69 protein-coding genes, 1 tRNA gene and 1 pseudogene (1 of these 71 cut by a window edge) are annotated in these 110,700 nt (G+C 64.8%); 40 read left to right on the plus strand and 31 right to left on the minus strand.

Annotation, left to right across the window (positions count from 1 at the left end):
* The 7 genes from ACYOEI_RS28880 to ACYOEI_RS28910 all read left to right on the plus strand — a co-directional run.
* A protein-coding gene (locus ACYOEI_RS28880) for a sigma-70 family RNA polymerase sigma factor (RefSeq protein WP_462853125.1) crosses the window boundary here: on the plus strand, positions 1–1,480 show its final stretch. The gene continues 2,018 nt to the left of window position 1, outside the view; 1,480 of the gene's 3,498 nt are visible here — the last part of the coding sequence; its start codon lies off the left edge, out of view; the stop codon is at positions 1,478–1,480.
* Between the two features lie 160 nt (positions 1,481–1,640).
* A complete protein-coding gene (locus ACYOEI_RS28885) occupies positions 1,641–2,036 on the plus strand; it encodes a hypothetical protein (protein ID WP_462853126.1) in 396 nt (131 codons plus the stop codon).
* A 182-nt stretch (positions 2,037–2,218) separates the two neighbouring features.
* Positions 2,219–2,566 carry a hypothetical protein gene (locus tag ACYOEI_RS28890; protein ID WP_462853127.1) on the plus strand — a complete coding sequence of 116 codons (348 nt, stop codon included), beginning with the start codon at positions 2,219–2,221 and terminating at the stop codon, positions 2,564–2,566.
* 207 nt (positions 2,567–2,773) lie between these two features.
* Positions 2,774–3,643 carry a KPN_02809 family neutral zinc metallopeptidase gene (gene ypfJ / locus ACYOEI_RS28895; RefSeq protein ID WP_462853201.1) on the plus strand — a complete coding sequence of 290 codons (870 nt, stop codon included), beginning with the start codon at positions 2,774–2,776 and terminating at the stop codon, positions 3,641–3,643.
* A 287-nt stretch (positions 3,644–3,930) separates the two neighbouring features.
* Positions 3,931–4,629, plus strand: a complete 699-nt coding sequence (locus ACYOEI_RS28900) for a hypothetical protein (protein WP_462853128.1) — start codon at positions 3,931–3,933, stop codon at positions 4,627–4,629.
* Between the two features lie 58 nt (positions 4,630–4,687).
* Positions 4,688–4,927, plus strand: a complete 240-nt coding sequence (locus ACYOEI_RS28905) for a hypothetical protein (RefSeq protein ID WP_462853129.1) — start codon at positions 4,688–4,690, stop codon at positions 4,925–4,927.
* Positions 4,924–8,895: an FtsK/SpoIIIE domain-containing protein gene (locus tag ACYOEI_RS28910; protein ID WP_462853130.1), complete on the plus strand. Its 3,972-nt coding sequence runs from the start codon at positions 4,924–4,926 to the stop codon at positions 8,893–8,895. Before ACYOEI_RS28905 ends, ACYOEI_RS28910 begins: the two co-directional genes overlap by 4 nt.
* Before the next feature lie 116 nt (positions 8,896–9,011).
* On the opposite strand, the gene ACYOEI_RS28915 is transcribed toward ACYOEI_RS28910, so the two are convergent.
* Positions 9,012–9,848 carry a 3-keto-disaccharide hydrolase gene (locus ACYOEI_RS28915; RefSeq protein WP_462853131.1) on the minus strand — a complete coding sequence of 279 codons (837 nt, stop codon included), beginning with the start codon at positions 9,846–9,848 and terminating at the stop codon, positions 9,012–9,014.
* 286 nt (positions 9,849–10,134) lie between these two features.
* Between ACYOEI_RS28915 and ACYOEI_RS28920 the strand changes: the two genes are divergently transcribed.
* The 3 genes from ACYOEI_RS28920 to ACYOEI_RS28930 are packed head-to-tail and all read left to right on the plus strand — an operon-like array spanning position 10,135 to position 12,521.
* Entirely contained in the window at positions 10,135–10,830 is a 696-nt protein-coding gene (locus ACYOEI_RS28920) for a hypothetical protein (RefSeq protein ID WP_462853132.1), read from the plus strand.
* Positions 10,830–11,855, plus strand: a complete 1,026-nt coding sequence (locus tag ACYOEI_RS28925) for a DUF1559 family PulG-like putative transporter (protein WP_462853133.1) — start codon at positions 10,830–10,832, stop codon at positions 11,853–11,855. The genes ACYOEI_RS28920 and ACYOEI_RS28925 overlap by 1 nt, the downstream gene beginning before the upstream one ends.
* A 51-nt stretch (positions 11,856–11,906) precedes the next feature.
* On the plus strand, positions 11,907–12,521 hold the full coding sequence (locus ACYOEI_RS28930; protein ID WP_462853134.1) for a metallophosphoesterase: 615 nt from the start codon (positions 11,907–11,909) through the stop codon (positions 12,519–12,521).
* A 404-nt stretch (positions 12,522–12,925) separates the two neighbouring features.
* Here ACYOEI_RS28930 and ACYOEI_RS28935 read toward each other — a convergent pair whose 3' ends face one another.
* The gene (locus tag ACYOEI_RS28935; RefSeq protein WP_462853135.1) at positions 12,926–14,344 is read right to left on the minus strand and encodes a hypothetical protein; all 1,419 of its coding nucleotides are present in this window, start codon (positions 14,342–14,344) and stop codon (positions 12,926–12,928) included.
* Positions 14,345–15,275: 931 nt separating this feature from the next.
* On the opposite strand from ACYOEI_RS28935, the gene ACYOEI_RS28940 reads away from it, so the two are divergent.
* Both ACYOEI_RS28940 and ACYOEI_RS28945 read left to right on the plus strand, forming a co-directional pair.
* Positions 15,276–16,427, plus strand: coding sequence for a PKD domain-containing protein (locus ACYOEI_RS28940; protein ID WP_462853136.1), 1,152 nt, complete (start codon positions 15,276–15,278; stop codon positions 16,425–16,427).
* Between the two features lie 96 nt (positions 16,428–16,523).
* Complete coding sequence (locus ACYOEI_RS28945) at positions 16,524–18,053, plus strand: hypothetical protein (RefSeq protein ID WP_462853137.1); 1,530 nt, start codon at positions 16,524–16,526, stop codon at positions 18,051–18,053.
* 162 nt (positions 18,054–18,215) lie between these two features.
* On the opposite strand, the gene ACYOEI_RS28950 is transcribed toward ACYOEI_RS28945, so the two are convergent.
* A complete protein-coding gene (locus ACYOEI_RS28950; RefSeq protein WP_462853138.1) occupies positions 18,216–22,868 on the minus strand; it encodes a choice-of-anchor X domain-containing protein in 4,653 nt (1,550 codons plus the stop codon).
* A gap of 510 nt (positions 22,869–23,378) precedes the next feature.
* Between ACYOEI_RS28950 and ACYOEI_RS28955 the strand changes: the two genes are divergently transcribed.
* The 4 genes from ACYOEI_RS28955 (at position 23,379) to recD (ending at position 34,003) form a co-directional block, all read left to right on the plus strand.
* Positions 23,379–24,134 carry a hypothetical protein gene (locus ACYOEI_RS28955; RefSeq protein ID WP_462853139.1) on the plus strand — a complete coding sequence of 252 codons (756 nt, stop codon included), beginning with the start codon at positions 23,379–23,381 and terminating at the stop codon, positions 24,132–24,134.
* A gap of 631 nt (positions 24,135–24,765) precedes the next feature.
* Positions 24,766–28,350, plus strand: coding sequence for an exodeoxyribonuclease V subunit gamma (locus tag ACYOEI_RS28960; protein WP_462853140.1), 3,585 nt, complete (start codon positions 24,766–24,768; stop codon positions 28,348–28,350).
* The gene (locus ACYOEI_RS28965) at positions 28,347–31,874 is read left to right on the plus strand and encodes a UvrD-helicase domain-containing protein (protein ID WP_462853141.1); all 3,528 of its coding nucleotides are present in this window, start codon (positions 28,347–28,349) and stop codon (positions 31,872–31,874) included. The genes ACYOEI_RS28960 and ACYOEI_RS28965 overlap by 4 nt, the downstream gene beginning before the upstream one ends.
* Complete coding sequence (gene recD / locus ACYOEI_RS28970) at positions 31,871–34,003, plus strand: exodeoxyribonuclease V subunit alpha (RefSeq protein ID WP_462853142.1); 2,133 nt, start codon at positions 31,871–31,873, stop codon at positions 34,001–34,003. Before ACYOEI_RS28965 ends, recD begins: the two co-directional genes overlap by 4 nt.
* A 135-nt stretch (positions 34,004–34,138) precedes the next feature.
* Here the strand turns inward: recD and ACYOEI_RS28975 are convergent, their stop codons facing one another.
* The 3 genes from ACYOEI_RS28975 to ACYOEI_RS28985 all read right to left on the minus strand — a co-directional run bounded on the left by ACYOEI_RS28975 (position 34,139) and on the right by ACYOEI_RS28985 (position 37,648).
* Positions 34,139–35,170, minus strand: a complete 1,032-nt coding sequence (locus tag ACYOEI_RS28975) for a DUF1559 family PulG-like putative transporter (RefSeq protein WP_462853143.1) — start codon at positions 35,168–35,170, stop codon at positions 34,139–34,141.
* A gap of 753 nt (positions 35,171–35,923) precedes the next feature.
* Positions 35,924–36,394 (minus strand): hypothetical protein, encoded by a 471-nt coding sequence (locus ACYOEI_RS28980; protein ID WP_462853144.1) that lies wholly within the window; start codon positions 36,392–36,394, stop codon positions 35,924–35,926.
* Positions 36,395–36,826: 432 nt separating this feature from the next.
* Entirely contained in the window at positions 36,827–37,648 is an 822-nt protein-coding gene (locus tag ACYOEI_RS28985; RefSeq protein WP_462853145.1) for an isocitrate lyase/PEP mutase family protein, read from the minus strand.
* A gap of 730 nt (positions 37,649–38,378) precedes the next feature.
* On the opposite strand from ACYOEI_RS28985, the gene ACYOEI_RS28990 reads away from it, so the two are divergent.
* Positions 38,379–39,623, plus strand: coding sequence for a metallophosphoesterase family protein (locus ACYOEI_RS28990; RefSeq protein ID WP_462853146.1), 1,245 nt, complete (start codon positions 38,379–38,381; stop codon positions 39,621–39,623).
* Positions 39,624–39,871: 248 nt separating this feature from the next.
* Positions 39,872–43,414, plus strand: coding sequence for an ATP-binding protein (locus tag ACYOEI_RS28995; RefSeq protein ID WP_462853147.1), 3,543 nt, complete (start codon positions 39,872–39,874; stop codon positions 43,412–43,414).
* Here the strand turns inward: ACYOEI_RS28995 and ACYOEI_RS29000 are convergent.
* Together ACYOEI_RS29000 and ACYOEI_RS29005 are read right to left on the minus strand one after the other, a co-directional pair.
* Positions 43,317–44,654 (minus strand): acyltransferase family protein, encoded by a 1,338-nt coding sequence (locus ACYOEI_RS29000; protein WP_462853148.1) that lies wholly within the window; start codon positions 44,652–44,654, stop codon positions 43,317–43,319. The genes ACYOEI_RS28995 and ACYOEI_RS29000 overlap by 98 nt on opposite strands.
* Before the next feature lie 227 nt (positions 44,655–44,881).
* Positions 44,882–46,402, minus strand: coding sequence for a N,N-dimethylformamidase beta subunit family domain-containing protein (locus ACYOEI_RS29005; protein ID WP_462853149.1), 1,521 nt, complete (start codon positions 46,400–46,402; stop codon positions 44,882–44,884).
* A 431-nt stretch (positions 46,403–46,833) separates the two neighbouring features.
* Between ACYOEI_RS29005 and ACYOEI_RS29010 the strand changes: the two genes are divergently transcribed.
* Positions 46,834–47,637: a hypothetical protein gene (locus tag ACYOEI_RS29010; protein WP_462853150.1), complete on the plus strand. Its 804-nt coding sequence runs from the start codon at positions 46,834–46,836 to the stop codon at positions 47,635–47,637.
* Between the two features lie 381 nt (positions 47,638–48,018).
* On the opposite strand, the gene ACYOEI_RS29015 is transcribed toward ACYOEI_RS29010, so the two are convergent.
* The 6 genes from ACYOEI_RS29015 to ACYOEI_RS29040 all read right to left on the minus strand — a co-directional run bounded on the left by ACYOEI_RS29015 (position 48,019) and on the right by ACYOEI_RS29040 (position 59,590).
* Complete coding sequence (locus ACYOEI_RS29015) at positions 48,019–49,089, minus strand: transporter (protein WP_462853151.1); 1,071 nt, start codon at positions 49,087–49,089, stop codon at positions 48,019–48,021.
* A 317-nt stretch (positions 49,090–49,406) separates the two neighbouring features.
* A complete protein-coding gene (locus ACYOEI_RS29020) occupies positions 49,407–50,678 on the minus strand; it encodes an RNA polymerase sigma factor (protein WP_462853152.1) in 1,272 nt (423 codons plus the stop codon).
* A 302-nt stretch (positions 50,679–50,980) separates the two neighbouring features.
* Positions 50,981–55,105, minus strand: a complete 4,125-nt coding sequence (locus ACYOEI_RS29025) for a serine/threonine-protein kinase (RefSeq protein WP_462853153.1) — start codon at positions 55,103–55,105, stop codon at positions 50,981–50,983.
* Between the two features lie 114 nt (positions 55,106–55,219).
* Positions 55,220–55,465 carry a hypothetical protein gene (locus tag ACYOEI_RS29030; protein WP_462853154.1) on the minus strand — a complete coding sequence of 82 codons (246 nt, stop codon included), beginning with the start codon at positions 55,463–55,465 and terminating at the stop codon, positions 55,220–55,222.
* Between the two features lie 463 nt (positions 55,466–55,928).
* The gene (locus ACYOEI_RS29035; RefSeq protein WP_462853155.1) at positions 55,929–58,538 is read right to left on the minus strand and encodes a sigma-70 family RNA polymerase sigma factor; all 2,610 of its coding nucleotides are present in this window, start codon (positions 58,536–58,538) and stop codon (positions 55,929–55,931) included.
* 218 nt (positions 58,539–58,756) lie between these two features.
* A complete protein-coding gene (locus ACYOEI_RS29040) occupies positions 58,757–59,590 on the minus strand; it encodes a hypothetical protein (protein WP_462853156.1) in 834 nt (277 codons plus the stop codon).
* A 311-nt stretch (positions 59,591–59,901) separates the two neighbouring features.
* Between ACYOEI_RS29040 and ACYOEI_RS29045 the strand changes: the two genes are divergently transcribed.
* The 4 genes from ACYOEI_RS29045 to ACYOEI_RS29060 all read left to right on the plus strand — a co-directional run bounded on the left by ACYOEI_RS29045 (position 59,902) and on the right by ACYOEI_RS29060 (position 69,128).
* Positions 59,902–60,495, plus strand: coding sequence for a hypothetical protein (locus ACYOEI_RS29045; RefSeq protein WP_462853157.1), 594 nt, complete (start codon positions 59,902–59,904; stop codon positions 60,493–60,495).
* A gap of 249 nt (positions 60,496–60,744) precedes the next feature.
* Complete coding sequence (locus ACYOEI_RS29050) at positions 60,745–64,269, plus strand: DUF1553 domain-containing protein (protein WP_462853158.1); 3,525 nt, start codon at positions 60,745–60,747, stop codon at positions 64,267–64,269.
* A gap of 153 nt (positions 64,270–64,422) precedes the next feature.
* Positions 64,423–65,880 (plus strand): DUF1501 domain-containing protein, encoded by a 1,458-nt coding sequence (locus ACYOEI_RS29055; protein ID WP_462853159.1) that lies wholly within the window; start codon positions 64,423–64,425, stop codon positions 65,878–65,880.
* Between the two features lie 107 nt (positions 65,881–65,987).
* The gene (locus tag ACYOEI_RS29060) at positions 65,988–69,128 is read left to right on the plus strand and encodes a c-type cytochrome (protein WP_462853160.1); all 3,141 of its coding nucleotides are present in this window, start codon (positions 65,988–65,990) and stop codon (positions 69,126–69,128) included.
* A gap of 105 nt (positions 69,129–69,233) precedes the next feature.
* Here the strand turns inward: ACYOEI_RS29060 and ACYOEI_RS29065 are convergent, their stop codons facing one another.
* Both ACYOEI_RS29065 and ACYOEI_RS29070 read right to left on the minus strand, forming a co-directional pair.
* Positions 69,234–70,979, minus strand: coding sequence for an RNA polymerase sigma factor (locus ACYOEI_RS29065; protein WP_462853161.1), 1,746 nt, complete (start codon positions 70,977–70,979; stop codon positions 69,234–69,236).
* 127 nt (positions 70,980–71,106) lie between these two features.
* Entirely contained in the window at positions 71,107–71,820 is a 714-nt protein-coding gene (locus tag ACYOEI_RS29070; protein WP_462853162.1) for an ion channel, read from the minus strand.
* 226 nt (positions 71,821–72,046) lie between these two features.
* On the opposite strand from ACYOEI_RS29070, the gene ACYOEI_RS29075 reads away from it, so the two are divergent.
* From ACYOEI_RS29075 to ACYOEI_RS29090, 4 genes are all read left to right on the plus strand, one after another.
* Positions 72,047–73,030, plus strand: coding sequence for a polysaccharide deacetylase family protein (locus ACYOEI_RS29075; protein WP_462853163.1), 984 nt, complete (start codon positions 72,047–72,049; stop codon positions 73,028–73,030).
* 116 nt (positions 73,031–73,146) lie between these two features.
* On the plus strand, positions 73,147–74,229 hold the full coding sequence (locus ACYOEI_RS29080) for an HAF repeat-containing protein (RefSeq protein WP_462853164.1): 1,083 nt from the start codon (positions 73,147–73,149) through the stop codon (positions 74,227–74,229).
* A gap of 217 nt (positions 74,230–74,446) precedes the next feature.
* A complete protein-coding gene (locus ACYOEI_RS29085) occupies positions 74,447–74,854 on the plus strand; it encodes an SWIM zinc finger family protein (RefSeq protein ID WP_462853166.1) in 408 nt (135 codons plus the stop codon).
* A 525-nt stretch (positions 74,855–75,379) separates the two neighbouring features.
* Positions 75,380–75,709 (plus strand): hypothetical protein, encoded by a 330-nt coding sequence (locus ACYOEI_RS29090; protein WP_462853168.1) that lies wholly within the window; start codon positions 75,380–75,382, stop codon positions 75,707–75,709.
* Positions 75,710–76,284: 575 nt separating this feature from the next.
* On the opposite strand, the gene ACYOEI_RS29095 is transcribed toward ACYOEI_RS29090, so the two are convergent.
* The 5 genes from ACYOEI_RS29095 to ACYOEI_RS29115 all read right to left on the minus strand — a co-directional run bounded on the left by ACYOEI_RS29095 (position 76,285) and on the right by ACYOEI_RS29115 (position 83,726).
* Positions 76,285–77,022, minus strand: coding sequence for an MgtC/SapB family protein (locus ACYOEI_RS29095; protein ID WP_462853169.1), 738 nt, complete (start codon positions 77,020–77,022; stop codon positions 76,285–76,287).
* Positions 77,023–77,240: 218 nt separating this feature from the next.
* A complete protein-coding gene (locus tag ACYOEI_RS29100) occupies positions 77,241–78,827 on the minus strand; it encodes a response regulator (protein ID WP_462853170.1) in 1,587 nt (528 codons plus the stop codon).
* The gene (locus tag ACYOEI_RS29105; protein WP_462853172.1) at positions 78,824–79,399 is read right to left on the minus strand and encodes a chemotaxis protein CheB; all 576 of its coding nucleotides are present in this window, start codon (positions 79,397–79,399) and stop codon (positions 78,824–78,826) included. The genes ACYOEI_RS29100 and ACYOEI_RS29105 overlap by 4 nt, the downstream gene beginning before the upstream one ends.
* Positions 79,396–80,241 carry a CheR family methyltransferase gene (locus ACYOEI_RS29110; RefSeq protein WP_462853174.1) on the minus strand — a complete coding sequence of 282 codons (846 nt, stop codon included), beginning with the start codon at positions 80,239–80,241 and terminating at the stop codon, positions 79,396–79,398. Before ACYOEI_RS29110 ends, ACYOEI_RS29105 begins: the two co-directional genes overlap by 4 nt.
* The gene (locus ACYOEI_RS29115; protein ID WP_462853175.1) at positions 80,241–83,726 is read right to left on the minus strand and encodes a response regulator; all 3,486 of its coding nucleotides are present in this window, start codon (positions 83,724–83,726) and stop codon (positions 80,241–80,243) included. Before ACYOEI_RS29115 ends, ACYOEI_RS29110 begins: the two co-directional genes overlap by 1 nt.
* A 710-nt stretch (positions 83,727–84,436) precedes the next feature.
* On the opposite strand from ACYOEI_RS29115, the gene ACYOEI_RS29120 reads away from it, so the two are divergent.
* The gene (locus ACYOEI_RS29120) at positions 84,437–85,030 is read left to right on the plus strand and encodes a DUF1003 domain-containing protein (protein ID WP_462853176.1); all 594 of its coding nucleotides are present in this window, start codon (positions 84,437–84,439) and stop codon (positions 85,028–85,030) included.
* A 376-nt stretch (positions 85,031–85,406) separates the two neighbouring features.
* Positions 85,407–86,798 (plus strand): BNR-4 repeat-containing protein, encoded by a 1,392-nt coding sequence (locus ACYOEI_RS29125; RefSeq protein WP_462853177.1) that lies wholly within the window; start codon positions 85,407–85,409, stop codon positions 86,796–86,798.
* 71 nt (positions 86,799–86,869) lie between these two features.
* Here the strand turns inward: ACYOEI_RS29125 and ACYOEI_RS29130 are convergent, their stop codons facing one another.
* From ACYOEI_RS29130 to ACYOEI_RS29140, 3 genes are all read right to left on the minus strand, one after another.
* Complete coding sequence (locus tag ACYOEI_RS29130; RefSeq protein WP_462853178.1) at positions 86,870–87,385, minus strand: hypothetical protein; 516 nt, start codon at positions 87,383–87,385, stop codon at positions 86,870–86,872.
* 33 nt (positions 87,386–87,418) lie between these two features.
* Positions 87,419–87,910, minus strand: a complete 492-nt coding sequence (locus tag ACYOEI_RS29135; protein ID WP_462853179.1) for an SMI1/KNR4 family protein — start codon at positions 87,908–87,910, stop codon at positions 87,419–87,421.
* 78 nt (positions 87,911–87,988) lie between these two features.
* Positions 87,989–88,447: a hypothetical protein gene (locus ACYOEI_RS29140; RefSeq protein WP_462853180.1), complete on the minus strand. Its 459-nt coding sequence runs from the start codon at positions 88,445–88,447 to the stop codon at positions 87,989–87,991.
* Between the two features lie 566 nt (positions 88,448–89,013).
* On the opposite strand from ACYOEI_RS29140, the gene ACYOEI_RS29145 reads away from it, so the two are divergent.
* From ACYOEI_RS29145 to ACYOEI_RS29155, 3 genes and pseudogenes are all read left to right on the plus strand, one after another.
* On the plus strand, positions 89,014–89,340 hold the full coding sequence (locus ACYOEI_RS29145) for a YnfA family protein (protein ID WP_462853181.1): 327 nt from the start codon (positions 89,014–89,016) through the stop codon (positions 89,338–89,340).
* A gap of 604 nt (positions 89,341–89,944) precedes the next feature.
* A pseudogene (locus ACYOEI_RS29150) lies at positions 89,945–90,737 on the plus strand (SDR family oxidoreductase).
* Between the two features lie 24 nt (positions 90,738–90,761).
* Positions 90,762–91,931: a zinc-dependent alcohol dehydrogenase gene (locus ACYOEI_RS29155; protein ID WP_462853182.1), complete on the plus strand. Its 1,170-nt coding sequence runs from the start codon at positions 90,762–90,764 to the stop codon at positions 91,929–91,931.
* A gap of 113 nt (positions 91,932–92,044) precedes the next feature.
* On the opposite strand, the gene ACYOEI_RS29160 is transcribed toward ACYOEI_RS29155, so the two are convergent.
* Entirely contained in the window at positions 92,045–92,470 is a 426-nt protein-coding gene (locus ACYOEI_RS29160; RefSeq protein WP_462853183.1) for a low affinity iron permease family protein, read from the minus strand.
* Positions 92,471–92,858: 388 nt separating this feature from the next.
* Between ACYOEI_RS29160 and ACYOEI_RS29165 the strand changes: the two genes are divergently transcribed.
* Positions 92,859–93,578 carry a hypothetical protein gene (locus ACYOEI_RS29165; RefSeq protein WP_462853184.1) on the plus strand — a complete coding sequence of 240 codons (720 nt, stop codon included), beginning with the start codon at positions 92,859–92,861 and terminating at the stop codon, positions 93,576–93,578.
* A 214-nt stretch (positions 93,579–93,792) separates the two neighbouring features.
* Here ACYOEI_RS29165 and ACYOEI_RS29170 read toward each other — a convergent pair whose 3' ends face one another.
* The 5 genes from ACYOEI_RS29170 to ACYOEI_RS29190 all read right to left on the minus strand — a co-directional run bounded on the left by ACYOEI_RS29170 (position 93,793) and on the right by ACYOEI_RS29190 (position 97,421).
* On the minus strand, positions 93,793–94,152 hold the full coding sequence (locus tag ACYOEI_RS29170) for a response regulator (RefSeq protein ID WP_462853185.1): 360 nt from the start codon (positions 94,150–94,152) through the stop codon (positions 93,793–93,795).
* 344 nt (positions 94,153–94,496) lie between these two features.
* Complete coding sequence (locus tag ACYOEI_RS29175) at positions 94,497–94,799, minus strand: hypothetical protein (protein WP_462853187.1); 303 nt, start codon at positions 94,797–94,799, stop codon at positions 94,497–94,499.
* A gap of 270 nt (positions 94,800–95,069) precedes the next feature.
* Positions 95,070–95,558 carry a YciE/YciF ferroxidase family protein gene (locus ACYOEI_RS29180; protein WP_462853188.1) on the minus strand — a complete coding sequence of 163 codons (489 nt, stop codon included), beginning with the start codon at positions 95,556–95,558 and terminating at the stop codon, positions 95,070–95,072.
* A 154-nt stretch (positions 95,559–95,712) separates the two neighbouring features.
* Entirely contained in the window at positions 95,713–96,123 is a 411-nt protein-coding gene (locus tag ACYOEI_RS29185; protein WP_462853190.1) for a hypothetical protein, read from the minus strand.
* Positions 96,124–96,959: 836 nt separating this feature from the next.
* Positions 96,960–97,421: a hypothetical protein gene (locus tag ACYOEI_RS29190; RefSeq protein ID WP_462853192.1), complete on the minus strand. Its 462-nt coding sequence runs from the start codon at positions 97,419–97,421 to the stop codon at positions 96,960–96,962.
* 1,928 nt (positions 97,422–99,349) lie between these two features.
* Here ACYOEI_RS29190 and ACYOEI_RS29195 point away from each other — a divergent pair.
* From ACYOEI_RS29195 to ACYOEI_RS29210, 4 genes are all read left to right on the plus strand, one after another.
* Positions 99,350–99,673, plus strand: coding sequence for an ArsR/SmtB family transcription factor (locus ACYOEI_RS29195; protein ID WP_462853193.1), 324 nt, complete (start codon positions 99,350–99,352; stop codon positions 99,671–99,673).
* Positions 99,674–99,699: 26 nt separating this feature from the next.
* A complete protein-coding gene (locus ACYOEI_RS29200) occupies positions 99,700–99,954 on the plus strand; it encodes a hypothetical protein (protein WP_462853194.1) in 255 nt (84 codons plus the stop codon).
* Positions 99,955–100,121: 167 nt separating this feature from the next.
* Positions 100,122–100,553: a hypothetical protein gene (locus ACYOEI_RS29205; protein ID WP_462853195.1), complete on the plus strand. Its 432-nt coding sequence runs from the start codon at positions 100,122–100,124 to the stop codon at positions 100,551–100,553.
* A 2,337-nt stretch (positions 100,554–102,890) separates the two neighbouring features.
* Positions 102,891–103,619 (plus strand): site-specific integrase, encoded by a 729-nt coding sequence (locus ACYOEI_RS29210; protein WP_462853196.1) that lies wholly within the window; start codon positions 102,891–102,893, stop codon positions 103,617–103,619.
* Here the strand turns inward: ACYOEI_RS29210 and ACYOEI_RS29215 are convergent.
* Positions 103,583–103,671 (minus strand) — tRNA-Ser (locus tag ACYOEI_RS29215). The genes ACYOEI_RS29210 and ACYOEI_RS29215 overlap by 37 nt on opposite strands.
* 653 nt (positions 103,672–104,324) lie before the next feature.
* On the opposite strand from ACYOEI_RS29215, the gene ACYOEI_RS29220 reads away from it, so the two are divergent.
* The 3 genes from ACYOEI_RS29220 (at position 104,325) to ACYOEI_RS29230 (ending at position 109,491) form a co-directional block, all read left to right on the plus strand.
* Positions 104,325–104,927: an RNA polymerase sigma factor gene (locus ACYOEI_RS29220; RefSeq protein WP_462853197.1), complete on the plus strand. Its 603-nt coding sequence runs from the start codon at positions 104,325–104,327 to the stop codon at positions 104,925–104,927.
* A gap of 2 nt (positions 104,928–104,929) precedes the next feature.
* Complete coding sequence (locus ACYOEI_RS29225; protein ID WP_462853198.1) at positions 104,930–108,637, plus strand: protein kinase domain-containing protein; 3,708 nt, start codon at positions 104,930–104,932, stop codon at positions 108,635–108,637.
* A 326-nt stretch (positions 108,638–108,963) separates the two neighbouring features.
* A complete protein-coding gene (locus tag ACYOEI_RS29230) occupies positions 108,964–109,491 on the plus strand; it encodes a hypothetical protein (RefSeq protein WP_462853199.1) in 528 nt (175 codons plus the stop codon).
* Positions 109,492–110,700 lie beyond the last annotated feature (1,209 nt).

Raw genomic sequence — 110,700 nt, forward strand, 5'->3', positions numbered from 1 at the left:
AGGGAACCGCCTGACGCCCCTCCGTTGGACGTCCACGGACGGCGCCGGACGTTATGCCTTGACCGGCATCCCGCAAGGTTTGGCGCAAACCCATCTCGAAGTGTTCGCCGAGCCGCCCGACAATCGCTCCAACTACAGCATGGTCGCCTCCGGACGATTTCAGGGGAGTGGCCGGGGCAGGAGTGTGGCCTTCAAGCCGCTCCAACAGGACCAGGACCCCCTCGACTTTCGCTTGAAGCTCGAGCATCCGCAGCCGCTGGCCACGCCTGCAAACCCTTCGGCCGAGGAGAACGCTCTGCTCGAGTTGGGCAAAGAGGCCGAGCGGCTCCAGGAGGTTTTCATCAAGGCCCGAGGGGAGAACGACAGCCCCGCCCGGCAGCTCACCCTGTATCGGGAAGACCACCCTCACAGTCGTCTGGCCGGTCGCTTTCTGGAACTGGCCGCGGCCAACCCCGACAAGCCGGCATCCATCAACGCCCTCGGATACATTTTCCGGTCAGCACTCGGGGCCGGCGACCCCGAGGCCCCGATCTCGAAGGCCCGGGAGCAAGCCGTCGATCAGGTCATCCAGCGACATCTGGCCAACCCCGATATCGTCTTCTTTCTCACGGGCTTCACGTATGGCGTCCCGACTCCCAAGGGAGAAACGCTCCTCCGTTCGGCCCTGGATCGCAGCCCGGACCGCGAGGTTCGGGCCGCGGCCTGCTATGAGCTGGCCCGCTTCCTGCAGTTCAAGGCGAGTCTCCCGGACACCCTTCGAAAAATGAAGGAGAGTCCTCGTCCTGACGATCCCTTCGCTCGGCAGGCGAAGGAGCTGTGGATGCGGAACCTGGAACGGCTCGGAGACGTCGATGTTCCCAGGGCCCGGGCGGAGGCCGAGCAACTCCTCGAACGGGTCGGCCGCGAGTTCGCCGACGTCCCACAAGCCCGGTATTCGATCCAGGGGCCGGGAGGCGTCCAGATCTCCAGGGTCGCGTCGCCGGACCCCGAGGCGAAGACCTATGGCATCCTCGCCGAGTCGGCCCTGTTCGAGTTGCGACGCCTCACCATCGGCCAGCCAGCCCCGGACATCGAGGGCGAGGACGTCGACGGCCGACGGTTTCGGCTCAGCGAATATCGCGGTCGGGTCGTGGTCCTGAGCTTCAGCGGCAACTGGTGCGGACCTTGCCGCGAGATGTATCCCCAGGAACGGACCCTGGTCGAGCGGCTCAAGGATCGCCCGTTCGCCATGCTGGGCGTCAACACGGATCCCGATCGTGAGACACTCCAGAAATCGATCCGAGAAGGCGAGATCACCTGGCGCAACTGGTGGGACGGCGGTCAGGACGGCCCGATCACCTCACGCTGGAACATCCGGTCCTTCCCGACCGTCTTCGTGATCGATGCCAAGGGCAACATCCGCGAGATCGGCCTCCGAGGTGCAGACCTCGACCGGGCGATGGATCGACTGCTGGCCGAGACGAAGGTGGGAAAGGACTGAGAATCCCTTGCGAATGCGTCCTCGTTCCGAGATCACCTCGAGAAATGTCGAAACCGGCATTCCCGTCGAGACCGCGGATGTGATCGTGTGAATCATTGCGGTTCAGCTCCTGACGGCCCGATCTGGCCAGCTCTCGCTCCGGTCAAGGTCGGGGGCCGTCGTGATCGCGGCGGCCCTCTCCCGCCCCATGGCCGCGAAGCCGGCGTTCTGGCTGCCGATTGCAGGGTTTTGGGCGATCGCAACTGTCGTGATGGCCGTCCTGGATCTTTTCGTCTCCTGCCTCGTCGAGCCATGGCGCACAAACCGCCGATTCTCCCACCGAACACTCCGCCGCCTGCGGGTCTGGATGCCGGCTGTGATCATCTTCGCCGCAGCCGGCACGGTATGGATGATGAAGTGGCAATTCGATTCTCCCTTGAATCCGAAGCTCATACCAGGATTTTTGGCCGTCTTGGTCGTGAGTCTCTTCGCGACAGCATCCCTCGACCTGGCCGCTCGATTTACGGTCATGGGCCTGGGCCGCCGACTTTCGAGGCAGGTCTTACGCCCGGTGTGAGCCACTCTTTTCATCCACAGATTCAAATCGAAAAGTGTTTACTCCAAAGAGAACCCTTGGCGGTCGCTCGAGGCTTGGCTACGATTCGAACGTCGAACGGTGCGACCGAAGTTCTCGAGATCCTGCATCAGCTCGCCAGGCCACGGGAAGGCGGGAGAGTCCGGTGGAGGACGGAGGGTGCGATGGCATTCCCGGAGGTGTCCGCGTCGCGAAGGCCACTGGCGATCTATGACCTCATGGTCCTGGTCGCGATCGCGACCCTACCGTTGACGGCGATGAGCCCGCCTCGGGCGGCGGGCACGGCCACGGCCGCACTCTTGATGCTGGGCGTCGGGATGGTGCTCTGGTGGCTCCCCAAGTTCGGCGTCCGGGGGAGCTGGGCCTGCTCGCTCGCGTTGCCGTGCTTCATGATCGCAACGTTTATTTATCTGATCCTCTCCCTGGTCATCTTCGTCAGCGACCCCGCCGCCGCGATCCTGGTCATCGGTTCGCAGTTGGTGGCCCTCCTTTACGCCTCCTTTCGCTGGTGAGCTCGCGAGCGACCTCCCCGAACTCGACGTTGCGACCGATCGATCGCGGCCGGGCCTCCTGACATGGCGCGGGAGCGGGCCGTTCGGTCCGGTTCGGCGCGTTGACAGGGGCGTCGGGCGACGGGATGCTTGAATCGACCGCGACCATCATGTCTCGAGTCGACCGGGATCGCGCGGGCCGACGTTTCCGTTGCCGAGGGGATGACCATGCGCTGGCGAGGCGAGCAGGAGAGTGACAATGTCGAGGACCAGCGGGGCAGGGCGATGGGACCGGTCGCGGTCGGGGGGGGCCTGGGCACGATCGCGATCTTCCTCGTCGCCGTGCTGCTCGGGGCCGACCCCCGGCAGATCCTCCGGTTCCTGGCCGACAACCAGCAGCAAGGGGCCCCCGGGCCGAACCCGCCAGGCGCCGAGGCCCCCGTGGACCCGGCCCAGGAGGAGCGGGTCTCGTTCGTCAAGGTCGTCCTGCGCGACACCGAGGACGTCTGGGATGAGCTGTTCCGGGAGGCGGGGCGGACTTACGAGAAGCCGAAGCTCGTCCTCTTTTCCGAGAGCACCCAATCGGGCTGCGGTTTCGCCAGTTCGGCGGTCGGTCCGTTCTATTGCCCGGCCGACTCCAAGGTCTACCTCGACCTCGGGTTTTTCGACGAGCTCAACCGAAAATTCCGGGCACCCGGCGACTTCGCCCAGGCTTATGTCGTCGCGCACGAGGTTGGCCACCACGTCCAGAATTTGCTCGGGAGGAGTGCCAAATTCGACGCGATGCGACGGCGGATGGACGAGGTCGAGGCGAACGCCTTGTCGGTCCGCATGGAGCTCCAGGCCGACTTCTACGCGGGCGTCTGGGCGCACCACGCCGACAAGATGAAGAACATCCTCGAGGACGGCGACGTCGAATCCGCCCTCCGCGCCGCGACCGCCATCGGGGACGACACTCTCCAGAAGCGGAGCCAAGGCCATGTCGTCCCCGACGCCTTTACCCACGGGACCTCCGAGCAGCGGGTGCGATGGTTTCGCAAGGGCCTGGAGACCGGCGACGTCCGCCAAGGGGACACGTTCCAGGCCGACCCGCTCTGAGCGGCCTCGGCTCGAAGCTTTACAGCATGCGTGACTCCTGTTACGCTCGCCTTCATGGACGGTTGGCCGCTCGAGCCGGCCGATTCGACACATCATTGGTTCGGCGCAATCAATCAAGCGATCGACGTGTAGCAGCCGGGGAGATCGTGCGAAGGGGTTGAGGAAGGACCAACGCGACCTCCCCCCGGGCTCGCCCTTCGTCGGGCCTTCCCGTCGAGTTCAAGTCCATCGCACGAGCCTGAGCATCCCGCGGCCTCTGCCGCGACGGAGAGGCGAGGACGAGACCGATGAGCAACCAGGCCGACGTCCAATCGATCGACTCGCTCAAGGACTTCCGCGCCGCCCTGGCGATCTTCGCCGACGACGCCCTCGGGGCCATCGGAGCCGTCGAATTCGAGGCGAAGCGGATGGTCCAGTGGTTGCAGCACGACCGCCGCGACTACTGGCAGCAGCAGATCAAGCGGCGCAAGGAACAGGTCGCGATCGCCAGGGCCGAGGTCTTCCGGCGCAAGCTCGCCAAGACGGCCGACTACACCCCGGCTTTCAGCGAGCAGAAGGAGATCCTCCGGCAGGCCGAGGAGAGCCTGCGCGACGCCGAGATGCGCGCGATGGCGGTCAAGAAATGGGGGCCCGTGCTCCAACAAGCCATCTTCGAGTATCACGGTACCGTGCGCCGAATGAGCAACATCGCCAGCGGCGACATCCCCCGCGCCATGGGGCTGCTCGAGCGGCTCGTCGACTCCCTGGAAGCTTACCTCCGGGTCACCGCCCCCTCGGGATCAGGCCCCAACAGCTCATCCTTCGGGTCCATCGGCAACACCTTGCTCGACGAGGACGACGCGAGGGTCGCGGAGGAGGCTGAGGCCGACGCAAAAGCCAAGGCGGGGGCCGAGGCTCCCGCACCCGCAGATGACGGCACCATCGCCCGCGCGGCGGAGCTCGAGACGACCCGAGACGAACCTGATGCCAAGGAGACGCCGGCCTGATCCGGAAGACCGGAAGACCGGCCCCAGTCCTGCCCACGACCAACGACCGAGACGACCCATGCCCAATCCGAGAGTCATGGCCGGTTCCCACCGGCTCAAGCACGCGGTGAAGAGTCTCCGCGATCACTGGTTGACGACGGAGCCGACCTGGAACGACTCGGTCCGGCGCCGGTTCGAGGACCGCTACCTCCTGCCGATGGACTCGGCACTCGACTCCGCCCTGATCGGCATGCAGAAGCTCGCCGACGTCCTCGACAAGGTCCGCCGCGACTGTTCCGACCGGAGCGAGATGCTGTGAGCACCCTGCCCGGTACGACGTCGACGGCCCCCCAAGAGCCCGACACCCCCGCGCACGACGAGCCGACGATTCTCGCCCGGCAGCGTGAGGCTTTGCGTTCCCTCCTTCGCCTCGTGTCGGACCGTGCCGAGTCCGAGACCAAGCTCGAGCGTTCGAGGACGACCAACGACAACCTGGCCGATCAGGAGTACGAAAAGACTCGGCAGGCGCACACCGAGAGGCGGCAGTCGCTCGACAACGATGCCCGAATCTCCGACGAGCAGGGACGTCGAGCCATCATCGACGCCGCCATCGCCGGCGAGGCCGAGGCGAAAGCAAAGTTTGGCCAGGCCAGCCGCCGAATCGCCTCCGACTTTGATTTTGTCAAAGAGCGGGCGAAGTCCGACGCCCAACGCGCCCGGACGGATATCACCGCCGCCTTCGAGGCCGCGGAGAAAGAGGCCGCACGAGCCTACGCCAAGGAGCGGAAGCCTATCGACGACGCCACCGGCGTCCTCGAGTCGATGCGGGCACGCGTCTCGGCCGTCCTCGACAATTACGGCAAGCTCAAGCTCAAACCCGGGGCGACGGCCCCGTCGCGCACGACCTACCGCGGCGACGACCTGGTCGATCAGCTCTTCGACATCCTCACCAAGGCGAGGCCCTCGCTCGAGCTCCTCGAAGGGCTCGTGATCCCGAAGTCGATCAAGGGGAAGCGCGAGGCCTGGCTCTTCATCGTCCCGTTTCTGTTATTGATTTATCCCCTCGCGAGGATGCAAGACTTCGCCACGGGCGCGGGGATCGCCGCTGCCGCGGCCGGGGTGCTCGGCTTCGTGCTTCGCACGAAGCTCTTCGCGCTCGCGAAATTCCAGCTCGAACGCGAGCACGACCGCATCTCGCAGTCGCTCGTCGACGCCTCGGCCCTCATCTCGCACCTCAGGACCACGGCCGACGAACGCTTGAGGACGCAGAGGACGAAGAACAACAAGCAGAAGAACCAGGACCTCCAGACCGCCAACCAAAATCACCAAACGGCCATCACCAACGGCGAGAACAACCGCGACGAGCAGCTCCGCAAGATCAACGAGGTCTATGCCCAGAAGCTCGTGGAGATCCAGACCACCCAGCAGCGCGACATCCGCACGGCCATCGACTCCTTCGACCGGCGGGCCCGGGAGATCGAGGACGCCTCCCGAGAGAACGCGACGAAGCTCGACGAGCGATACCAGGCCATCAAGGCGAAGCTTCAAAGCCGACATGAAACGGCGTACGAGACGCTCAAGGCCCGCTGGCGTGACGGGATGGCCGAGGTCCGCGCAACGCTCGAGGAGGTGAACCGGCAGGTTGACTCAATCGCCCCCAGGTGGGATGACCCGACCTGGTCCGACCGGCCGTTCGCACGAGCCGTCCCCCCGGTCCTCCCCTTCGGCGAAGTCCGACTCGACCTGGACCGGATGCCGCAAGGCATCTCGCCCGACGCCGGGCTTATGGAGGGGATCGCGACGTCCTACCGCTTCCCGACACTCAGACCCTTCCCGAGTCACGGCAACCTGCTCGTCGAGGCCCCGCCCGAAGGTCGAGCCGCCGCGCTCGGCGTGCTCCAGGCGGCGATGTTCCGGCTCCTCACCACGCTCCCTCCCGGGCAGGTCCGGTTCACCATCATCGACCCCGTCGGCATCGGCCGAAACTTCGGCGCGTTCATGCACCTGGCCGACTTCGACGAGGCCCTGGTGACGAACCAGGTCTGGACCGAGGCTCGCCAGATCGAGGAGCGCCTGGCCGACCTCTCCGCCCACATGGAGCGAGTCACCCAGAGATACCTGAGGAACGAGTACGCGACGATCGACGAGTACAACGCCGTCGCCGGCGAGGTCGCCGAACCCTATCGCGTCCTCGTCGTGGCCGACTACCCCACCAACTTCGACGACAAGGCGGCGAACCGGCTGGCGAGCATCGCCGCGGGCGGAGTTCCCTGCGGGGTCCTCACGCTCGTCGCGGTCGACCGGGACAAGCCGCCCCCCCCCGGCGTCACGCTCGACGACCTCCGGGCCAATGCCCTCGTCCTGACGTGGGAAGGGGGCCGGCTCACCTGGGCCGATCCCGACTTCGGCCAATTCCCGCTCGCCCTCGACACGCCTCCTCCGCCCGAGTTCGCCACCCGCCTGATCCAGCGCTCGGGTGCCGCGGCGAGGGACGCCAAGCGTGTCGAGGTCCCCTTCGAGTTCATCGCGCCCGCCGACGGTGCCCTCTGGGTCAAGGACAGCCGAGGGGGTATCGACATCCCCCTGGGCAAGGCGGGCGCCACCAAGCGGCAGCACCTCTCGCTCGGCCACGGCACGTCGCAGCACGTCCTGATCGCCGGCCGTACCGGCTCGGGAAAGTCGACCCTGCTCCACGCCCTCATCGTCAACCTCGCCTTGAACTACAGCCCCGACGAGGTCGACCTCTACCTCATCGACTTCAAGAAGGGGGTCGAGTTCAAGGTCTACGCCACCCAGGGGCTCCCGCACGCCAGCGTCGTCGCGATCGAGAGCGAGCGAGAGTTCGGCATCAGCGTCCTCCAGCGCCTCGACGCCGAGATGCGCCAGCGGGGCGAGCGATTCCGCGACGCCGGGGTCCAGGACGTCAACGGCTATCGCAACATCCCGGGGGCCCCGCCGCTCCCTCGCGTGCTGCTGATCATCGACGAGTTCCAGGAGTTCTTCGTCGAGGAGGACAAGGTCGCCCAGGAGGCCTCGCTCCTGCTCGACCGACTCGTCCGGCAAGGCCGGGCCTTCGGCGTCCACGTCCACCTCGGCACGCAGAGCCTCGGCGGGGCCTACGCCCTGGCGAGGAACACCGTGGGGCAGATGGCGGTCCGAATCGCCCTGCAATGCAGCGAGGCCGACGCCTCGCTGATCTTGAGCGAGCAGAACACGGCCGCCAAGCTCCTCTCTCGGCCGGGCGAGGCCGTCTACAACGACGCCAACGGCCAGCCCGAGGGGAACCACTTCTTCCAGGTCGTCTGGCTCTCCGACGAGCGTCGGGAAGCCTACCTGAAGCAGCTCCGCGAATTGGCCGCAGAGCGCAAGCCGGTGCTGACCCGAACCCCGATCGTCTTCGAAGGGGACACCCAGGCGGCCCTCTCGGGCAATGTCACGCTCACGAGCCGGCTCGAGGCCCCGACCTGGCCCGCCTCGCCCCGCTCGTCGCGAGCCTGGTTCGGCGAGGCCGTCGCGATCAAGGACCCGACCTCGGCCCTCTTCCGCCGCCAGGCCGGCAATCACCTCCTGATCGTCGGCCAGAACGAGGAGCTGGCGCTCGGGATCATGGCCTCGGCCCTCATCGGCCTCGCGGCCCAATACCCGCCGGCCGAGTCGGAGACGGTCCGCTCCGGCGCCCGCTTCGCCATCCTCGACGGCACCCCCGAAGATCACCCCCAGGTCGAGGCCCTCGCCAGAGTAGCTGAGGTTCTCACCCATCCCGTCGCCGTCGGCGGCTGGCGCGAGGCGCCCAAGATCCTCGCGAGCCTCGCCGAAGAAGTCGAACGCCGACAGCAGCCGGACGCCGACGACGGCCCCGAGATCTTCGTCTTCATCCACGACCTGGGGCGATTCCGCGACCTCCGCAAGCGTGAGAACGAATTCTCGTTCTCACGACGGGACGACGACGCCGGACCGACCGACCACCTCGCCACGATCCTCACCGAAGGCCCCGCCCTCGGCGTCCACATCCTGGCCTGGTGCGACAACCTCAACAACCTGAACCGAAGCTTCGACCACCAGACGCTCCGCAACTTCGAGATGCGTGTCCTCTTCCAGATGAGCGCCAACGACTCCGCCCATCTCCTCGACTCGCCCCTCGCCGCCAAGCTCGGCCCCCACCGGGCCTTCTTCGCCAGCGAGGACCAGAACCAGCTCGAGAAGTTCCGCCCCTACGCCCTCCCCGACGACACCTGGCTCGCCCACGTCCGCGAACGCTTCCGCCAACGCTCGGCGACTGTCGGATGATATCAGAGAAGAGAACAATCAACAGTTGGCGCAGATAGCCACAGATAAAAACTAATTTTTAGGTTTTTCATCTGCGTTCATCTGCGCCATCTGTTGATAAATCAACTTCCCATCCGTTATTGGTCGAGTGGGAGCAGTTCCACTTTGCGGAACTCGATCGGGTGGCTCTCCGCCTGGAGGGCGATGTAGCCTTCGGAGAGCATGGTGTCGTCGCCGTTGAGGATCTTCTTGGTGTCCTTGTCGTTCACGTCGAGTTGGGGCTTCTCGTACTCGAGGACGAGCTCGCCGTTAACGTAGTGCTTGATCGCGCCGTTGCCGTGGACCTCGGCCTCGACGGTGACCCACTGGTCGCCGTGGTAGGTCTTGGACTTCGCCTCGGTGCAGTGGTGGGTGATGAGCCGGCCTTTCTGGACGATGTGGGTCCCCGGCGTGCAGACGTTGGCCGTCGTCCTGGGGTGCTGGCCGTCGCCACCGAGGTACTGGACCTCGATCGAAACCGGAAATTCCTGATTCTTCGACATCGTCTCGGGCGGCTGGCAGTGGAGCATCACCCCGCTGTTGCGGGTCGCCCATCCCGGGCCCCCTTTGCACTGGTCACCCACGAACCGGTACTCGACCTTGATGCGATACTTCGAGTATTTGTGCTTGTAGAAGAGGTGTCCGAACTTCCCGGCGAAGTCGGGGTACTGGTCATACACCACCTTCAACAACCCGCCCTCGACCCGGAACGTGTCCCCATAATTCTCGCCGAACGGATATCCCGTGATCTTGGGCGTCCAGCCTTCGAGATCCTTGCCGTTGAAGAGCGTGATCCACCCGGAAGGTTTCGCGTCGTCCGCCGACCGGGCCTCGTGCCCTGTCGCAAACAGGCCGGCCAGGGCCGCAAACGCGATCAGCCCAAGCCTCCTGACCAGGACACTCCGGCGGTTCATCAACGAATCGGCAAACAGCATGGTCGGTCGCTCCTCGGCATCCTCGACGATTCCGGGAGCCCGCCCGCGGCGGTCCCTCCCCGGCATCCTCGGATCCCCCGAGGATAATCCGACGTCGCACCGGTGGCTACGTACTGGATGCGGCCTGCCCTCGACTCGTGCGGAGCCGAGCCGGACCCCGCTCGGGTCATGGTTCGGACCATTCCCCTTGAATCCGCGGGCCCAACACCTGACAATTGTCGTGGAAACCAACCACGTCCCACGTTTCCGTAGGCGGCTCCCGCGACCTCTGATAGGTGCTCAGGCCATGAATCAACGTCCGAGCGTCGCCTTGCTCGCGGCCCTAATCTTCCTGGAGTCACCCCGATTTGCGTCGGCGGGGATGCCGTCGATCTCGCTCTCCGACATGGCTGCCGCGAGGATCCAGACGATCTCGTTCTTCCTGGCATGCCTCCTCCTTTCCTCCTGGGCCCTGCAGCGGATCTGGAACGGATTGACGGGCGATTTTCCCAGGCTTCTGCGCCTCTCCTACAGGCGAGCCCTCGGAGTGATCTCCCTCTGGGGGATGCTCTTCCTCCTGATCCTGACGATGATCTCGGGAGCCCGAGAGTTGCTGACGCCCGAGGCCTGGCACAAGGAAGGGCTCACCTACAAGCTCAACACCGCCACCGAAGCCCCCAAGGCCTCGACGATGGACATCCAGCGCCAAGAACGGCTCCGCGCCCTTTGGGTCTGGCTCATCCACTATGCACAGACTCACGGCGGGCAATTCCCGCCGGACGACCAGGTCTACGGGATCCCCGAACAGGTCTGGAGCATCCCCGACCCCTCGGGCCTTCGCTACGTCTACCGAGGCGGCCAGGCCCCTGGCCAGGACCTCGCCCCCCTGGCGATCGAGCCGGACGTTTTCGAGAGAGGACGACTCGCCCTGTTCACCGACGGCACCGTCGCTCGGATCTCGCCGTCGAATCTCCCCGTGATCTCACGACCGGAGAACCGCTGATGGTCCGCCGCATCGTCTGGTCGAGTCTGGCTCTGCTCGGACTCTTCCTCCTGGCCCCCCTGGGACTCGCCTGGCCGCTCCAACTCGTGCTCTACCTGGCCTTCGGCTGGACGACCTACCTGAGAGAGGTCGTCCCCAAAGTCACGGTTGACGGGGCAGGGACCCTCACCGCCCTCATCTGCCTCACCGGCTTCGCCTTCGGTGTCCACTCGTTCTTCGGCTGGCTCTACCGACAGTCGAGCCCTCCGGAGGAACACTCGAGGCGCTGGTCTTGGCGATGGACCGCGGCCCTGGTCCTGGGAATCGTCCTGATGTTCGTCGCGGGACTCTCGGCCGCCGGCATCGCCCACCAGGCTGGCTGGCTCCTAACCTCCCGCGAGCCCCTCGTCGCATCCAGCTTCGACCGGTTATTGCATCGAATCCAATCCTCGAACAACGTCAAGCAGATCGGCCTTGGTCTAAGCAACTACCAAGACTCCGAGAGGTCATTTCCCCCGGGCGGCACGTTCGACGCACAGGGCAGGGCACTCCACAGTTGGCAAACCGCGATCCTCCCCTTCACCGACGACGCAAAGCTCTTCGCGGAGATCGACCGCCGCTCCCCCTGGGACGCCCCCAGCAATGCGCGACCATTCCAGACTCGGATTAGCACGTACATCAACCCAGCAATCAAGGAACGCAACAACGGCAAGGGCTACGCGCCGAGCCACTACGCGGGCAACGTCCTCGTGCTCGGGCCGAAAGCAAGGACCTTGCCCGAGATCACGGACGGGACCTCGCAGACGATCATGGCGGGAGAAGTCGCCGACAAGTTCAAACCCTGGGGCTACCCCGCCAATTGGCGAGACCCCGCCAAGGGGATCAACCGAAGCCCCGACGGGTTCGGGAGCCCCTTCCCTGGAGGCGCGAACATCCTGTTCGCCGACGGATCCGTGCACTTCCTCAAGTCGACGATCGACATTCGCGTCTTCCAAGCCCTGGCAACGCCCGACGGTGGAGAGATGACCTCCTCCGACGAGTATTAATAGCCGGATCCCAATCAATCACCGATTCTTTCACGCGAAGGTCGTCGCCCAATGCAACCGATCGAGACCGCGCGGGCCATCGCCTTCCTCGCGGTGGTGTTCCTCGTCTACGTCCTGGCCGCGCGCCTCTTGCTCCGACTCTTCCTCCGAAAGATCCGCAAGCGGCCGAATACGGAGACCCGCCTGAGCCTCTGGTCGAGCCGGATCATCTTCGGCCTGGCGGCGATCGGCAGCCTCTGCATCGCCTACGGGTTCCTGATCGAGCCAAACTGGCTGGAAGTTGTGCCCGTCCGAATCGAATCCGCCAAGCTCCCGAAGGGGGCGAAGCCGATCCGGATCGTCCACATCTCGGACCTCCACTGCGAGTCGACCCCTCGCCTCGAGCCGAGGGTCCCCGAGGTCATCGCCGCGCAGCACCCCGACCTGATCGTCTTCACGGGCGACGCCCTGAATACTCCCGAGGGTCTCCCGGTCTTCAAAGCGTGCCTGACGAAGCTGGCAAAGCTCGCCCCGACCTACGCCGTGCGGGGCAACTGGGACATGTGGTACTGGTCCCACCTCGACCTCTTCGGCGGCACGGGGGTCCGCGAGCTCGCCTCCGAGTCCGTCAAGTTCGACGTCCGCGGCACCCCCATCTGGATCGCCGGGATCCCGGTCGACTCCTAGCGCGACCTCGGCCGGGTCCTCGACGCAATCCCGACGACCGACTTCCGCCTCCTCCTCCACCACTACCCCGACGAGATCCTCGAGGCCTCCCGGCACCAGGCCGACCTCTACTGCGCCGGCCACATCCACGGCGGCCAGCTCGCCCTCCCGTTCTACGGCGCCCTCGTCACCCTCTCAAAGTTCGGCAAACGCTTCGAGTCCGGCCTCCACCGCGTCGGCCCCACCCACCTCTACGTCACCCGAGGCCTCGGCATGGAAGGCGGCGACGCCCCCCGCGTCCGGTTCTGCGCCCGACCGGAGGTCACCGTAATCAACGTGGTCCCTGCGGAGGCTCATTGAACGCGTCGCGACGACGCCGGGCCGAAGGTGGCCCGGCGCTCGTCTTGAGGTCGACCCGGCCCACTCTACTCGGCAATCACCGGTAGGACTTCGAACAGGCTCGTCGTGGGGTCGTACACGAACCGATAGCGTGCGACCGTCTTGCCAAATCGTTCCGTGGGGAGGGCCTTCCGGGCCAATCCCTGACCATCGCCTCGATCGAAGAAAATCGTAATCGGACGTTTGGATTTGAGTGTACGGGTATCTCCTGCAATGATCGCGTAGGCCTCGTCGCAAGAAAATGCGATCGTCGCATCGGTGTCATTGGAGATCCCCACGGAATAGGGCGGGCGCCTGTAGAGTTCCCAACCGATTCCGGGTTGCTGTACGAACTGGTACGAACCGGCTTGCACCCATCGATATTTCGCCCCGAAAGGCTCACCCGCAGAGAAGCGCACGATGAAGTACTGGTTGCCGCTCAGCCTATGCAGTTCGGTATCGCCCGGCCCCAGGAAGCGGCGGGTGAAGCTATCGTAGTCCGCGGGGTCACTAATTATGTCGTAGGAGACGGGAGTTCTCCCACTTGTAGGATTAGTAAAAATCAACTGATCCAAGGATTCGTTGAGCTCGTTCTGGTCGACCACCGCGGTCTTGGCGTCGGTGACGACGAGGAACTCGCCGACTTCGGCGACCTGAACCTTGAGCGTTCCGGCTTCGACCCAACGTTCCGTGTGCTTAGCTCCGATCTCAGACGATCGGAAAGAGAGCTTCAGCCTGGGATATCGGGCGACGACGATGTCCACCTGACGCGCAGGGACCAGATTCGGCTCACCGCCGAGCGAATAAGCGAAGTGGTTGGGATTTTTGGTGTTGTCGATACGGAAGGGGAATGTGGACGGGGCGAGATCCCAGGCACCGGTCTCGCTCGGGACGAAATCGTAATAACCCTGGGGAACGAGATGGCAGCAGGCCTTTTCCTCTCCCTGGGTCCTGATCTTGACAAGTCCGAATGGGTGAGGAAGTTGTTCGTCCGACTTCAGAGGATGCTTCCAGTGTTCCTCCTGCGGCGTGACCCGGTTCGTCTCCCCGTTGAATGAATACGCAAGCTCTCCGGCGTCGCCCCAAGCATTTCGAAATGCCGTCCATGTAACATCCGGAGGGTGTTCGGGGTCGACGGCTAGCTTGCCCTTTTCGTCGATGTGATGGCCTCCGAGGAAGAGGTGGGCCGTCTCGATCGTGGGGATGACCTCCTTTGCCTTCGGTTCAGTCCCGAGGATAAACAGCTTCGGCGTCACAACTCGAATCTCGCCCGGTTTCAAGAGTGCCTTTCCGCCGGAGGGAGCGGCGAAGTGAACCGGGCACAAGATGACGGTAATTTCATCCTTCGTGCTCACCTTCAAGGGAGTTTTCGCAAAATCCCCGGCGTCGACGAAGTGCTTTTCGATAACCGACTCGATCCCGGTCTTTACATCGGCCTTAATCTGTGCCCGAATCGTCGCAATCAAGCTCGCATCGGCGTTCGGGAATTCGACATTCTTGGCCGTGGTACCTTGCGCCTTGGCGCGGACCGCCCGGAGTGCCGCGGCATTTGATGGGGGAACGACGAGCTTCGGTGGCGTCGCAGAGACATCCGCGGCGATGGGCCGGTCGGTCCGTGAGATTCGATTACCGGGCAGGACGAGGCGGGACGGCCCGTCCGGTAGGTTTGGCCTCGGGTTCTCGGCCGGCTCCGGATTTGGGACTTCCGCTCGGAGCTCCGGGACGAGTAGCGAGAACAGGGCCATTGCAACTCCAGAGAACGCTAATCTCTTCGGAGTTAGGCACCCTTTGGGGCGCCAATCACGCTCGAATAGTCGCATGGCAACGCGGATCATAGGGGGAACTCCCGGGTGGGGTCACGGAAACCTCGTCGGTGACCCCGCCGCCGCCTTTAGGGATTGACACGGTCTTGACGCATTTTCGCAGTTGACGATACCGGATGGAAGCGCCGCATCCAAGCCCGTGTCGGATGCAATCTTCTTTTTGTTCTTCGGATCTTGGGTCGATACCTAGCTGAGGACAATGCCGATCTACTCGGTCACGTCACGGTCGCCTCGCCGACATCAGTCTCGCCAACTCGCGGCGCGCTCCACGATTTCTCTTCAGCCATTTAAAGGAAACCGCCGATTCCGAAAAAATCGTCAAGTTCGCCCCGATCCGAGCCGACTAAGTGTGCTACCGAATGCCCGGATTGTGCGGATTAAGAGATCTAATACGAGAAAGGGTTTCGATTCCATGACTCAGATACGCCGGATCGCCAAGATTCGACATGGATGGGCGTTCGGGATACTGGCCGTGGTCGTGTCCTTGGCATCCACACTCTCTCCGGTATCATTCTTCTCGAACATCCATGCAGGATTGCCCGACGGTCGCCACGAGAGAGGGCGACGGACGGTGATGCGGGTGTCCTACCAAGCGGACGACTCGTTGGGGATCTCGGAACCCCGGGCCAGGTCAGGGTCCGAGCCGGTCGACCGGGGAGAAGGGCCTCAACGCCCGTCGGCCCCCAAGGCCGTCGCCGACTTCGAGGGCTCCCCCGGCGCCGGGCAAACGATCCGCCTGGACGCGGGACGTTCTAGCGGGCAGGGCCTCCGATTCCGATGGACCCAGACGTCGGGCCCCGCGGCCGTCCTCGCCGACTCGAATGTGGCGGCGACGGAACTCGTCGTGCCGGAAGACGCGAAGGAGCTCGGATTCCTGCTAGTGGTGGCTAACGGGGAGGGGATCGACTCGACCCCGCTGAAGATCAGCGTCCCCTCCGCACAGCCGAACGAGGGGGACCAGGTGGTCCGGACGGGCATCGACCTCGCGACGACGACCAGGCCGACTGCTACCAGTCGCCCCATCAAGATGCGCGGAACGACCCTCTCCGCCGACGCGGGGGACGACCAGATCGCCATCGTCGGCCGCCAGGTGACCCTCAATGGGGGACGGAGCGAACCCCGGGGGGAGATCGGCTATCGCTGGATCCAGGTGGGCGGCCCGAATACTCGTTTGACGATCGAGGAAAACCATATTTTCTCGTTCGTGCCGACCGTCCCCGGGATCTACCGATACGCGCTCGTCGTCGCCTCGGGCCGCGAGATCTCGAAGCCCGACGTGGTCTCCATCACGGTCGCCGCGCCGACGGCCACGGCCGTCGCCGTGCCCGACCCGAGCCTGGGAGCTCCCCTGCCGATGCAGGCCCTCGCCGGCAAAGGGCTGACCTCGGTGAAAGGAGGGGTCGACTCGGCCGAGGTCCTCTCGGAGGCCTTCGACACCCTCGCCGATCGGATGGACCTCTACCAGTCCTACAACGAGATGTTCAGTGAGATGTCCCGACGCCTCGATCAGATCGTCCCGTCGGATCCGGCCTGGCGGAACCTCTGGATGGAACGCATCTTCGCACCCATGACCGGTCGCCTCGTCGAAGCGTTGATCCCCGAAGGGCTCGACCTTCGCCGTCCGGAGGCCCAGAACGCCGAGATGACCGCCAACCAGAGAGCCCGGCTCGCGGAGCAGTTCCGAGAAATCGCCGAAGGTTTCCGGGCGACGAAGCCCCCCCGCTGAACGATCGCCGAAGATTTCCGGGCGACGAAGCCCCCCCTGCTGAACGGTCGCGTGAAACGCGAAGGTGCCCCCCGGCTCAGCCCGTAAGGAAACACGATGCCAAATTATCACCGGAAGATAATCGCCCTGTTCTCGCTGAGCATAACGACAGCCGTAGGATCTAGCCTGGGCCAGGAAGGCCCCTCCGCCTCGCGACGTCCGGCGTCGAACTCGGCCGTGGATTGGCCCCCGTTCTCGAAGGCCGCCGAGGTCGCGAACGCGGCGGGCCGGCCGCTTGTGGTCGTGGTCACCTCGCGCCGAGTCCCCAACTCGGCGAGGTTGGTCGACTCCTTGAGGCGAGAATTGGCGGCCGATCCGTCGGGCCAATCGGTGGTCTTCACCGAGATGCCCGCCGAATCCTATGGCGCCTTCGTCAAGCAATGGCGGATCCAGGACGCCCCAAGGGTTCTGGTCTTCCGCAAGGGGCCGAAGGGGCTCACCCCGGTCGGGAACCGAGGCGACCTCACCGACGGAGCCCAGGTCGTCGCCTGGCTTGGCCGCCTCGGCATGGTCGCCTCATCACCTTCCCGACGCGACCCGTCCCTCGTCCGGACCGGGGGCCATGGTTGGGGGGCGTCGGCCCAAGGTCCCCAGCCTTCGGGCCAGAACAACTACCCACCCCCGCCGCCTCCATCTCCCCCGCCGCCGCCGCCAGCTCTTCCCCAATACACCGCACCACCACCGGTCTACGCGCCTCCGGTCTATGCGCCGCCGGTCGCCCCGGTCTACACCCAACCGACGCCCCAACCGGTCGTGGTCTCCGCCCCCGCGCCCCCGGTCGTCTTCCAACCAACGGCGCCGACGATCGTGGTCGGGCCGACGCCACAGCCGAATATCATCTTCGCGAATGCCCCGCCGAGTGCCCCGACCCTGTCGTATGCCCCTCCGGCGTTCGCACCGCCGTCGAATCCGACACAACTGTTCATGGCACCCCCGAGTAACGCACCGCCGACGGGCAATGCTCCTCCAACGGGGAATGCTCCCCCCACGAGCAATGCCCCGCCGCCGGGCTATGCTCCCCCGCCAGGCTATGCGCCCCCGGCCTACGCTCCGCCAGCCTACGCCCCGCCGGCCTACGCGCCTCCCGCATATGCTCCTCCCGCGTATGCTCCCCCGGCCTACGCCCCTCCGGTCGGCAATTCGCCGCTGATCGCCACCGCGCTGCTGACGAATCCCCGGCTTTGGGAACGGGTGTTGGGGGCGATCGGCGACCACCTAGCCCAGAAGAAGAATCCAAGAATCCAGATGAGCTCGACGCCCTCATTGGCCCCGGCCATGGCCATGGCGCCACCGTCGAACGCCCCGCCCACGGGGTACGCACCGGCCACGGGCTACGCGCCGGTGATGGGCTACGCACCGGTGGCCCCCCAACCGCTGCTGACCGCCTTGCCGACGGCCTCGGCCTACGCCCCAGTCTTCGCGCCTCAGCCCGCCTACGCACCACCGCCGCCGTCACCACCGCCGGCCTACCAGCCGCCGCCCCCCCCGCCGAACGCCCCATCGCCGCAGGACTACGGCTACGCCCCGGCCGCTCCTCAACCCCAGGCACCGGCGAAGTCGGGCTTCATGCACCGATTGTTCCACTAAGTTCTCGCCTTGGGACTCGCTCTCACCTGAAAGAGCAGGTCTCCTGTGGGAACTCCTCGCTCCATCCTGGCACACTAAAGACAATGGGCGTCGCGGTGGGATGATCCCCATCGCAACGCCCGTTGTTAACTGACCCGCATCCGGATAGTCGGCAGACGCGACTCACTGAGCCTTCTCGGCCCGGAAGTTCAGCGAGGTGGCCCGCTGGAAGGGGGGAACTTTGGGCATGGACTGAGACTTGGCATCAGCTCCATTCCCGTCACCTTTGGCAGAATCCTGAGAAAATTCTGAAGTCGAAACGAAAGCCGTCTTCTCCTCGACAGACCTGGCCTCGATGAACACCCGATACTCGGAACCAACCCGCTGCTCTTCAGGCACGAGCACGATCCGACCCGTGTAAACGCCGTCATCGGCCGTCGTATCGGATCCCAGGCCATCGTCCTTGAAGGCCACGACCTTCGAAGTGATCGAGTCGTTTGACGCGTCGACCCTCATGAAGGATCCGCTCACCTCGGCTCCTTTGATCGAGGCACCCGCCATCACCTGGACCTCGACAATCGCGGCATTCTTCGTGTTCGCAATCGTCCCCCGATCCGCCGCCTCGCGCTCGCCGTCGCCAGCTCCGTCTTCGGCCCTCAAGGTCACCTGACGCAAGCCGGGGATGATCAGGATATTCGGCTTCTCCGTAGCGATCGAGAACGTGAAATTGACCTTCCCCGCCTCTTCGAAGAGGTGGGGAATGAAATGCTTTCGTTTCAGGAACAACTTCGGCGTATACTCTCCCTGGGGAAGCCTCCCGTCCTCTCGCGCCGGATTGGGGAGCTTGAAGACCATCATTGTCTCCGTCGTAGTCTCCTCGTCCAACTGCAGGAACTCATTCGAAGTCTCTCTTCCATATGAGTCAAAAAGGACCATGTGGGGGTGATCTGCGAGGATCGCATTCTTGTCGAGAGGCCGCGACACCCCCACGATGAACTCGAAATCAGCATTCGGCTCCGACTTGAATTTCTTCAATTCGATGGGGAATAGAGCGTCGTCAACATCGATTTGAGAATCACTGTCGTAATCCCCCTCGACGAGCGTCTGTTCGTCCTGCCGCTCAATCCGTTGGAAGACAGGAGTGGACCGATTGAGAGCAGAAAGCACTGCGTCTTCCATAACCAAAAGACCAAGATCGACTTTCATGAACATCAATGGAAATTTGTTGTACAAAATCTCTCGAAATTCTCTCTGTTCATGTTCATTAAATTCGTCGGGCACCGGGTCGCGTTGTACTCCTGAGCGTCCGCCCAGATCATCGAGTACCGTCTTGATTTTGGTCGACTTCTGCGTGTCCTCTGGCGATCCCAACCCTCCCCTTTGGCGATTAAAAGAATACCTTTCCATCGAATACACTCTTGCATTTATCATTGCCAACTCACAATCGACCCACCGGTGCGACCGCAAATTGAGCCCCCAGTCCGTAGATGGCTTCCCTCCAGCACTATCGCTCTTCCTCTTCTTTTCAACATATTCTTTTGTTTTGCCGTCTTTACTTTGAGAGATACCCAAACGAATCGTATAATATTCAGGAAACAACATAACATATTTATATTTATTATACCCCTTGAAAATATCGTTATACTTAATTTTATCACTCCCCCTTCTGCTTCTCTCATATTCTTCAGTTTCTCTGAACAACGATCGATCATATATAAATTTTGTAATTTTTTCAATGTCAGAAGTATGGTAGATCAAATGATTTGACCCAATGAGTGGTTCGCCTGTTTTCGGATCATCCGCGAGGTACAGTCGAACCAATAGGCCTCTCGCATTGACAATCTTCTGATACACTCGGGCCAGCTCATCTTTAGTCGGAATCGCATCCTCCATCCACAGAGACTCTCGAATGCGCTCGATCGAATTGCTAAGATCTTCCAATCGCGACGCCGTCCGTTCGAGTAAGTCTAAATCGCGGCCCGGCTGACCTTTCTCAATAGCCGCCTTGCCTTTAGAAAAAAGTGTCTTTGCAAACATGCGAATACTTTGAGATCGATCGTCCTCAAAGACCCTGAAGCTAAAGTCCCCATAATCATTGAAGTTTTTCGCGTCATCCACATTAGTGGTTATATTTTTTTGCACCATAGACTTTCTGTTGGGCCATCGATGGTTCCCCATTCTTGCAGAAGTCGGTGAGTCTTTGATTACAAGGTCGGCATTAGGCGCCAGACTGTCCTGAGGCGTGGGGGGGGCCGGGATGCCCTGAGGAAGTGCCGAGGCCGGCGGGGCCGGGATGCCCTGAGGAAGTGCCGAGGGAGCCTGAGGGGCCGGCGGGGCCGGGATGCCCTGAGGAAGTGCCGAGGGAGCCAGGGGGGCAAGCGGGGCCCGAGGAAGTGCCGAGGGAGCCTGGGGGGCCTGAGAGGCCGGAGTGCTCGGAGGATTACTGCCAGAGTCTCCAGTATCCTGATCCGAAGGTTGATCGTGGGCCTCAACCAAGAGTGCTGCTGAGATACAACGAATTAGTTTTTGCACATCATCGCCATTGAGGTCTTCTCTCGCCATCTCCTTCTCCACGGCCGCCAGCCAATCCGGAGCTGGTCGCTTCTTGTCGATATCATCACGAGGCATGGCCTTTAAGTAGACCGTTCCCTTATGGGGGGCGATGACCCAAGATCCGCTGACTCCCTCCGTCCGAAGCCGTTGAGCGGCCACGCCGATTTCATCGATGTCGGCGACCGACATCACGATCCCACCCGATCGTACCGAGAGGTCGCGGAGCCGTCGAGGAACGGTCCCCGACGCGGCGACGATGAGGTCAACCCTAACGTCCGAGTCATTGAGGACGGCATCGCGGAACGGCTCCAATGACGAGCCGATATCCTCGGGGAAGCCACCGGGGGGGACGAGGACGATAATGTTCTCGACCATGTTGCGGCGGATCTCCAGGGTGAGTTGGGCGAACACGCGGGCCAAGAGCCTCCGACGCTCGTCGGCGGAGAGTTTGGCAATTGCATTCTGTTCCGCATCAGCGTCGCCTAGCAACGGGGTGACGAGAGCGGAAGCCAAGTTGTCAACGTTCGAGGACAGGTCGACCATTTCGAGCCGTTCTCGACGGATAAGCTTGCCGAATCCCGAGAACGCGATATCGCGTACGGTCGCATAAAGCACATTAGGATCAGACTGCAAGGCAACGCGATCGAATTCGGGATAGATTGCCAACGGGGCTACGGCCTTGGTCCGACGCCTTCCGAAACGATTGTATGGTCGTCCGGGGATGGCGAGCTTGAGCAGGTCTAGGTTCAGGTCTCTCAGTTCGACTCGGCGGGCGGATCCCCCCGGCGTATCGACCGCGTTGGCGACATCGAGCACGTTCTGAGCAGTCGTGGCGCTCAGTTGGATGTGAAGCTGAGCCGCATTGCGGAACCGGGAGAATTCGGAGTTGGCTTGCAATGGGCTGATCGCGGCGTTGGCGATCTGCGCGATGTAGCGTTTCTCATCGACCTTCAGCTTCTTCTGATCCGAGGGGAAATCCTGGACATTGAGCCCGAGTGAATCCGCCACAAAGCTCTCGAGTTCCTTGATCAATTTCCCCGAAACCGTTTTGGTAGCGCTCGACCGCGAGGCTGACGAACTCCCGTTCGGGATCTCGCCGCCCAGGAATTGCTGGGCGAGTTCCCTCGCCTTGGTCTCGAGGCGAGTCGCCAACTCACCCGTATTTTTGATGCGATCGGGAACGAGTCCGGGAATCTCGGCGGCGTCCCTCAGGATCAGATCGATGGCCCCCTTCAATTGCTCCGGGGTAGGGGGATTCGTGAAGCTCGGATCATTCCGCGCGAAGGCGACCGCTTCCTTGAGGAACTTCTCGGCGACGGACTTGAATCCTTTCGCCTCCGCGACAGGGTCGGCAAGGTTCGAGCCGGTCTTGCTCCCTCGCTTGCTCACGATCTCCGCCTGGACCTTCGCGGTCGTCGCCTTGACCAGGCTCCGGAAGATGCCCGTATAGGGGTCGTCGTTGGTCGGCTGGGATTCGGTCGCCAGCACCGACGGCGGCGGCGCCTGGGTAACTTGGCGTGTCGAGAAGAATTGGTCGACCAGCATCTGGCACGATTCATCGGGCGTTTCGTTGGCGAACATCTCCTTGGGGGCGGACCGATTGTGATCGGATTGGGTGCAATATTTTCCGTACCAGCCGAACCGCGGCGGCGTCTTGTGATAGTTGTCCATGATGCAACCCGGCCCGGACGGGTTCGCGAGCGGGCAATTGCCCGCGGCCCCGCTTTCGAGGTACTCGTCGGGCAGAGCGAAGAGGTAGTGGTTGATCTCGTGGAACGCCGTCAGCGCAAAGTCGTCGGGCCCATCCGTCTCATAATTCTTATAGAACAAGACGAGTTGCCCAGGCTTACCCTCGATCGCGCCGCGAGTGGCATAGCCGGCACGGCCCGGTGCATCGTTTAACGAGATGATAATGTCTGCTTTTTTAATAGAATCCACGTAATCGAATCTTCCAATCCTGGCACGGCCGTTGGTCGCCTGGAGCATGCTCTTGCTGACCACCGCAATGATGGCCTTCATTTTGGCGTCCTGGTCCGGGGTTGCCTGGACGAGGCCGGGTTGATTCACTCGCTCGAGCTCGCTTTCCGGCATCCCTAGGGTTGGCACCGAAGCATAGGTGTAGGTCAGGTCGAACGTCCCTTCGGCCTTGTCATACGCCGTCGGTCCCGCGAACACCGCCTGCGTCGTCATGAGGCTCGACGCGAGGGCTAACAACCCGGCAGGGCGGCCCAGGTTCATAACGATTCGCCGGATTATCGCTGTGGCCAAGGCAGGCGTCTTCATGGGGGACCCCTTCTGTTAGACACGACCAGGCAATAGTGAGGGCCGAAGCGAGGGACGGAGACGGTGAGGAATTGCGATTTCGTACCGGGGAGTCGTCGGGCCGCCGCGAAGGCAGGATTAGGCCCACTACGACGAACAGCCTCTCGAGCCAGTGAGGCCCAGGGCCGGGAAACGGCAGCACACGAGGCGCGTCCTAGTCATTAGGACCGATCGAGACAGCCGCTTCCCTCTCGATCATGACATTTTCTCAGACACTTTTACCACGTTTTTCTCAAGACCGTTTGGAACTCGGGATATACTCATGGCAGCCATGGATTCGTGCCGTGTCGACGGCCTTGTTCCGGCAGTCTGCGAACGTCGCGTCCCGCAGAGCCGGATCGAGTCGACGGCAAGCCTTATCCGGAGCATCTTACAATGGGAAATATGGGTAGTCCAAATAAAAAATGCCGAATAAGCAGATTCGCCTGGTTTTCAGGCGTCTGCGGATCACTGATACTGATTCCCGGGAGCGTGCATGCCGGTGGCTATCACAAGAAAGCCGTCGTGGTCGGCTACGTCCCCGTGACCTACGGCCAGGCACCCGTGGCGAGCCCCTATGCCATGGCACCGGCGGCGGCACCCTACGGGTACGCCCCGGTCCAGGGGTATGCTCCCTCCTCGGCACCCTACGGTTACGCCCCGGTCCAGGGGTATGCTCCCTCCTCGACCGGTGGGTACTACTATTACGCCCAGGGGGCGGCGAGCAGCGCCGTGGCCGCCGCACCGGCCGCGTACGCACCGCCCGTCAACGTGGCGATGACGTCGGTGGGCGCCGCTCCGGCCACGTATTCCTATGGGTCCTCTGGGTCCTCGACCGGATTCGCTCCGCTCCAGGTTTCCGGTTCGCGTCTCAACAACAATCCCGGGCTCGTCCAGGACATTTTCAAGGATCTCAAGGACGCTTACCCCGACATCCGGTCAAACAATGCGGAGCGGACGGCCCGACGCAACGAACTGCGGACGAAGGCCCGGGAGAAATATGTGGCGGCGATCAAGGATATCGCCAGCGAGGATGTCGAGAATCTCAACACTCAGGAGGAGCAGGAAATCACGCAGATGATCGACATCATCGTCCGAGGCGATGAAGGGGACTCCAACCCGGGGATCATACCGCAGGCCTGGCCCGTTCAGGTTTCTCCCGCCCCTTACCCGACGTTCGTCGTCCCGACTTATCCGTACCTCGTCCCTGTCTCGACGAAGCACCACTCCCACAAATCGCCCTATTGAGTGGGCCGCCAGTTGCAGGAAACGCATAAACGGTGGGTCGGCCTCAGGCCGACCCGCCCCTCATGTCTTCCTCGAAACCCGGCCCTTGCTTCGAGGCTGGGTTTCCGACGCAATCAACGTCGAAAGCCCTTCCGGGAATCCCACACTCCCTCCCACCAGAAGCCCTTCCGACACCGTCCATGCCGAAGACTTTTCCCGAGAATATCCCCTCCTCCCGCAGAATCTCGGTCCTTCCGGAAGAAACCCCGTCGCACGGCGGGTCTCGATGACGTCGACCTAGGATCCACCGGCTCGCCTTGACGGGCCGTGGGGAGTCGATAGTGTGGAAGTGCTCAGCGGTTCACGGGAGAAAGCTCGGGTGGGATCCTGCGCCGGTGCTCATTGATGGTCAGGAAAGAACTCCACGCGCGAGCCAACCGCAATTCATAGGGTAGCCACCGCTGACCGGCATTGGAGAGACCCGGTGGGCGATGCCTACCCTACCCGCATCGTAAGTCCTGCGAAATTTGCCCGGCCCTCCGCGTCAAGCCCTTTCTACGAAAAACCTTGGCTCGCGAGGAGCGTGGGCCTGGACCGTCCCAGGGAGCGGCTTCGGCGATGTTAGTCGCGGGCCGCGTAGGAACGTTCGACGATGATCCATGTCTGGTACTCCAACCAGCTCGAGAGGCTGGCCGGGCGGCTGGTCGCGAACCTCGGGGCGTCGAGGGAGGACGCGAGGTCTCGGCTGTTTGCGATGCCGCCGATTATCGTGCCGGGACAGGTCCTCGAGAATTACCTCAGGTATGAGATCGCCCAGGGGGCGGGGATTGCGGCGGGGCTGGAGTTCTACGTCCCCGAGACGTTCCTGCGGTCACTGCTCCCGACGCAGGCCTGGCCGGAGGTGAAGTTGCTCGACGAATGGGCGTTGCGGGCGTTCTTTCTCGACGGGCTTGAAGTGGGAGCGAATGCGATAAGGCTTCCGGAACCGGTTCGGGCGTATCTCGACGCGGCGGGTGGAGATGTCGATGCGAGGGAGCTCCGGCGGTTCCAGCTCGCGACGAGACTGAGTCGGCAGTTTGCGATGTACGGAGAAGATCGGCCGGAACGGTTGCGGGCGAGGCAGGACGAGGAGGCCGAGAGGTTCGGCGAGGACTGGACAGACGAGACGGTCGCGTGGCCGCAGGCGCTTTGGGGACATGTCGGCGGGGAAGGGGGGCTGATCCAACGGGCGAGGGACCTGGAACAGGCGAGGTGGCTCTTTCCCTTCGAGCTCTACCCCTGGCTCGACGAGAACGGGCGAGGGACCCCGGCCGAGGTCCATGTTTTCGGGTTCTCGCATGCGTGGGGAGGCTTTCGGCGTCTGCTGGCGTTCCTCGACCGAACCTCGATCGTCCACGTCTATGCACCGACGCCTGGCATCGTCTTCCGCGACGACTTGGGTCCGAGGGTAAGGCAGGGGGAATTGTTCTCCACGGGCCCTCCGAAACGCGAGGGGAGGAAGTCCAGCACACCGGCTCGCGTGCCATTTCGGGAGGATGACCCGGACGACTTGCCGATCGTCCGGGAATGGGGGCGACCGGTCGGCGACTTCTTCCGGATCCTGGGCGAACGGGAAGGGGTCGTCTTCCACCCTGAGTTCCCCACCGGTTCTCGTCGCAAGTCAATCCTTAACCGGCTCCGGAGGCAGATCCTGCTCCGAGAATGGGACGAAGTGTGGACCTCGAGCTCCGACGAGAGCCTCGCGATCCTCGCCTGCCCGGGGATCCGGCGCGAGGCGGAGGTCGTCGCGGGGGAGATCTGGCGGATGATCGCCGAGGATGACCGGCAGCAAGGCGCAGGACCTGGCCGGCTCCGGTTCCGCGACGTCGGCGTTGCCCTGGCCGACTCGGGCAACCTGGCGGCGTACCAGGCCCACCTCCGCGCGGCGTTCGAGGAACTGCACGGGATCCCGAATGCCATGGTGGAGCTGCCGCTGGCTGGCGAATGCCGGTCGGTCGAGGCGGTGCTCTTGTTACTCGCGCTTCCGCTAGGGCAATTCACCCGCCCCGACTTGCTCAAGGTGCTCACACACCCGGCGCTCCGGGCGAGGTTTCCCGAGGCCGACACCGCGCGTTGGGCCGGGTGGTGCGAGGCCCTCGAGATCGTACACGGGGCGGACGCGAGCGATCACCAGGGGACGTACATCGACCGCGACCTCTTCCACTGGGAGCAAGGGCTGCGTCGGCTCGTTCTGGGGGTCTTCATGACCGGGACCCGAGGGGGGGACGAACGGACGTTCCCCCTCGACGGCTCGGAGTATCCTCCGCTCGACGAGCCCGCCGAGGCGATGGCGGACGTCGCCCGGCTGCTTGCGCTCGTCCGGTCGATCGTGGCCGACGCCCGGTTCGCCAGGACGGCCGAGCTGACGTTCACCGAGTGGTCGGCCTTTCTCGCGAGGATGGTCAACGCCTATCTCGGGGCCGACTCGGCGACCGAGCAGCGGGCTCTCTCGGCCTGCGTGGACGAGATCCACGCCCTGAAGGCGCTCGACGTCTCGGGCCGACGGTTCGGCTACAGGATCCCGCTCGAGTGCCTCCGCGAAGCGCTCGGGGGGTTGACGGGCTCCCGGGGGAATGTGCTGGCTGATGGCATCGTCGTGGGGCCAATTGAGGCCTTGCGAGGCGTCCCGTTCCGGGCTCTCTTCGTCTGCGGCCTGGGCGAGGGCCGGTTCCCGTCCTCGGAAGGGCCGGACACGGGCGACCAACCGCGGGGCCGACGTCGGGTCGGCGAGGTTAGTCCCCGAGAGCGGGACCGGCTCCTGTTCCTGGAGGCGATCGCGAGGACTCGAGACCGGCTCACGCTCTCATACGTCGCCCGGGACTCGCAGACCGGCGAGACGCTCGAGCCGTCGCCGCTGATCCACGAGTTGATCGACCAGGTCAACCACGGGCGGCCGGATCCCAAGGGCGGGCTCGAGATCAAGACACACCCGCTGCGGCGATACGCCCCCGAGTACTTCTCCCAGGCCCTGGAGCCGAAATTCAACAACACTCGGAGCTTCCGTACGGCCCTGGCCCCGGCCGCGAGGAAAGAGGCGAGCGCGAGGCGGCTCCGGGCGTCGCTCGCCGACCAGGGGGCCTGGGACCTCTCCGTCCCGGCCGACTCGCTCCGGAGGCTGGATCGTCGATTCGTCGACTGGCTGGGGCTTTGCCAACTCCCCGAAGACCCGGCGACCCCGGGGCCTTCGCCGAGGATCGCGATCTCGCTCCGGGATATCCGGCGCTTCCTCGAATGTCCGCTCCAGGGGTGGGCGAGGATGATGCTCCGGCTCCGCGAGGAGGAGCTCGAAGACATTGCCATTCGAGAGGATGAGCACTTCTCCACCGATCGGCTCCCCGCGACCGTCCTGTTGCGCGAGGTCTTCCTCGAGTCGCTCGGCGAGGCCACCCTCTCGAACGGCGACCCTTCCCGATTCGAGGCCCTCTACACGGCCCACGCCGAGGCTTTGGCCCGGCTCGGCATGATGCCCGTGGGGCTTTTCCGGGACGCCGAGAGGCGGAGCCACCTCGCCTACCTCCACGCCTGGCACGACCAGGCCCGCCGTCGAGGGCTGGCCGACCGGGGGCCGTTCCGGATCTACCGGTTCGGCCGGGCCGCCGAGAATGAGCGCGTCGACCGACTCGAGGCCGCGATCCCGATCGACGTCACGCTCCGCGGGAGGAGCGGCGAGTCGAACGTGCGCGTCGAGCTCTTCGGCCGCACCGAGATGGTCTCCGGCCGCCTGCCGGGGTCGTTGACGGCGCTGACGCGCGAGGCGGTTTCGGAACGCGACTTCCTCGCCGGGTTCCTCGACGCCGCCGTCCTGAGCCTGCTCCCTGGCCACCACGACCCGGCCGAGTACCATGCGCACCTGATCCACCTCCCGAGCTCCGGCAAGCCCCCGGACGCGCACCGGATCTTCCGAGGCGTCGACGGCCCACGCGCGCGGCGGTTCCTCGCCGACGTGCTCGCCGACATGCTGGGCGGGCCGCACGCGTATCTCCTCCCTTGCGAGGCGGTCTTCGCCGCCCTCGGCAAAGGGGAGCCGATCGCTTTGAGTGTCGAGCGGATGAAGGAAGACGACCGGGCCACGTGTTCTTCGCGCTACGGACCGGTCACTGACTTCTCGCTCTACGACCCGCCGGATGAGGACGAGGCCCTCGCGATGATCGAGCGGCGTTTCGGCCTCTTCCGCGACTCGGGGGGCCTCGGCGAATGACGCCCACGTACAAGAGGCCCGAGATCCTCGACCGGATCCCCCGGGACCGCCACGCCGTGATCGAGGCGTCGGCCGGGACGGGGAAGACTTATACGATCGAACACATGGTGATCGAGCTCTTGCTCCGCGAGGACGCCTCGCTCGGCGAGATCCTCGTCCTGACCTTCACCGAGCGGGCCGCGTCGGAGCTCCGCAAACGGCTCCGGGCGATCATCGGCAAGATCCTCGCCGCGGATGGAGACGCCGGCCCGGACGTAACGAACGTCTGGAGGATCGACTCCGCCGCCCGAGAACGTCTCGGTCGGGCCCTGTTCGCCTTCGACGCCTCCTCGATCGGCACCATCCACGGGTTCTTCGGCGGGGTCCTCTCGGAGTATGCCTTCGAGAACGGACGCTTGTTCGAGGGCACATTGGAGGACGGCCGCACCCTCTTCGACCGCGCCTTCAAGGACACACTCCGGCGCGAGCTCGCCCGAAGGCCGGGCGATCCCGCCGAGCTGCTCGAAGCCTGGCTCGAGCGCGGCAGCGGCGGGGTCGACGGCCTGGAAGACCTCCTCTATCGCTGCAACGCCTCGCGCCGGGAGATCCGGCCGCCGTTCTCGATCGAGGACCTCCGGCGCGAGGTCGAGTCGAACCCTTTGTTCGCGATGAAGCTCGCGGACCACGTCGAGTCGTTCGCGGCGGTGCTCAAGGCCGCGAAGGTGCATCACAGCACGGTCAAGTCGATCAAGGAACGTCTGCTGCCGAATCTCGCGGCCGTCATCGCGCGGTCGGGCCGGAGCCTGGGCGCCGCGCTCGACCCCGACGCCCAGGAGGCGATCCGGAAGATCGCCGCCCAGGTCCGCGCCCGAGAGATCCCCGGGGATCTCGGTGCGGCGGTCGTGGCCCTGGCCGACCGCATCGTCCCGCTCAAGGCGGCGATCATCCAGGCGTTCCTCCCCAGGATCCTCGCGACGCTCGAGCGGCAGAAGGGGGCGACTGGTTGTTACGACTTCGACGACGTCATCGCAGGCGTCGCCGGTGCCGTGGCAGGACCTGGCGGCGATGCCATCGTCAAGGCCCTGAGGTCGCGTTATCGGTTCGCCCTGATCGACGAGTTCCAGGATACGGACGAGCTCCAGTGGTCGTTCTTCCGCCGCGTCTTCCTCGAGAGCGAGGGGAAGAACCTCGCCTACCTGATCGGCGACCCGAAGCAGGCGATCTACGGCTTCCGGGGGGCGGATGTCTCGACCTACCTCGCGGCCAGGGCGGAGGTGGAATGGTCGGGGGTGCCGCCTGTCCCCCTGACTCGCAACTTCCGCTCGACGCCCGCCCTGATCGACGCCTACAACCACGTCCTCGACCAGGGGTCGGAGTCGCCCTTCTTCGACGGGCCGATCCGCTACGATGCGCCCGTGGAAGGGGGACGAACCCTGTTCGCGGAGGAAAGCGACGGCTCGCCGTACGCGCCGATCCACCTGCTCGAAATCCAGCCCTGGGGCGAGGCGCTCGGCCTCCCCGAACTGCGCCGAGGTCTCGCCCGCCAGATCGCCCGGGAAGCCCGCGACCTTATCTCGGGGACGCACGCCCTGAAATTCGGAGACGATGCCGGCGCGAATCCCGTCCCCGCAGGCGAAATCTACGTCCTCGCGGCGACGAACCAGGACTCACTCCGGGTCGCCCAGGCGCTTCGCGAAGCCAGCATCCCGTTCGCCTTCTACAAGCAGGACGGCCTGTTCCAGTCGCCCGAGGCCCGAGCCGTGCGCGACCTGCTCGCGGCGGTCGACGACCCGAGCGATCGTTCGAAGCGGGGCAAGGCCTGGATCTCCCCATTCTTCGCCGTCCCGCTCGCAGCCCTCCCCGACCTGGACGAGTTGGCCGACTCGCATCCGCTCCTGGCCCGGCTGGTCGATTGGAAAGACCTGGCCGACTCCCGGCGGTTCGAACGGCTCTTCTCGAGGATCCTCGACGACAGCGGGGTCATCCGCCGCGAGCTCTTCCTCAAGGACCACGAACGAGGCCTGACCAACTACCAGCACCTCTTCGAGATCCTGCTGGAAGACGCACGCGCCACCGGCGCCGAGCTCGGAGACCTGATCAAGACTCTTGATGCGTATATCCTCGGGATTCGCAAGCCTCCCGGCGAGGACGGTAACGTCCAGCGCCTCGAGAGCGACCGGGACGCCGTGCAGATCATGAGCATCCACAAGAGCAAAGGACTCGAGGCCGCCGTCGTCTTCCTCTACGGCGGCTTCACCGGGTTCCGCTCGGACGGCTTCCACGAATACCACGACGAAGCGGGCCGTCGGATCCTTTCGATCGGTGAAGACGAGACCGCCAAGGACCTGGCCGGGCGCGAGCGTCAAGAAGAGCTTCAGCGGCTCTATTACGTCGCCATGACCCGGGCCAAGGCGAGGCTTTATCTGCCGCTCGTCCCTCGGCCGCACTGGAACCCGCACTGGAATGGGGGTTACAAGAAGGTCAACGAGCGGCTCCTGGCCGTCGTCGATGGCCTGGAGGACTCGGGCAAGGCCGACCGGTTCCGCAGGGTCCCGTTCCGCGACGCGCCGATCCGCCCCTGGATCGGTGGGGGCCCGGACGAACCGTTGCGTGACCTCGCTTCGTGGCACCCTCCGCGCGCCCTGCTCGACGACGGCCAGGGGTCGGCTCAGACTGCCATCCGGACGAGGCACTCGGGGTATGCCATCGCGTCGTACTCCCAGATGAAGCACACCTGGGACGACGCGATCGACCCGCTCGGCCGCGACGACCTCAGGCGCGAGCCCGAACGAGCGACCGCCGCCGCGGTCGACGTCGAGGGGGACCTCCCCGGCGGTACCGCCTCGGGCACCTTCCTCCACGAGATCCTCGAGCTCATCCCCCTCGGTTCGGTGGAAGGCCACCCGCCCCTCGAGGCCTGGCGTGCCCGCGACGACGTCTCCTCCGTCGTCGCCGAGGCGATCGACCGCAACGGCATCAGCACGGAGTACCGTGCCATCGCCGAGGCGATGGTCTACCACGCCCTCACCGCCGAGGTCATGGTCGGCCCCGGCCGATCGATCCCGGGCCTGGGGACGTGCTCCCTCGCGCTGAGAGAGATGGAGTTCCTCTTCCCCTACCCGGAAGAGGGCCACCCGCCGCTCTCGGAGCCCGTCCCGGGCAAGCTCGTCGTCGAGCGTGGATTCATCAAAGGGTTCGTGGACCTCGTCGTCGAGCACGCAGGATTAGTCTACTTCGCCGACTGGAAGAGCGACGTCTTGCCCTCGTACGGGCCGAGAGAGATCGAGGCGCACGTGCAGGCCCACTATGCGTTGCAAGCGAAGCTCTACGCGATGGCACTCGTCAAGGCGCTCGGGATCCACTCCGAATCGGAGTACAACGCCCGGTTCGGCGGACTCGTCTACGCCTTCCTGCGAGGGTTGCGCTCGGGCGCGGGGCAGGGGGTCGGCCTCCACTTCGCCAGGCCGAGGTGGGCGGACATCCTCCGAGACGAGGACGAGGTGCGTCGTTTCGGCGCACGGGCCGTCGATCGAGGTGGCGAATGAAACCGACACACCCGCTCTCGCCCCTCGGGACTGCCCGGACCGCCTTCTCGGTTCACGGGGAAACGATCGACGACGAATCGGTCATCCTCGACTGGCTAAGTCTGGTCCGAGAGCGTCTCGGGACGCTCTATAACTTCGAGGACGAGGTCCCGTTCCTCGCCTGGGAGCTGGTGCGCTGGCAAAGTGGCCTCACGCTCGACGAGCGCCGTGCGATGATCCTCCTGGTCCTCTCGGCCCTGGTCCACGCCCGAGAGGGATCGACGCGCATCCCGCTCCTCGGTGAGGCCGGGCGGGCCTTCCGGCTCGCCCTGGCACACTCACTGCTCTCGGGGCTCGCCGAGGTTCCAGGCCTCGCGCCGATCGAGCCGGAACGGGCCGTCGAAGTCGCCGAGCAGGTCATCGGGGCTGGTCGGGCCGACGTCATCGTCGGCGAGGCCGGCGAGTTCAAGCCGCTGGTCGTCTCGGGCCCTTACCTCTATCTCCAGAAGATGCTTGCACTGGAAGATCGGTTCGTCGCATCCATCGGCCTGCGACTCGACGAGGATGAATCGGCCTGGTCCGACGAGGAGGCGGGAGCGGCACTGGCCGACGTCCGAAGCCGCCCGGCCGTCCGCGACGGGCGACCGATCGAGCCGACGGAAGACCAGGAGGCGGCGATCACTGCCGCGACGAGGCATCGCCTGGCCGTCATCTCGGGCGGACCGGGCACGGGGAAGACGACGATCGTCGTGTCGATCCTCCGCGTCCTCAGGCGTCTCGGCATCAGTCCCGAGGACATCGCCCTCGCGGCGCCGACCGGCAAGGCGGCCAACCGCATGGGTCAGGCGATCCGCCTCGGCCTCTCGGGGATCGCCGACCCCGCGGAAGCTGACCGCGAACTCCTCGACTTGCCCGAGCCGAAGACCCTCCACCGCCTCCTCGGCTACTCCCCGAAAGGGGGCCGTTTCCTCCACCACGAGAACAACCGCCTGGCCGAGCGGGTCGTCGTCGTGGACGAAGCCTCGATGATCGACCTGGCCTTGATGGAGCGGCTCGTCCGCTCGCTCCGCGACGACGCGCGGTTCCTCCTCCTCGGCGACTCCCGCCAGCTCCCCTCCGTCGAAGCCGGCGCGGTGCTCCGCGACCTGCTCGGCGACGGCGGCGAACGATCACCCCTCGGCCCTCGAGGCGTCCGACTCACGCACAGCCATCGGATGCGCCGGGAAGACGACGACGGCCGGAACATCTACACCGTCGCCCAGACGATCGACCGAGGCGCATTCCCCGAGTTCGTCCCGACCCGGCCGACCGACCGCGACGACGTCGTGGTCGAGCGCCCGGCCGTCTCCGAGCTCGCCTTCCGCGGGGTCGAATTCGTCGCCACTCCCGAAGGGTCCGGCGTGCTCGACGCGTTCCTCGACCGCTGGTACCGCGACGTCATCCGCGCCCTCGACGACTTCGGCGAGTTGGCCGGCCACGTCTACGCGACCGAGCGGGGCGAGTTCGATGGCGAGGACCAGGGGCGGATCCGCCGACTCTTCGAGCACGTCGAGCGATCCCGAATCCTCTGCCTGACCCGCGTGCTCTCGAGCGGGGCCGATCGGATCAACGAGGCCCTCCACCGCCGCGTCATCGCCGGGCTCTCCTCGAGGCGCGACGACGAGCTCGCCGCCGGCGAGCCCGTGATGATGCAGGTCAACGACTACAACCGCATGGTCTTCAACGGCGACCAGGGCCTCGTCCTCAATGTCTCCGACGGGAGCCCTCCGCGCCTGATGGCCGTCTTCCCCCGGCCCGACGGCTACGGCATCTTCCACCTCGACTCGCTCCGCCCCGTCCTCCGCCACTCCTACGCCATGACCGTCCACAAATCGCAGGGGTCGGAGTTCGACCGCGTCGCCCTCGTCCTCCCCGACCGCGACCTTCCCATCAATACCCGAGAGGTCCTCTACACCGCGCTCACCCGGAGCCGGACCTCCGTCGTCCTGGTCGGCGATCGCAACCTCTTCGAACAAGGCGTCGCCCGCGAGATCCGCCGCGACTCCGGGATCGCCGAGAAGCTCGAAGCCCGACCACAGAATCCGATGGGTCACACACGTGAAACAGCCCCAGCGAACGACCTCTTACAAGCCCGAAGCGCCAGCGAGTGAATCCCCACCTCGAAAAGGCGAGGAGGATTCGCTCGCTGGCGCTTCGGGCTTGTATCGGGAAAGCGACGAAGGCCCCGCCTTCCTCGGAGAAAGCGGAGCCTCAAACCGGTCACAAACAGTGCCATCTGGATTCGATCAATACGAATCGGCGCTGAGGACTTCGCTCCCGGCGATCGTGTTCAGGCCGACCCAGATCGGCGCCGAGATCGTGTTCTTGATGAAGTGGACCGAGCCGTCGCCGTTGAGGGTGTTGATCCCGCCCGCGTGGCGGCTCCTCGAGCCGGAGAAGGCGGTGTTGTTACCGTTGGCGGTCGTGGCGGCGCAGGGGAGCTGATGCACAGGGTCGTTGGTGCAGAAGATCGTCTGCGAGAGCTGGTCGAAGCCGTTGTTGATCCCGAGGTAGTCGGTGGTCCCGTTGGGCGTGAACCGGGTCATGAACGAGCTGCCGCCGCCGATGCTCGACCACATCGTCCCGCGGATGTCGTTCAAGCCCCCCTGGAGCACCTCGGCCATGAACACCGTCGAGCTCGTCCCGTCGGTCACGGAGGCGATGTTGATCGTCCCCTTGTGCCCGAAGGCCGACTGGAGATAAGGGACGGAGAGGACCGACTGGGACGTCTGCCCCTGTCCCCAGTTGGTGTTGCCCCAACTGACCGCGTAGTTGCCCTTCGTCATGATCACGTTGCTGAGCAAGCCCCCGACATACGACGTCGGGATCTGGAACTTGTTCTCCGCGTCGCTCGGGCACTGGAAGACGCTGACCTTGACGCCGGAAACCGTCGAGTTGGCGTAGTAGCCCAAGGGCAGGGGGGCGTTCGGCCCTTCCGAGCCGAGGGCGAAGTTGAACGTGTTGAAGAGGTTCTGCTGCTCGAACTGCGGGAGCATCAGCACGAACCAGGGGGTGTTCTGCACGCCCGCCAGGATCGTCGGGAATGCCTGGGTCTTGCTCGGGGCCCAGATCCGGCCGGGAGGGAAATTGTTGGAGATGTCGTGATAATTCGCCATCGCCAATCCCAGTTGCTTCATGTTGTTGACGCACTGGATCCGCCTCGCCGCCTCGCGCGCCGCCTGGACGGCCGGCAGCAACAAGGCGATCAAGACCGCGATGATGGCGATCACCACAAGGAGCTCGATCAAGGTAAAGCCGCGATGCCTTCGTCCAAACATATCTGGATCGTTCCTCAAACCCGAAAATCTTCCCAGGATCAGAATATTAAAAATCCTGAAGATGTCAAAATAAGACCATCCACACAATAACGAATGGATGAGTAGGAACGATTAACGTTCCGAAAAAATTAGGCGAACGGCCCGTACGCCATGATTTCGGATGGGGAGAGTTGCAACAGCACGCAACGACTGCGAGAAGGGATACCAACAATCCTGACGTGCGGCCGCTCTTGAAGGAAGCCGGAGCACGGTCAGTGCCTGGGCAAGCTCGGGTTCTCAATGTAGGCAGATCCGTGACCCGGTTCCCGGGCCGGAAGTCCATCTCCTCGATCTCGGCCCCTTGTCCGGCCGCTTGCCGAACCCCTCCAGGTTCTCACGTCGCTCCACGGCCGTGGCTCAGCGAGTCGGTAACAGCCTCGCTGAGGAAGGTCAGGGGGTCGATCAACGTCGGTTTGGCGGAACCGTTCCGTCCCAACAGAGAAGTGATTCCGTCGAGCACTCCCGGCCGTGCGAAAACGCCCGGTAGCGGCGGAGTCGTACCTCCCGAATTCGGAAAGGACTCGTCGAGATCATCGGATGCCGGAGTCAACCTCGGGGCGGGAATCGCGCAACCGTCGAGCTGCGGTCCGGGTCGGCTCCGCTTCGAGGCGGATTCCTCGCCCCTGGTTCCGACGGTTCGCGATGGCGAAAAGATCGCCGACGGGCCCGGGCCCGGGCGCGATCGCCGGCCTTCATCAGTCGGGACGGCAGGGTTCAGGCGGGATCGGCTCGGGAGTCGAACTCAACCTCATCCACCGGGCGTATGGCCCGCTCGCATTTGTCGGCAAGTGCGACGAGCGAGGCGAAGCGGACGCGATGCTGCGAAACCAGGGTTTCGAGGGTGAGTTCGCCCAGCGATCTGAACTCGCGGAACAGGCAGCCGTCATCCTCCCGGCTGCCCCAGGCCCAACAGTAGATTGTGACGAGGATGGCCGCGGCCCGAGGGTTGAGCCAGGGCTGGGCCTTCAAGAGGGAGACGGCCAGGATCGCTTCGAAGGAGTCGAGGCACTTCGTCAACGACTCGGACGAATGAGGCGGCCGGACTCCGCCATCGACGGAAGAGAACGTCGGGACATGCGGCAACCGACGCGACCTGTAGAGCATGTCGAGCTCGGCATGACCCAGCGGGGCAAGCGTCATCCTCGCATGGGAGAATCGCCAGACGATCCCGGCTGCATATCGCATAACGCCTCTTGCTCGCGATCACTTCCTGAGGTTATCGCGAGTGCTTCGGATGATGTGAGACTCGTGCAACGCGAATAATCGGGGCCGTCGGCATTGATCCAGGCCGGGCCCAGGCCTGCCAGGCGGACCACGGGACGGTCGTCGACGGGGAACATGAGGTGGCCCAACCTCTAGCCAGCGCCTCTGCGCCGGGCAAGGTACTGCACCGAGGACATAGGCCACCGCATGACAAGAGGGGTACCGACGTTGGCTCGATCGGTGGTCACATGGATTCACGTCGAGACACAAAGCCTTATTATGCGGATTCGGCGAGAAGTCGCATATCAGGATTACAAGCAAATTTTTGCCAGGTTTTTCCTGACATGAACCGGTGGGGATTCCGAAAGGCGAACCAGTCTCCAAGCCGACCGAGGGCGGGCCGTCGGGTGTAGATTACGCAAAACCGCCAAAGAGGTCGTTCAAACGCCGTCCCGATGCGGCTCCGGCCAGGCTTCGAAACGACCCGGCCTTGAGCGACTCGGCGGCCGACAGCACCGAGGCCCAGCCGACTCGCGCCAGGGCGCCGCCGACGCTGACCCGACGGACGCCGAGGTCGGCGTACTCCGCGAGGCTCCGGTCGGGCCCCATCGCCAGGACGTTGAGCGGCCGGGGGGCGACGGCCCGGACCATCGCCGCGATGTCGGCCTTCTCCCGCACGCCGGGCGCGTAGAGGCAGTCGGCCCCGGCCTCGGCGAAGGCGACGAGTTTGTCGATGGCCGTCGAGACCGCGGAGGGTTCGCTGAGAAGTCCTTCCGTCCGGGCGACGAGGAGGACGTCTTCCCCCGACCGGTCGATGGCCTCTCGAGCGGCCTGGATCCGCTCCACCGAACGCGAGAGGTCGAACAAGGTCTCCGTCCCGTCGAGTTCGCGGTCCTCGATCGAGAGTCCCGCGACTCCGGCCCGGATGGCCAGCTCGACGTTGCTCATCAAGCCTTCGAGGTCGTCGGCGAACCCGGACTCGAAATCGGCGTTCACGGGAAGATCGACCGAGGCGCAGAGGGTCTTCAAGTGGTCGATCACGTCGTCGAGGGTCACTCGGTAGTCGGGTCGTCCCGTTGACCAGGCGTAGCCCGAGCTGGTCGACGCGAGTGCGGAGAAGCCGAGATGCTGGAACAACCGGGCACTCCCGACGTCCCAGGGGTTGGGGAGCACGAAGCAGCCTTCACGGTGGAGGCGCCGGAAGTTCTCGCGGATGGAGGAGAGGGATGAGGACATCGGGAGCCTCGTCGGGATTGGCGTCGGTCCAATACGTCCTTGTCGTCTCATTCCTAGCGAAAGGCCCCGGATCCCTCAATGCAAAAGGGCCGAGGCACCCCCGTCCACGACGAGGGCGACCCGGCCATCCTGCTGATCCGAAGCTCAAAGTCAGGCACCAGGGCCCAGGCGGCCACCGGGATCGAGCTCACGACCCGCGCGGAATGGTCCCCCGACTGGAAACCCCGAACCCGGCACCTCGAAACGCTCGGGGGAAGAGTCGAACGCGGGCGTCCAGGCCCGGGCGGCCTTCATCGCGTGGGCCTCGGCCCTGGTCGGACGGACTCCTTCGTACAGTAGTGCGATGTTCGAGCGCTCGCGGTCTCGCGACGAATCGGGGATTTCCGTGCACGGACAACCGACTGAAACCCGATAAAACCTACCTCGGGCAAAGTCGGCTTCGGCGCGGCGATCCACTTCGGGCAGGGTCAGCATCCTGGCCCCCTTTCGTCGGTAAGTGAGACAAACACCTCGAACACCTCCATCCTACAGCAGGGCCATCTCAAAAGTCAATTTTGTCAATCAATTTAGTCGAGATTCATCGCGATTTGAGTTCCTCCCTCGGGTCATCGCGGTCGATTTGCACGGGGCGTCGAGAGGACTCGGGCAGATTCTCCGCAACGCTTTGCGGTACGATTGGTCGGTTCGGGACGAACATCGGTGGGCCCCCTTGGACGGAGAGAGCGGGACCTTGTTCAAGTTCATTCATTGCGCCGACATTCATCTGGATAGCCCACTCCGGGGTCTCGACCGCTATGACGGGGCCCCGGTGACGGAGATCCGCCGATCGACGCGGGATGCGCTGGCGAACCTGGTTGATCTCGCGGTTCGGGAGAAGGTCGCGTTCATCGCGATCGCGGGGGACCTGTACGACGGAGACTGGCACGACCACGGGACGGGCCTCTACTTCAACCAGCAGATGGCCCGGCTCCGCGACGAGGGCGTGAAGGTCTTCATGATCCGGGGGAACCACGACGCCGCGAGCCAGATCTCGAGGCACCTGACCCTGCCCGACAACGTCAAGATGCTCGCGACGGATCGGCCCGAGACGCTGCGGGACGACGACCTCGACGTGGCGATCCACGGCCAAGGTTTCGGCACCCGCGCGGAGGTGCGGAACCTGGCCGAGACGTATCCGGAGGGGCTCCGGGGCTACTTCAACCTCGGGTTACTCCACACGTGCGCGACGGGCCGCGAGGGGCACGACGCGTATGCCCCGTGCTCCATCGATGACATGCTCCGGCGTGGGTATCAGTACTGGGCCCTCGGCCACATCCACAAGCGCGAGGAGCTGCACGCCGACCCGCCGATCGTGTTCTCGGGGAACATCCAGGGGCGCCACGCCCGAGAGGTCGGGTCCAAGGGCTGCACGCTGGTGACCGTCGAGGGGGGGCGGGTCGCCCACCTCGAGCACCGGTCGCTCGACGTGCTGCGCTGGGAGGTCGGCCGGGTCGATGCATCGGGGGCCCTCGACCTCGACGAGCTCGTCCAGCGCGTCGGCCACAAGCTGACCTCGTTGCGAGACGAGGCCGACGGGCGAGTCCTCGCCGTCCGCGTGGAGGTCCTCGGCCCTTGCCCGGCGCACCGCGACGTCGCGGGAGAGCAGGGGAGGGTCGAGGCCGAGATCCGCGACCGTGCCCGAGACATCGGCGGCGGCTCGATCTGGGTCGAGAAGGTCAAGCTCCGCACCTCCCCCCCCCGGATGCTCGAGCCGGGCGACGGCCCCATCGGCGTCCTCATGCAACTCATCGAGGAGCTCCGGGCCGACGACGAGCGGCTCCAAGGCCTCGGGGCCTCCGAGCTCGGCGACCTCAAGCGCAAGCTCCCCGACGAGCTCCGCCGGGGCGACGAGCCGCTCGACCTCGACTCCCCCGCCTTGCTCCGCGAAGCCCTCGAACACGTCGGCCCGATGATCGTCCGAGGCCTCCTGAACTGAATCCTGGCACGGTTTTCAACGACCCAGCAGCGGGCGAAGACGGGCCGACTTTTAGCCACGGATTGAACACGGATGAAACACGGATCATCAGAAATCAAAGCTCGATCGAATTTAATCCTTTTTAAGATTTGCGTAAATCAATGTCATCCGTTGATGAATCTCATCTCCTCTGATCCGTGTTTCATCCGCGTCCAATCCGTGGCCAAGATTACCAACGACCCGACATCGGGCGAAACCGAGGACGCCCCGTGAAGATCCTCAAGCTCGACCTTCGTGCGTTCGGCCCGTTCGTCGACGTTGGGCTCGACCTCTCCGAAGGGGACGAGGGCCTGCACCTGATCTACGGCCCGAACGAGGCGGGCAAGAGCTCGGCCCTGCGAGCTCTGAAGCAGATGCTCTACGGGATCCCGCTTCGGTCGTCGGACCACTTCCTCGTCGGCGAGTACGACCGGATGCGCGTGGGTGGGCACCTCCGCCACACCGACGGCACCGAGCTGGCGTTCCTCCGTCGCAAGGGGAATACCAAGCTCTTGCGGACCCCGGACGACACCTCGGCGATCGACGACGCGTCGCTCGACAGGTTCCTCGCCGGGATCGACCAGGGGCGGTTCGAGACCCTCTTCAGCCTCGACCACGAGGAGCTCGTCAAGGGGCGCAAGGCCGTTGCCGGGACCGCCGGCCTGGTCGGCCAGCTCATCTTCGGCGCCGGGACGGACCTCGTCCGGCTGAGCAAGCTCCGCAAGACGATCGAAGACGAGCACTCCGAGCTCTTCAACGCCCGAGCCGCCGCCAGGAACCCGGCCCTGAACCGCGCCCTCCGCGACCTCGCCGAAGAACGCAAGGCAATCGAGGCCGCCTCGATCCGGAGCTCCGACTGGCACGAGAAGCGATCGGCCATCGAGGAAGCCCGGAGCGTGCGGGGGCGGCTCGACCGCGAGCTCGACGAGCTGCGTCGGCGGAAGTCGAAGCTCGAGCGGATCGGCCAGGGGCTGCCCGATGTCGCCCGACGTGCCGAGTTGGCAGCAACCCTGGCGACCCTGGCCGACGCCCCTCGTCTCCGCGACGAATTCGCCGACGACCGACGCCAGGCGGAGGACGACCTCCGGGGTGCCGAGCGTGACCGGGCCTCCGGCGAGGCCGAGATCGCGGAGATCGCCGAGCAGTTGGAACGGCTCGAGACGCCCAGCCCGATCCTCGACGAGTCGGCCGCCGTCGAAGATCTCCAGCGTCGGCTCGGTGCCCACGGGAAAGAGGAACGCAAGGTCGCCGAACTCCGCGTCTCCGTCGCCACGCTCGAGGAGTCTGCCCGCGCGACCCTCCGCGACCTCGGCCGGGGGCCTGATACGGCCCAGGCCGAGTCGCTCCGGTTGTCGCTCCAGGCCCGCCAGCAGATCCGGAGCCTCGCCAACGCAAACCCCGGACTGGTGGCCTCGGCCTCGGAGTCGGCGAAGACGATCGTCTCGCTCGGGAAGCGTCGCGACAAGGCGGAGTCGGCCCTCGAAAAGCTCGACGCCCCCCGAGACGCGGAGGCCCTCGCGAACGCCGTCCAGCGCGCGAGGCGACAAGGGGACCTCGGCCAGCAGCTCGACGACGCCAGGCGCGAGCTCACCAAGCTCGAACGGCAGGCCACGACCGCTCTCAAATCGCTCCGCCCCTGGTCGGGAACCCTGGAGGAAGTCGGGGCGCTCGACGTCCCCTCCGAGGCCACGATCCTGGCCTGCCAGGGGGACCTCGACGCGGCCTCGAATGCCACCAACGATCACCGCCGACGCGCCGAAGAGGCGGCCGGACGGCTCGACGAGATCGACCGCAAACTCGCGATCCTCCGCAATGAGCGCGAGGTCCCCGGCGAAGCCGACCTTGAATCCGCACGAAACCGGCGCACCCGGACCTGGCGACAGGTCCGCGCCCGATGGCTCGGTGAGACGAGCGGGCCCCCGGAGGCCGGAGAGGCTCTCCCCGACGAGGCCCTCGCCACCGCCTTCGAACGAGCGTCGTCGGAGGCCGATGACCTCGCCGACCGCCTCCGACGCGAGGCCGACCGGGTGGCCGAGAAGGCCGGGCTCGTCGCCGAACAAGCCCAGGCCTCGCCCAAACTCGAGGCCCTGCGAGTCGAGCTCGCCGAGGCCGAGGCAAGACATCGGCGCGAGCTCGAGCGTTGGACCTCGCTCTGGCAATCGCTCGGCTTCGCGCCCCTTTCGCCCCGAGAGATGCTTTCCTGGCGACATCATTACGACAAACTCATCCAGGTCCTCGAGTCGGTCCGCGACGCCGAGGCGAAGGTCCAGGGCCTGGACGCGAAGGTCGACGGGATCCAGGCCGAGCTCTCGGGCCTGCTCCTCGGATTGGGCGAGCCGGAGGGGTCGGTGACCGAGTCGCTGGATGCGAAGGTCGACCGCGCCCACCAGGTCGTCGAGGGGATCCGGTCGTCGGCCCGCAAGCGCAAGTCTCTGGAGGACGAGCGAGCGGAGGCCGAAGCCAGGCTCGCCGAGGCGAAGGTCCAGGACGAAGAGGCCCGACATCGGCTGGAGGAGTGGCGTGTCGCGTGGATGTCGGCGATCGCCCCACTAGGACTCGGGGCGGACGCGACCATCGACGTGGCCGACGCCGTGCTCGAGAAGGTCACGTCGCTCTTCGACGAGATCGACCGGGCCGCGACCCAGTCGCGTCGGATCGAGACCTTCGAGCGGGACGAAACCCGCCTCGCGGACGACGTCCGAGCCCTTACGGCCCGAGTCGCCCCCGAACTCGAAGAAGTCCCCTGGGTGCGGGCCGCCGGACTTCTGAACGAGCGGCTGACGGCGGCCCTCGAGGCCAAGACCCGGCGCGACGAGCGTGAGTCGCGCCGGGCGAAGCGCCAGGCCGAGATCCGCCAGGCCGAGGCCAGGGTCGCCGACGCCCGGGACCGACTCGCCTCACTCGCGCGCGAGGCAGGCTGCGAGTCTCCCAACGACCTCCCGCGGGCCGAGCGCCGGGCCGACCTCCGGCGTACCGCGGAGCATGAGCTCGAAGCCATCGACGAGCGGCTCCGCAAACTCGCGGGGGGCTCGACGCTCGAGGCGTTCATCGTCGAGACGCAAGGGACCGAGTCCGACACGCTCGACGTCGAGGTCGCCCGCCTCGAGGACGAAGTCCGGCGCAAAATCGAAGGCCTCGAGCAGGTCAACCACAAGATCGGCGGCGTCCAGACCGAGCTCGACGCGATGGAGGAGACCTCTCGGGACGCCCGCGCCCACGAGGCCGCGAATCGGGCCCAGGGGCTGCTCGCCCTGATCGAGTCGAAGGCCGGCCAGTACGTCCGCCTCCGCCTCGCCTCGGCCGTCCTCCGCGAGGCAATCGAGCGGTATCGCGAACGGAGCCAGGGGCCCGTCCTTCGCCGCGCGGGCGAGATCTTCGCCGGTCTGACACTCGGATCCTTCTCGGGGCTCCGCACTCTGCTCAACGAGAAGGACGAGCCGGTCCTCGTCGGCGCCCGGCCCGACGGTGCGACCGTCGCCGTCGAGGGGATGAGCGACGGCACCTGCGACCAGCTCTACCTTGCCCTGAAGCTCGCCAGCCTCGAGCATCACCTCGACCACAACGCGCCGATGCCGCTTGTGGTCGACGACATCCTCGTCAACTTCGACGACGAACGGGCCCTGGCCGCGTTACTCGAGCTCGCCACGCTCTCGAAGCGGACCCAGGTCCTCTTCTTCACCCACCACCGTCACCTCGTCGACCTCGCCTCGACCAACCTCCCCCCCGACGCCCTGTTCGTCCACGAACTCCGAGGCGTCCCCGTGACCCCTTGACCGAGTCGGTCGGCGAGCCGTCTCGTCGCCGACGACCGAACCGCAAGGGTGCCCGCCCGTCGGCAACAGGGGTGGCCTTCATGAACGGGCGTTCGAAGACGAGGTGGAACGCATACGCCAACGCGACGGTGATCGGGACTGCCACGAGCATCGAGTACGCGAGCCTCGCCTCGGGGACGAGGATCCACTTCCTCGCCAGCAAGTACGCGAGCGAGAGCAGGGGGTAATTCAGCAGGTAAAGGCTATAAGAGAACGCCCCGAGCGCCACGGCCGTTCGCGAGTTGAGGATCCGCAGGAGGGGATGCCGGGCCTCCAATGTCCCCTGACGCTCCCGGAGCACGCAGTCGACGATCAGGCAGACGGTGGCGAGGCCCACGACTGCATCGTTCGGGAAGACCTCGGTGGGGAAGTTTCTCAGCCGGATGAACCCGAGAGCTGCAAAGCCGACCGTGAGGGCACTCCAGGGGATCCGATCCTTGCACCAACGAGCGCGAGGGTCCTGCGACGACACCACAACGGCCGCGGCCATCCCAAGGGCAAAGAGCCCGACGTACCAGGGGCACAGCAAGGTCCAGGCCGGGTCCGGCTTCCCCGTGAACAGTCCGGGGATCAGCGGCAGAACGCCCCCGAACGCGAACCCGGCGACGACCGCCAGGGCCACCCCGTGCCGCCTCCAGATCCAGAGCAGGGCCGGGAACAGGAAGTAGATCTGCCACTCGGTCGCGACGCTCCAAAGCGGAGGGTCGACGCGGAAGAACCAGCGAATCCTCAGGTTATGCACAAGCGTCAGGTGCGATGCGATGACGTCGAGCCGGAAGATCGGGAGGGCCAGGTCCCAGAATGTCCCGCCACGGCTCCGGAGGTCGGGGATCGCCGCGGCGAGGATCAGGCAGAGCCCGAACGCGGCGTAGTAGGGGGGGAGGATCCTCCGCGCTCGACGCTTTAGGTACGCGCCGAACCCTCCTCTTAGCCGGCCGTCGGCCGATCGGACCACGGGAAGCATCAGGCAGTAGCCCGAGAGGACGATGAACACCGAGACCGCCGAATGGCCCATGTAGAAGAGCGGGAGGAATTGCAGGGTCCGAGGCCCCAGCATCTCCGGCGGGACGGCGATCGTCGCGTGGTGGAAGGTGACGTAGAGCGCAGCCAAGCCTCGAAGTCCGTCGAGGAAGTCCATCCGATCCCGCGGGGGCGGATCGGTCCGGACGCCGGGCGCCGGCTGGACTCGGCGGGTCGACATGGCCTGACTCGTTTGGCGAAGTGGAGGACGCTCAGCCGATCGAGGATGATCCGTCACCCTCGCCCGCGTCCTCAAAACCCGGGTTCCCGGGAGGCTCTTCTTGCCCGAATCAGCGGTTCTTGTAAAGGGGAACCTCGAGTGGGAACCGACTCACCGACTCAGGAGACGATCCCGAAACCCGGTCTTTTCTTAAAAACCGGGTTTCGAGACGTGGGTTTCGGGAAGGCTCAGGCCAGGAACTTCTTCAAGAGGTTCTCGGTGATCTTCTGGACTCGCGCATCGGGCCCGTGGGGCCGGCCGTAGTGGGAGTAGGGGGGCATGTGGCCGGGCGGGGAGGAGAGGCCCTGGGACCAGAAGATCGTCGAGGCGTTGAAAACGAGGTTGCCCTTCGGTCCGGGGTAGATCGTCGCGGTGAACTCGGCGGGGACGCCGGCGGTGTTCTTCGTCGGCCCCTTGGCGACGACTTCGAGTCCAGGGATCGGGGCGGGGTCGCCGTGGAACTCCCAGCCGACGAGGCCCGGGATCTTGTCTCCGGCCTTCATCCCGGTCCCGTCGAAGAGCCAGTGCTCCGGCTTGGCGACGACCCAGTCCCCCGAGCCGTTGAACGGGTTGATCGTCCTCGCGCCGATGATCGCGGACTCGTTCGGCCCATCGACGGGGAAGGGCCCCATGAACGGCTTCTCGACTTCCATCACCCCGCCGTACCGTCCGGCCCTCGTGATCGTCCGCGCGGGCACGCCTCCAACGCTCGGAGTCATCGGGGTGACGAAGCAGCAGGTGTTCCCCGAGAGGAAGGCGACGTTCAGCCCCTTCTCGATCGCCCCCTTGACGTTTTCGAACATCTCGAGCGACCAGTACTCGTCGTGGCCGACCGAGAGGAATGCCCGGCCGCGGAGCAGGCCCTTCGGGTCGGTGTGGGTGTCGACGTTCGAGACGTACGAGACGTCATAGCCATGCTGCTCGAGCCAGTACGCCAGGGGGAACTCCCAGAGGAGGAACTCGCCCGACCCTTGAGACAGGGGGTTGTCATAGATCTGGACGTATTTGCCGAAGGGTCGGTCGAAGCTCGTCTTGACCCCGGGCATCAGCGAACGGCCATCGGTCCGGCCGTTGACGTACAGCGAGTAGTTGTCGGGCCAGCGGTTATAAGCGTTCCAGGTGTTGTCCGAGACCTGAAACAGCAGGTCGCACGGCCGGTCGTCGCGGACGACGAACACGACGTAGCTCTCGCAGCGATTCGACGGCGCCGAGAGCTTGCCGAGGTAGACACCGCTCGGCCAGTCCTCGGGGATCGTCAGGCGGACGCTCGGGGTCCAGGCGCACTCGCGGATCCGTTCGTCGCCCACGGGGGGGACGGCCTGCGTCGCACCGTCGAACGGGCCCACGCGGGTCATGAGCCGGCCGCCCGTCCCGCCGTAGTATCCCATCCGGTAGATTTCGAGCGTGAACGGCGCCGGGGGATCGGTGCTGACGCAGACCTCCAGGGTTTCGCCGGCCCGGAGGCTCTGCCGGGTCGCGAAGCCTTCGACCCAGGGGCACCGGTACCCCCCCTTGTCGACCCGGGTATAGGTGAGTTGCCAGTCGGTCGTCCCCGGGCGTTCGTTCTCGCGGACGATCGCGTCGGAGCGTCGCGGGACGTCGGCCCCTTCGACCCTGCCCAGCCCCAATCCGGCCGCACCCAAGGCGCCGACGGCCCCCTTCAGGACGTCACGCCTCCCCAGTCTCCCGTCCGGTCGATCCTCATTCATCCGCTTGCCTCCCGAACCGAGTGCGACCCGTCTTTCGCGATCTCCCAATCGTCCGACGATCATATACGAGGAGACAGCCGGATGCACTCGGGCCAACAGCTCGCCCCGCCGATCGACATAATCCGCAAAATCGCCCCAATCGTTTGCTCAAGACCAATCGAATTTCTTCCGATGAACCCTACGATGGGACATCTCAGGGCTACCCGGTTCCGAGGCGGGTCGCTGGGAGTTCGGCACCACATCCCCCCGATGCCCGGGACGGTCATGGCCTCCCCCACGTCCCATCGGGCACCGAACGATCGGCCGAGTTGACCTCGAGACGGGTTCGTGTCGGTGAGGACCGCCCGGGGATGGCGGACTCCCGGGGCTCGTCGAATGAGGTGCGGGGACCGGGCATCGACCTGGCCCGGGATCAAAGAGGAGAGAGACCGATGCGATCGACATCGAAAGCCGTCTTCATGGCGGGCGGACTGGCATTATTGGGCGGCCTGATTTCGACGGGTGCGAACGTCGCCTCGGCGCAGACACCTGGCACCGAGCTCTCGCCGCTCGGGAGCCCCCCAGCCCCGATCCCGAACCCTGTTGGCGCGGGGAACTACGGCCGGATGCCGACCGCTCCGGCCATGCCCTCCGCATACAACATCCCCGGGTACTCGACCGGCACGGACGCCGCCTCGATGACGCCGACGACGCGCGGTCGGACGGCCGGTTACACCAGCCCCGTCGCCCCCCGCACACCGAGTCCGAACATGCCGGGATCTTACGTCCCGACGACCGCACAGCTTCCGCCAGGCTACTCTTACCCGGCCGCCCATCGTCCCGTCGGCGAGATCGAATCGCACTCCTACGGCGCACCCTTCCCCTCCAGCAGCCGAGCGTCGTTCCCCGACCTCTCCCGGACCGCGTACACCACGTCGGGCATGCCGGGCCAGCGTGCGAGGTCCGCGTCGGGAGCCCCGCCCATGCCCTCGACGAACCCGGGGATGATGGCCCCCAACCCCAACATGCCCCGCCCGTCGGTCCCCGCCAACTACTGGACCGCCCCCGGCACCGACGAGAACGCCCCCCCGAAGCGGAAGTCGCTGTGGAGTCGCTTCACGACCCGCATCTTCGACCCCTCCCGCAACTCGACCGACTCGAGCGACCCGGAGACCGCCCCGAGCTCCTACCGCGACCCTACCACCGGCCTCAACTTCCCGGTCTCCAAGCCCTGGATGAAGCAATCATCCCGCTGAGCCTCCAACTCCACGCTCGCGGTTCGAAGGGCGGAACGGCAGAGACAGATCATTTCCGAGACCCGGCATCGACCTCGATGCCGGGTCTTTCTTCGCGCCCTACCGTCGATGTGATGGCCAATCCCGCGGAATGGCAGGATCGGACACCGCTTGGTTATCGCAATCGAGCCCTCATCCAAGTACTTGTTCATCACAAAGACACAAAGAACTTAAGGAATCATCAAAGCAGGTCCGAAGACCGGCTCCTCCTCTTTGTGTCCTGTGCCTTTGTGGTGAAATCTTCGCGCGGAGATGGTCCGGCGGAAAGGGAACCGGGACGGGCTCCAGGACAGGGGCTCTCGCGGATCGACCTCGAGCCGACTCTCGAGGAGCGGCCGCGGTTCAAAAGGCGATCGCGCCCCCGAACTGGACGAGGGTGTTCGGGGCGGCCTTGCTGAGGCCGGCGTTGTAGCTGCCGTAGAGGGAGAGCCGCTTGTTGACGGCCCAGATCGCACCGCCGCCCATCTCGACGCCGTCGCCGAAACGGGGGAGCGTGGCGCCGTTGAAATAGCCGTGGTAGAAGACGTCGAAGCCCTCGACGATCTCGTGTTGCAACGCCCAGGCGGCGATCGGCTCGAGGGCGCTGAAGTGATTGTTCGGCGAGGGGTCGCCGACCAGACCGACGTTCCACTCGAGGAGGAAGCCGTAGGGCAGGGTGTGGTCGAAGAGAAGGGCGATCCCAGGCTGCGTCCCCTGGTTCAGTCGCCGAGACCCGCTGGGTGTCAGGAGGAAGACCTCGAGCCCGGCCGCGGGGATATAGTATTTAACGTTCTCTTTCCACAGGTTCAGCTTGAGGTCCCAGGCCAGGGGAGCCATCCCGTTCGCCGATCCCTTGCCCTGCTCGTAGGTCGGTCCGTTGCCGAAGAGTCGGAGCTCGACGCGGTCGGTCAGGCCGAAGCGGAGGAGGAATTCGGCGTTATACGTCTTGGGCGACCCGGCGCTGGCACCCGAGAGGAACAACGGGGACACCTCGACGTAGAACCGCCCTTGAGGGAGCGTATACGGGCTGTTCGGGAAGTTCGCCGTATCGGGCCCGGGGGAGCGGATGTCGGGTTCCTCGGGATCGTCACGCGCCTCGGGGAAATACGTCGAGTCCTTCTCTTGCTCTTTCTCGCTCGAGTCGTTGAGCAGATCGCCCAGCCTGGGTCGTAAGGCCGGGGGCCCGTCCTCCGGCTCCGGCGAAGGGCGCGGGACGTCGTCAACTCCGGACTGTCCCCGGACCCGAATCACGCGATCGTCTCGCCCCTGGACACCGAGGGCAGGCGAAATTCCGCTTCCCGACTCGGCGGCCGGACGGCCCGCGCCCGGGACGGCCTGGCACCCTTGACCCGCCAGGAACGCAAGTCCCACCAAAAGAGCCTTCCCGAAGGCGACACCACGCCGACGGCCGACGCCTGCTTCACGTCGGAGCACGATCCATGTCCCTCGGTCGAGCGCCCCTGACACCATTTGCCGTGAGACTCGCAAAGACGCTGGGACCCATCCACAACCCCGGCGCAAGGATCGACCATCTCCTCCGGCAATCTCCACTCAAACCGGATAATCCGCAAAGATTCCCAGTTCCCCTCCGGTCGACAAGATGACACATCGGGGGGGAGATTCACCACAAAGGCACGAAGGACACAAAGGTAAGGCTCACCAAGAAATTCTTGTATTTTTTCCTTTGTGTCCTTCGTGCCTTTGTGGTGAATCCCCCCTCCTTATTTATGCCCTGAGCATTACCGGTCGCGTCAACGAGCCTTCTCTTCGTTCAGCCAGATCTCCACTTCGAGGCGGCGGACCTTGGCGTCCAAGATCCCGAGATCCGTCCCACGAGCGTTTTCTTTGTTCACTTTGGCGATCGCCTCGTCCTTCTTCAGATTCTCGAGTTCCTTCTCCAAGGCCGCGATGATTTCCGCCTTCTCGACACCCGACCTGCGAAGTGCCTCCATCTTGCGGCGCTCCCAGACATCGAGACCGGGGAAGGACTCGGCCCTGCCGTTTTGGGCCAGCCGACGATGCACCTGCAACCCTTGTTCGATCAAGGCGAGTTGCTCCCGGGCCAGGGCCTGGTTGGCCGCGACCACCGGCGCGAGGGCCTTTGCTGCCTCGGAGGCCGGTTGAGGTGCGGACTTGGCCTGAGCACCCGTCCCTTCGGCCGAGGGTTGCTGGCGGCCCTGGACGGCGACTCCGACCGTGGTGAGGACCAAGGCCGCCGCAACGACCACCAACGGTTTCAGTTTGGCTAGCCACAACATCTGGATCACTCCTTCGGCAAGGGCGTGGACCGCCACCGGCACGGCAGTGGCGGCTTGAGGACTCGTCGCGAAGCGGGTCGAAAGCGTGATGAGCGCCGCGGGCATCGCGGCGGACGCCTCGCGGGCGGCCTCGGCCCAAAGTACCGCGGTCGCCGGCGCAAGACCTCGACGCACCAGTCGGTCGCGCAACCGCTGGCGGCCCCGAGAGAGGCGACTCTCGAGCGTCCCGACCGGGCAGCCCAGCCGGCGTGCCGCCTCCTCGTGAGGCAGGCCCTCGAGGTCGCATAGGACGATCACGGCGCGTTGAGGCTCGGGGAGGCGGCCGATCTCTTCATCGAGGATCTCGAAGCGCTCGGCCGAACCCGGATCGGAAGCCGGGCCGGCCACGGCATCGACCCCGCCGGATTCCCTCGCTCCCCGACGCAAGGCCGTCGCCCGCGCCCGGGCCGCGACCCGTCGACTTACGCCGTAGAGCCAGGGCCCCAGCGAGTCGTCGACCCTGACCGTCGAGGCCTTGCGCATCAAGACCAGGAACGTCGCCTGAAATGCGTCAGCCGCTTCATTTCGGTCGGGCAGCACCCGGCGACAAACGCCCCAGACCATCGGCCCGTGACGTTCGAGGAGGATGCCGAAGGCATCCTCCGCCGAGCCGCCCCGGTTCACGAACCGATCCAGCAGTTGCCTGTCGGTCAAGCTGCCGTGTATCCCACCACCGAACAGCGACCGGATGTCACGGAGCGCCCCCGAAGGATCTCCCCCGCTCATGAGCCTGGCCCCCACACCATCGACCTACCGACGTCAACATGCAGGGACCCGAGAAATCCTTCCCACATTCTCCCAGAAAATGGGAGCAGAACCACACGACTGGCCGAGCGAGTGGATCACCCTCGGATTGCTCCCACCCGATGGCTCCCGCAGGATGGTCTTTTACAAGCCCGAAGCGCGAGCGAGTGAATCTTGCCGAATTAAATCGAAGAAGATTCACTCGCTCGCGCTTCGGGCTTGTCTTCGCAGAGACGCCTCCGGATCGAACCCGGTGGACATCGGTGAGACGCCTCTGAGCCCGCTCAGGCCGATGCTCCGGGCGATTGAAAGCCGGGGGAGTACATCGCCGCCATCCGGGCGGGATTGACGACCCCTTGCCGGGTCATCCAGGCGTCGGCCTCGGAGATCAAGGACCGGCCCTCGTCCCCGCCGAGGATCATCCCGAGTTGGCGACGGGTCGCGGCGGCATACAAAGCCATGTCGACGAGGTCATAGGCGGCCGCAGCGTCCCCGAGTCGGACGACCGCCCCGTCGCGATCGTCACGGTTCCAGGCCAGCGCGGCCCGGATCCAGGCGGCGTGGGCCGACGCCCAGGGGACCCCTTCCCGGGCCAGTTTTTGGGCATCGCGTTCCGCGGCCAGAAGGAACGGCTCCTTCGCCTCGGCCTGCATCGCGGCCCCGAGGGCGCAGCGGGCGTGCAAGTGGTTGATATCGATTCGAATCACGCTGATGTGATTGAGGAGCGAGTAGGCATACTGCTTGCGAACACCGTCGATGTAGTCCCAGCTCGCCGGAGTCATGCCCTCGTACAGCTCGATGTGGGCCCGGGCGAGGACGCCGTTGTGATGCTGGATATGAAAACCGTGGAGCGACCATCGGGCCATGATGCGCGCCAGCTCGCTCCTCGCCTCGCCCGGCTCGTCGGAAGCGACTTTGAACAAGGCCATGAGGTCCGTGTTCAGGTTAGCCTCGGCGAACTGGTCTCCTTTGTCCCGAGCTTCCTTGACGAGGACCGTCCACCGCCGGCCCAACTCGGCGATTTCGCCCATGTAGGCCAGGGCCCACAGGCCGAACGCCTGGGCGGTGCCGACCTCCCAGGCGACCCCGGAGCATTGCTCGCGGAAGACCTCTTCGGCGGACTTGGAGAATTCATAGGACGTCTTCCACTCACCCACCAGGTTATTGATGATCCCCCGGGCCATGTGGATGGTCCCGAACACGTTCGGGTCCTGGATCCTCGCGGCAAGCTCGTCCGCCGTCCGGAGGAGCTTGTTCACGCGAGGGAGTGTGGCGTTGCCGGCCGCGGCGATGTGGGCCGCTTCGAGGGCAAGCGATCGGGCGATGTGATAAGGGACTCCCGTCTTGAGCGACAGCAAGAGGGCCCGGGCCTGGAAGTCGGCCCCTCGGATCCAATCGGCGACGCCGAGGCCGATGGCCACGGACCAGCACACATCGAGACGCGTCAAGGCCTCGGGCGAGACCTGGCTGGGATCGCGCAGGCGGAACGATAACCCTCGGAATTGGATCCTGGCTCGACGCCAGAGTAGAGACATGAGGGCGCGTCGCGGAGTACTCGGCAGTCGCATCCCGACCGTCGTCAGGACCTCGCGGAGGACCGCGATCCCTTCGTCGATGTGGCCGCTGATGAGGAGTTGCATGGCCGCCCGACGGCGCAGCTCCAGCGACTCGGCCACATTCGCCCCATTGGTCGCCGCCAGATAGCAACTCGCCGCCTCCGAACCTCGCCCGACATTCGCCAGGGCATCCGCGAGATTCGTCCGAAGTCGCCTCTCGCGGCTCCCTCGGTCGGCCCAGAGATCGAGGGCGAGGCGATACAGCTTGGTCGCCCGATCGAAGGCCAAAGACTGGGCCGCGTGATCGCCGGCCTGGGCGTAGTACGCGGCGGCCTTGTCCGACTGTCCCGCCCCCTGAAAGTGAATGGCCAGGACTTCTTGATCGAGATATCCCGAGGCTTCGAGTGCCGAGGCCAGGCGCGTGTGGCAGTCCTGGAGCGTCTCGGGCGCGAGGTAGGCCAGGATGGTCTCGCGGACCCGGTCGTGATAGGGCTCGATCCCATTCCGTTCCTCCCTCGTGCCGGTGCCTCGGACCAACCGGCCTACTCGGAGCACCCCCAATGCCGCAGGTCCGTCGCCGACGACCTCGGCGACCTGGCAAGCCATCGCCTGTTCGATCGGGCGGCCGAAGACGGCGATGACTTCGAGGAGGCGTCGCGCCTCGTCCGGCAAGCGCTGGATGCGGCTCCAGATCACGTCGTCGAGGCGGATCTCGCCCTGCCGGGAGGAAGGGCTTGCCTGCTCGAGCCCCGACTGGATGTGGCGGACCAGCTCGGCGATGAAGAACGGATTGCCCCCGGATTCTCGGGCAACGGCCGCCGACTGGACCTCTGGAATGCTGGCCCAGGAATCGTGTCCGAGGAGTTCTCGCGCGAGATCCTCGGCATCGGCCTGGCCCAGTTCGTCGACGGGCAACATGCGCCGGGAGACACCCGGCACCTCGGCCGCCCCGAGGAATTCGCCCAGGAAAGGGCTCGTCGCCTCGTCCTCCCGGCGGTAGGTGCCGACGAGCAGCAGGGCCGGAGGGTCTGGAGGGCTCAGGAGGTCGGAGAGCAGCAAGGCGCTGTCTCGGTCACCCCACTGGAGGTCGTCGATCACGAGGATCAAGGGCCAGAGATTGCCCAGGCGAACCAGCAACTCGCGCAACGCGGCGACGGCTCGCCGCCGCACTTCCTGGGGGTCGGGGATCGCACGCTCTCGGAGTCGCGTCGACGAGATCCCCTCCGCGTGACGGAGCACGGGGAAAACCTGGGCCAGGAGGGGGAGGTCGCTCGGCAGGACGGCCCTGACGTCGGCGGCCGGTAGGTGTCGCAGATGCTTGCTCAGGGCGTCGACGACCCCGTCGAGCGCCTTGTAAGGGACAGCCTCGCGCTCGTAGCAGCGACCGGCCAGGACGACGGCCTGGTCGTCCTCGGGCAGCCGATCGAGGAATTCACGAATCAACGTGCTCTTGCCCGCTCCCGAAGGGCCGTGGGCGAGCAGCAGCGACGTGCCACCCCGCTTCATGACCTGGTAGGCCTCGGCCAAAGCCTTGAGGTGCTCCTTCCTTCCGATCAGGGGGGCCGCGGGTTTCGACGAGGATTTATGGGCGTTGGGGATCGCGACGGAACTATCCCCTCCTCCCAGGCGGCGCAGGACATCGCGACCCGAGGGACGTGCTTGAGGATCGCGCCGGAGGAGGTCGACGCAGAGGATATCGAGGTCCTCGGGGACGTCGGCCGCAAGCTCGCGCGGCGACGGCGGCTGGAACCGCTGCTTGTCCATGAGGACCTCGAGAATCCGGCCCGAGAAAGGGAGCCGACCGGTCAGGGCCTCGTACAACATCACCCCGACGCTATACCAGTCCCCGGCGGGAGTGACAGGCCTCCCGGCCGCCTGCTCCGGCGACATGTACGCGGCCGTCCCCAGGAGGTGCGATTCGGTGCTCTGATGAAGGCCGTCCGAGCCCATCGCGGCGGTGAGGCCGAAATCCAGCAGCACGACGCGACCCGACCTCGTCACGAGCACGTTCGAAGGCTTGAGGTCGCGGTGCAACCAACCCGCGCCGTGCAAGGCCGACACGCCCTCGACGAGCTGCCGGAGCGTGCCGCGGAGTCGCGCCAGTTGGGACGGCGATCGCTCCGATGTCGCGGGGAACGCGGCCGAGACGATCGCGGGGGTGTCCTCCAGTGCGTCGGCCCCATGATCCTGGGTGATCGCCGTCGTCGGCATCATCAGGAACGGCCCGAGGTCTCCCGAATTCCGAGGCTCGATGGTCGTTTCGGAGTCACCCGGCCTGGCATCCGAACGGACGTACCGCAGGAAATCGATCCCGTTGACCAACTCCATCGTGAAGAACCAGTCTCGACCGTTCGAAGCCAGCTCATACAGGGTCACCAGGTTGGCATGGGAGACGTCGGACAGCGCGCGGAATTCCCTCTTGAAGCGATGCAAGGCCGCCGAGTCCGGCTCTCGCATGGTCTTCAACGCGACGAATCGATCGTTCCTCCGGTCGTAGGCGCGGTAGACCACGCCCATCCCGCCCCGGCCCAACTCGCCGACGATCTCGTAGTCGCCCGAGAACAACTCTCCCGGCCGAGGAGTCGCATTCCCATAACCCGATAGATTGGCAGCGTTCGCCTTCGAATCCGCCACCAACTCCATCGACGCAACCGCGACGGCAGCAGCCGAGTCGGGGGCCCGAAGCTTCTGGATCAGCCCCGACAGCTCGCGCACCACGGCAAGCCGTCGTTCCTGTTCCGGAGTCAGATCACGTGAGAATCGGCCCAGTTCGGCCGCGGCGATCTCCTCGCCACGGCGACAACGGTCTTCCCACATGGTCAGCAAGACATCCATCTGACGCTCGTCGCTCATCACACTCCTCGGACACGGCGCCCTCCCTGGAAAATGGGGATTGACCGGAACGGCCGATCGCGCGACATCGAAGCTCGTCCATAAGATCGAGCCGATTCTCCCGGAAGGTCTCGGTCAACCGAGCGCAGGCAGGTGGAAGCACTCGTGGAGTGATTCGGTGGGGAGCGCTTTCCGTGCGTCCTGGACGTTGTGGCCTGTCGCTTCCGGAGGCCACATGCAGGAGGGGCCGCCCGACATCCCGCGACGGAGGATCTCGAGGCGACGACCGACTCCCACGCAAAGATCGCTGATGGGGTCGCATAGCCGCCCACGATCCTGATCGGCGTGCCCTTCTTGCGCATCGTCGTTCGGTTCGGCCATCAAAAAGCCCCAAACTAAGCCGCCTTGCGACCGGAAGTCGCCTCTCCATGTCAAATTATGATCGATTCCGTTTTGTCCGGCAATCCACCTCTACGTCCGATCAGAGACAATGCCTGCTGGCTCACGAAGCGAGCTTGGTGCGGCGACTGAGCCTTCAGGCGCAATAATGTATATGCGATGGGTGCCACGGGTTCCGTCCTCGGACCCCGTGAGGACAAGGCCCGGCCCGATGCCTCCATCCTCGGTCGAAAGCGGACCTCGGAACGGACCGTGAGAACCGCCATCGACAAGATCTGTGTCTCGCCGCGGATGGGACACCGACAAGAAAAGACGGCTCTATCCGCAGGTGACGCGGATCGACACAGATCGAATAGCAAGAGTCTCCAATTTCATCTGTGCTAATCTGCGTCATCTGCGGATCGTCTTGAGCCTCATTTGGTAGTCCCATGTGTCGGGTTGCGGTTTACTTATCCGGTGAGAGTGTGACCTTGCCCACATCGAGCGGCTCATCACTCCGGCCCCCCGGGATCTCGGCGACATCGATTTTGTGACGTCCCTCCGCGATCGTTGCACTCGAGTCGTCACCGAGTGGCCCGAGGCGTCTTTTCTTGAGCTCGGCGAGGATTTCATAGGCACCAGGAGAGACGTCCTCGAAGCGGAATCCATTGGCCACCGTATGTTTGCCGACGTGAACTAATTTTTGATTCTTGCTCGAGGTGAGGAGGATCTCGCTCGATTCCCAATCAACCTCCTCCGCGATCGAGGCCGGGAGAACGAATTGGCCGACGACCGGCCTCCCCGTACCGCCGATCGTCACCCTCGCGGTTTCTCCCGGCTTCACATGAAGGCGATCCGACAAGGGGTACATCGAGATGATCAGGCCACGCCTCACCAACTGCATCACGGCAACCGACCCATCAGGGACCCGTTCGAAAACGAAACGGCCATCGGTCCCCACGACGGCATCGCCATGAAATGCGACGGGAAGTCTGTAGTCGCGCACCAGGGTCAGCCTTTCGCCCACCCCGGGCTTATTCCCGACGTAGTAGGTCCCCTCGATGCGGCCCCACGGTTCGATCGTCATGTCCGAACCGCCTGCGAATTCCTCCGACCTGCGTTCCACAAACCCTTTGTCGTGCAGCACCACGACCGTGAAAGGTGTGTCGAACGTTGGAAATCGAAAGCGTCCATCCGGCCCTGTCTTCATCATCCGGCCCGGCAAAGGGGAGGGAAAACGGCCGTTATTGATCGTCGTTAAGGAGGTCAGGAGCGCGACTTCGGCCCCCGCCAACGGCGAACCGTCGGGGAGCCGGACGACGCCGGTGATCGTCGCGTCGCCCGGCCGCAGTTTGACGTCGAAGGTTCGGTCCCAACTCGTCTCGTTTTCTCCCAAGGCCCGCGAGCGTTCGGGGAGATAGCCGTCGGCCTCGATCCGGACAAACCGGTCGAAACCCCGGTACTCGGCCCCCAGCTTGGCCTCGTATTTTCCGGCCGAACCGGGCACCGTCTGCGGGTATTCCCATTCGAGGTTGCCCCCATTGGTAGCCCCGTGGCCCGTGAGCACCGTGAACCTTTCGATCAGTTTCCCGGTCGTCGCGTCGGTGACAGTACCCCGAACATATCTTGGCCGGGGCATCGTCAGGTCCCTCGCATTCTTCCCGGGCGGGAACGCCAGGAACCGCTTCGACGTGTAGCCCATCGTGCCGAGGTCGACCAGCACTTCGTCCTCGGGAGCATCTTCCCAGCGATATCGGCCGTCCGAATCCGTCACGGATTGCCAGACGAGGGTGGTGTGCCCGCGCCAAGGCCCGGCGGAGACGGGGGCCCCGACGATGGGCTTTCCCGATAGGTCGGTGATCCGGCCGCGGATCGACCGCCCGGGCCCCAGGCGGAATTCGACCGGTTGCCTCTCCTTGGCGACGTCCAGCGGCTTCAACTCGGGAGCATGCCCGGTCGCCTGGACCGTAAATAGCACCGGTCCAACGGGGACGCCGTCGAAGGTGAACAGGCCGTCGACGTCGGTAACGGTCTCCTGGCTCGCATCGGCCTGACGATCCGCCCCCAATCCCACGCGAGCGCCCGGGATCGCCTGACCCTCCCGGTCGAGGACCAGGCCCGTGAACGTGATGCCGTCCGCTTCTCGGAGGACCTTGGGTCCTCCGGCCAGTTGCGGTTCGGGACGGCCGACTTGCGGGACGGCCTTGTCGATGATCCCAGGTGGCATGACCGCCAGCAAGGCCGCCCACGGCACCAGGAGCATGGCCGCCGCAAGGGTCACCTTGGAGAGGTACACCGATCGAAGCACCCGCCAGGCGAGTGACTGCACCGTAGTCGAGACCGCAGTCAGAGCGACGCCCCCGTCGAGTGAACGGAGGGCGGCGGACAGGGTCGCGGCCTTGAGGGCCTCGGGCACCGCCACGGCACCTGCTTCATTCACCAGAGTTGCACCCGAGAGAACCGCCGCCGGCGCCAGGCCTCTGCGGCCGAGCCGCGAGCGGAGCTTCTCGCGTCCCCGGTCGAGTCGGCCTCGAAGCATACCCGTCGAACACCGCAGTCGGCGGGCCGCCTCCTCGTGGCTCTGCCCTTCCAGGTAGCAGAGGATGATCGGTCGGCGATACCTCTCGGGGAGTCGATTCAATTCCTCGTCGAGGATCCCACGCAGGTCGGCCCGGTCCAGCGTTGAGCCGTCTACCCAGGTCTCCGGCCGGGCCTCCCGACGCTCGCGATCACGACGACGCGCGGAGTCGGACCGGGCCCGCGCGGCGACCTTGAAGGCGACGCCGTAGAGCCAGGGGCTCAGTTGCTCGGGGTCGCGAAGCGTCCCCGCCTTTCGGACCAGGATCAGGAACGTGGCCTGGAATGCGTCCGCGACGTCGTGCGGATCACCGAGGATGCGCCGGCAGACGCCCAGGACCATCGGCCCGTGACGCGTCAGCAACGCCTCGAAGGCGGCGTCATCGCCCTGGGCGACAAACCGCCCGAGCAACTGGGACTCGGACAGGCAAGCGACGGTCCCGCGCCGGAAGACCCGGTCGAGCTCACGACTGACGGCTCCGCTCTGTCCGCTGACCATGGGCTTGGCTCCTTCGTCCAATTGATCTTCATCGATCTACTGCCGGAGCGGAGCGCCACTCCATGAAATTTCGCGAAGTTCGTGACTCTCGAAGGGTTTACAACCAACTGGGACCGAAACGGCTTGGCCCTGTCTCCTGGCTTCGGCAGGCTGCTGGTTTCAGTGGAAGTGACGGGCACCGACACGAGCCCATTCGGCCTCAGTTCGATGGGTCGACGTCAATAGGGGGCGTGGATTCGCTCGAATACCATCCCGTTGAAGTCGTGGAGCGTTTTCACATCAACGAGGCCATTCGCCCCGAGTCCTCCGGCGAACAACTTGCCGCCCGAGGCCCAGACGAGACGCTCGCCGTCGAGTTCCGCCCACTCCCAGTCCGGACAACCAATCTCCATGCCGGGACGGGCCAGGACGTGCTCGTCCCAATAGCAGCCCTTGCCGGGAGGAGCGTTCACTTGCGCATGGGCGATCTTTCGGAGTGCCCAACCACCGGAGACAGGCTTCTCGAAGAGGCTTTGGTCGTGCCAATGGCCGATCCGTTCACGAGCGACGAGGAGTCGCCAACCCTCCCGGACGAGACGCACAAAGTACACGCCCGGACACTCGCCTCCGAAGAGACTTGCCGGCGAGTAGGCGTGGTCCCGCACTACGTCTCGGGAATCACGGACGACGGTATGCCCATGCCCATCGTTCAGCCAGTATCGACCGTTCTCCGTGAACAGCCCGCCGCCATGCCAGCAGTCGCCCTTGGCGAATAGCCCGAGAGCCTTGAGATAGGGCGTGCGAGAGACCGCCGTCCAGGAACCCTGGGTTTCTCCCGTCGGCGCACCGCTCATCGCGAAGTAGATCCAGTGTTTCCCATCCGGCGAAAGGTCGCACCGTTGCGCGTAGATTCGGCCCTTGAACCACTGGCCGATTTGGAACGTGTCGGTCCGCCGATCCCAAAGCAGAGTGCAAACCTGTTTGGCCGGCCCTCGCCGAATCACGAGGCCCACCGGGGCCTCGCGGGCCAGGAGGACGTGGAGTCGTGCGGGGAACTCGAGCGGTTGGGCCATGGCGCAGCTCACCTCCGTTCCCAGTCAGTGTATCGGACGGCAGGGTCGCCGCTAGCGATCCGTCGCTCGCCGATCGATTTGTAGGTTCACAACTCGGGACGCGCACAACATTCCGACTTGAACCACAACATCCAAAAATTACAAACACCAAACATTTTCACTACTCAATCAAACAATCGGCCCGATTGCGGCCAGGCCAAGTCTCCAGATACCGTGAGACGGGCATGAAACATCCAGGCGTATCGGATTCGTGCCGGGCGCCACGACTGGATCTCTCGGCGAGGCAGCCGACCCCCAACCCAAGAGTGACCATGGCTAAACGCGAAACCTGGTTCAATGGTCCTGCCCCGGAGCAGGGGCCATCCGAGACGTTGTCCGGGCTGCGACCATTGCTGACCAAACGAAAGAAGGAGGAGCTCGTGGAGGCCTTGATGGAATTGGCCCAGGCCGATCCCGGTGTCCTCCGACGACTCACCTCCCGGTTTGACGCATCGATGTCGTCCGCGAAGCTTGTCGCCGCGACTCGCAAGGCGATCGCCGACGCGACGACTTTCGACGAACGTCGCATCAACACAAACTTTGAATACGACTACGAGGCCTATGAGGAGGTGCAGCGCAACCTGGGCCGTCTGGTCGGCGAGGGGCAGCTTCGGCTGGCGATGGAACTCTCGCTCGAGCTGATGACCCGCGGGAGTGCGCAGGTGGAGATGAGCGACGAAGGGGATATGACCACCGACATCGAGGACTGTTTGAAGGTGGTCTTCGACGCCCTCAAGTCCAGCGAACTGCCGGCGGAGGAGGTGCTCGCCTGGTGTTCGGCGATGAGCGAGAACGACCGGGTCGGATTTATCGCCGAAACGTCGCTTCAGACGCTCCAGACGCGACTTCGGAAGCTCACGAAATGAAAGCGGGCCGCCTCAGTTCGGCGGGAGAGGGGACGGCATTGACCGTGGCAGGAACCCGGTGTTGAAGAAAACACCGGGTTACGAGATGAGCATGAGCCTTGACCGATGGTCGAGCCCGCCGAATCTAGGCCCTCGCGGCGGGCGGCAAGATTCGATTATGATGATAGAGTGAGCCTGCCCGTGCCGCGCCTGACGGCCATGCGACGCCAAGAATACCCTCCCGACCTTTTGACCTGGCGGATCATGCCCATGCGAGCGTTGATCAACTCGCCCCGACGAGCCGAGGGCAGGGGCCCAGGCCCCTTCATTTGCGCGGCCGCGATGGCCGTGGGGCTGATTTCCGGGACACTCGCACAGGCCGACGACGGGCCGGCGCGGGTGATCGACTTCAATCGAGAGATCCGGCCGATCCTCTCGAACGCCTGCTTCCAGTGCCACGGCCCCGACGCGAACAAGCGAAAAGGTAGCGATAAGCCGCTTCGGCTCGACACCGAGGATGGCCCTTTCGCCCCGCTTGGGGGCGAACCGGCGGTCGTCCGCGGGAAGCCGGACGAGAGCGAGTTGATCGCGAGGATCGTCTCCAACGATCCGACGGAGATCATGCCCCCCGCCGAGACCGGGAAGACGCTCTCGCCGAAAGACGTGGAGTTGCTGACCGAATGGGTTCGGCAAGGGGCGAAGTATGCCAAGCACTGGTCCTACGTCAAGCCGGAGCGGCCCGCACTCCCCGAAGTCAAGCGGTCGAACTGGCCCAGGAATGCCATCGACCGATTCGTCCTCGCCAGGCTCGAGAAGGAAGGGCTCGAACCGTCGTCCGAGGCCGAGAATTCGGCCCTGATCCGCAGGCTCACGCTCGACCTGACGGGGCTACCGCCGAGCCTCGCGGAGGTCGATCGGTTCGTCAAGGACGAGAGTCCCGACGCCTACGACCGGCTCGTCGACCGGCTCCTCGAGTCGACCGCGTACGGCGAGCACTGGGCCCGGATGTGGCTCGACCTGGCACGCTACGCCGACTCGGCGGGATACGCCGACGACCCCCCGCGGACGATCTGGGCGTATCGCGACTACGTCATCCGCTCGCTCAACGAAAACAAGCCGTTCGACCGTTTCACCGTCGAGCAGATGGCCGGCGACCTCCTGCCCAACCCGACCGAGGATCAACTCGTCGCCACCGCCTTCCACCGGAACACGCTCACCAACAACGAGGGGGGCACCAACGACGAGGAGTTCCGCAACGTCGCCGTGGTCGACCGCGTCAACACGACGATGTCGGTCTGGATGGGGACGACCATCGCCTGTGCCCAATGCCACGACCATAAGTACGACCCGCTCTCTCAGGCCGAGTATTTCCAGATCTTCGCCTTCTTCAACAACACGGGCGACGCCGACCGGCCCGACGAATCGCCGCTCCTGCCTCTTGAGACCGCCGTCCAGCGACAGCTCAAGGCCGACCGGCAACGCGAGGTCGCGAAGCTGGAGGCCGACCTCGCCTCCACCTCGCCCGAGCGACTCGCCGGCCTGGCCGCCTGGGAGAAGCGAATCGCCGCCGGCCCTTCGTGGCACACGATCGACCCGTCGACGATGCGATCCGACGCCGGGGCCCGGCTGTCGAAGCTCGACGACCGCTCCGTGCTCGTCGGGCCTGGGGCCAACTCTGATGTCACGACGATAGAGACCTCGACCGTCCTGCCGAGCCTCTCGGCGCTCCAGGTCGAGGCCCTGCCCGAAGGCTCGCTCCCCGGCAAAGGCCCGGGCCACGCCGGGGGCGACTTCGTCGTGACGAGGGTCCTCGCCTCGGTCACGAAGCCTGGGGGCCCTTATCCGACCGCCCGGTATGTCCGAGTCGAGCTCCCCGGCCCGAAGAAGTTCCTCTCGCTCGCCGAGGTCCAGGTCTTCCAGGGGTCCGAGAACGTCGCCCCCAAGGGCGAAGCGAAGCAGAGCAGCACCGCGTTCAACGGCCCGGCCGCCCTGGCGATCGACGGCAACACCGACGGCGACTACAACAACGCCAAGTCGACGACCCATACCGAGGAGTCGGACAATCCCTGGTGGGAGCTCGACCTCAAGTCCGCCCGCCCGATCGAGCGGTTGAAGGTCTGGAACCGCACCGACGGAGGGACCGCGCCCCGCCTGGCCGGGTTCCGCATCGTGCTCCTGGACGAGAAGCACGAGCCGGTCTGGACGAAGGACGCGATCCCGGCCCCGAAGCTGAGCGCCGAGTTCGCCCCCAGCAACGAGCGGGCCATCGCGTTCTTAACCGCCTTCGACGAGAACGCCGACTCGTCGCCCGAGCTCAACCGCGTCTTCGGGAAAGCCGAGGCCCAGGGTCTCGGCTGGTCGGTGGTGGGGCAAGCCGGGAAACCGCATACGTTGACGCTGGTCCCCGCCTCTCCGATCGCGGTCGAACCGGGCTCGACGCTCACCGTGAAGATCGAGCAGAAGGCGACCCCGGGGGGCCGGACCCTCGGGCGTTTCCGCCTCGCGGTCGCGTCGGACGACACGGCCCTGGAGCTCGCGAAGGCGCCGGTGCCGATCCGGAAGGCCCTCAAACTCTCGGCGACCGGGCAGGCGACGGGCACTCGTGACGAGCTGACCAAGTATTACCTGGCGACGGCCGCCCCCGAATTGAAGCCCGTCCGCGAACGGCTCGCGGTGCTCAAGAAAGAGCTCGCCGAGATGAAGCCGGAGACCACCGTGCCGATCCTCCGCGAGATGCCGAAGGAGTCGAGGCGAGTCACCAAGGTCCATCGCCGGGGGAACTACCTCGAGCTCGCCCAGGAGGTCACCGAGGGGACCCCGTCCGCCCTCCACCCGTTGCCCGCGGGGGTGAAAAAAGACCGGCTCGCGCTGGCGAACTGGCTGATGAGCGACGAGAACCCGCTTACTGCCCGGGTGATCGCCAACCGGTACTGGGAGCAGCTCTTCGGCGCGGGGCTCGTCCCGACGAGCGAGGAGTTCGGCTCGCAAGGGGAGCTGCCGACGCATCCCGAGTTGCTCGACTGGCTCGCCACCGAGCTGATCCGAGGGCGTTGGGACCTCAAGCAGTTCGTGAGAACCCTCGTCACCTCGGCGACCTACCGGCAAGACTCGCGTGTCAGCCCCGAGGCGCTCCGCCGCGACTCGGAGAATGTCCTGCTGGCCCGAGGTCCCCGGTTCCGGCTCTCGGCCGAGACGATCCGCGACCAGGCCCTCTTCGTCGCCGGGCTGCTGAGCCCCAAGGCGTTCGGCCCGCCGGTCAAGCCGCCGCAGCCGGCCTCGGGCCTGAGCGCGGCGTTCGGTCCGGGAATCGACTGGCAGACGAGCGCGGGGGAGGACAAGTATCGTCGGGGGTTGTACACGACCTGGAGGCGATCGAACCCGTATCCGTCGATGACGACCTTCGACGCCCCGAACCGCGAGGTCTGCACCGTCCGACGGACCCGGACGAACACGCCGCTGCAGGCCCTGGTCACCCTCAATGACCCGGTCTACGTCGAGGCCGCCCAGGCCCTCGCGCGGCGGATCGTCGCCGGGGGTAAGACGCCCGAGGAGCGGGCCCGGTTCGGGTTCCGTGTCTGCCTCGCCCGCCAGCCGACCGCAACGGAGCTCGAACGGCTCGTCGCACTTCATGAATCGGCGGCCAGCAGCCTGGCGAAGGACAAGGCGAAGGCCCTGGAGATGGCGACCAACCCGCTCGGCCCGGCCCCGCAAGGGTCCGACATCGTCGAGCTCGCGGCCTGGTCGGTCGTCGGCAATGTCCTGCTCAACCTGGATGAGATGCTCATGAATCGGTAATCTATCCCTCTCGCCGAGGGTCGACGCAACCACGCCGGGCCCGTCGCCAAAGGACGACCCGGCTCCTTCGCCAACGCGGGCTTGCCTGATCCATCCCCCTCGTCGACCCTCGACCGGGGCGTGATTCCCTCCGCGGTTCCGGGAGAACGACCGATGCATCCTGAGTACGAACGCGTGCGCCAGATGACGCGCCGGCACTTCTTCAAGGAGAGCCAGGCGGGCGTCGGCGCGATCGCCTTGGCGTCGCTGCTCGCCAAGGATGCGCCCGCGGGGACGACCGCGGGCAAGGTCGTGAACCCCTTGGCCCCGAAGAGTTCGCACTTCGCCCCGAAGGCGAAGCAGGTGATCTACCTCCACCTGACGGGGTCGCCCCCGCACCTCGACCTCTTCGACTACAAGCCCGAGCTGGTGAAGAGGGACGGGCAGGACTGCCCCGACGCGTTCCTCAAAGGGAAGATGTTCGCGTTCACCACCGGCACACCCAAGCTCCTCGGCACCCCGCGCAAGTTCGCCCAGTACGGCGACGGCGGCGTCTGGATGTCGGACGCGATCCCGCACCTCCACAGCGTGGCCGACGAGCTCTGCGTGATCCGGTCGATGAACACCGACCAGTTCAACCATGCTCCGGCCGAGCTCCTGCTCTACACCGGCTCCGCCCGCTCGGGCCGGCCGGCGATGGGGGCGTGGGTGACCTATGGCCTGGGGACCGAGAACGAGGACCTCCCCGGGTACGTCGTGTTGATCTCGAGCGGGGTGCAGCCGAACGGGGGCAAGAACTCGTTCGGCAGCGGCTTCCTGCCCTCGGTCTTCCAGGGGGTCCAGTGCCGCTCGAAGGGGGACCCGGTGCTCTACGCGTCCGACCCCGCCGGCATGGACCGGTCGATGCGGCGGATGAGCCTCGACGCCCTCAAAGACTTGAACGAGATCCAGGCGCAAGAGCTCGGGCATCCCGAGACCGTCACCCGGATCGCGCAGTATGAGCTGGCCTACCGGATGCAGACCTCGGTCCCCGAGGTTATGGACATCCGCCGGGAGCCGAAGCACATCCTCGAGGCGTACGGGGCCCAGCCGGGCGCCTCGAGCTTCGCGAACAACTGCCTGCTCGCCCGGCGGTTGGTGGAGCAGGGGGTCCGGTTCGTCCAGCTCTTCGACTGGGGCTGGGACTTCCACGGGACCTCGCCCGACCAGGGGCTCAAGGATGGCCTGACGAATAAGTGTGCCACGATGGATCAACCGATCGCGGCCTTGATCAAGGACCTGAAGTCGCGCGGGATGCTCGACGAGACGATCATCATCATCGGCGGCGAATTCGGCCGGACCCCGTTCCGAGAAGGGCGGACCGCCGCCAGCGCCGTGCTGGGGCGCGACCACTTCCCCGACTGCTACACGATGGTCGTGGCCGGCGGCGGCTTCAAGCCCGGCATCATGCACGGCGAGTCGGACGAGCTGGGCTTCAGCGTCGCCCGGGACAAGGTCCACGTCCACGACCTCCAGGCCACGATCCTGCACCTGCTCGGGCTCGACCACGAGCGGCTGACCTTCCGCTTCCAGGGGCGCGACTTCCGCCTCACCGACGTCCACGGCCGAGTGGTCAAGGACATCCTCGCGTGATCAGGCCGAGGGCCGCGTCCCCCTCGGCTCTCGGAACCCTTGGATCAGCGTCTGTCCCGACGACGGCCCGGCCGTGTTTCCGTTCCAGACCCGATGGAGAGATCAACGTGCCCTCCGCTCCCTTGCAACGCCGACGCGTGACCTTCACGCCGCTCCTCGCCCTGGCGCTCGGCCTCGTCGGTCTCGCCGTTGTCCGCTCCGCCTCTGCCCAGGAGGCCGGGCGGTGGTCGACCCAGAAGCCCGAGTTCGCCACGTCGCACACCCGGGGCGCAGCCAGGACGCCCGCCCCCGTGAGCAAGGTCCAGGAGGCGCTCGCGAAAGGCCCCGCCCCGGTCTGGATCTGGGGGGAACGCCCGGATGTCCGCTACTTCCTCAAGACGACGTTCGAGGGGGGCTCGTCGGCCGCCTTGCTGAAGGCCTCTTGCGACAACTCGATGACCATCTTCCTCAACGGCCGGAAGGTCGCCGAGGGGAACAACTGGTCCGAGCCCGTCACGGCCGACGTCCAGGATCGCGTCCGCGCGGGCAAGAACGAGCTGGTCGTCTCGGTCGAGAACGAGGGGGATGTCGCCGGTTTCGCTCTGAAGCTCGCCCTGGTCCTCGCGGACGGGAGCACGCGGTACGTCGTCTCCGACAGCTCATGGACCGCGGCCTTGCGTCGTGACGCAAAGGACGGCGTGGCCGTGAAGACGCTCGGCGCGATGGGGAGTGGCCCCTGGGGCGACGTCTTCGCGAAGGAGACGCCCGGCGAGTCCGCCAACCGTTACGTCTTCGAGGTCGCCCCGGGCTTCCGGGTCGAACGACTCTACACCGTCCCCCGCGACGTCCAAGGCTCCTGGGTCTCGATCACGTTCGACAACAAGGGACGCCTGATCGCCAGCGACGAGAGCAACAAGGGGCTCTACCGGATCACCCCGCCGCCCATCGGCGGCGACCAGCCGACCAAGGTCGAGAAGCTCGACGCCAAGATCACCTCGGCCCAGGGGATGCTCTACGCCTTCGACAGCCTCTACCTTTCGATCAACGGCGGCCCCGGCAGCGGCCTCTATCGCGCCAAGGACACGGACGGCGACGACCAGTACGACAAGATCGACAAGCTCGCCGAGTTCCGTGGCGGCGGCGAACACGGCCCGCACGGCCTCCGGCTCTCGCCCGACGGCAAGTCGATCCTCATCGTCTGCGGCAACCACACCCTCCCGCCCGAGAAGCTCGACCCGGGTCCGGTCATGACCAACTGGGACGAGGACCTGCTCCTGCCCCGGCAGTGGGACGCCAACGGCCACGCCCGAGGCATCCTCGCGCCCGGCGGCTACGTCGTCAAGACCGACCCCGAGGGCAAGACCTGGCAGGTCACGAGCATCGGGTATCGGAACTCGTACGACATGGACTTCAACGCCGACGGCGAGCTGTTCGTGTACGACTCCGACATGGAGTGGGACCTCGGCATGCCCTGGTACCGCCCGACCCGCGTCAACCACGCGACCAGCGGCAGCGAATTCGGCTGGCGGAGCGGCACCGGCGTCTGGCCGGCGTCGTACCTCGATAGCCTCCCGCCGATGACCGACATCGGCCCCGGGTCCCCGGTGGGCGTCTCGTTCGGCTACGGCACCAAGTTCCCGGCGAAGTACCAGAAGGCCCTGTACCTCTGCGACTGGACCTTCGGCACGATGTACGCCCTCCACCTCGTGCCCGAAGGCGCGACCTACCGCGCGGTGAAGGAAGAGTTCCTCTCGCGAACCCCGCTCCCCCTGACCGACGTCGCGGCCGGGCCCGACGGCGCCCTCTACTTCAGCGTCGGCGGCCGAGGGACCCAGTCCGAGCTCTACCGCGTGATGTATGCCGGCGAAGAGTCGACGGCGACCGTCGACGCCAAGGATCCCCGGTTCGCCGACGTCCGTGCCCTCCGCCATCGCCTCGAAGAGTATCACCATCGCGAAGCCGACCCGACCGAGGCCGTCGAACTTGCCCGGTCCTACCTCGGCCATGAGGACCGGTTCATCCGCTACGCCGCCCGGGTCGTCCTCGAACACCAGGACCCCAAGGCCTGGCAGGACATGGTGCTCGAGCTGAAGGACCCCGAAGCCCTCCTCACCGGCGTCGTCGCCCTCGCGCACCAGGGCGACAAGTCGCTCAAGCCCCGGATCCTCGAGGCGATCGAACGGCTCGACTTCGGCACCCTCGGCGAACCGCTCCAGCTCGACATGCTCCGGGCCCTCTCCCTGGTCTTCATCCGGATGGGCGAGCCCGACGCGACGACGGCCTCTCGCTTCGTCGCGAAGCTCGACCGGTACTTCCCTGCGAAGGGCGACCTGCTCAACCGAGAGCTCGCCAACATGCTCGTCTACGTGAAGTCGCCGACGATCGCCGCCAAGGGAATCGCCCTCATGAAGGCAGGTCCCAAGGAGTCGGCGTCGACCGTCTCGGAGCTGCTCGCCAGGAACCCGGGCTATGGCGGCACGATCGCCCAGATGCTCGCCAACAAGCCGGACGCCCAGAACATCCACTACGCCTTCGCCCTCCGCAACCTCAAGGAGAGCTGGACGCCCGAAGAGCGCAAGTTCTACTTCCGCTGGCTCCACGACGCCCACAAGTGGAGCGGCGGGGCGAGCTACCAGGGGTTCATCACGAACATCGACAAGGAGGCCTTCGAGAACGCCTCCGAGGCCGAGCGACTCATCGTCGAAGCCACCGGCGCCCGCGCCCCGTTCCAGGTCAAGGAGCTCCCCAAGCCGAAGGGTCCCGGCCACGAGTGGAATCTCGACGAGCTGCTGACCTTGTCCAAGACGAAGATGACCGGGCGTAGTTTCAAGGACGGCCAGACGATGTTCGCCGCCGCCCGCTGCGTCCTCTGCCACCGCTTCGGCGGCGACGGGGGCGCGACCGGCCCCGACCTCACCCAGGCCGCGGGGCGGTTCGGGTTCAAGGACCTCTCCGAAGCGATCATCGACCCGAGCAAGGTCGTCTCCGACCAGTATCGCGCCTCGACCATCGCCACGACCTCGGGCAAGGTCTACAACGGCCGGATCGTCAGCGAGTCCAAGGACGCCCTCACGATCCTCACCGACCCCGAAGACTCCACCAAGGTCGCCGAGGTCGCCAAGTCCGACGTCGACGAGATGAGCCCCGCCAAGACCTCGCTGATGCCCGAGAAGCTCCTCAACTCCCTGAACGAAGACGAGGTCCTCGACCTCCTCGCGTACATCCTCTCTCGAGGTGACGCGAAGGACCCCATGTTCCAGAAGAAGTGACAACCCGTGCCGGACCCCGGTGTTTCTCCGACACCGGGGTTCGGCCGCAGTCATGGCCGGGTACCGTCCGCGACGTCCCCATCCGGTGACAGAAACCCGGTTGGCTCATGCAGCATCGGAACGACGGACATACATAAGCCGCTTCATCCCGGCCGCCACGGCGAGGCCCGACAGGACGACCGCGGCCGTGACCCAATGGACGTGCGCGGCGTACCAATCGAATCCCCGCTTGAGCGGGTGGCCGAGGATCACGGCCCGGGCCTCGGCGTCGTTGAGGTGGGGAGCGGCACCTCCTCCACCAAGGGCATATTCATAAGAGAATACCCCGCCGCCGAAAGCCGCGTGGTGGGCTAAAGCACCTCCTCCCGCGGCAAATTCCCAACCGATCGCGCCTCCCCCGCAGGCCTGCCAACCGATCCCGAGGCCCCCGAACCCGAACACGCCGAGCCCCAGCCCGCCCAGGGCGACAACTCCCAACGCGAGCCCGCCGACCGCGAAGACGCCCAAGGCAACCCCGCCGAAGCAGATTCCTCCCACAGCACGACCGCCGATCGCAACAAGTCCCCGCGCCTTGCCGCCGATCGCCAGGACAATCCCTCGCGCATCATCCCCGATCGCGATCCAGCCCCGGGCGATTCGGGGATCAAACCTCGTCGGGATCGGCCCACCGATCGGCCGAGGGTCGCTGACGTTGATGTCGACCAAGGGAAGTCCAAGGAGCGTCGCCCGGCTGCGATGGACTCGCCCGCGGTATCGGGCCGCCAAACCGTCGACCCTCGTCTTCATCGCCGTGTGATTCGCCTCGGAGGCCGGGCCGCTCTCCGCGCGGATCTTCGCCACGGTCCGGCTCAGCCGGATCGTTTCCACGAGGATGTAGCCCTGTAGCGCCGCGAGCCAGCACCCCAGGCCGACCAGATACGCGGGGCGTCCGGCGAGGGTCCAGATCAACGCGAAGAGCAAGGCGATCATGACGACGGAGACGAGCAGCATCCGCCGGCCGGCGCGGAGGATCTCGTCCCGCTCTCGGGTCGTGGGTGCAAGTTGGGCCGGGAGCCAGGTTCCGAACCATTGCCCGACGACCCCGAAAACCGAGCCCAGGAGGCCCCCCAGCAGACCGCCCGAGAGGCCAAAGCCAACAACCGCTTTCGCGACCGGGGGAGCGGCCGCAACCCCGGCGGCCATCGCCCCTTTGGCGCTCGAGGCGCCGGCGGCCAGGCCGGAGATCACCGCCACGGTCAAGCGACGGCCCGGCCGGCTCCGCCGCAGGCCGGCCTCGACCCGCTCGGCCATCCGATCCCGCAGCATCGCCCGCCCTCGGGAGAGCCGTTGCTTGACGGCGTCCTCGGTGAGCTCCAGGGCCGAAGCGACATCCGCGACCGACCGCCCCTCGCGATAGAAGAGGATCAACGCCTCCCGATATGACTCGGGGATGCTCTCGAGGGTCTTCCAGACCATCGCCTCTTCTTCCCGAGAAACGGCCTCCTCCAGCGGCCCGGGCTTTTCGGCCGGGGACTCCGGCACCGACTCGAGGGCGGCCGAATCCGCAGGGCGTGCGGCCCGACGTCCCGCGTTCTTCCCGAGGTTCCTCGCGATCCCGCAGAGCCAAGGCCGGAGCCGGCCGGGATCGAGCAGCGACGCCCGCTCTCGCCAGGCCGCCCAGAAGGTCTCCTGGGCCACGTCCTCGCTGAGCGCCAGGTCGCCGCACGCGTTGTAGGCCACGGCGGCGACCAGCGACTGGTGCCGCTTCACGAGGACCTCGAACGCCTCGACACTCCCCCGACAGACAAGAATCCAGAGGTCGGAATCGAGCGTCCTCTCACTCGGAGTCGGAGTCGAACTCGACAGCGTCATGACGTTCCCCCGTTGACGTTTTCCAGGACGATCAGGGGCGCCACGGTCCCGCACGCCCTCCGAGATCAGTGGCGCGAGGCCGGTCGGAGGTGACAGGATTCTTCCGAGTCGTGCGTAATGGCAAGGATCAAACTCGAGGCCGAGAGATGTGCATTCCGACGAGCCGGGCGATCAGGATCGTCATGTAGATCTGCCCGACGATCGCCTCGACGTAGCATAGGGTCTGGACGTGGGGGCCTCGAGGGACCATCTCGGCGTAGCCGAGCGTCGTGAGGGTCGCGAAGCTGAAATACATGAGGTCGGGGAAGTGGTCACGCACCGTCACCCGGACTGGGACCGCCCCCTGGCCCTCCATCGGGAACCGGAAAGAACCGGGGTAGGCCATCCCGACGACGGCATAGGCGAAGACCCAGGCGAGCCCGATCAACAGGTACACGCAGACGGCCGCCTTCAAGGTCTCCAAGGTCACCTCGGCGTGCCGGAGGATGGCCGAGAGGATCATCCCCGAGGCGTACGCGAGGCCCGCGAGGACCAGGATGTGGTGCAGACCGAAGAGCAGGGGATTGAGCTTGAGGTACGCCGCACAGTGGACCCCCAGGGTGGCCACCGTCAGCGACATCCCGAGGATGAGAGGCCTCCTCCCGCTGGCCGAGGCGCGGATCCCAGCCAGCATCACCGCGAAGACGAGCACATCGATCGGGCTGGCGAGCACGTCTCCGCCGCTCAGCCAGGGGGTGAGGAGCACGAGGGCGAGCAGGAGCGTGAGCAGCAGTCCATAGCGTCCCCCGAATGTCCTGCCGATCGTCGGACGGGTCTTCGTAATGACCTTCTCCGCTGCCATCGACCTCGCCCCTCTTCGGCCCGATCCTCCTCCCGGAAGCGGCGAGGAGAGCCTCCCAACCGTCCTCCGAGACCGGCCGACATCTTACCGGACGGCACCGACCATGGCGCGGCCTACGCCGGGGGAAACCGCTTGCAATCCCGCCCCCTCCACCGCATCTTGAGATCGGCCCTGCGCCTCGAAGGCCAGGCCGCTCTCCTTCGCGTTCTCTCAAGGTCTCCTTCCCATGCGCATCGCCCGAGCTTTGATCGCGTCCGCCGCCCTTGTCGTCTCTTTGATGAGTCCTGCCGGCCTCCGGGCCGCGGAACCCGCGCCGGATGCGGCCAAGGGCAAGAAGTACCTGATCATCCACGCGGACGACGCCGGGATGTGCCACTCCGCGAATCGGGGGACCTTCGAGGCGTTGGAGAAGGGGATCGTCACGTCGTGCAGCATCATGATCCCGTGTCCCTGGGTCAAGGAGTTCGCCGACTACGCGAAGGCCCACCCCGAGAAGGACTACGGGATCCACCTGACGCTCAACTCGGAGTGGGCCCAGTTCAAATGGGGCTCGGTCGCGAGCCGAGACAAGGTGCCAAGCCTGCTCGACAAAGACGGCAATTTCTACGGCGGCGTCGACGGGGTCATGAAGAACGCCAAGGCCGAGGAAGTCGAGATCGAGTTGATCGCCCAGGTCGAGCGGGCGAAGGCCCTCGGCATCCCGATCAGCCACCTCGACACCCACATGGGGGCGTTGGTGAGCCGGCCCGACATCCTCGAGGTCTACGTCAAGGTCGGCCTCAAATACAACCTCCCCGTCCTCTTCCTACGCAACGTCGACGGGGCCATCGGCGAGGAGTACCCCGCCCTCCGCGAAAAGGGTAAGGCCCTGCTGGCAGCCCTCGACGCGAAGCGCCTGCCCGTCCTCGACAACCTCGTGCAGTTCTACGGCGGCGACGACCTCGACAAGCGGGCCGAGACCTATCTCAATTCCCTGAGGACGCTCCCGGCGGGCGTCAGCCAGCTCATCATCCATTGCGGCGTCGCCGACGATGAGCTCCGCGCCGTCACCAACAGCTCCGAGCGTCGCGACTCCGATCGGAAGATCTTCACCGACCCCGCCACCGCCGCCGAGATCAAGCGGCTGGGGATCGAGCTGATCTCCTGGAAGCAGTTCCGGGAGATGACCGAGACCGCGGCCAAGCCGAACGGGGCGAGCAACGTCCGCTGAGGATGTTGGCCGGCGCGAGTTCGATGGTCGTCGACCTTCCCCCCCGCGTCGTCGACGACCTCCGGCTCGTTGCCAGCCGACTTCAGGGAGCTTTCCGCAAAGGACGAGGGAACCCGATGCAACGAGTCCTGCTCCTGACGACTGCCGCGCTCATGGCCCCTCTCGCCTCGGCGGACGAGCCGACCAAGGGGCATCCGATTAGGATCGTCAGCCCGAAGGACAACGGGATCAGCGCGACCGGGATCAATGAGCTCGGCGACATCATTGGTTTCGAGTGGAGGGAGAACAAGAAGTATCCCGGGATGCTGGACCAGATCCCCTTCTTCGCTCGAGGGAAGGAGATCACCCCGCTCCCGCTCCTCCAGGGGTATACCGCCGCCTTCCCGGCCGCCGTCGACGAAAACGGCCAGGTCGTCGGGCGGGTCAGCCGTCCCCCGTCGAAGCTTAGCAAGGTGATGCGCAACCAGGCCTTCCTCTGGGATGCCAAGTCCGGTATCCGGGGCCTCGGTGCCCTCGATGGAGACGCCTCGTCATTCGCCTGCGGCATCACCCGGGACGGCAGATGTATCAGCGGATATTCGGTCGGCGAGCAACGCATCCGGGCCTGCGTCTGGGAGAAACGAGGCGAGCGTTGGGAAGCCACGGCCCTACCTCACGCCGCGCGCCTCGGCTCCCAGGTGGTGGCGATCAGCGACGACGGCCGGTTCATCGCGGCCAACGACGGGGCCATCCCGTGTCTCTGGACCCGGGGCGCGTCGAACACCTGGACCCGCGAAGAAATCGGCGAAGCCGGGGCACTCATCCCTCGAGCCGTCAACAACCTGGGGACCGTGGTCGGCCTCCGCTACCCCGACAACGCGAATACGCAGGCCGTCGTCTGGACCCGAGACAAAGGCTGCAAACGACTCCGGCCCCCTTCCGACTACGGCAAGGCCGAGGCCACCGACGTGAACAACGACAACGTGGTGGTCGGCATGCTCGACGGGCCGACCGCCTCGGATAAAGGCCCTCGCGCCTTCGTCTACGAGAACGGGCGGCTTCGCCTGATCGACGAAGGGGGCGAGACCTTCGTCGCCGCGAATGCCATCAACGATCGGGGGCAGGTCGCCGGGATCATGGAGGACCAGGAAGAAGAAGACGACGCAAGTAAGAAGCAAGGGCCGGACGCCAAGAAACAGGCCCCGCCAGCCAGGCCTTGATCCTTCGGTCGAGTCACCAACAGGCCTGGGTCCGAGAGCGAGCGAAGCGAGCCGAGGCCTGTCGCCATCGGTTCCTCGATTCGCCTTGACCCTCCTCGCGATTCCGTCATCCTGGGTCCATCGGGGGGTCGTCCTTACGCGAGGCCCCCTGTCGAGAGTGTTGTCTCTACGGGACGAGGAACCGGTCGGCCGATTCGGATCGTCCGAGGAACCGGTGATGGCAGGCATGCGACCCAACGAAGCGAGCCAGGACCTGCCCGCCGGGAGCCCGCGAGGGACCTGCTCCCTGGCGTTGACGATCAACGGGGTCCGCTACGGCATGAAGCCGATCCGCGTCGACCGGGGCGCGGCCCGACGTTGCTTCGAACTCCGCAAGGCGGACGGCACCTTCTACCACGTCGCCGTCCTGGACTATGGGGCAGAATGCACCTGCCCCGACTTCGTCTTCAATCGAGACGGCCTCGACCCCCTGGGATGCAAGCACATCCGATCGCTGGTCGCCCTCGGCATCATCGACACGAGGGCCACCCACGTCCGGCGAGTCCCCCCGTCCGCCTTCGACGAGGAGTCGGAGACCCTCGAGCCCCTTCGGCGACCGGGCCAGCAGGCAGACCTGCAAGCCTAGATATCAACCCTTTTTCACGCCATTTCACGCCAAACAATACAATATTCACGCAAAACCAGGAAACAATCCCGGGTGCCGACGCCTCTTGGATTCAACAAGATCACATTAACTAGGCAGGCCAATCCCGAAGTCCCATGGACCCGAACCCGGGTAACCCGAAGACAACCGGGGAACGACATGAGTGCATACATGGGGCATTTCGTCATCACAAACCCTACCAAATAGCCCAATCGCCACCACGCTCCCGAAACCAGCAAGTTCGCCACAATACCACGCTCATTGACATCACGGAGCAACTCCGTCAGGAATCCGAATGATTCTAAGGAAGCTTTACAAGGATTCCTCTTCGCTTCTATCGAACATCTGCTAAACTGCGTCCCGTCGGTGACCAAGGACAGCTCTCCGTCGAAAGCCATTGCGATCGCGGCGCCCCAATTCAGGGTCGCCCGAAATTCCTCCTCTGAACTCGACGTACTTCCGGCCAGGTGAATTCGTCGGTCTCTGTTCACGCACCAGGATGGCTCCATGTTGAACATCTCGCTTGTCGGCCTCGGAATGCTCCTCGCGATCGCCGCGAGTGTCTACGCGAACCGCCTCCGCTCCCTCCTCCTCAGCGAGCGCTGCTGCCCGAACTGTGGCCCGAAATCCTCGCTCAGCCGAATCCCCCGCCAGTGGACCGATCGATTGATCGGCGGCGTGATCGCCTGCCGACGCTATCAATGCTTCTCCTGCCGCTGGAGTGGCCTGATCCGGGATCGGGCGACCAAGCCGTCCGGAAGGCCCGGGGGAACCACGGAATTCGAGCTCCCCGTCTTCCCGGCCGATGCCCGCGGCATCTCCGGCCATCACGCCTGAGTTGAGAACAGGGACGCCCCCTTGAGGAGGGTATACCTCCCCGGAGCGAGGCGTCCCATCGCCTTCCAGATCGTGTCTCCAGAAATCATTATTTTAATATACTTAAGAAATCTATTCAACAATTTCAAGCCTACGACCGAGCCTTTCCCACCTCCGCCAGCGATCCATTATCCCTAAGTTGTGAGAGATCAATCACTCGTTCCCACGGTCCCCGTGGGAATGCCGTCTTCGACCTCGGAAGGCCACCTGGAAACCATCCGAAGCGAGCGGACGAGCCCCTGTCAGGACTCCCGACTCGATCCCTCAATCGGCGAAGACGGCTTGATCCGGATCGTGACGCGTCCGCACGGAAAGAGGGTCGTCCACGGCCCGAAATACCGACGCGGAGCGTCGAAGACGGCATTCCCACGGGGACCATGGGATCGACATCCAAATATTCGTTCATGGACAGCGACGAGGCATGGTGGCCCTTGACGAACGCGGGGCTTGCCCTTCGTTTCGAACCGCCCCCTGACATGCCGCCCGCCCGCAACGCCCTTGCCAAGGAACCGGTCGTCCAACGGACGTGGGATCCCTCAGGCGGATTCCCGGCCCGACCTAGCGCTCATGTTGAGGCCCTGGGGAGTCCACTCCAAACGGGAGAGGCCCGGGAGCTTGGCGAGCTCCTCCACGACCGCGGGTTGGGTGGGATCGTCGGGGCGGGCCCGCCAGGTGACCTCGCAGAGGAGCGTCCAGGTCCGTTCCGGCTTCGCGTAGCAGACCCCTGGATTCGACATGCGGAGCCCTTGCCCGTGGATCACGGCGCAGACCTCGGCCTCCGTCGGCCCGTCGAGCGCCGCGGTCAAGGAGAGGAGGGCCCGTCGTTCCTGCGGGAACATGGCTTCGAGGCGTTTGAGTACCGAGATGATGAGCATTCCCATCACGAGCGCCGCGATTCCCAGCGAGAGCTGGCCCCCGCCGAAGCATAGCCCAAGGATGGTCGCGAACCAGAGCGTGGCCGCCGTCGTGACGCCGACCACCACGTCCCCTCTCTTCAGGATCGCCCCACCCCCGATGAACCCCATCCCCGTGAGGATGCCAAGGGGGAGCCGCATCAGATCGAGCGAGACGAACGAGTCGGAAGGTCTTCCTGCCGTCATCAGGAGCAGGTTCACCTGGATCATTGACACCGCCGCGGCCAAGCAGACCAGCAGCGTCGTCCTCAACCCGGCGGGTCGGCCATGTTCGCCCCGATCGAAACCGATGAGCCCCCCCGCGATCACGGTCAGCGTCAACCTCAAGACGATCTCATACCAAGCGAGCTGGGGCGACATTCAACCCTCCGTGCCGACCTTTATCATCGACCCGATATCGGGATGGATTCCGGACGGAAAAGATGACAGTCAACAGATGACGCAGACGATCGCAGATAAAATCCATTGATTAACAAAAATTCTTTAAAACTTCGAGTTTTAAATTATCTATGTTAATCTGCGCCATCTGTCGGCAATCCGTCTTCGATTCCCATCCGTCTTCCATCCGTGGCTAGAAATCAAACTCCGGGACCGGCCAGGATCGCCAACAGGGCGTCGTGGTCGACCGGCTTGACGAGGTGATAGTCGAAACCGGCGGCCCGGGAGCGTCGCCGGTCTTCGTCCTGGCCGTAGCCCGAGATCGCGACGATGACCGAATCCTCGCAGGAAGGGCGGCGCCGGAGGGCGGTCACGACCTCGTAGCCGTCCATGCCGGGCATGCCGATGTCCATCAGGATGAAATCGGGCGTGAATTCATCGACGACCGCCAGGGCCTCGAGGCCGTCGTGGGCGCTTCGGACCTCGTGGCCCAGGAAGGTCATGAGGCGGGCGAGCCCTCGGGCGGTGTCGAGGTTATCGTCGACCACGAGGATCCGAGACTTCGGCGAGGCGTGCGTCGGCCCCTCGACTCGAGGCCTTGCGGAGACCGGGCCCTCCGCCGCCGGGTTCGCCAAGGGGAGATGCACGGCGAACATGCTCCCCTGGCCTCGCCCTTGGCTCTCGGCGACGACGCGCCCGCCATGCATCTCGATGATCCGTTGCACGATCGTGAGCCCGATGCCGAGGCCCCCTTCGGAGCGGGCGACCGAGCGATTCCCCTGCACGAACAACTCGAACATCTGGGGGAGCTGGTCGGGCGCGATCCCCAGGCCCGTGTCCCTCACCGAAATCACGAGTTCCCCGCCCTTGACGGCCGTCGTGAGGTGGATCTTCCCGTGATTCTCGGAATACTTGGCCGCGTTGTTCAGGAGGTTGGCCACGACCTGCTCGAGCCGCGTCGGGTCGACGTCGACCTTCGCGTCCCCGTGCCCGTACTCGACCGTGAGCTCGTGTTCCCGGGCCTGGACGAGGAGCATGACCGAGGCCACGGCGTGCTCGACGACGGGCTGGACGTCGAGCACTTGCTTCTTGAGCTGGATCGTCCCTCGGGTGATCCGGGAGACGTCGAGGAGGTCGTCGATGAGGCGGGAGAGGTTCTTCACCTGCGCCTCGATGACCTGCGTCGCCCACTCGTGGTGTTCGCCCTCGGCCGACCGCTTGGAGACCTGGGTGGCGTTGCTGATCGCGGCCAGGGGGTTGCGGAGCTCGTGGGCGAGCATGGCGAGGAACTCGTCCTTGCGCCGGCCGGCCTCTTCGAGGGCCGAGGCGTACTGCCGGCTCTCCTTCAGGAGCCTGGCGTTCTCCTCGGTCGCGACCTTGAGCTCATCGCGTTGGCGGAAGAGTTCGAAGAAGGCATCCGCCTTGCTCCGGAGGATCTCGTGCTCGATGGGCTTGTGGAGGAAGTCGACGGCGCCGGCCTCGTACCCTCGGAAGCGTCGCTTGCGGTCGGCGTTCCCGGCGGTGAGGAAGATGATCGGCACGCGTCGGGTCCGCTCGGATCCTCGCATGAGCTCGGCGAGCTCGAAGCCGTCCATCCCGGGCATCTGCACGTCGACGAGCGCAAGCGCGACCTCGTATTTCAGGAGGAGCTCCAGGGCCTCCGGCCCGGTCCGAGCCTTGAGGAGGACGAGGCCTTCGCGGCGCAGGAGGGCCTCGAGCGCCAGGAGGTTGCCCTCGAGGTCGTCGACGAGCAAGAAATAGACGGGATTAGGCGGCTTCGCGTTCATGAGGGTTTGACCACCTCCTTGAGGTACTCCGCGATGGCTTCCAAGCTCAAGGCTCGCGACCCGGGGCATGCGTCGAGCGCGGCCTGCGGCATCTCTCGAGAGTGGGCGAGCGCCGGGTCCTGGACCAGGGCGAGCCCCCCCGCGTCCTGGATGGTGCGAAGCCCTCGGGCTCCGTCGTGGTTCGCCCCCGTGAGCACGACCCCGATCAAGCCCGGGCCGTACGCGTCGGCGGCGGTCTCGAAGAGCACGTCGATCGAGGGCCTGCTGTACGAGACCGGCTCGTCGCTCGACAGCGACAACCGTCGGTCGCGTTCCACCAGCAGGTGATAATCCGGCGGCGCGAAATAGATCCGGCCGCCGAGGATCGGCTCCTTATCTTCCGCTTCACGGACGTCGACCCGGCACTTCGCCCGGAACAGCTCGGCCAGGACGCTTTCCTTGTCGGGGGGGATGTGGACCACGATCATGATCGGCAGCGGGAACTCCCCCGGCAGGGCAGGGAGGAGCCTGGACAGGGCGTCCACCGCCCCGGCCGACGCCCCGACGACGACGGCTTCGACCCGGGGCCTCACGTGGCACCTCGCTTCTGATAAATCCGCTCGTCCCTCGAGAATTCGGTGAAGGCCTCGGCATGCTTCGAGAACCGGAGATTCTCCTTGGCCCCCAGGCCGAGGAAGCCCTTCCTCGTGAGCGATTCCCGGAACAGGCCGACCGCGCGATCCTGGAGCTCCCGGTCGAAGTAGATCAGCACGTTCCGGCACGAGACGAGGTGGACCTCGGCGAAGACGGCGTCGCTGACCAGGCTATGGTCGGAGAAGACGACCTGTCGGCGCAGGCTCTTGTCGAAGACGACCGCACCATACGCCGCCGTGTAGTAGTCCGAGAGCGAAGACTTCCCCCCGGATCGTCGATGATTCTCGGTGAAGAGCGGGACCCGGTCGAGCTCGTAGACACCGGCCTCCGCCTTCGCCAGGGCGTTGGGGTCGATGTCGGTGCCGTAGATCAGCGTGCGCGACTCGAGCCCCTCCTCCCGAAAGAGGATCGCCAGCGAGTAAACTTCTTCCCCTGCGCTGCAGCCGGCGACCCAGACCTTCAGCGACGGATACGTCTTCAGGTGGGGCACGACGACGTCCCGAAGGGCCCGGAAGTAGGCCGGGTCGCGGAACAGCTCGCTCACCTGCACGGTCAGGTACGACAAGAGCTTCGGCAGCACCGCGCCGTCGTGGAGGACTCGGTCCTGGAGCTGGGAGAAGGTCCGACAGCCGAAATGCTCCCGCCCCAGCGTCAGGCGACGCTTCAGCGAGGCCATCGAGTAGCCTCGGAAGTCGTAGTGATACTTCCGGGAGATCGAATCGAGCAGGAGCCGGAGCTCGATGTCGTCGGTCTTCTCGAGCACGGCCCGATCCTCCCCCATTACCGAGGCATCCAGACCCGGACGAGAGACAGCAGCTTCTCAACGTCCAAAGGCTTGGCCAGGTAGTCGTTGGCGCCCGCCGACAGGCAATCCTCCTGGTCGTTCTTCATCGCCTTCGCCGTGAGCGCGATGATCGGCAGCTTCCGCCAACCGGCGTCCTTCCGGATCTCTCGCATCGCGGTGAGCCCGTCCATCTCGGGCATCATGATATCCATGAGCACGAGGTCGATCGACTCGGGCGGATCTCCCTTCGACCGCTCGAGCGCGGCCAGGGCCTCGCGGCCATTCCTGGCGATCAGGACCTTAGCCCCCCTCGGCTCGAGGATGCTCGTGAGCGCGAAGACGTTGCGCACGTCGTCCTCGACGACGAGGATCCGCCGCCCTTCGAGCGCGGCGTCCCGGCTCCTCGCCTTCGCGAGCATCTTCTGCTGCTCGGCGGGGAGCTCCGAAACCACCTGGTGCAAGAACAGCGTGACCTCGTCGAGCAACCGTTCGGGGGACTTCACCCCCTTGATGATGATCGACTTCGAATACTTCCGAAGCTGCTGCTCCTCGTCGATCGAGAGGTCTCGCCCCGTGTAGACGATCACTGGCGGGAACGAGTAGGTATCTTCCCGGCTCAGGGTCTCGAGGAGCGAGTAGCCCGAGGCATCGGGGAGCGAGAGGTCGAGGACCATGCAGTCGAACGTGGTGGTCTTGAGCCGTTCGAGGCACTCGCCCGCGCTCTCCGCCCCGACGGTCTCGACGTCGTGGGCCCCCAGGAGCTTGCGGAGGCTGTCGAGCTGGACGGGGTCGTCCTCCACGATCAGGACCCGACGGAGGCGCTGGTCGAGCCGGGCCTCGAGCTGGGAGAGGGCCTGGCCAAGTTCCTCGCGCTTCACGGGCTTCAGCATGTAGCCGACGGCGCCGAGGGCGAGGGCGGTCTGTGCGTGGTCGTGCCCGGAAACGACGTGGACCGGGATGTGCCGGGTCCTCGAGTCCTGCTTCAGGCGATCGAGGACCGAGAGGCCCGAGAAGTCGGGCAAGCCCACATCGAGGATCACCGCGCTAGGCCGGTGCTGGGCGGCGACGATCAGTGCCTCCTCGGCGGTCGTCGCGATCAGGCAGTGGAAACCGTTCTCGTGGGCGAGGTCGTAGATGACCCGGGCGAACACCACGTCGTCCTCCACGACCAGGATGACACGCCGAGTGCCGGTCAATTCCTGGCGGTCGTCGGCCACCCGACGAGTCAAGGAGGGGCTCGAAGCGGCGGGGTCCGGTCGGGATGCGGCGAAATCCTTCTCCGGAGCCTCGGTCGTCGTGGTCGTCCGAGAGATCCCCGAGGCCGACTCGGCCTGCACCGCCGAGGCCGCCAGGCCGGCCGTCCTGGGTTGGACGAGCGACGGGTCGAACGAGCGGGGGATCGTGACCGTGAACGTGCTCCCTCGCCCGGGCGCGCTCTCGAGGTGGATGTCGCCGCCGAGGATCCTCGTGAGCTCCCGGGCGATCGAGAGGCCGAGGCCCGTGCCTCCGTACTTCCGGTTGGTCGTCCCGTCCGCCTGGCGGAAGGCTTCGAACACCACCCTCTGCTGCTGCGCCGAGATGCCGATCCCGGTGTCTCGGACGACGAACGCGACGCGGTCGCCCGAAGCGGCCTCGACATCCAGCGTCACCTCGCCGGCTTCGGTGAACTTGAGCGCGTTCGACAACAGGTTCTTGATGACCTGCTCGAGTCGTTGCCGGTCGGTATCGATAACCTCGGGACAGCCCTTCGCGATTTGGACACGGAGTGCGAGCTGCTTCTGCTCGGCGACCGGCCGGAAGATCCGCCCGAGCTCCTCCACCAGCCGAGGAAGCCCCACCGGCTCGGAGCGGACCTCCATGTGCCCGGCCTCGATCTTCGAGAGGTCGAGGATGTCGTTGATCAGGGCCAGCAGGTCGTTCCCGGCGGACCGGATGGTGTCGGCGTACTGGACCTGTTCGTCGGTCAGGTTCCCTTCGCGGTTGTCCGCGAGCAACTTGGCGAGGATGAGGGAGGAGTTGAGCGGGGTGCGGAGCTCGTGCGACATATTCGCCAGGAAGTCGGACTTATACCGGCTCGCCTGTTCGAGCTCTCGGGCCTGGAGCTCGACGGCGGCCTTGGCGCGGCTCGCGTCGTCGCGCTGGGCCTCGAGGACTTCCGCCTGCTTCTCCAACTGGGAGTTGGTCTGCTCGAGCTCGGCCTGCTGGAGCTCGAGCCTCCCTTGCGAATCTCTCAGGGCCCGGCCTTGTTCTTCGAGCTCCTCGTTCGAGACCCGGAGCTCTTCCCCTTGCGCCTGGAGCTCTTCGGCCTGGCGCTGGGTCTCGTGCAAGAGGTTCTGGACGTGGGCCCGGAACGTCGCCGAGCGGATCGCGACTCCGACCGACTCGGCGATCCCCTCGAAGAATTCGAGGTTGTCACCGGTCATCGGTCGCATGAAGCCCAGTTCGAGCACCCCGTTGACCTGGCCGTCCTCCTTGATGGGGACGACGGCGAGGTGCCTCGGCTTCCCGCGCCCGAAGGCCGAGCCGACGGCCAGGTAACCTTCGGGGACATCATGGACGTGGAAGGTCCGGCCGTCCTTAACGGCCTGCCCGAGTAGCCCGTCGCCCGGCTCGAAAACGTCAGGAGTGCCGCCGCCCGAGGCCACTCCATAAGTGGCGATCCGTCGGTAGTGGCCGTCCTTAATGAAGAGTGCCCCTGCCTGGGCGTCGAGATACTCGGCGATGAAGCGGAGCAGGTTGTCTCCAAGTTGCTCGACACGCTGCTCCCCGAGCATCACTTTGCTCAAACCGATCTGACCCGTCTGGAACCATTCCTGCCTCCGCCGAGCCACCATCGAGCGATTGAGCAGGTAACCCACGGCGCAGACCAGGAACACGCCGATCAACCCGGTCAGGAGCCCCGTCCCGACGGTCACCCCGTAGGCGTTTTCCATCTCCTCGAGCCGACGATTCCGGAGTCTCCGCTCTTCTTCCTGCATCTCCTCGACCTTGGCCCGGATGGCGTCCATGGCCCCCTTGCCACGGTCGGACACCACGACGGCCAGCGCGGCCTCGAACCCCTTGGTTCGCCGCAAGGCGATCGTCTCTTCGAGCTCCTGGAACTTGGAGGCGATCCGACCCTGGAGCGCCGAGATCCGCCCTTGTTGCGCGGGATTGTCGCGGGTCATCCGCTCCACGTCGCGGACGCGCTCGTCGATTTGGGCCACGGCCTTCGTGTGGGGCTCGAGGTATCGCTCGTCGCCGGTGATCAAATAGCCGCGCTGGCCGGTCTCGGCATCCTTGGCAAACGAAAGGATCTCCTCGAGGGCGGCGAGGACCTCGTGCGTGTGAGTGATCTGCTCGGCGTCGACCTTGAGGGTGCGTGTGTTGACGAACGAGATGATCCCGCTGGTCACGAACAGGAGCAGGACGGCGGCAATGCCAAGATAGAGCTCGGCGCCCGATCGTTGGGGAAGAGATCCACGTTGCGGCTCATCAATCATCGGCGTCCTGATCCGTCACTGTCGTAGAGGCCAAGCGATCCACTTCGCCCGTTGTGGCGGACGAGGTCACGAACTCGGGCTTAAAAGCCCTCGGATTAGGGGGAGGTTCGGCGGGGCCTGGAGCCTACGCTCGAAGGCGATCCGGGTCGGCGACGAGTCATCCGCAGCGTATGGCGACCGGGAAACCACCTTGATCTCGTTGGGGACGAGCGCCAAGGTCGCATGAGGTCCCGTCGGCATCGGCGCCCACGCTCTCGTAAGCCCGGCCTCCAACAACCATCGCCGAACCTTCGGAAGAACCCCTTCAAACACAGCAAATGCGAGGCCAATTCATCCAGGCCCGGGAGGCGTCTTCGAAGCGAGCACCAGGAAGACGCCCGAAATCCCTGGGTTTTGCCGGGGAAGGGGGGTCGGCGCCGACTCCTCGGCCGACCGCGGAACCTGAGATCGTGCGGCCCTCAAGATACGAAATCCGGGCGGTTCCCCGCAAGCGCGCCTCGCTCGGCGACCGAGCGACGACGCCCCATCGGGCGAGTGTCGGCACGAACCGGCTGACGACCCTGTCAACGAACTCGAGAACGACGTCTCCTATACGTCGGCACGCCGATTGCCCCTGAAGAATTGTCTGACAAGGTCGCACACGCGGACCACCTCGGTCGAGGAGGCGCGAGTTCAGACCCGAGGCCGTGCGTGGTGTAAAGGGGTGGGGCATGCCGCGGGACTTCGCATTGGAAGAGATGGACCGACTCAAGCAAATGCAACGGGCCCACTGCCACAACCCCTACCTCTGCGACGTCGTGGAGCGCAACATCGCGACCCTGATCGAGGTCCGTCGGCAGACCGAGCGCACGAGGAGTCGACAGGACCGGATCGCCGATCGTATCACGACGTTCTCCGGCAGCATGGCGTTCATCTACCTCCACGCAGCCTGGTTCGGGATCTGGACCGTCGCCAACCTCGGCGTCTTCGGGGAGCGGTTCGTCTTCGACCCGTTCCCTTACGGGCTCCTGACGATGGTCGTCTCGCTCGAAGCGATCTTCCTCTCCACGTTCGTCCTCCTCAGCCAGAACCGCCAGGCCGAGATGGCCGACCGCCGAGCCGACCTCGACCTCCAGATCAACCTCCTGACCGAACACGAGGTGACCCGCGTCCTGACCTTGGTCGACGCCATCGCCGACCACCTCGGCCTCGAGGTCGGCAACGACCCCGAAATCGAGGAACTGAAGAAAGACGTCGCCCCCGAGCATGTCCTCAGGGAGCTCGACGAGCGTGCCGGGACCGTGAAGGCCACCGAGCCGAACTAACCAATATGCATAAAGTCTACCATGTTATCACTTCTATAAATCATGATTAATTCCGACCCGGCCGACCACGACGGTCGCCGACGCGGCAAGGAACCAAACCGAACACACAATCGACGACAATCGTATTCAATAAATCATTTAGATAACTTTCTTAAAAAAAATTCCGATGATTTTATGTTTTATTCGTCTTATCCGTGTTCAATCCGTGTTTCATCCGTGGCCAAACGATCCCGTCTTCCATCCGCGGCGGATTCTGAAAGCGACCTCGTTCCACCTTGGCCTGCTTTGAGGAGGGTTGGATCCGGGTTTCACCGAGGCCGAATTCGTGCGAGAATCGTCGCCGGTTCGAACTCCGATGTCTACAGGAGAACAGGTGATGGCGAGTCGGATCGGGCGATGTGCGGCGGCCTGGCTGATCCTGTTGTCCGGCACGTCGATGGGAGCCGAGCCGGGGACCTTGCCCCGGGCCGAGGGATATTCCGGATGTTGGTACTCGATCGGCCCGACGAAGGATGAGTTCAAGTACAAGTATAGCGGCGGCATGGCCACCTACCCCCAGCAGCACGCGCCGATCGCCGTTTACGACGAGGCGTCGAATCGGACCTTCTTCGTCTACGGCGGCGCGAATCCCGAGCGGACCTCGATCCTGCACATGGTCTCCTATTTCGACCACGCCTCGAAGACATTCCCCGCCCCGAGGATCCTGCTCGACAAGGCGACCACCGACGCGCACGACAACCCGATCCTCCAGATCGACGACGCCGGATACCTCTGGATCTTCTCCAACGCGCACGGGACGGCGCGACCGTCCTTCATCCACAAGAGCCTGAAGCCGCGCTCGATCGACGGATTCGAGCGCGTGGTGAAGTCGAATTTCTCTTATGGGAATGCCTGGGTCGTCCCCGGCCGAGGGTTCCTGTTCCTCCACACGAAATACGCCTCGGGCCGAGGCCTGCGCTTCATCACGAGCCCCGACGGCCGCGACTGGTCCGACCCGACCCCGATCGCCCGGATCGACCAGGGGGACTACCAGGTAAGTTGGCGACGCCATGGGACGGTCGCCACCGCCTTCGACTACCATCCGAGGCCGCTCGGCCTCGACGCCCGGACGAACCTCTACTACCTCCAGACCCCCGACGCGGGCAAGACCTGGACGACCGCCGACGGCGCGTCGGTGACGCTCCCCTTCGATACCCCGGCGAACCCCGCCCTCGTCCGTGACTTCGCCTCGGAACACAAACTCGTCTACCTCAAAGACCTGAACTTCGACGCCGAAGGGCGCCCGGTCGTCCTCTTCCTGACCAGCAAAGGCCACCAACCCGGCCCCGAACGCGGCCCCCACGAGTGGCAGACGGCGCACTGGACGGGCAAAACCTGGAGGTTCCGCCCCTTCACGACGTCCGACCACAACTACGACCACGGCTCACTCTTCATCGAGCCCGACGGTCTCTGGCGGATCATCGCGCCAACCGACCCCGGCCCTCAGCCCTTCGGCACCGGCGGAGCCATGGTCATGTGGACCAGCCCCGACGAGGGCGCCTCCTGGACCCCGACCCGTCGCCTCACCAATGATCCAAAGCGCAATCACTCGTACGCACGACGACCGCTCAACGCCCACCCCGACTTTTATGCCCTCTGGGCCGACGGCAACGCTCGCGAAAAATCCGACTCGAATCTCTATTTCACCGACAAGCCGGGAACCCACGTCTGGCGACTTCCGGCCAAGGTCGCGGGCGATTCGACGACGCCCGAGCTCGTAGACTACTGATCCCAATACATCAACACCTCGCAGAAGAATCCCGCTACGCACCCGGTCGAAGCGCATCCTCCAATCCTGCCTCAACGAAACCACCCACGGAGCCGGCGAAGAAGCTCCCGAAAACAGCCGGCATCGCGCCTCGTCCCATTCTCGAATTCCCGGGGTCTTGACGGACAAGCCAAGGCCGAGTGCTCGAGAAAATTTAGGCCTTCCTCGTACCTCAGGCGGGTGATTCGTCGCCCCCGGAGTTGAAGGTCCAGGGCGTTGCGGATGTCATCCTCGTCGAGCTTGCACCGTTCCCAGAGCATCCTGTCATAGTTGAGCCAACCCGCCGTCTCCCACGCGAAGCGCCTCATCGCATCGATCTGCTCGAACCCGAAGCCTCTCCGGATCAGCTCCGCGACGACGTCGTCGTACCAGTCGTCGGCATGCTCGGTGTCGAGGATCTCCTCACAGACGAGGGCCCAGGTGGAAACCTCCCCCCAGTGGGCCACGTTTTTCGGACGTGCGGTACCACCTCGGATCCGCCGAGCAGCCTCGGTGAGCGGCCCTGAAAGGATCATCCGATCGACGAATTCACGCGTGATGACATTCATGCACGACAAGCCGCCTTCGAATCGCGCCGGCGATCAATCGTCGGAACCGGGGTAGCAAAGACTGAGGTATTCGTCGAAGTCGTCGGCCAGAAAGTAGAGGGAATCGTATCCCGCGGGCTTCATCGAGAGCTGTCCTGTCCGCCGTAATTCTAGGTAATCGCGGATCTCGTCGGCCATCGCGATGAATCGAGCTTCGAATTCCTCGTCGGGCCAAAAGCACCGAAATTCACCGTCCAGAGCATAGACGGCCCCACGGTCAATACCGGCGACAGACAGGCACGTGTTCATTGCAAAATCCGCCACGCCGATGGTGACCATGTTCCTCGGAGTGATCATGGAGTCGAGGAGTCCCCGCACTTCGTCCGCGTCATGAAAACCGCGAAGGACATGATCTCCGAACGGCGTGGGCTCCTCGACGGGGCAGAGGATGTGGAACTCCACCTCGCCAACCAGAACCATCGGCACGCACATGCGCGTGGGGGAGACGATCTCACCATCAAAGGCAATCGCGTGATCGAAACGCATCCGTCCCTGAACGGCAGTGTTCGCCCGCTCGATGATCCGAGCTTTTGATCCCTGCGCCGTCGGGTAAGCGGCTCAGGGTCAGCCCTCACCACCGTCCAAGGGCATCGTCATCATCGCCTCGAACGACTCGGCCAGTGAGACCAGGTCGATCAATCGCTCGCGGTGCTTGGACGCGAGGCCCTTGAGCGTCGACTTGCCCAGGCGTTGCACCTGGCGGAAGAGCGTCACATCCTCGCCATCGCCGCAGTGGGTCTCTACCAGTAACGCGGCATCGGACTCCTCCAGCCACGGTTGGGCCTTGCAAAGCGCCGTCGCCAGGATCGCCCTGAACGACTCGAGGCACCGATGCAGGGCCTCGACCGCCTGGTCCTCGTCCCGATCGCCATCGAACGCGAGTTTCTCGAACCTCGCTCGGAGCGGGCCCACCATCGGGAGCAACCGCCCGCGATAGAGGCGATCGAGGTCCTGATGGTCGAGCGGGGCGAGACTCAAGGTCAAGCCGTCAACAAGCCAGGTCGAGGAGCGTTTGACGTCCATGTGGAATCCAGGGCGGCGCATCTTGAGCCAAGCGGTGAATTCGAGCCGGAAGGCGACGAGGCGGGGGTGCCTCAATGAATGCTTATTGCCATCATCGATGTGAACCTAACACATCCGATCCGGGCGTGCAATGGCCGGATCGCCCCATCCCGTCGCAGGCCGAACGTCAGAGCTGGTGCGTTCCTCGATTCCGAGCCACACGTGGGCCCTCCGGCTCGCCCCGTCACCTTCAGAGTCGATGAAGCACCAATCGGGCAGACATCGGTGTCTCCTTTCCGGCCAGAGACCAGCCTCCGCTGTTCACCTAAACGGGCAAGCTCATCGCGAAGGGGTCAATCGCGTGCCACGGCCGAGCTGCGACATGGGGAGGCGATACGGGTTGCGGCTCACCCTCTGCTCCCCTCGTCTACGACGCTATGTCCTCGCAACGGGATGACGGCTCGTCACGATTCGTGCGAGCAAGGCGAGGTCGACGTCTCCGGAACAAACCGGCCGATGCCCAATCCGGTCCATGGCTGGTAAACTCGGGACCGTACCCGGACGAGACAACCAAGGGGAACCATGCGTTGAGGTCGATATCCTGGTACCTGCTCGCGGCCCTCGGGGAGATCGGGGGTTGCTTCGCGTTCTGGGCGTGGCTGCGGATGAACAAGAGCCCGCTTTGGATCGCCCCCGGCGTCGCGTCTTTGATCGTCTTCGCCTTGGCACTCACCCGGATCGACGCCGAAGCCGCGGGCCGGGCCTATGCGGCCTACGGCGGGATCTACATCCTCTCCGCCCTGGTCTGGCTCTGGCTCGCCGAGGGTGTTCGCCCCGACCGCTGGGACATCCTCGGGGCGGTGGTCTGCCTCGCCGGCGCCGTAATTATCCTCTACGGGCCGCGAGACCGATGAGTCTCGGACGACCGAAATCCCTCCGCCTCCTTCGTTCGTCGATTCGATCGGCTCGAAGCCGTCTATGCGCAAAGATTATGGCTTCATGTTTTCATTTTCCGATTGACTCCAGACCCGGATGGCTGCGGGCAAGCCCGACCGACGATCGCTCGGAGCAACGGGATGGGTCGCGTCTTCCGGCTCTCCCCCAACCGGTCGAGCATGCAGTAGACTCGATAGTCCGCATAAAAATGCATTGAACCGTCAAAGCCATAAATACTCCATAGATTCCATCCCTCTTATTCATTTGGAATTTATCGCTCGCTGGGGGTATGACAGGCTTGTCCAACAACACCCCGACCCCTGCTCGACTCAAGCTAACCTCGAAACGTGTCGACCGGTTGAGGGTCGTGCTCCCTCTGTTGGCGGCACATGGGTTGCAAGCATAGCTTTCCGAACAAATTTGCCTGGGATGAAGGCGGGGTCTCTTCTCCGTGACCGTGACTCCGACATGACGGGTTTGAGCATCATTGGGTGCGTCGAGACGTTGCAGGATCCGCGAGTGCGAGTGCCCGGGCTCCCGTAGCCAGCTCAGCAGCGAGAGGACCCAGGTCAAGAATCCGAGATGGTCCCGAAGCCGGATTACGGAAAAATGACCTACAAGGGGTCGGGAAAAGTGGATGGAAAGGCAGCCGTCATCACCGGCGGTGACAGCGGGATCGGTCGAGCCGGTGCTCTTGCCTTTGCACGGGAAGTTGCGGACATCCTCACTTCCTATCTTACCAAGGAGTTTGATGGGAGCGAGACCGTGCGAGTCGTCGAAGCCGACGGGCGGAAGTGCGTCGCCGTCGCGGTCGACTTCCGCGAGGAGTTCCACAGCAAGGCGATCATCGAACGGGCGGTGAAGGAATTCGGCAAAGTCGACGTTTTGATCAATTACGCCGCCTTCCAGGTGAGCCGGGAGGAAATGTCGGAGATCAGCACCGAGGGAGTTCGACAGGACTCTGGACGCAAACCTCGACGCAATGTTCTGGCTGACCAAAGCGGCCGTACCGCAAATGTCCGAGGGCGGGTCCGTGATTAACACGTCCTCGATCCAGGCGGACAATCCCTGCCCTGAACGTCTTCCCTACGCCATGACCAAGGCCGCCATCCAGAACTTCACCGGAGGGTTGTCGCAGATGCTCGGCAAGAAGGGCATCCGGCCCAGCTGCGTAGCCCCTGGATCGATCTGAACGTCTCTCATCCCCGCGACCATGCCCCAAGAAAAAGGCAAGGACTTCGGCAATCACGTGGCACTTGGGCGGGCTTGCCAGCCCGCCGAACTTGCCCCTACCGTCGTACCGGTTGCATCGAACGGCGGGAGCTACAAAGCCGGTCCCACGGCCGCTGTGACCGGCGGCAAGCCGCTCAGTTGACGACCCATTCCCGAGGAGCCGCCCATGAGAGCCCTATGCTGGCACGGCAAGAGCGATGTTCGGGTAGACACCGTTCCGGACCCGACGATCGAGGATCCACGCGACGCCATCATTCAGATCACCTCCACGTGTATATGCGGATCGGATCTCCATCTCTACGACGGATACATGCCCACGATGGAGCCTGGCGACGTGCTCGGGCACGAGCCGATGGGCATCGTCGTCGAGGTCGGCAAGGGCGTCAAGAAGCTCAAGAAGGGCGATCGCGTGGTCGTGCCCTTCACGCTCTCGTGCGGGGAATGCTGGTACTGCAAACGGGGCGAGTTCTCGTTCTGCGATACCTCCAATCCCAACGCCGAGGTCGCCCGGAAGGCGATGGGGCAATCCCCCGCCGGGCTGCTCGGCTACTCCCACATGCTGGGAGGCTTCCCCGGCGGCCAGGCTGAGTATCTTCGGGTCCCCTACGCCGACGTCGGCCCGCAGGTGATCCCCGACGGTTTGCCGGACGAGAAGGTTGTCTTTCTCTCCGACATCTTCCCCACCGGTTACATGGCCGCCGAGAATGCCCAGATTCAGCCTGGCGACACGGTGGCGATCTGGGGGTGTGGGCCGGTCGCCCAGTTCACCATCCGGAGCGCATGGATGCTCGGCGCCGGGCGTGTGGTCGCGATCGACACGGTCGCAGAGCGGCTCGAGATGGCCGAGAGTTCCAAGGCCGAAACAATCGATTTCGGAAAACAAGACGTCTACGAATCCTTAATGGAGATGACCAAGGGTCGAGGGCCGGATTGCTGCATCGACGCGGTCGGGGCCGAGGCCCACGGTGGCGGGAGCATCGGTGCCGTGATCGATAAGGCCAAGGCCTCGGTTGGACTTGGCACCGATCGCCCCTCGGCGCTTCGGGATGCCATCATGTGCTGCCGGAAGGGGGGCACGGTGTCGATTCCGGGCGTCTACATCGGGTTCCTCGACAAAGTCCCGATGGGCGCCGCGATGAACAAAGGCCTGACTTTCAAGATGGGCCAGACCCACACCCAACGTTACACCCAGCCACTCCTTGAGAAAATCCAATCGGGGGCAATCGATCCCTCGTTCGTCATCACCCACAAGATCCCGCTCGAAGAGGCCCCCGCCGCTTATAAAACCTTCCGAGACAAGAAGGACAAATGCATCAAGGTCGTTTTGAAACCTTGATCATCACAATGCTTCTCGCTTCTTTGTAGACACTCGACTCCAGGGGGTCATCGGGGCGAACTCGTCCGAGGGGCCAGGGTCGGCTTGGGTCGCACGAGTCTAGTCCGAACGTCTCAACGAGGCTTTCTTCCACCCGATCCATTGACCAAGTCATCGATCGAAGTCGAAGCGTTGTGATTCTGCCGGACCTTCTCGTACATATCGTGGATTTGCTGCACCTCGCCCTCAGGACGACCCTCGAGGTTGATGAGAGTCGGGCTGACCTTGTTCACGGCCGCCACCAGTTCATTCCGCTTGACTTGCATCGCCAGCGTGTCCTTCGCCTGGGCCCGCTGGAGCAGGAAGAGTCGCAGGAAGGAGGTCATGGTCACGACCTCGTCGAAATAATGGTAAGCCTCCGACCAGCCGAGGACAACGGCGGCCCCGAGCCGGGAGGCGATCAAACCGAACCCTGCATGGGTCCCCAGAGGCCCGCTTGCAAATCCGGCCGCCCACCCCGCCATCGATTCCAGACGATCTGTGGTTCGCAGCTCGAGCACGTGCATACTCCCCGTCGGCGGCCCGACACCTGCCGTATCCGAAGTGGGCGAAACGAATCAAAGTTCCAACGCGGGAGTGAATGCGTTGCTCGATTAGAGACCCAGGCAAGATGAATACCGATGGCAGTCGCCCTGTTGTTCCTCGCCGCTGTCCGAAGCAAGGATAACTCAATCCGGACGCCGGGTCGGCTTCAATGTCGACGATGGCTAGCGACAGGCCTGGTGAGGCACTTCCGCATGAGCCGCTTGTGCTGACCCTTCGGCGGCATGGGAGATGCGGGCCAGGTGAAGCCGAATCAGATCATGTGAACATCGAGTCGGCCAAGATCGAGACCGCTCTCGATGCGCCATGCCACGCCGCTGTTTTGTCGAGCCTACCTCTCGGGAGATGACTACCTTGAAAGTCAACATGATCGTAACCGGCCTAGCCGTCGCATTCTTCAGCGGGCCGGCCGGCATGCAGAGTCCAGCCTGTGCTGCACAGTCGCAAGGAGCAGGGAAGTCCGCCACGTCGAATCAGAGCCAACCCCCCTCTGGCCATTCCCCTGGGGGATCCGTCCCAGCCTCGATTGATCCCGGCTCGAAATGGCAGCCTGTAGGCACCTCGACTCGGATCCTTTGGGCGAAGCTGAATACCGCAGTCGCCAACCGGAAACGGGCCAAGGAGGCGCATGCGACGAATCAGGCCTTGCCCGAGCACGTGATTGCCGCCCGCGGTGAGGTAGAGACTCTCGTCGCCGAGATTCTCAGCCGAGCCGACGATCTCCGTGACGAGGTCGACCTGCTTGAAGTCCAACTCGAGATAAGCAAGGCCAATGTCCAGGCGGCCGAGATCCAGAAGGCCAAGGCTGTTGATAGCCAAGAGAGTACGGGGAAACTGGTCAAGGAAAGGGTAGTCGGACCGGCCGAGAGCGTGACCTATCAGAGGGACGTGGACCTTCGTGGCGTGGAACTGGCGAAGGCGCAGGCCGAGCTCAAGGGGATTACCCTGCGTATCAAACAGACGACCCGTCGCCGAGACGAAGCGATCGACCTCGCCGAGAAGGCCAGTAAGCTCGTCGCCGAGCAAGAGCCATCCTCGCCCGCACCGTCCACCGCAAAGCATTGAATACTTGGGACTATCGAACTCGTAAGTTCAAGAAAATATAAACTTGCGACCCGGTGGTTGCCAATTCCGACCGACGCCTGGACTGCGGAATTCCGCATTGTGTTCCCAATGACCTCTCAGGCGTCGGCTTGCCCTCACCGAACCCGTCGTCCCATTGGTCTCCGTCGCCGGCGAGGGCCCGCAGCCAGCCCCTCGGGCCATCTGCCGATGGCGTTTAGTTCTCTGCCTCCCCCGAGTACTGAAGAAGTCTCTCCACGAAGGCGAGAAGGTCGACGGGCTTGCCAAGGACATTCGACGCGCCCGCCTCTCGGGCCAACCGATCCATTTTCGCCCCTGGCTCCGCCGTGCATATGAGCATCGGGACTTGGAGCAGGAACGGGGCCTCTCGCAACCTTCGGAACATCTCGATCCCGTCGACCCCTGGCATGCGGAAGTCGTTGAGGACCAAATCTGGCCCAAACTCACCCGCCACCTCCAATGCGTCCCGGCCCTCCGCCGCTTCTTTCACGACAAAGCCCCGGAGGCGAAGATATCTCGAGAGGAGAATGCGGAAGTCCTCGTTATCCTCGACCAACAGGAGTCGCATGGCGGTTGCCGTCGAAATCTCTAAGCTCGGTCGAGCTCGGCGGGCGAACTCCGCGTAACCCGCCGATGAGCGCTTCGCTTTCAACGTCACAAATCATAAACCACACCGAAACATTCTCCAATCCTCAGAATGCAACATAAAAAGTTGACACGGCCGCGAGTGCGATTTGGCTACGGACCTTCGGCGTCGACACGCCCAGCGCGTGGGGTCCCATTGGTAGCCGGCGAGAGGCCGCCGAGACCCGATTCCCTCCGGCCTCGCAATCGGGACCTTGTCTTCGCCAACCCGCCCCGGGGCCCGAATGACACACACGGGCGTCAAACCCGCATCGCTCAGGCGACCCAGTCTCCCTGACCGTCGGGCTCGGGCTCGGTATGCCGCGAATCGGCCCCGAGCATCGTCAAGACATCGAGACGTGCTTGTGAGTCAGGAGAGCCGAGATCATCGTCCTGTTCTGCGTAGCAAGCCAGGGATGAGGTCCCCAGGGCGACAACCTCTCTCAGGGCGGAGAGGAAGATTTCCCGATCGCCATTATGGCGAGCGGACTCATCTCGAACGACGTCGAGCTTGGCTTGCATGGCGAGCAAGGTCGACTTGGTGTCCGGATGCTCCCAAGGCGGTGAGAAACGGAACATGTTCTACCTGGCCTTGTCGCAGGCTTGAATCGCGGAATTTGGAGTCTGCAAGAGTGCGGCATGATGCGGGAGTGAGAGAGTTTAGGGGAGTCGACGTTCTCTTCGAGCAAGAAAGGGGCTTACCTCGGCCGCGGGGGGTCGTTGGGCCATTAGAAAGCAGGGCTGCCGCTCTTCGTTGAACAACCAAGCTCTGCACGGCCTCGGATGATCCCGAGGTCGTGCAGCAGGTCGCCGTCTTGGGAGGGCCGGCAAGCTGGCGACGTCATCGCCTCAAGCCGCCTCGAGATTGATCGTGCTCTCGGCGAGATCGCTCAGGGCTTCATCGGTCGCCTTCTCCTCGGCCAAGGTCGCTTTCAGGAGTTTCAGGACGGCCTTCTCGCCGAGAAGTTTGGCGTAAGCACTGACGCTCCCATAGCCCGCCATCTCGTAATGCTCAACCCGCTGGGCCGCCGCGATGAGAGCCGCATCCTTGACTTCGGGCTCGGCGTCTTCCTTGATCGTCTCCTCACCCTCCTCGATCAGCCCCTTGATGGCCTGGCAAGTCTTCTTCTTGGCCTTCTCGCCCAGTGCCTCGAAGGCTTGTTCCAGCCGGCCGATCTGGCCCTCCGTCTCCGTGAGGTGTTTCTCGAAGGCGGCCTTGAGCTCGGTCGAGGTCGCCGCCTTCGCCATTTTGGGGAGGGCCTTCGTGATGCGATGCTCGGCGTCGTAGAGGTCCTGGAGTTGCTCGATCAGGAGGTCACGCAAGGATTCGAGTTTCATGGTCGGTATTCCTGCTCCGGTTGGCTGCAATCGTTGGGGATGTGTGCCGTCCCCAAAGACTGCAAACCGCGTTCCCGCAGGCGAGGATGCCGGCCAACTCCTTGCGATCTGGGTATCGCGACACCGATTGTGTGTCGCGTTACGATGACCGAGGTCACGTCCACGAAGACGTCTTCGCCCTTTCGTCATCACCGTTGCTCGGTCCATGACGTCCGGGGTCGACCAGGTGCCCGTGCCTCGCCGCGAACTCCGGCTGTCGGGCTTCGGCCAAGGCGAGTTCGAAGGCTTCCGTAAACTCGGCGTCGAGGCGGGTACCGATTTCATGGCCGTAACGACTCAGGAGTCTCCACTCTACTGGTCGGGCGATTAGCTCCGCCGCGTCGCCGAGTGAGATTCCCCATTCCGAGACCCACCCTACGGCAACCGCGACTTCCGCGGCCATCATCGCTTTGGAGCGTGACAGCCGTTCGGCGTCATGGTATCGGTCCAGAGTCGCTAGGCAACAGTTGATCGTTCCCCGGACTTGCTGTTCGGTGACCATGAAGAGCCCCTTTCGACTCGCCATCCATGCGTGCCTTCGAGCGGGGTAATCACCGTTGCCCTCGTTTCCGAATCTGCTCCGCAGGATGCGGTTCGAGGGATGCGGCATCTCCACCTTAGCAGGCAGAGGCCAACTCACCAATAGAATCTCCAGATCTGTCCGAATTCATACATCAGCCAATCGCCGGCTTCGCATTCGCTTCGCGCAGACCCACCCACCCCCCCTTACGGGCCAGATAGCCGTTTAGGGTCGGGGGCAGACCCCAGAAGTATTTCGGCTCCCGGCGTCGCCGTCCGGGGTCAGTCTACGCCTCGGACCGCTTAAGCTGACCTGGATACGTCTCGCCCGCCGGAGCGGGTCGTGGCCCCCAAGGCGACAGGATAGGCGTTGCCTGGATCGTGTGAACGAAGGCGCAGGAGCCAGGCCGTTAACCGGCGAGCCTGTGGGTTGACTCGCTGGACCTTGCTGGACACGACCCCGACTCTATCCGGCCAAGGCGCGGTCCGTAGACGAGAACGACTGATGGGGAAATCGCCCAGGGAAACCCGTAGGTCAGACCACCGAGCCCGAGTCCAGATACCCGACCAATTTTGATCGGGCGTTTTTTGCTGCATGCTCATCCGTGAGTTAGCACAGACCTAACCGTGCGGACACCTCTGCCCGCCATTTCAATCTCGCCCCCACGATTCCGACATGGTCGTGAATCGACACGACCCGGCGTCCTCTCGCGAGGATACATGGTCGTGAAGGAGGTATTGTTTGTTTCGGCAAGTCTCCGCCAACCCCTCAGAATACGCCTCGAGGATTCGGCCATGAGCGAAATGACACCCACAGGGTGTCATTTCGCCGATGAATACGGACTATGAACCGTCCTCAGCTTCCTGGGGCGTGGCCGCAAGCGATTCGAAAACCATGGCCAGCGAGACCAGGTCGATGAATCGTCCTCGATGCTTGGATGCGAGATTCTTGAGGGTCGCACTGCCCAGGCTTCGCACCTGGCGGTAGAGAGTGGCATTATCCCCATTGCCACAGTGAATCTCCACAACGTAAGCGGCCTCATGCTCGGACAGCCAAGGCTGGGCCTTGCGGAGCGACGCGGCCAGCATCGCTCGGAATGACTCCAGGCACAGGTGCAGGGCCTCGACAGCCCGGCTATCGGCCTGATCGCCACCGAAGACGAACTTGTCGATCCTGGATCTGAGGGGCTCCACGACCGGAAGCAACCGCCTGCGATAGAGTTCCTCGAGGTCCTGGTGCTCGAGTGTGTTGAGATGGAAAACTGATCCATCGACGAGCCAGGCCAAGGAGTGTTTGACGTCCATGCGGACTCCGGAGTGGCACGATGCGCCCCAGGAGGTAATTGGATCTCGGGGATTGGCAGAAATCGGAGGTGGGCATTTCGACCGGACGGATATTATTCAGGAGCCGCTGCAAAGACCCCCGCATCAGACACTAGGCACAGGTCCTGGGCCCGATTCGCGGGATGCTGGCGCGGCATTACCGCGGTGCACTCCCCGCGCTCCCCCTAGGACCCCACCGTCGAGGCCGGCGTTGAGGCTCCCTCAAAACCATCGAGCGGCAAGAACATATCGACCCCAAGAAGCTCATCAGATGAAGCTACAGGAGTCGGGCTGAAATACCATTCGTCGGGCTCGAGATTTCCTGAGGAGTGCAGGGTCGGGGAATGGTAAACGATGAACCACTGGCCCTCTTCAACGTCAATCCTGTAGGTCCTAGGGCTTTCTTCAGAGGCAGACTCGAGCATGGATGGCCGCCTTTCGAGGCTACGGCCTCGACATCGTGGGCTACGGGTAGGCTTCCCCAGCACGCGGCAGGGACATCAATCGATTTCTAAACAAATTTGCCGATTGGTTTATCGTAGATGTTTGGTGTCAGGAAAACAAGTAGCTTGACAGGTTTTTCCTGACATGCCCGCCGTCCGGGACTTTCGCCATAGTCGATCGACTTTCGACCGAAACGAGGTCTCAGGCAGGAGACCGTTCACGCTCGCTCGGCTGATCGCTCAACGGGTCGGCGTGAGCCGACTTTCAGAGCTTGGCACCTGGCATAGGGGCGCAGAGATGGGCAAGCGGAAGGGTTGGTCGCGGCTCCTTACTGTCGATGGCGTCTCATACCGCAATCGAGTCGTCCCGGACTGTGACGGGGACTGGCTCGCAATCTGCGAGCAGCAGGTTGATCCGGTTGGCCAGCGACTCATCTCGGGATTTTGGAAACCGGCAGAGCGGAGTGAAGGCGGTCCGGGCCCCCGGCTTGCTCCGATTCCTCCCACATACCGTCACGCCTGCCGTTATCCGAGGACTTCTCCTTGTCGCCCTGGAACGAGGCTGGCAAACCACCCAGAGCGGCCCGTCGTTCCGCTTGGCCGGATTCGAGGTCATTGAGGGATTGCCATCCCCGGTCGAATGACGCCAATCCCCCTCATCGATCCTCCTCTGACACCCACGGGTGTCAAACCCACCCATCGCCTACAAGGAGGGAACTCCCATCTCTACCCCTGCCCGCCTCGCGACCTCCGCCTCGGACACATTCGGACGACACACCGACGCCCCTGACTCGAGTCGAGGGGGAACGCCTGGCCCGTGCCGAGTTCGAGGTCCGCGTCACCGTGGCCGCGTTCGTGCGGGCCGCCGAGGCCCTGGCCACAAGCCGCGACGGGGCCTGTATCGCGAGGATCACGGCACGTTCGCCGCATGCTCCCGCGACCTGTGAGACCTGACGGAGATGGCCGAGGACCTGCCGAAGTTCACCCGCAAGGCCAAACCCTCGCCGGCCGTCGAAGCTTCAGTCGCCCGAGGCAGTCGGCTTACGATATGGGGAGGAGACGACACTGGGAGTGGCTCGCCAGCTATGCCACCTCCTTCGCGTCCCGGTCTCTCCGCAAGGGGATACCGGGCCGTGTTGGTCTTGCGGCATGCATAGGGGTCAGCCTGACTTACAGCCAGCCCGTTCCCATGCTATCCGAACTACACACTGTCGTGATCGGCCGAATGGAGGGGATGGTCGACCACCGTCGAAAATAGATGATGAATAAAGGCAAATAAAAAAACCAAAAAAAACTTACGTGTTTTTCTAGGGATTCTGATAGCATCTTGCTTGGCCTCGTCGGACGATCTGGCCAATGATTCGGCGGAGACAATTGTCGTCAGTCCCTTCCGACTTCGGTCGAGTCACGACCAGACCCGGGCCCCCCCACACCGTTGGGCAGCATCCTTGCACATTCAGGGGCACGATGCGAGAGCCTTCAGGACCACAAGAATCTGAGAAACTTCCCGTCGAGGCCATCTTACAGGCAGCCGCGGTCTTTCAAATCATCTCAAGCCCAACGCGCTTATCCATCCTCTGGCTGCTCGGCTCGGGGGAACGTGGCGTCACCGACTTGTGGAGTAATCTAGACGTGGATCCGAGTGCTCTAAGCCATGCACTTGCCAAACTGAGACTTCCGGGGCTGGTCGAGCGACAGTCTGTCGGCAAAGCCGCAGTCTATCGCCTGACCCCCCGCGGCAAGAGGCTCCTCCGGACCATCAAGGTATTCCTCGCGGATGATACCGGTTGAGACCACTCCATCCCGGAGCCAGCTCAATGCTTCACGATCCCGACGAGCCGCCTCGCTTGATGTACAAAGTCGAGGGTGAGGGCGGACGTCTCTATCTCATCTACAACGCCTTGGTAATGGGCAACCCGACCGGGCACGTCCTTGGCAAGTGGTACGCGAGGCCCTACCCCTTGATGGGTTCGCAAGCCGGGCCGGGGAGCGAGCCCCACAACACCGCTGGCGAGGCCGAGCAATCTGTCGGGGTACGATCGCGGGGCCCCGAAGCCGAGGGGACTGCCTGATCGGCCTCAACTCGGCCGACCTGATCTCGCTCGGGCTACACTCGCGTCATCACGATCGTTCGCCCCCGCCCCGCGGCGATCCAGTTCGTTCTCCTTGCCTGGATCGCGCCGTTCTGGAGGCCGCATTGGACACCAATTGCTCTTTGGTTTGGATGGTCGACGGATTAGTGTTCCATCTCGCCCCACTCGACCATCATGACCTCGAGGGCCTCTATCATCGGCGGATGCTCCCGATCGCCCGGCCGCTCCGATCGAGGCTCGACAATGTCATCTTCGACGGTAGCCAGAATGAGACCCAGGCGGCCGAGGCCCTGTACCGAGTCCTCGAGTCCTTTCGGGCCATCTTGGAAACCTCACTACGCAAGGCCCAGCCGTGGCTAACTCGGCCCAAAGCGGAGGTGCTGGTGGCGATGAATCGTGGCGATGCAGAGGATTCCTGTGGCGACGTCACACTCTTCCGGCAAGTGCAACGCGTGGGCAAGTTGACGCTCGATGGCCTCGTGTCCCATCACCGGGGAAGGTTGGCCGAACTGATCTCGCTGGCTGCAGCGTTCGAGGCGGTCGCCACGATGCCTTGGGACGGCGAGGATTGGGTTTAGGGCCCGCCCATCGGGACATGGCAACCATCGGGCGTCTTGGTTTGGTCGGCCCCGAGTCGGCATCGTCGTGCATGCGTTCAAGGCGGGTTGGCGATCGGGCTTTCGAGGCTCCCTCCCCTTCGGCCGAAGATTGTAGGTCGCCCTTCCCCTGAGCGACGACGCTCCTAGGATCTCTTGCTCTACCCGCCATCGTTCGCCAAAGGGATTCCACCATGCCGAGCATCGAATCCGTCCTCGTCGCGTGCCTACTGACCCGCGGTGCGTACTCGGGAGAACGGGTCTTTCGCATCGAGATCGATGGTGGGCTCGAATACACCGGCATCGCGCCTGTCCAACAATGCTACCAGGGGATACCGGGCAGTGTCGGTTTACGGCATGGCCTTCGCTGGTTAATTGGCGACCTACCGCCGATACAACCGAGGAGCCATGATGCGGCATTACTCCGACGAACACCTCCGAGACGCGGCCATCCAGCGAGAGGGGAGCACGATCGTCGAAGGGGGGCAATCCTACGGCCCAGAAACGGCATATCCCAAGGATCGGATCGCCGTTCCGTTGGGCAATGAAAGCTGGATTCATCGATGCCGAAGGCACTCTGCAACGGACCGGGTTTGGCGAGATCGCAAGCCCATGATTGAGATGCATCCCCACACCTGGATTGAACAAGGTCGCGCCGGGCACGGCCAAGTGTGGCTCGGCCAGTGTCCCGACTGCGGGACCATTTACTGGGACGTTTTGACCTTCCGGTCCTAATCCAGCACTGACAACCGGACACGAGTGCAATATTCATGTCGCAGTTCGAAGGAGGAGGAGAGCATAGCCGAGTCCGCACGGGCGACCGACTCACCGCCGCTCACAACCGCCTGACTCGGCGCTTAGAGTGGTCGTCCGAGCCCGCGTCAGGATGCTCGCCCGGGACCGTCGCGAGCGAGACTGGAGGGCGACGCACCCTACGACGCACAACGCCGAAAAAGCGACGAGGATCCGCAGCCGAACGACATACCCCAAAGGGAGTGGACTCCGGCGTGGAAAGGCCAACTCCTCCAGGTCCTCCGGTGCGGAGGTTCGGTACGAGCGGCCTGCACTCGGGCGGAGATCTGCCCCTTGACAACCCACGATCACCGACGAGGCGACCCCGAGTTTGCCGAGGCGTGGGCCCTCGCCATTCGAACAGGCCCCACGGTCGGCCAGGAAGCCTGCCTCGTCCAAGGTGATCGAGGTCGACCGGGACACGCTAATCAGGTTACTCGTGATCCGCCGACCCCAGGCGATCAGCCGAGGACGTTGACGCTGGGCCAGACATGAAGCGTTGCCGAGCTTGCAGGTGGCCCCCGTTCGCAACGCTCCAGCCCCCAAGGCTGGGGCCTTGTCGTTTGACGGCCACGGGTGTCACCGAGCCCGACCCGCCAAATCAGCCGAGGGCGATGTTCAGCCCTCAGTATCGATCCCGAGACCGACGCCGGAGCGGCCGGTTCACAGGCGGGCCCCTTTCGCAGGGACCCCAGCCTTTGAGGACGAAGTATTGCACATTTACACTAAATCAGTTCAACATTTATTAAATGCGTTCCTATTGATTTTCATCGGATACGACCATAGGCGTCGGGGACAGACGCACACTAACTGGTAAGCCTCATGCCCCGAGTCCCCGACCCATGTCGAGAGGCCCCCATGCCATCCAACGATTCCCCTGGTATCGCTCGCCGACCTGGCCGGTTCCTCAACACGACTCGCCGTACCGTGGAGCGGATGAGGGCCGCCGGGAAGCTTCCTCCCGCCGACATCAAGGTCGCGAAGATGGCCCGATGGCAGGCAGCCACAATTCGGTCCTAGCTCGCCGGACAAGGCTCCATCAGTTGACGTGACCGAGGCTGTGTGGCCCCAAACCGAAGGAGTCGAGGTCGATGGCGAGCATCTACAAACGAGGCCGGCACAAGATGAGGAAGGGCTCCGCGTGGTACATCGGCTACGTGGATGAGCACGGACGCCAGGGGACAGCTAAGGGTTGCTCGGGCAAGGCGGCAACCGAGGCAATGGCCAGGCAACTCGAGAGCGAGGCGGCTCTCGGGCGGAGCGGGGCCATCGACCCCAGGGAGGAATCCGACCGTCGTCAGGGCATTCGTCCGATCACCGATCACCTCAACGACTGGCACGGCTCGATCCTCGCCAAGGGCAGGACGGCCAAGCATGCGGACCTTTACTTGAGCCGGGCCTCGCAGGTCATCACAAAAGCCAAGGTCAAACGACTGAGCGAGCTCCAACCCTCCGCGACCCAGGCGGCGTTGGGGACCTCCGCGATGAAGGACGGAGTCTCGAGACCGCAACCATTACCGAGCGGCCATGCGGGCGTTCACGGTGTGGGCCAGGGCGAACCGTCGCCTGCGAGACAACCCGATGGAAGGGGTCTCTGGCTTCAACGCGGAGGAGGATCAGGGGTATGCCCGCCGGTCGTTAACCGAGCGAGAGTTCGGCCAGTTGATCGCCGCCGCGTTGGCCAACGATCTGCGATCCTGGTTGGCCGGGAAGGCGCTGGGTGAGAGCGTCCCCCCGCGACATCACGGGCCCGCGAAGATGATCCGGGCCGACCTCGAGGCCGCCGGCATCCCCTATGAGACCGAGGAGGGGTTCGCCGACTTTCATGCCCTCCGAGGCTTCTACGTCTCGGCGCTCATCAAGTCCGCGGCCAACATCAAGACGTTGCAGACCCTCGCCAGGCACAGCAACCCGAGCCTGACCATCAAGCGATACGCGAAGGCCAACACCCAGGACGTTGTGGAGGCCGTCCAATCCCTGCCGAATCCGGCCATGGTCGCTCCCGTCCGGAGGTCACTTCCGGCCCAGATGGATGCAGAGACATCTGCCATAACCCCGGCAGTTCATGGCAGTGACCTGCCAGTGGACACCATTCGCGAGGGGTCGGCACCGGTCGCATCTTGTCGGAGTCGAGCAAGCGGGGCAGGGGGGGGTAACGGCCCAACTTGTTGCGGCAGGAAGCTTTGGACGGGATCTGTCGGAGACTGTCGGATGCCAAACGGAGAGGGGGGGATTCGAACCCCCGAAGGGCTGTGACACCCTTAACGGTTTAGCAAACCGTCGCTTTCGACCACTCAGCCACCTCTCCAGGGACGCCGCGGAGGAGGATTGCCGACACGTGAGATCGGCAACTCCGCCAGAGGTTTTGCAAGCTACCAAACCCGGACGCGGGGGTCAATCGGAGATTTGGACTTGCGCGCGCCCAACGTCGGGTTCGCCCGAAGGACGCCGCCAGCCTATGCCGGTCTGACGCGCCCTCGGCACGAACAAGTAGGGCAAGCTCCCCAGATTCGACTCGTAGGGATTCGTGATTCGTGCTCGGAACGCTCGGGCCTTCGAGAACGGTCAGCCCGCGAAGAGCCTCCCCCGCCGATTGACGATTGAGCTCAGGAAATTCGCGACCAGGTCGTCCTCGGCGACGGGACGATCCGAAGACAGTCCCGTTTTGCCGGGGCGGAAGATTTGGCCTCGACGACGGAACCCATGACACAGACTCGGGCTATGAACGGAGGGCAAGCCGTTGCGCGTCCGGCCCGTCGTCGGCGTGAAGGTCACGACAGGGGGTGGAAGGAATCGGCCGCGCCACGAGGGCTCGAGGAACGCGGCGGGGAGATTGCCAAAGGGCAGGGTAGGCGGTTACGTTAGGATTGCACGAGCGACGGCACGGAGGCATGTCGCCGGTGAAAGGGCAGGGCAAGGGCGGAGGCGCGGGTACCTTCCAGCGGAGAAGGGGGACGAATTATGTCCGTCGGCGATCCGCTCGAGGACCGGGAGAATGACATCCCGGCGTTCCTGGCACGGATCCATGCGGGGGACGAGGAGGCGGCGCGCGAGCTCCTGACCCGGTACGAGGCCGAGGTCCGGTTGGTGGTCCGTCGGCAGCTCCCCAGGCTGTTGCGCTCGCGGTTCGACTCGCTCGACTTCATGCAGAGCGTCTGGGGGAGCTTCTTCCGACGCGTCCGCAGCGGGCCGGCGGAATTCGAAGATTCGAGACACCTTGTCGCCTTCCTGGCCCGTGCTGCGAAGAATAAGGTGATCGACGAGTACCGCCGCGCCGCCAGCCGAAAGCAGGACATGCATCGCGAAGAGCCGCTCTGGGTCGACGGGGGCCGCCCCAAGGACCTGCCCGCCGACATCGATTCGCCCAGCGAGGTCGCCCAGGCACGCGAAGTGTTCGGGAGGCTTCGGGACCTCGTGCCCGAGGAACGCCGGGCGATCGTCGAGCTGAAGGCCGAGGGGCTCTCGAGCCGCGATATCGGCGACCGGCTGGGGATCAGCGAGCGGACGGTCCAGCGCGTCCTCGAGGACCTCCGCAAGCGAGCGGAGACGGAGTTGGAGGGCTGAGGATGGGCCTGACCACCTCGGGCCGGACGTGGGAGGAGGCCTCGTCCCCGGCCGCGGTCCGGTTGGTGCGGCGATTCGAGCTCGCCTGGCGAGACTCCCAGGGGAAAGGACCGCCCCCCGACCCCGAGGAATTCCTCGCCGAGGATGGCGACGATTCTCCGGGGGCCCGGCTCGCGCTCCTTCGAGCGGACCTCGGGATGCGTCGCGAGGTCGGCGAGCCCGTCGGCGCCGAATGGTATCGCCAGCGCTACCCCGACCTCGGCTCCGAGACCCTGGTCGCTCTCGTGTACGAGGAATTCTGCCTCCGCGAGGAAGACCACGAGGAACCCGACCCCGCAGACTATCTCGGTCGGTTCCCCGAAGTCGCCCCGCAGCTCCGGAGAGTGCTCGACATCCACGGGCTGGTCGGGTCGGGGCAGACGACCGCCTCGCTCGCCCCCTCCTCGACGTCGATCAAGTTCCCGGAGGCCGGCCAAACAATCGCGGGATTCCATCTCGTCGAGGAGTTGGGGCGCGGGGCCTTCGCTCGCGTCTTCCGGGCCGAGGAACGGCAGCTCGCCGACCGCCCGGTGGCCCTGAAGGTGGCGAGGGCGGGTTCACGCGAGCCCCAGACACTCGCGAGGCTCCAGCACACGCACATCGTCCCCGTCCACTCCTCGAGGACCGACCCGGTCACGGGGCTCCACCTGCTCTGCATGCCCTACTTCGGCAGGGTGACGCTCGCCGGGCTGCTGGCCGACCCGAAGGTGAGGGTCGCCCGCACCGGGTCCGAGATCGTCGAGGCGCTCGAGCGGCTCGAGCCCCCCGGGGGGATCCGCGGGGGACACTCCGCGGGGAAGACCGCGCTTTCGAGCCGATCGTACGCCCAGGCGATCGCGTGGTGGGGGGCGAGGATGGCCGAGGCGCTCGAGCACGCCCACGACCGTGGCGTCCTGCACCGCGACGTCAAGCCGTCGAACGTGCTGGTGACCGACGACGGGATGCCGATGCTCCTCGACTTCAACCTGGCGCGGGAGTCGGTGCTCGACGACCCGGAGGAAGTCCCCTCGACGCTCGGCGGGACGCTCGACTACATGGCCCCAGAGCACCTCGAGGCGCTCGCGGACGGCCTCGCCGACCGTGTCGACGCCCGATCCGACCTCTACGGCCTGGGGGTGGTCCTGTACGAGGCGCTCATGGGCGAGCGGCCGTTCGAGACCCCTCGTCGGGCGAGGTCGGCGGCCGAGCTCCTCCTCCGCGCGGCCGAGGAGCGCCGGACCGAGGCCCCCTGGCTCCGCGAGACGCACCCCGAGGTCCCCGCCGCACTCGAGGCGGTCGTCCGACGCTGCCTCGACCCCGACCCCGAGCATCGTTATGCCTCGGCGGGGGATCTCGCCTTCGACCTCCAGGCCGTCGCCGACGACGGACCCTTGAAGTTCGCGAGGGAACCGCTCGCCAGCCGGGCGGTGCGCTGGACGAGGAGGAACCGCCGGGCCCTGGCGACGGCGATACCCCTCCTCCTCGCGGTCGTCGTTGTGACCTTGATCCTCATCAAGGTCCGGCTCGCCCGGAGCGAGGATGAGGCGAACATCCGCGAAATCATCGCGAATGCGACGGCCTCGGAGATGGCCGGCGACTTCCACGCCGCGGCGACTCAGTATGAGACGGCGAGCCTCCTGGCGTATGAGCGTCCATTCCTCCTCGACCTCTACAAACGGGCGAGGGAAGGGTCCAGGCGTGCCGGAGAGATCGGGTCGACCCGAGACCGCGCCGACAAGTTCTTTCGAATGGCCGCCCCCTTGCGCTTCCAGTTGACCGGGTTCCTCGGCAACCCGAACGCCGCGTCCAAGGACGTCAAGGAAGCGCTTCACCTCTTCTACGTCCTCGAAGAGGCCCCCTGGACGAGCAAGGAGGAGATGGAATGGCTCGACCCGACACGACGCGACCGGCTGGCCAAGGAGGTCAACGAGCTGCTCTTCCTCTGGGTGGTGGCGAGGTCGAAGGACTCGGCGAGCGGGCGAGAGTCGGCCGAGGGCCTGGTCGCCCTTTGCGACAAGGCGCTCACATTCGCCACCCCGAAGGGCCCCTGGGAGGCGCTTCGGGCCTCGCTCAGAGCTCGGCTGGCCGAGGGGAGCCCGGCGACGACCTCCGACGACCAGCCGTCGAACGAGAAGTCGGCCCTGGGGTGCTTCCAGTGGGGATGCCTCCGAGAGTCGGAAGGCCGGAGCGAGCGGGCGCTCGCCTGGTTCCGCAACGCGGTCCGGCTCGAGCCGAATAACTACTGGCATGAATATTACCTCGCCTATGTTGCGCACAAGGTCCTCCGCTACGACGAGGCCTTGACGCACTACCACACCGCAGTCGCCCTCGAGCCCGGCTCGCCCTGGGTCCGATTCAGTCGGGGCCGGTTCTATCGCGAGCGTCGCGACTGGGCGTCCGCCCTCGACGACCTGAACCGTGCGGTCGAAGGGTTCCGGGACAAGCCCGAGATGAAGCAGGCCCGCCTGGAGCGGGGCTTCACCTATCAGCTCCTGGGCGATTCCGCAAGGGCTCGAGCCGACTATGACTGGGTGATCGCGAACGACTCCCAACGCGACTTCGCCCGGGCCGCGAGGCTGAACCGCGCGAAGCTCGAGGCCGATTCGGGGGCGGTCGGGCGGGCCCTGGTCGAATGCGACGCACTGCTTTCCGAAGATCCGGAGAACCTCTCGGCCCGACTGAGCCGGGCGCTCCTGGAGCTCCGCCAGGGGGCGGCGGAGTCGGCCGAGGCCGATCTGAGCGTCCTGGTGGAACGCCAAGGGGGCCGTGACGACCTGGTGCTCGCCAACCGGGCGCTGGCCCGCCTGCTCCTGGGACGCCCCGCCGACGCGGAAGCCGACGCCGAGGCCGCGATGCGGATCCACCCGATCCCGAGCCGGGAGCGGCTCTGGTTGCGTACCTTGCTCGCCTCGGGCCGAGTTCGGGAGCTCCGGGCCGATCGCCCCGACGAGCTGGCGCGACTCCCCGTCGGCGGCCCGGCGCTGGCGAGGGACTTGCGTTCAGCCGCAGCCCGCCTGCAAGCCGAATCCGCAGGTGAAGGCGTGGCCGCGCTCAGGGCTCGACTGGCCCGCGCGGTGCTGCTCACGGCACTCGGCGACGCGGAAGGGGGACGCGAGGCCGATCGGGCCGTGGCGCTCGCCCCTCTGTCGCCCCAGGTCTACCTGATCCGGGCCCGGGTCCGTCGCGAGCGGGGTGCCTTGAAGGACGCCCTGGCCGACACCCGGCGCGGGCTCGAGCTCCAACCCAACGACGCCCCCCTCTGGGAGCTTTCGGGCATGCTCCAATTGGAGCTCGGCGATCCAAGGACGGCGCTCGCGGACCTCGACCGGGCGATCCGGCTCGGCGCCAGCGACTCCGTCCGGGGCGCGAGGGCCGCCGCCTTGTTCGAATTAGGAAACGCCGAGGCCTCCGTCCGCGAGTGGTCGACCGCACTGGCCGCCGACCCCGAAGACCCCCGAGCGTTCCTGGGGAGGGCCCGGGCCCTCGGCCGACTCGGCCGATGGAACCAGGCGCTCGTCGACCTGGAAGAAGCAACCGCCTGGTCCGGCGACCAGCCCGGCCTCGCGCTCCCGATCGCCCTGGCCGCCGCCCGATGCCTCCCCACCCACCGCAACCAACTCCCCCGAGTCCTGGGCCTCGCCCGACGCGCCTGGACCTCGTCCCGGGCCGTCCGCGCCACGTCCTCGCACTGATCGGTCCGACAGACCACGCCATGGCGTGACTTCGAGGGCAAGAAGGGGCAGGCGGTGATCACCCGCATCGAGGTGACGGAGATAGCGGAGGACGTCCGACCCTGGAGACTTTTCGCCAAGTTTTCGGCGTTGCACCCGCTATAACTGTCCGGGTTCGCCCCGTACTAAGGCCTGATCCCCCCGGATTCCAGGGCTTACCCGGGAGTCTTAAAGTTTCCTCCCGGTCGGGCCTCGCAAGCTTCGGGGGCCAGGCCGACTGCCGCTCCATCCCCACCGGATGCTGTCAGAATGGCCTCGACCCGAAGGAGTCATGAAAGGGGGTCACCATGTCCGATCCGGAAGACCGCACACAGCCCTTGCAAGACACTCCCGTCGAGCCGCCGACGTTCTCGAGCGATATGAATGAAATCCGGGCTAAGCTGTCCTACGTCCTCCTCTTTGCCTCTATCCCCGGACTCTCGATCCCTGGAATTATTGCGAAACTGCTCCACGTCGACGACGTGCTGACCCTCTGGCAATTGATCGTGGCGACTGCCCCGTTGACATGCGCCGTGACGGCCGTGGGGACCGCGTACCTGAGCGGAAAATACGACTTCGGTCAACTGCTATTCGGCACGGGCGCGGCACTCTTCGCCTCGCTATTACTGGGCGACGTCCTCGGCCGGCTCTCGCCGATCGCGCCGAGACAGGAACTGGGTGCCCTGCCGTTCGCGATTCTTAGGATCCTGAGCGGTTACCTCGAACTGTACGGCGCCTGGTCATTCGCTTCATCGTTCGTGGTCGGCGGATTCCTGGCGTGGGCCTGGTCGAAGAAGATCTGGCCTCGGCTCAATCAGCAGGCGACGAAGGCCTGAACGACGAGCGGCGTTATCAGATTGGTAGAGGCGCGATCGGCCGCTCCTCCAGTTGCCTTGAGCGGAAGGCAAGGATCGAGGTCGGCGTGGGGAAGCGTCTCAAGTGCTTGACCGCCTAGCGGGTTGCTTGCCATGATGATATGGCTATCCAGGCAGCCAGCGCTCATCTCGGGCTAAATCCCCGAGACTGCCGGGGGCAGCACCTGGGCCTGGAATTCCGGATCGAATATGAAGCGTGCCCGTCAGGGGCGTCCCGCGCGGGTCGTAACGGCAACGACGGGACAATGGACACTCGCACAGGGAAAGAATTATGCATGTATTAAGAATCAAAATTCAGTCGTTCAGTGTTTTCGTTATTTATCTCTCGCTGATTCTTTGGGCGACCCCTGTTGTTGTCCCGGACTTCATAGAGCGTTGGACTAAATGTAAGGCCAAATATTACCATTATCAATCTCGTGCACAAGCGCAGTATCTTCAGGCATCGCTGAGTGCGCGATCCAATCCCGAGTGGGCAAGCTCATGCAGGAAATGGGCGGACAATTCTGCCGTAAGGAGCCGAAAATATCGCCGCCAACTTTTAATGCCATGGGCGTTGTACGATTTTTCGTGGCGGGAAATCTGGCCTGCATATACAGGATTAGGAATTCTCGTAATGCTGGGGCTAACACGGCGATCGACTCGCACCTTCCCAACGAGTTAGGGGCCACAATGGAATGCAGATGGGACATAATGAATTGAAGTCGGCGTTCATCGGTTGGCCACAGGATCGAAGCGTCCAACAAGTCTGGCCCACGGCCGTCTCGAGCATTCAGTCCCATAGCCCACGGGTTAAACTTTGGTCACTGAAGAAGCGTCGCTACTGCCGCTCTCTCAAGAGCAACGCGACTCAATTCGTTACGCCCTCTTTTCTCGTTACGCCCTCTTTTCTCGGCCCCACCATCCTCATAGCATTCCAACATGATTCGATTAGCTACGTCCCCTGACTGTCGAGGCCACCGACTACCAGGCGGTGGCTATTCAGCTGCTTCTGATTCAACGAAGGAATATCGGGAATTCCAATGGCAAAGAGATGTTAATGGTCGCTTAGAGGCTATCCGGTAATCCGAAAATTTCGTAACCTACACCTGTAGAAGGAGTCAGGCCGATCGACATCTGTCCGAGGATTATTCCCATGCGTAAGTCCTATCCTTCCGACCTCAGCGACGAGCA

The sequence above is a fragment of the Singulisphaera rosea genome (assembly GCF_054877945.1).

Excerpts from the sequence above, each read along its gene's own strand:
- ACYOEI_RS28890 (WP_462853127.1), top strand. The coding sequence starts at position 2,219 with ATGGCATTCCCGGAGGTGTCCGCGTCGCGAAGGCCACTGGCGATCTAT.
- ypfJ (WP_462853201.1), top strand. The coding sequence starts at position 2,774 with ATGCGCTGGCGAGGCGAGCAGGAGAGTGACAATGTCGAGGACCAGCGG.
- ACYOEI_RS28900 (WP_462853128.1), top strand. The coding sequence starts at position 3,931 with ATGAGCAACCAGGCCGACGTCCAATCGATCGACTCGCTCAAGGACTTC.
- ACYOEI_RS28905 (WP_462853129.1), top strand. The coding sequence starts at position 4,688 with ATGCCCAATCCGAGAGTCATGGCCGGTTCCCACCGGCTCAAGCACGCG.
- ACYOEI_RS28915 (WP_462853131.1), bottom strand. The coding sequence starts at position 9,848 with ATGCTGTTTGCCGATTCGTTGATGAACCGCCGGAGTGTCCTGGTCAGG.
- ACYOEI_RS28920 (WP_462853132.1), top strand. The coding sequence starts at position 10,135 with ATGAATCAACGTCCGAGCGTCGCCTTGCTCGCGGCCCTAATCTTCCTG.
- ACYOEI_RS28925 (WP_462853133.1), top strand. The coding sequence starts at position 10,830 with ATGGTCCGCCGCATCGTCTGGTCGAGTCTGGCTCTGCTCGGACTCTTC.
- ACYOEI_RS28930 (WP_462853134.1), top strand. The coding sequence starts at position 11,907 with ATGCAACCGATCGAGACCGCGCGGGCCATCGCCTTCCTCGCGGTGGTG.
- ACYOEI_RS28940 (WP_462853136.1), top strand. The coding sequence starts at position 15,276 with ATGCGGGTGTCCTACCAAGCGGACGACTCGTTGGGGATCTCGGAACCC.
- ACYOEI_RS28945 (WP_462853137.1), top strand. The coding sequence starts at position 16,524 with ATGCCAAATTATCACCGGAAGATAATCGCCCTGTTCTCGCTGAGCATA.
- ACYOEI_RS28950 (WP_462853138.1), bottom strand. The coding sequence starts at position 22,868 with ATGAAGACGCCTGCCTTGGCCACAGCGATAATCCGGCGAATCGTTATG.
- ACYOEI_RS28960 (WP_462853140.1), top strand. The coding sequence starts at position 24,766 with ATGATCCATGTCTGGTACTCCAACCAGCTCGAGAGGCTGGCCGGGCGG.
- ACYOEI_RS28965 (WP_462853141.1), top strand. The coding sequence starts at position 28,347 with ATGACGCCCACGTACAAGAGGCCCGAGATCCTCGACCGGATCCCCCGG.
- recD (WP_462853142.1), top strand. The coding sequence starts at position 31,871 with ATGAAACCGACACACCCGCTCTCGCCCCTCGGGACTGCCCGGACCGCC.
- ACYOEI_RS28975 (WP_462853143.1), bottom strand. The coding sequence starts at position 35,170 with ATGTTTGGACGAAGGCATCGCGGCTTTACCTTGATCGAGCTCCTTGTG.
- ACYOEI_RS28980 (WP_462853144.1), bottom strand. The coding sequence starts at position 36,394 with ATGCGATATGCAGCCGGGATCGTCTGGCGATTCTCCCATGCGAGGATG.
- ACYOEI_RS28985 (WP_462853145.1), bottom strand. The coding sequence starts at position 37,648 with ATGTCCTCATCCCTCTCCTCCATCCGCGAGAACTTCCGGCGCCTCCAC.
- ACYOEI_RS29000 (WP_462853148.1), bottom strand. The coding sequence starts at position 44,654 with ATGTCGACCCGCCGAGTCCAGCCGGCGCCCGGCGTCCGGACCGATCCG.
- ACYOEI_RS29005 (WP_462853149.1), bottom strand. The coding sequence starts at position 46,402 with ATGAATGAGGATCGACCGGACGGGAGACTGGGGAGGCGTGACGTCCTG.
- ACYOEI_RS29010 (WP_462853150.1), top strand. The coding sequence starts at position 46,834 with ATGCGATCGACATCGAAAGCCGTCTTCATGGCGGGCGGACTGGCATTA.
- ACYOEI_RS29020 (WP_462853152.1), bottom strand. The coding sequence starts at position 50,678 with ATGAGCGGGGGAGATCCTTCGGGGGCGCTCCGTGACATCCGGTCGCTG.
- ACYOEI_RS29025 (WP_462853153.1), bottom strand. The coding sequence starts at position 55,105 with ATGAGCGACGAGCGTCAGATGGATGTCTTGCTGACCATGTGGGAAGAC.
- ACYOEI_RS29030 (WP_462853154.1), bottom strand. The coding sequence starts at position 55,465 with ATGGCCGAACCGAACGACGATGCGCAAGAAGGGCACGCCGATCAGGAT.
- ACYOEI_RS29035 (WP_462853155.1), bottom strand. The coding sequence starts at position 58,538 with ATGGTCAGCGGACAGAGCGGAGCCGTCAGTCGTGAGCTCGACCGGGTC.
- ACYOEI_RS29040 (WP_462853156.1), bottom strand. The coding sequence starts at position 59,590 with ATGGCCCAACCGCTCGAGTTCCCCGCACGACTCCACGTCCTCCTGGCC.
- ACYOEI_RS29045 (WP_462853157.1), top strand. The coding sequence starts at position 59,902 with ATGGCTAAACGCGAAACCTGGTTCAATGGTCCTGCCCCGGAGCAGGGG.
- ACYOEI_RS29050 (WP_462853158.1), top strand. The coding sequence starts at position 60,745 with ATGCGAGCGTTGATCAACTCGCCCCGACGAGCCGAGGGCAGGGGCCCA.
- ACYOEI_RS29055 (WP_462853159.1), top strand. The coding sequence starts at position 64,423 with ATGCATCCTGAGTACGAACGCGTGCGCCAGATGACGCGCCGGCACTTC.
- ACYOEI_RS29065 (WP_462853161.1), bottom strand. The coding sequence starts at position 70,979 with ATGACGCTGTCGAGTTCGACTCCGACTCCGAGTGAGAGGACGCTCGAT.
- ACYOEI_RS29070 (WP_462853162.1), bottom strand. The coding sequence starts at position 71,820 with ATGGCAGCGGAGAAGGTCATTACGAAGACCCGTCCGACGATCGGCAGG.
- ACYOEI_RS29075 (WP_462853163.1), top strand. The coding sequence starts at position 72,047 with ATGCGCATCGCCCGAGCTTTGATCGCGTCCGCCGCCCTTGTCGTCTCT.
- ACYOEI_RS29080 (WP_462853164.1), top strand. The coding sequence starts at position 73,147 with ATGCAACGAGTCCTGCTCCTGACGACTGCCGCGCTCATGGCCCCTCTC.
- ACYOEI_RS29085 (WP_462853166.1), top strand. The coding sequence starts at position 74,447 with ATGGCAGGCATGCGACCCAACGAAGCGAGCCAGGACCTGCCCGCCGGG.
- ACYOEI_RS29090 (WP_462853168.1), top strand. The coding sequence starts at position 75,380 with ATGTTGAACATCTCGCTTGTCGGCCTCGGAATGCTCCTCGCGATCGCC.
- ACYOEI_RS29095 (WP_462853169.1), bottom strand. The coding sequence starts at position 77,022 with ATGTCGCCCCAGCTCGCTTGGTATGAGATCGTCTTGAGGTTGACGCTG.
- ACYOEI_RS29100 (WP_462853170.1), bottom strand. The coding sequence starts at position 78,827 with ATGAACGCGAAGCCGCCTAATCCCGTCTATTTCTTGCTCGTCGACGAC.
- ACYOEI_RS29110 (WP_462853174.1), bottom strand. The coding sequence starts at position 80,241 with ATGGGGGAGGATCGGGCCGTGCTCGAGAAGACCGACGACATCGAGCTC.
- ACYOEI_RS29115 (WP_462853175.1), bottom strand. The coding sequence starts at position 83,726 with ATGATTGATGAGCCGCAACGTGGATCTCTTCCCCAACGATCGGGCGCC.
- ACYOEI_RS29120 (WP_462853176.1), top strand. The coding sequence starts at position 84,437 with ATGCCGCGGGACTTCGCATTGGAAGAGATGGACCGACTCAAGCAAATG.
- ACYOEI_RS29125 (WP_462853177.1), top strand. The coding sequence starts at position 85,407 with ATGGCGAGTCGGATCGGGCGATGTGCGGCGGCCTGGCTGATCCTGTTG.
- ACYOEI_RS29130 (WP_462853178.1), bottom strand. The coding sequence starts at position 87,385 with ATGAATGTCATCACGCGTGAATTCGTCGATCGGATGATCCTTTCAGGG.
- ACYOEI_RS29135 (WP_462853179.1), bottom strand. The coding sequence starts at position 87,910 with ATGCGTTTCGATCACGCGATTGCCTTTGATGGTGAGATCGTCTCCCCC.
- ACYOEI_RS29140 (WP_462853180.1), bottom strand. The coding sequence starts at position 88,447 with ATGGACGTCAAACGCTCCTCGACCTGGCTTGTTGACGGCTTGACCTTG.
- ACYOEI_RS29155 (WP_462853182.1), top strand. The coding sequence starts at position 90,762 with ATGAGAGCCCTATGCTGGCACGGCAAGAGCGATGTTCGGGTAGACACC.
- ACYOEI_RS29165 (WP_462853184.1), top strand. The coding sequence starts at position 92,859 with ATGACTACCTTGAAAGTCAACATGATCGTAACCGGCCTAGCCGTCGCA.
- ACYOEI_RS29175 (WP_462853187.1), bottom strand. The coding sequence starts at position 94,799 with ATGTTCCGTTTCTCACCGCCTTGGGAGCATCCGGACACCAAGTCGACC.
- ACYOEI_RS29180 (WP_462853188.1), bottom strand. The coding sequence starts at position 95,558 with ATGAAACTCGAATCCTTGCGTGACCTCCTGATCGAGCAACTCCAGGAC.
- ACYOEI_RS29185 (WP_462853190.1), bottom strand. The coding sequence starts at position 96,123 with ATGGCGAGTCGAAAGGGGCTCTTCATGGTCACCGAACAGCAAGTCCGG.
- ACYOEI_RS29190 (WP_462853192.1), bottom strand. The coding sequence starts at position 97,421 with ATGGACGTCAAACACTCCTTGGCCTGGCTCGTCGATGGATCAGTTTTC.
- ACYOEI_RS29195 (WP_462853193.1), top strand. The coding sequence starts at position 99,350 with ATGCGAGAGCCTTCAGGACCACAAGAATCTGAGAAACTTCCCGTCGAG.
- ACYOEI_RS29200 (WP_462853194.1), top strand. The coding sequence starts at position 99,700 with ATGCTTCACGATCCCGACGAGCCGCCTCGCTTGATGTACAAAGTCGAG.
- ACYOEI_RS29210 (WP_462853196.1), top strand. The coding sequence starts at position 102,891 with ATGCGGGCGTTCACGGTGTGGGCCAGGGCGAACCGTCGCCTGCGAGAC.
- ACYOEI_RS29220 (WP_462853197.1), top strand. The coding sequence starts at position 104,325 with ATGTCCGTCGGCGATCCGCTCGAGGACCGGGAGAATGACATCCCGGCG.
- ACYOEI_RS29225 (WP_462853198.1), top strand. The coding sequence starts at position 104,930 with ATGGGCCTGACCACCTCGGGCCGGACGTGGGAGGAGGCCTCGTCCCCG.
- ACYOEI_RS29230 (WP_462853199.1), top strand. The coding sequence starts at position 108,964 with ATGTCCGATCCGGAAGACCGCACACAGCCCTTGCAAGACACTCCCGTC.